This is a genomic window from Acinetobacter guillouiae CIP 63.46, assembly GCF_000368145.1.
GTDB lineage: Bacteria > Pseudomonadota > Gammaproteobacteria > Pseudomonadales > Moraxellaceae > Acinetobacter > Acinetobacter guillouiae.
On the sequence record NZ_KB849283.1, the window covers coordinates 1,380,511 to 1,495,853 of the forward strand.

At 38.0% G+C, this 115,343-nt stretch carries 94 protein-coding genes and 2 pseudogenes (2 of these 96 only partly in view); 35 read left to right on the plus strand and 61 right to left on the minus strand.

The window, feature by feature from the left end:
• Nucleotides 1-304: the 5' end (the start) of an RluA family pseudouridine synthase gene (locus tag F981_RS11560; RefSeq protein WP_004721716.1), read on the minus strand. The gene continues 341 nt to the left of window position 1, outside the view; 304 of the gene's 645 nt are visible here — the first part of the coding sequence; its start codon is at nt 302-304; the stop codon falls past the left edge of the window.
• A gap of 307 nt (nt 305-611) precedes the next feature.
• On the opposite strand from F981_RS11560, the gene F981_RS11565 reads away from it, so the two are divergent.
• Both F981_RS11565 and F981_RS11570 read left to right on the plus strand, forming a co-directional pair.
• Nucleotides 612-1,313 (plus strand): YidX family protein, encoded by a 702-nt coding sequence (locus tag F981_RS11565; protein WP_004721717.1) that lies wholly within the window; start codon nt 612-614, stop codon nt 1,311-1,313.
• A gap of 72 nt (nt 1,314-1,385) precedes the next feature.
• The gene (locus F981_RS11570; protein WP_004721719.1) at nt 1,386-2,384 is read left to right on the plus strand and encodes a hypothetical protein; all 999 of its coding nucleotides are present in this window, start codon (nt 1,386-1,388) and stop codon (nt 2,382-2,384) included.
• Nucleotides 2,385-3,016: 632 nt separating this feature from the next.
• On the opposite strand, the gene F981_RS11575 is transcribed toward F981_RS11570, so the two are convergent.
• Nucleotides 3,017-3,598 carry a TetR/AcrR family transcriptional regulator gene (locus F981_RS11575; protein WP_004721722.1) on the minus strand — a complete coding sequence of 194 codons (582 nt, stop codon included), beginning with the start codon at nt 3,596-3,598 and terminating at the stop codon, nt 3,017-3,019.
• Nucleotides 3,599-3,859: 261 nt separating this feature from the next.
• On the opposite strand from F981_RS11575, the gene F981_RS11580 reads away from it, so the two are divergent.
• Nucleotides 3,860-4,708: a hypothetical protein gene (locus F981_RS11580; protein ID WP_004721724.1), complete on the plus strand. Its 849-nt coding sequence runs from the start codon at nt 3,860-3,862 to the stop codon at nt 4,706-4,708.
• Between the two features lie 72 nt (nt 4,709-4,780).
• Here the strand turns inward: F981_RS11580 and F981_RS11585 are convergent, their stop codons facing one another.
• Complete coding sequence (locus F981_RS11585) at nt 4,781-5,416, minus strand: cation efflux transmembrane domain-containing protein (protein ID WP_004721726.1); 636 nt, start codon at nt 5,414-5,416, stop codon at nt 4,781-4,783.
• A gap of 168 nt (nt 5,417-5,584) precedes the next feature.
• Here F981_RS11585 and F981_RS11590 point away from each other — a divergent pair, with 168 nt between their 5' ends.
• The gene (locus F981_RS11590) at nt 5,585-5,989 is read left to right on the plus strand and encodes a Cd(II)/Pb(II)-responsive transcriptional regulator (protein WP_004721728.1); all 405 of its coding nucleotides are present in this window, start codon (nt 5,585-5,587) and stop codon (nt 5,987-5,989) included.
• A 28-nt stretch (nt 5,990-6,017) separates the two neighbouring features.
• Here the strand turns inward: F981_RS11590 and arsB are convergent, their stop codons facing one another.
• Nucleotides 6,018-7,094: an ACR3 family arsenite efflux transporter gene (gene arsB / locus F981_RS11595; protein WP_004721729.1), complete on the minus strand. Its 1,077-nt coding sequence runs from the start codon at nt 7,092-7,094 to the stop codon at nt 6,018-6,020.
• A gap of 6 nt (nt 7,095-7,100) precedes the next feature.
• The gene (locus F981_RS11600; protein ID WP_004721732.1) at nt 7,101-7,424 is read right to left on the minus strand and encodes an ArsR/SmtB family transcription factor; all 324 of its coding nucleotides are present in this window, start codon (nt 7,422-7,424) and stop codon (nt 7,101-7,103) included.
• A 98-nt stretch (nt 7,425-7,522) separates the two neighbouring features.
• On the opposite strand from F981_RS11600, the gene arsC reads away from it, so the two are divergent.
• From arsC to F981_RS11615, 3 genes are all read left to right on the plus strand, one after another.
• Entirely contained in the window at nt 7,523-7,951 is a 429-nt protein-coding gene (gene arsC / locus F981_RS11605) for an arsenate reductase (glutaredoxin) (RefSeq protein ID WP_004721734.1), read from the plus strand.
• 165 nt (nt 7,952-8,116) lie between these two features.
• Complete coding sequence (gene trhP / locus F981_RS11610; RefSeq protein ID WP_035371560.1) at nt 8,117-9,517, plus strand: prephenate-dependent tRNA uridine(34) hydroxylase TrhP; 1,401 nt, start codon at nt 8,117-8,119, stop codon at nt 9,515-9,517.
• Between the two features lie 9 nt (nt 9,518-9,526).
• The gene (locus tag F981_RS11615; protein ID WP_004721738.1) at nt 9,527-9,778 is read left to right on the plus strand and encodes a YfhL family 4Fe-4S dicluster ferredoxin; all 252 of its coding nucleotides are present in this window, start codon (nt 9,527-9,529) and stop codon (nt 9,776-9,778) included.
• A 272-nt stretch (nt 9,779-10,050) separates the two neighbouring features.
• Here F981_RS11615 and F981_RS11620 read toward each other — a convergent pair whose 3' ends face one another.
• Complete coding sequence (locus F981_RS11620; RefSeq protein ID WP_004721740.1) at nt 10,051-10,908, minus strand: LysR substrate-binding domain-containing protein; 858 nt, start codon at nt 10,906-10,908, stop codon at nt 10,051-10,053.
• Nucleotides 10,909-11,061: 153 nt separating this feature from the next.
• Between F981_RS11620 and F981_RS11625 the strand changes: the two genes are divergently transcribed.
• Nucleotides 11,062-11,718, plus strand: a complete 657-nt coding sequence (locus F981_RS11625) for an FMN-dependent NADH-azoreductase (protein WP_004721743.1) — start codon at nt 11,062-11,064, stop codon at nt 11,716-11,718.
• Between the two features lie 177 nt (nt 11,719-11,895).
• On the opposite strand, the gene ahpF is transcribed toward F981_RS11625, so the two are convergent.
• A complete protein-coding gene (gene ahpF / locus F981_RS11630) occupies nt 11,896-13,461 on the minus strand; it encodes an alkyl hydroperoxide reductase subunit F (RefSeq protein ID WP_004721745.1) in 1,566 nt (521 codons plus the stop codon).
• 408 nt (nt 13,462-13,869) lie between these two features.
• Between ahpF and F981_RS11635 the strand changes: the two genes are divergently transcribed.
• The gene (locus tag F981_RS11635; RefSeq protein ID WP_004721747.1) at nt 13,870-14,490 is read left to right on the plus strand and encodes a DsbA family oxidoreductase; all 621 of its coding nucleotides are present in this window, start codon (nt 13,870-13,872) and stop codon (nt 14,488-14,490) included.
• A gap of 103 nt (nt 14,491-14,593) precedes the next feature.
• On the opposite strand, the gene F981_RS11640 is transcribed toward F981_RS11635, so the two are convergent.
• The 7 genes from F981_RS11640 to cxpE all read right to left on the minus strand — a co-directional run bounded on the left by F981_RS11640 (nt 14,594) and on the right by cxpE (nt 24,066).
• Nucleotides 14,594-15,511, minus strand: coding sequence for a hypothetical protein (locus tag F981_RS11640; protein ID WP_016539043.1), 918 nt, complete (start codon nt 15,509-15,511; stop codon nt 14,594-14,596).
• Between the two features lie 45 nt (nt 15,512-15,556).
• Entirely contained in the window at nt 15,557-16,681 is a 1,125-nt protein-coding gene (locus F981_RS11645; protein WP_004721751.1) for a toxic anion resistance protein, read from the minus strand.
• Between the two features lie 9 nt (nt 16,682-16,690).
• Entirely contained in the window at nt 16,691-17,473 is a 783-nt protein-coding gene (locus F981_RS11650) for a hypothetical protein (protein ID WP_004721753.1), read from the minus strand.
• A 208-nt stretch (nt 17,474-17,681) separates the two neighbouring features.
• Nucleotides 17,682-20,147 (minus strand): CSLREA domain-containing protein, encoded by a 2,466-nt coding sequence (locus tag F981_RS11655; protein ID WP_004721755.1) that lies wholly within the window; start codon nt 20,145-20,147, stop codon nt 17,682-17,684.
• A 10-nt stretch (nt 20,148-20,157) separates the two neighbouring features.
• The gene (rbtA, locus tag F981_RS11660; RefSeq protein ID WP_004721757.1) at nt 20,158-21,969 is read right to left on the minus strand and encodes a rhombotarget A; all 1,812 of its coding nucleotides are present in this window, start codon (nt 21,967-21,969) and stop codon (nt 20,158-20,160) included.
• 171 nt (nt 21,970-22,140) lie between these two features.
• Entirely contained in the window at nt 22,141-22,848 is a 708-nt protein-coding gene (hda, locus tag F981_RS11665; protein WP_004721759.1) for a DnaA regulatory inactivator Hda, read from the minus strand.
• A gap of 15 nt (nt 22,849-22,863) precedes the next feature.
• Nucleotides 22,864-24,066 (minus strand): chloramphenicol efflux transporter CxpE, encoded by a 1,203-nt coding sequence (gene cxpE, locus F981_RS11670; RefSeq protein ID WP_004721760.1) that lies wholly within the window; start codon nt 24,064-24,066, stop codon nt 22,864-22,866.
• A gap of 135 nt (nt 24,067-24,201) precedes the next feature.
• On the opposite strand from cxpE, the gene purM reads away from it, so the two are divergent.
• Both purM and purN read left to right on the plus strand, forming a co-directional pair.
• A complete protein-coding gene (purM, locus tag F981_RS11675) occupies nt 24,202-25,272 on the plus strand; it encodes a phosphoribosylformylglycinamidine cyclo-ligase (RefSeq protein WP_004721761.1) in 1,071 nt (356 codons plus the stop codon).
• A 9-nt stretch (nt 25,273-25,281) separates the two neighbouring features.
• The gene (gene purN, locus F981_RS11680) at nt 25,282-25,914 is read left to right on the plus strand and encodes a phosphoribosylglycinamide formyltransferase (RefSeq protein WP_004721762.1); all 633 of its coding nucleotides are present in this window, start codon (nt 25,282-25,284) and stop codon (nt 25,912-25,914) included.
• Between the two features lie 252 nt (nt 25,915-26,166).
• Here the strand turns inward: purN and F981_RS11685 are convergent, their stop codons facing one another.
• A complete protein-coding gene (locus F981_RS11685) occupies nt 26,167-26,979 on the minus strand; it encodes an alpha/beta fold hydrolase (protein ID WP_016539044.1) in 813 nt (270 codons plus the stop codon).
• 325 nt (nt 26,980-27,304) lie between these two features.
• Complete coding sequence (sppA, locus tag F981_RS11690; RefSeq protein ID WP_004721766.1) at nt 27,305-28,336, minus strand: signal peptide peptidase SppA; 1,032 nt, start codon at nt 28,334-28,336, stop codon at nt 27,305-27,307.
• 137 nt (nt 28,337-28,473) lie between these two features.
• Here sppA and F981_RS11695 point away from each other — a divergent pair, with 137 nt between their 5' ends.
• Nucleotides 28,474-29,430 carry a lysophospholipid acyltransferase family protein gene (locus F981_RS11695; RefSeq protein ID WP_004721768.1) on the plus strand — a complete coding sequence of 319 codons (957 nt, stop codon included), beginning with the start codon at nt 28,474-28,476 and terminating at the stop codon, nt 29,428-29,430.
• Here F981_RS11695 and F981_RS11700 read toward each other — a convergent pair.
• From F981_RS11700 to F981_RS11710, 3 genes are all read right to left on the minus strand, one after another.
• The gene (locus tag F981_RS11700; protein WP_004721771.1) at nt 29,389-31,863 is read right to left on the minus strand and encodes a DNA internalization-related competence protein ComEC/Rec2; all 2,475 of its coding nucleotides are present in this window, start codon (nt 31,861-31,863) and stop codon (nt 29,389-29,391) included. The two genes, F981_RS11695 and F981_RS11700, sit on opposite strands and share 42 nt — an antisense overlap.
• Before the next feature lie 115 nt (nt 31,864-31,978).
• Nucleotides 31,979-32,677 (minus strand): lipoprotein-releasing ABC transporter ATP-binding protein LolD, encoded by a 699-nt coding sequence (gene lolD / locus F981_RS11705; protein WP_004721773.1) that lies wholly within the window; start codon nt 32,675-32,677, stop codon nt 31,979-31,981.
• Nucleotides 32,670-33,905: a lipoprotein-releasing ABC transporter permease subunit gene (locus F981_RS11710; protein WP_004721775.1), complete on the minus strand. Its 1,236-nt coding sequence runs from the start codon at nt 33,903-33,905 to the stop codon at nt 32,670-32,672. Before F981_RS11710 ends, lolD begins: the two co-directional genes overlap by 8 nt.
• 23 nt (nt 33,906-33,928) lie before the next feature.
• Between F981_RS11710 and F981_RS11715 the strand changes: the two genes are divergently transcribed.
• A complete protein-coding gene (locus F981_RS11715; protein WP_004721776.1) occupies nt 33,929-34,504 on the plus strand; it encodes a PilZ domain-containing protein in 576 nt (191 codons plus the stop codon).
• A 10-nt stretch (nt 34,505-34,514) separates the two neighbouring features.
• Nucleotides 34,515-35,138 carry a LysE family translocator gene (locus tag F981_RS11720; RefSeq protein WP_004721778.1) on the plus strand — a complete coding sequence of 208 codons (624 nt, stop codon included), beginning with the start codon at nt 34,515-34,517 and terminating at the stop codon, nt 35,136-35,138.
• A gap of 186 nt (nt 35,139-35,324) precedes the next feature.
• On the opposite strand, the gene F981_RS11725 is transcribed toward F981_RS11720, so the two are convergent.
• Nucleotides 35,325-36,161 (minus strand): SDR family oxidoreductase, encoded by an 837-nt coding sequence (locus F981_RS11725; protein ID WP_004721779.1) that lies wholly within the window; start codon nt 36,159-36,161, stop codon nt 35,325-35,327.
• 88 nt (nt 36,162-36,249) lie between these two features.
• Entirely contained in the window at nt 36,250-37,770 is a 1,521-nt protein-coding gene (locus F981_RS11730) for a flavin-containing monooxygenase (RefSeq protein ID WP_004721782.1), read from the minus strand.
• A 110-nt stretch (nt 37,771-37,880) separates the two neighbouring features.
• On the opposite strand from F981_RS11730, the gene F981_RS11735 reads away from it, so the two are divergent.
• On the plus strand, nt 37,881-38,516 hold the full coding sequence (locus F981_RS11735) for a TetR/AcrR family transcriptional regulator (protein ID WP_004721784.1): 636 nt from the start codon (nt 37,881-37,883) through the stop codon (nt 38,514-38,516).
• A gap of 391 nt (nt 38,517-38,907) precedes the next feature.
• Here the strand turns inward: F981_RS11735 and F981_RS11740 are convergent, their stop codons facing one another.
• From F981_RS11740 to F981_RS11830, 19 genes are all read right to left on the minus strand, one after another.
• Nucleotides 38,908-40,485: a sensor domain-containing diguanylate cyclase gene (locus F981_RS11740; protein ID WP_004721786.1), complete on the minus strand. Its 1,578-nt coding sequence runs from the start codon at nt 40,483-40,485 to the stop codon at nt 38,908-38,910.
• Between the two features lie 651 nt (nt 40,486-41,136).
• Nucleotides 41,137-41,661 (minus strand): hypothetical protein, encoded by a 525-nt coding sequence (locus tag F981_RS11745; RefSeq protein WP_004721788.1) that lies wholly within the window; start codon nt 41,659-41,661, stop codon nt 41,137-41,139.
• Nucleotides 41,662-41,764: 103 nt separating this feature from the next.
• Nucleotides 41,765-42,223 (minus strand): lysozyme inhibitor LprI family protein, encoded by a 459-nt coding sequence (locus tag F981_RS11750; RefSeq protein ID WP_004721790.1) that lies wholly within the window; start codon nt 42,221-42,223, stop codon nt 41,765-41,767.
• A 950-nt stretch (nt 42,224-43,173) separates the two neighbouring features.
• Entirely contained in the window at nt 43,174-44,445 is a 1,272-nt protein-coding gene (locus tag F981_RS11755; RefSeq protein ID WP_004721791.1) for a Glu/Leu/Phe/Val family dehydrogenase, read from the minus strand.
• A 36-nt stretch (nt 44,446-44,481) separates the two neighbouring features.
• On the minus strand, nt 44,482-45,402 hold the full coding sequence (gene hutG / locus F981_RS11760) for a formimidoylglutamase (protein WP_004721794.1): 921 nt from the start codon (nt 45,400-45,402) through the stop codon (nt 44,482-44,484).
• Nucleotides 45,403-45,430: 28 nt separating this feature from the next.
• Nucleotides 45,431-46,642 (minus strand): imidazolonepropionase, encoded by a 1,212-nt coding sequence (gene hutI, locus F981_RS11765; RefSeq protein WP_004721795.1) that lies wholly within the window; start codon nt 46,640-46,642, stop codon nt 45,431-45,433.
• Between the two features lie 52 nt (nt 46,643-46,694).
• Complete coding sequence (locus F981_RS11770; protein WP_004721798.1) at nt 46,695-48,107, minus strand: amino acid permease; 1,413 nt, start codon at nt 48,105-48,107, stop codon at nt 46,695-46,697.
• A gap of 64 nt (nt 48,108-48,171) precedes the next feature.
• Nucleotides 48,172-49,710 (minus strand): histidine ammonia-lyase, encoded by a 1,539-nt coding sequence (gene hutH, locus F981_RS11775; RefSeq protein ID WP_004721800.1) that lies wholly within the window; start codon nt 49,708-49,710, stop codon nt 48,172-48,174.
• An 82-nt stretch (nt 49,711-49,792) separates the two neighbouring features.
• The gene (hutU, locus tag F981_RS11780) at nt 49,793-51,469 is read right to left on the minus strand and encodes a urocanate hydratase (protein ID WP_004721803.1); all 1,677 of its coding nucleotides are present in this window, start codon (nt 51,467-51,469) and stop codon (nt 49,793-49,795) included.
• Nucleotides 51,470-51,706: 237 nt separating this feature from the next.
• Entirely contained in the window at nt 51,707-52,288 is a 582-nt protein-coding gene (locus tag F981_RS11785; RefSeq protein ID WP_004721804.1) for a HutD/Ves family protein, read from the minus strand.
• Nucleotides 52,285-53,037 carry a histidine utilization repressor gene (gene hutC / locus F981_RS11790; RefSeq protein ID WP_004721807.1) on the minus strand — a complete coding sequence of 251 codons (753 nt, stop codon included), beginning with the start codon at nt 53,035-53,037 and terminating at the stop codon, nt 52,285-52,287. Before hutC ends, F981_RS11785 begins: the two co-directional genes overlap by 4 nt.
• A gap of 488 nt (nt 53,038-53,525) precedes the next feature.
• Nucleotides 53,526-55,211: a ShlB/FhaC/HecB family hemolysin secretion/activation protein gene (locus F981_RS11795; RefSeq protein ID WP_004721809.1), complete on the minus strand. Its 1,686-nt coding sequence runs from the start codon at nt 55,209-55,211 to the stop codon at nt 53,526-53,528.
• 3 nt (nt 55,212-55,214) lie between these two features.
• On the minus strand, nt 55,215-64,238 hold the full coding sequence (locus F981_RS11800) for an MBG domain-containing protein (protein WP_004721811.1): 9,024 nt from the start codon (nt 64,236-64,238) through the stop codon (nt 55,215-55,217).
• 250 nt (nt 64,239-64,488) lie between these two features.
• Nucleotides 64,489-66,909, minus strand: coding sequence for an Ig-like repeat protein Blp2 (blp2, locus tag F981_RS11805; RefSeq protein WP_004721812.1), 2,421 nt, complete (start codon nt 66,907-66,909; stop codon nt 64,489-64,491).
• 200 nt (nt 66,910-67,109) lie between these two features.
• Nucleotides 67,110-67,508 (minus strand): GFA family protein, encoded by a 399-nt coding sequence (locus tag F981_RS11810; protein WP_004721814.1) that lies wholly within the window; start codon nt 67,506-67,508, stop codon nt 67,110-67,112.
• 59 nt (nt 67,509-67,567) lie between these two features.
• Nucleotides 67,568-68,092 (minus strand): hypothetical protein, encoded by a 525-nt coding sequence (locus F981_RS11815; RefSeq protein WP_004721815.1) that lies wholly within the window; start codon nt 68,090-68,092, stop codon nt 67,568-67,570.
• Nucleotides 68,093-68,135: 43 nt separating this feature from the next.
• On the minus strand, nt 68,136-68,918 hold the full coding sequence (locus tag F981_RS11820; RefSeq protein ID WP_004721818.1) for a lysophospholipid acyltransferase family protein: 783 nt from the start codon (nt 68,916-68,918) through the stop codon (nt 68,136-68,138).
• Between the two features lie 190 nt (nt 68,919-69,108).
• Nucleotides 69,109-70,224, minus strand: a complete 1,116-nt coding sequence (locus tag F981_RS11825) for a beta-ketoacyl-ACP synthase III (protein WP_004721819.1) — start codon at nt 70,222-70,224, stop codon at nt 69,109-69,111.
• Between the two features lie 47 nt (nt 70,225-70,271).
• Nucleotides 70,272-74,252, minus strand: a complete 3,981-nt coding sequence (locus F981_RS11830) for a DUF3418 domain-containing protein (protein WP_004721822.1) — start codon at nt 74,250-74,252, stop codon at nt 70,272-70,274.
• A 620-nt stretch (nt 74,253-74,872) separates the two neighbouring features.
• Here F981_RS11830 and ahpC point away from each other — a divergent pair.
• A complete protein-coding gene (ahpC, locus tag F981_RS11835) occupies nt 74,873-75,436 on the plus strand; it encodes an alkyl hydroperoxide reductase subunit C (protein ID WP_004721823.1) in 564 nt (187 codons plus the stop codon).
• 411 nt (nt 75,437-75,847) lie between these two features.
• Here the strand turns inward: ahpC and F981_RS11840 are convergent, their stop codons facing one another.
• Together F981_RS11840 and F981_RS11845 are read right to left on the minus strand one after the other, a co-directional pair.
• A complete protein-coding gene (locus F981_RS11840; protein WP_004721826.1) occupies nt 75,848-76,204 on the minus strand; it encodes a VOC family protein in 357 nt (118 codons plus the stop codon).
• A 100-nt stretch (nt 76,205-76,304) separates the two neighbouring features.
• On the minus strand, nt 76,305-76,808 hold the full coding sequence (locus tag F981_RS11845) for an endonuclease V (RefSeq protein ID WP_004721827.1): 504 nt from the start codon (nt 76,806-76,808) through the stop codon (nt 76,305-76,307).
• A 229-nt stretch (nt 76,809-77,037) separates the two neighbouring features.
• Between F981_RS11845 and F981_RS23320 the strand changes: the two genes are divergently transcribed.
• Entirely contained in the window at nt 77,038-77,244 is a 207-nt protein-coding gene (locus F981_RS23320) for a KTSC domain-containing protein (protein WP_004721830.1), read from the plus strand.
• A 63-nt stretch (nt 77,245-77,307) separates the two neighbouring features.
• On the opposite strand, the gene F981_RS11850 is transcribed toward F981_RS23320, so the two are convergent.
• The 4 genes from F981_RS11850 to F981_RS11865 form a co-directional block, all read right to left on the minus strand.
• Nucleotides 77,308-77,901, minus strand: coding sequence for an O-methyltransferase (locus tag F981_RS11850; protein WP_004721832.1), 594 nt, complete (start codon nt 77,899-77,901; stop codon nt 77,308-77,310).
• Nucleotides 77,902-78,042: 141 nt separating this feature from the next.
• Nucleotides 78,043-78,258, minus strand: coding sequence for a DUF1653 domain-containing protein (locus F981_RS11855; RefSeq protein ID WP_004721833.1), 216 nt, complete (start codon nt 78,256-78,258; stop codon nt 78,043-78,045).
• Between the two features lie 98 nt (nt 78,259-78,356).
• Entirely contained in the window at nt 78,357-78,713 is a 357-nt protein-coding gene (locus F981_RS11860; RefSeq protein ID WP_004721834.1) for a hypothetical protein, read from the minus strand.
• A gap of 365 nt (nt 78,714-79,078) precedes the next feature.
• Nucleotides 79,079-79,489 (minus strand): roadblock/LC7 domain-containing protein, encoded by a 411-nt coding sequence (locus F981_RS11865; RefSeq protein WP_004721835.1) that lies wholly within the window; start codon nt 79,487-79,489, stop codon nt 79,079-79,081.
• A 550-nt stretch (nt 79,490-80,039) separates the two neighbouring features.
• On the opposite strand from F981_RS11865, the gene F981_RS11870 reads away from it, so the two are divergent.
• From F981_RS11870 to F981_RS11880, 3 genes are all read left to right on the plus strand, one after another.
• Nucleotides 80,040-80,384 carry a hypothetical protein gene (locus F981_RS11870; RefSeq protein WP_004721836.1) on the plus strand — a complete coding sequence of 115 codons (345 nt, stop codon included), beginning with the start codon at nt 80,040-80,042 and terminating at the stop codon, nt 80,382-80,384.
• A 100-nt stretch (nt 80,385-80,484) separates the two neighbouring features.
• On the plus strand, nt 80,485-81,186 hold the full coding sequence (locus tag F981_RS11875; protein WP_004721837.1) for a VIT1/CCC1 transporter family protein: 702 nt from the start codon (nt 80,485-80,487) through the stop codon (nt 81,184-81,186).
• Nucleotides 81,187-81,316: 130 nt separating this feature from the next.
• Nucleotides 81,317-82,360 carry an NAD(P)H-dependent flavin oxidoreductase gene (locus F981_RS11880; protein WP_004721838.1) on the plus strand — a complete coding sequence of 348 codons (1,044 nt, stop codon included), beginning with the start codon at nt 81,317-81,319 and terminating at the stop codon, nt 82,358-82,360.
• Between the two features lie 55 nt (nt 82,361-82,415).
• On the opposite strand, the gene F981_RS11885 is transcribed toward F981_RS11880, so the two are convergent.
• Nucleotides 82,416-82,922: a DinB family protein gene (locus tag F981_RS11885; protein ID WP_004721842.1), complete on the minus strand. Its 507-nt coding sequence runs from the start codon at nt 82,920-82,922 to the stop codon at nt 82,416-82,418.
• A 206-nt stretch (nt 82,923-83,128) separates the two neighbouring features.
• Between F981_RS11885 and F981_RS11890 the strand changes: the two genes are divergently transcribed.
• Entirely contained in the window at nt 83,129-83,722 is a 594-nt protein-coding gene (locus tag F981_RS11890) for a DUF4291 domain-containing protein (protein ID WP_004721844.1), read from the plus strand.
• 43 nt (nt 83,723-83,765) lie between these two features.
• On the opposite strand, the gene dusB is transcribed toward F981_RS11890, so the two are convergent.
• Nucleotides 83,766-84,782, minus strand: a complete 1,017-nt coding sequence (gene dusB, locus F981_RS11895; RefSeq protein ID WP_035371595.1) for a tRNA dihydrouridine synthase DusB — start codon at nt 84,780-84,782, stop codon at nt 83,766-83,768.
• Between the two features lie 130 nt (nt 84,783-84,912).
• Between dusB and F981_RS24425 the strand changes: the two are divergent.
• Together F981_RS24425 and F981_RS11905 are read left to right on the plus strand one after the other, a co-directional pair.
• A pseudogene (locus F981_RS24425) lies at nt 84,913-85,385 on the plus strand (tyrosine-type recombinase/integrase); the annotation flags it as partial.
• A 681-nt stretch (nt 85,386-86,066) separates the two neighbouring features.
• Complete coding sequence (locus F981_RS11905; RefSeq protein ID WP_004721850.1) at nt 86,067-89,972, plus strand: RHS repeat-associated core domain-containing protein; 3,906 nt, start codon at nt 86,067-86,069, stop codon at nt 89,970-89,972.
• Nucleotides 89,973-90,485: 513 nt separating this feature from the next.
• Here F981_RS11905 and F981_RS24430 read toward each other — a convergent pair.
• Nucleotides 90,486-90,551 (minus strand): annotated as a pseudogene (locus F981_RS24430) (hypothetical protein); the annotation flags it as partial.
• 83 nt (nt 90,552-90,634) lie between these two features.
• On the opposite strand from F981_RS24430, the gene F981_RS11915 reads away from it, so the two are divergent.
• The 4 genes from F981_RS11915 (at nt 90,635) to F981_RS11930 (ending at nt 94,490) form a co-directional block, all read left to right on the plus strand.
• Nucleotides 90,635-91,843: a DUF1615 domain-containing protein gene (locus tag F981_RS11915; RefSeq protein ID WP_004721853.1), complete on the plus strand. Its 1,209-nt coding sequence runs from the start codon at nt 90,635-90,637 to the stop codon at nt 91,841-91,843.
• Nucleotides 91,810-92,457: an HAD-IB family hydrolase gene (locus F981_RS11920; RefSeq protein ID WP_004721855.1), complete on the plus strand. Its 648-nt coding sequence runs from the start codon at nt 91,810-91,812 to the stop codon at nt 92,455-92,457. Before F981_RS11915 ends, F981_RS11920 begins: the two co-directional genes overlap by 34 nt.
• A gap of 303 nt (nt 92,458-92,760) precedes the next feature.
• Nucleotides 92,761-93,882, plus strand: coding sequence for a carboxypeptidase-like regulatory domain-containing protein (locus F981_RS11925; RefSeq protein ID WP_004721856.1), 1,122 nt, complete (start codon nt 92,761-92,763; stop codon nt 93,880-93,882).
• On the plus strand, nt 93,879-94,490 hold the full coding sequence (locus F981_RS11930) for a hypothetical protein (RefSeq protein WP_004721858.1): 612 nt from the start codon (nt 93,879-93,881) through the stop codon (nt 94,488-94,490). Before F981_RS11925 ends, F981_RS11930 begins: the two co-directional genes overlap by 4 nt.
• Before the next feature lie 241 nt (nt 94,491-94,731).
• Here F981_RS11930 and proB read toward each other — a convergent pair whose 3' ends face one another.
• A complete protein-coding gene (proB, locus tag F981_RS11935) occupies nt 94,732-95,865 on the minus strand; it encodes a glutamate 5-kinase (RefSeq protein WP_004721861.1) in 1,134 nt (377 codons plus the stop codon).
• A gap of 61 nt (nt 95,866-95,926) precedes the next feature.
• Complete coding sequence (gene cgtA, locus F981_RS11940) at nt 95,927-97,150, minus strand: Obg family GTPase CgtA (protein WP_004721862.1); 1,224 nt, start codon at nt 97,148-97,150, stop codon at nt 95,927-95,929.
• Between the two features lie 301 nt (nt 97,151-97,451).
• On the opposite strand from cgtA, the gene prfH reads away from it, so the two are divergent.
• Together prfH and F981_RS11950 are read left to right on the plus strand one after the other, a co-directional pair.
• Nucleotides 97,452-98,042 (plus strand): peptide chain release factor H, encoded by a 591-nt coding sequence (gene prfH, locus F981_RS11945; protein WP_004721865.1) that lies wholly within the window; start codon nt 97,452-97,454, stop codon nt 98,040-98,042.
• Nucleotides 98,043-98,065: 23 nt separating this feature from the next.
• On the plus strand, nt 98,066-99,136 hold the full coding sequence (locus F981_RS11950) for a hypothetical protein (protein WP_004721868.1): 1,071 nt from the start codon (nt 98,066-98,068) through the stop codon (nt 99,134-99,136).
• A 54-nt stretch (nt 99,137-99,190) separates the two neighbouring features.
• On the opposite strand, the gene F981_RS11955 is transcribed toward F981_RS11950, so the two are convergent.
• On the minus strand, nt 99,191-100,552 hold the full coding sequence (locus F981_RS11955; RefSeq protein WP_004721869.1) for a dicarboxylate/amino acid:cation symporter: 1,362 nt from the start codon (nt 100,550-100,552) through the stop codon (nt 99,191-99,193).
• Nucleotides 100,553-100,971: 419 nt separating this feature from the next.
• Here F981_RS11955 and F981_RS11960 point away from each other — a divergent pair, with 419 nt between their 5' ends.
• Nucleotides 100,972-101,967, plus strand: coding sequence for a glycosyl transferase family protein (locus tag F981_RS11960; protein ID WP_004721871.1), 996 nt, complete (start codon nt 100,972-100,974; stop codon nt 101,965-101,967).
• 27 nt (nt 101,968-101,994) lie between these two features.
• On the opposite strand, the gene F981_RS11965 is transcribed toward F981_RS11960, so the two are convergent.
• From F981_RS11965 to F981_RS11975, 3 genes are all read right to left on the minus strand, one after another.
• The gene (locus F981_RS11965; protein ID WP_004721873.1) at nt 101,995-102,459 is read right to left on the minus strand and encodes a hypothetical protein; all 465 of its coding nucleotides are present in this window, start codon (nt 102,457-102,459) and stop codon (nt 101,995-101,997) included.
• Nucleotides 102,460-102,645: 186 nt separating this feature from the next.
• The gene (locus tag F981_RS11970) at nt 102,646-102,912 is read right to left on the minus strand and encodes a YeaC family protein (protein WP_004721875.1); all 267 of its coding nucleotides are present in this window, start codon (nt 102,910-102,912) and stop codon (nt 102,646-102,648) included.
• A 2-nt stretch (nt 102,913-102,914) separates the two neighbouring features.
• Nucleotides 102,915-103,817 carry an NAD(+) kinase gene (locus F981_RS11975; protein WP_004721877.1) on the minus strand — a complete coding sequence of 301 codons (903 nt, stop codon included), beginning with the start codon at nt 103,815-103,817 and terminating at the stop codon, nt 102,915-102,917.
• A gap of 195 nt (nt 103,818-104,012) precedes the next feature.
• On the opposite strand from F981_RS11975, the gene mrcB reads away from it, so the two are divergent.
• A complete protein-coding gene (mrcB, locus tag F981_RS11980) occupies nt 104,013-106,406 on the plus strand; it encodes a penicillin-binding protein 1B (protein WP_035371597.1) in 2,394 nt (797 codons plus the stop codon).
• A gap of 51 nt (nt 106,407-106,457) precedes the next feature.
• Entirely contained in the window at nt 106,458-107,042 is a 585-nt protein-coding gene (locus F981_RS11985) for a tetratricopeptide repeat protein (protein ID WP_004721881.1), read from the plus strand.
• 26 nt (nt 107,043-107,068) lie between these two features.
• Here F981_RS11985 and F981_RS11990 read toward each other — a convergent pair whose 3' ends face one another.
• Complete coding sequence (locus F981_RS11990) at nt 107,069-107,980, minus strand: NUDIX domain-containing protein (protein ID WP_004721883.1); 912 nt, start codon at nt 107,978-107,980, stop codon at nt 107,069-107,071.
• 140 nt (nt 107,981-108,120) lie between these two features.
• On the opposite strand from F981_RS11990, the gene hemP reads away from it, so the two are divergent.
• Nucleotides 108,121-108,291, plus strand: coding sequence for a hemin uptake protein HemP (gene hemP / locus F981_RS11995; protein WP_004721884.1), 171 nt, complete (start codon nt 108,121-108,123; stop codon nt 108,289-108,291).
• 198 nt (nt 108,292-108,489) lie between these two features.
• Here the strand turns inward: hemP and F981_RS12000 are convergent, their stop codons facing one another.
• The 4 genes from F981_RS12000 to F981_RS12015 form a co-directional block, all read right to left on the minus strand.
• Nucleotides 108,490-109,824: a sensor histidine kinase gene (locus F981_RS12000; protein ID WP_004721887.1), complete on the minus strand. Its 1,335-nt coding sequence runs from the start codon at nt 109,822-109,824 to the stop codon at nt 108,490-108,492.
• A gap of 41 nt (nt 109,825-109,865) precedes the next feature.
• Nucleotides 109,866-110,531 (minus strand): response regulator transcription factor, encoded by a 666-nt coding sequence (locus F981_RS12005; RefSeq protein ID WP_004721888.1) that lies wholly within the window; start codon nt 110,529-110,531, stop codon nt 109,866-109,868.
• Nucleotides 110,532-110,693: 162 nt separating this feature from the next.
• Nucleotides 110,694-111,053: a NirD/YgiW/YdeI family stress tolerance protein gene (locus F981_RS12010; protein ID WP_004721890.1), complete on the minus strand. Its 360-nt coding sequence runs from the start codon at nt 111,051-111,053 to the stop codon at nt 110,694-110,696.
• A gap of 101 nt (nt 111,054-111,154) precedes the next feature.
• Nucleotides 111,155-112,912: a type IV pilus assembly ATPase TfpB gene (locus tag F981_RS12015; protein ID WP_004721892.1), complete on the minus strand. Its 1,758-nt coding sequence runs from the start codon at nt 112,910-112,912 to the stop codon at nt 111,155-111,157.
• A gap of 174 nt (nt 112,913-113,086) precedes the next feature.
• On the opposite strand from F981_RS12015, the gene F981_RS12020 reads away from it, so the two are divergent.
• Entirely contained in the window at nt 113,087-114,346 is a 1,260-nt protein-coding gene (locus F981_RS12020; RefSeq protein WP_004721893.1) for an MgtC/SapB family protein, read from the plus strand.
• A 232-nt stretch (nt 114,347-114,578) separates the two neighbouring features.
• Here F981_RS12020 and F981_RS12025 read toward each other — a convergent pair whose 3' ends face one another.
• Nucleotides 114,579-115,211, minus strand: coding sequence for a hypothetical protein (locus tag F981_RS12025; protein WP_004721894.1), 633 nt, complete (start codon nt 115,209-115,211; stop codon nt 114,579-114,581).
• An 88-nt stretch (nt 115,212-115,299) separates the two neighbouring features.
• Between F981_RS12025 and F981_RS12030 the strand changes: the two genes are divergently transcribed.
• Nucleotides 115,300-115,343, plus strand: the beginning of a protein-coding gene (locus F981_RS12030) for a DUF3144 domain-containing protein (protein ID WP_004721895.1). Its footprint extends 328 nt past the window's final position; only the first 44 of its 372 coding nucleotides appear in the window; its start codon is at nt 115,300-115,302; its stop codon lies off the right edge, out of view.

The following is a 115,343-nucleotide window of genomic DNA, read 5'->3' on the forward strand; positions in this document are numbered from 1 at the left end:
TGCCTTCACCATGTAAAGTGCCAGCAACAACAGCTTGATAGGTTTTAGAGGTTTGACGTTCTTGAAACTGTCTAGAAATACTTTTTTGTCCCCATTTACTCAGTCCAAATACCAAAATCCCAGAGGTATCGCGGTCTAAACGATGAATGAGTAAAGTCTTAGGCTCGATTTTTAATAATCTGTTGATAACACAATCTTGTAAATCTGCTGTTTTTCCTGGAACTGTGAGTATACCTGCTGGCTTATGGATCACCATAAAATCATCATCACGATGGATCAGGTGTTCGGTTAGAAAATTACTCAAAGTTCAGTTCCAATGATCACGCAAACAAGCAGGCAATTCTAAGAATCTTGGAATGAAATTACAATCAAAATTATCTGATTTATTCGATTATTCTAAAGAAAGAATAATAAATCGTACAATTGCTTTAAATTCATTGGCAATTTACAAGACAATCAAAAACTTTAGATACATTTTGCCAATCAATTGTGGGGAAAGTGGATTAATTCATTGAAAAAATAAATTATTGTCTATTTTTTGGTAAGTTAAAAACTTAACACCCTATTTTTTTAATGGTATAAACAATACCTTAAGATTAAATGAGCAAAATATGAATAAATTAAATTATAAATCTACATTGTCCATTTGTATTATTTCCGCATTTGCCATGACCGGCTGTGCAACTTCAACCCTTTTAAAGAAAGACAATGGTGTTCGTACCCGTAATGTTCAAACCGTATTGGTCAATGATACGGTTTTAGCATTTGGCAAACCATCACAAGCAATTTCGGCCCTACCTTCTGACAGCATTGTCATTGCAGGGCAAAAAAATAGTTATGTCATCACCAGTGGTGGTGCTCGATTTGTCAAAGTGATCACAGGACTTGATCCAAAATTTATTCAAATTGATAAAGCGCTGACCTTCAATTCAGAAAAAAATGATGGGCATTTTTCAGGAACCCTACCACTCAAATATGTCAAACTTTCTGAAGATGTCACTAAACAAGATCGTGCATTCTTTATTGAAAATGGTGCAGAAGAATGTACCACCTCAAGTGATCAACGTCTAAAAGCGCAACGTTTCTGTTTTAACATTACCTTATCTGGTCTGGTTTACCCTTCTGCTTCTAATATTTCATCACTAAAAGCACTGAGTAAACCCTATCAAGTCAGTATCTATACCACTCAAGAGGTAAAAGATTACTCAAAGGCTGGCAGTAAAACTGCAGATAAACTGGTGTTATTCCCTTTTGCTGTCGCTTTTGATGTAGTGACGTTACCGTTCCAAGCGCTTCATAAGATTTTTGATTGATTGAAAATAATTCAGGATATTGCATACAATATCCTGAATCTTAGCAAATATAAAAATACGATTCTCAATAGCATGATTCCACTTTCTTTTAACTATCTTTGGATTTTCTTTGTCGCTGGCTTTGGGACCATTATTTTTAGTCTATTTGCGATTGGATTAATATTTAGCTCAAAATTCAGAAATACCCTTAGGCATGGCAATATTTTTATTCAGTCTTTATTTGTCTGTAGTGTACTCTGCGTTTTTTTGAGCTTAGCACTTTATTTTCTTGTTCTATATACAAAAAATGAGATTGAAAAAGAGCATCATTCCCTACATAAAACATTAAGTTCGCCTGAGAAAATTTTAGGCATCCAAATGCCGCAAGGGACTGAACTTGAATTATTTGCACCCGATCAATTGACCTCATTGAGACAAGCCAAATTTCCCCAACCCGTATTATTTGGAAAGCTGCAAATTAACAGCATGAAAATTCCTCGTGGTATTGATTTGGAACTTTTTGATGATCGTTCAACCACATTAATGGGTACAGGTAAGGATACGATCGAAGGTTGGAATTGTCAGCTGATGAGCTATATTCAAGTCTATTTAGATGATGCTGGCAACATCATTGGTTTAGAGCACTGTAATCTTGCTCAAGATACGCAGCTAGAAAATATTATACTTGTGGCACAGGCAGATATCGAGCGTTCTAAATATCAAAAATATCCAGACAACTTTGTTTCTACAGATTACTGGCGGATTCACAATCCTCTCACCCAATACAAAGCTGTTTCCCTACAATGGGCAAATGTCTATTTGGATCAAAATAAACAACTCATCGGAATTGAAAATGGCACACTGACAGAAAAATTAACCTTAGGCGATATTCAATATCCAGCAAATACTGAATTCAATTTATTGGTTCATCCTTTAACACAAAATGAAACTTGGTTATTTACCCCGCCCAGTGATCAAAATGCGGTTGCTCGCAATGGCAAAGTCTATACGCATGATCAAACGATTTTTCAGCGCCCTAATGGCAAAATTGAACAAATCCTCAATAGCAATGATCCTAGAATTTTAGCCTGAAGAATGAATCACTAATGCTTAAATATTGATATTCCCAACAGTATAGGCATTTTTCAAGGTCTTTTATTTTTATCTCTAATATTTATTTACAATTATTCATTTCAATTTTCAAATTCTTGACCACATGCTTCGTGTATAACAATTTACTGCCATGTAAAGATAAATAGAATTCTGCTAGCCTAATCAACAAGGTCAAGAACTGGCTTTTAAACTCGATCAGCACTCATAAAATTAAACGCAAAGTACCAAAAATTAGATATTTTTTTTAACTTTTAAGCTGTTTGATAAAAAAACAAACAAATTCACAAAGATTCTGTTGTAAAAAACAACAAAATCTTTACAATCCAACTAAACAGACAAGTCTGTATAATTTGCTGAAAAAAACGAATGACCAGTGCATTCAGAGGGTATAAGAATAAATATAAGAAGATGCTTCAAGCATCTCTTTACCTAACAATTTATTGTTATGACAATAAATTGTTAGGTATATAAAAAACTTATCAGCAAAGCGCGATTCACTTCAAGTGGTCGCGCTTTTTTATTTTCAAGTTTAAGTAGTAAATTAAACAGATCAGCAAGCGCAAATCAATATTACTTATGCTTGCAACCTAGGATTTCAACAAACTTAAAGGTTAAACTGAACTCGGTTGGGCTAAAGCCAATTCCATCTGAATCAGGGTCTCTACCCGTCTCCAATAATCATCCAAACACACTTGCTGAGGATCTATTTGCGCCTGAATCGTCATTCCGTCAAGAAGACTCGACAAGAAAGAAGCAAGTTGAATATCTTGTTTAACACCTAAATGACGCAACGCATTACTCAAATGCCCTTTTAACCACTCTTTATAGTCAGTTGCAGGTTGAAGTGATGACGGATAAACTTTTGAAATTTCTTCTACGGCTTTTTGGAACATACAACCATTAAAATCTTCACTATGAAACCATGCGTTGTACCATGTGAAAATGGCTTTAATATGAGATAAATAATCTTGTGGATCACATTTAGCGATTGCAGCATCTAATGATTCTTGCAAATTGAGATTTCTCGTGACCAAACATTCTTCAATCAATTTGGCTTTAGATGGAAAATATTTATAAAAAGTCATTTTTGCAACGCCAGACTCACTAATAATTCGGTCTATACCGATAGAATTATAACTATATGTATTAAAGAGATTCAACGCTGTATTAATGATGTCCTCTTTTTTTGACATTTGTTTTTACCTGATGTACAAAAATTTAAGATTAAAATTAAAGCATTAGCTTATAAGAACAGCACATAAATACGAATTACTTCAAGTGTATGCTAAGAATTATATCTTAAATTCATATGAATACTGAGTTTTTATAAAAAAACATCAAGACTACAAAGGCAAGTATATGAAATATAAAATATTAAACCTGTATAAATACTAGCAAAACAAATTGTTTTTTACTATTATAAAAACGGCAAAATTAAAATTTTAATGCAGCATATGAGCATATTATCTTTCACGCAATCTGAACATACTCGTTTCGAGTTGCTGCATTTCATTCAAAATTCCTTGCAACCTGAATTATGGCAGCAAAATACTCAAGCTATCGCAAACTTAAAACGGCAAACACACTGTCATATTTTATTTAAGCATCCCATATTAGTCCAGTTGAATCAAAGCCAGCTGACGCTTGAACAGCTTAAATTCATTCATATTAATTATTTTACCGCGATTGTTAAAAATTTTACAGATGCACTTAGCATGGTAATTTATCAAGCCGTTAGCCTCGAAAAAAACCATAATATTCATCCAGAAAATAGGATTGCAGCTAAAATATATGCACGCTACTTACTGTCGCTAAACTTAATTGATGAACTGGGTTTCAATACACACCAACTCGAAAAAAGCGCTGCATCCAAATCACATCTGGTTTATTTTTTAAAATTGATGCAGCAGTTGGAATTAGATCCATTAGATCAGCAACAGACTGAAATAGAAGCTTTCGCATTGGCTCAATTTATTCACCAACATATCAATTCTTATACAGAATTATTGCTCATTTTGGCTTGTACAGAATTGCAAGTCATAAAGTTTAGTGAAGCACTCCGCAACAACATGTCGATTTACAACAGTAAATTTATTGAAGGTTATTATGCTTGTCATGGGCTGGCTGATCAAAATGACGCGACCCTTGCCAATGATGACAACCATCAAGATGACATTTGGACCCTACTGATACAATGCTATGATCAAAACAACCAACAGTATTTGGACCAAGTCCAGTCTGAGTATTTAGAACTCTGGAATAATTTTTGGAGCAAAATGGCAACCCGTATAACTGAAATTTAAACGCTTGCCTCATGATGGTTTTTTGATCCCATTGCTGAGATCAAAAATACCTTATTGTGGTTTAGATGAGCGTCATTGTAGTACTTGTTGAGTCGGCATATTTTGTTTACGTTCTTGTAATGCTTTCTTCATCACCTGATAACCGCCTGTTAAGCCTAAAGTCGCCATAATCACAGCCACAATAATATCTGGCAACATGCTTCCTGTACCAAACACCCCAAGTGCTGCAAAGATTACTGCGACATTTCCAATCGCATCATTACGACTACACAGCCAAACAGACTGCATATTGGAATCCCCATCTCTAAAAGCGTAAAGCACAAGGGCTGAAATCACATTGGCGATTAAAGCCAATACACCAATCGCTCCCATGGTAATCGCTTCTGGAGGGATCCCTTTCGTATAAGCATAAATCGTTTTGCCAATCACGACAAAACCAAAAATTGCCATGATTGCCCCTTTAAATAAGGCAACGGTCGCTCGCCAGTACAGACTTGCGCCTAACACCGCTAAAGAGACGGCATAATTGACCGAGTCACCAAAAAAATCCAGAGAATCCGCCCAAAGTGCAGAAGAATGTGCATACGCCCCACCAATCAATTCAACAAAAAACATGGCAAGGTTAATAAACAGTGCAATCCACAAAGCCGTTCTAAACTTGCTATTCGGTTTCTGTGGTGCAGGTTCATGACTACATGTACACGCCATGACACTTCTCCTTGATTCAATATAAATGGACTTATCTGCTTATTTTCAGTCAAGTTGGGGCTTTAAAGAAAATCAGCACATGCGTCAACAATGATGAAAAAATCAGCTATACTGCTATTTAAAACTATGGAGTTAGTCCAAGGTCAAGTTGATTCAGGAAAATAAGCCATGCAGCAATACTTAATTAGTGACCTCGCAAAAAAAACTCAGCTGTCGACGGATACTGTGCGTTTTTATGAGAAAAAAAATTTAATCAGATCCAGTTACCGTGCAGATAATAATTATAAATATTATGATGATGAAACATTAAAGCGGCTTATTTTTATTAAACGTTGCCGCGCATTAGATATGACCTTACATGAAATTACTCAACTTTTAGAGCATCTACAACATCCTGAACAAGGTTGTAAAATCATTGACCAATTGATTGAAGAACATATTCGACATGTAGAAACTCGAATATATGAATTACAGCATTTTAAATCGCAACTGCATGAATTACGTCAATCCTGCTCATCAAACACCACCATTGATCATTGTCAGATTGTCAAAAAACTTGAAGCTTCGGAATAATTTACATTGTGTTGAATGGGTCTTTCGGCTATTCCCTCTGCTGATTGAGCCCATCTGCCGATTTAAAAACAGTTTTGCGCAGCCATAGCGAAACACTGACCAACGCAATCAATACAGGGACTTCAACCAAAGGACCAATAATCGTGGTAAATGCGACAGGTGAAGCCAATCCAAATGTTGCAATCGCGACAGCAAGTGCCAACTCAAAGTTATTTCCTGCTGCGGTAAAAGAAATCGCCGTAGTTTTAGGATAATCATTGCCCATCCATTTGCTCATAAAAAAGCTCAGGAAAAACATCACCACAAAATACAGGGTTAATGGGATGGCAATTCGCAGTACATCGAATGGTAAGCTAACTACATCCGCCCCTTTTAAACTAAACATCGCCACAATGGTAAATAACAATGCCAATAAACTTAGCGGACTGACTTTAGCGATAAACGTATGTTGATACCAATCTAATCCTTTACGTTTAACTAGAATGATCCGACTTAGAAAGCCCAATAAAAATGGGATACCTAAATAGATTAAAACTGCATGTGTAATCGTCCAGAAGCTAACATCAATAACTTTTCCTGCTACACCAAAATACGGTGGTAGAACTGTTAAAAACAACCAAGCATAAGTACTAAAAAAGACGATTTGGAAAATACTATTAAAAGCAACCAAAGCTGCGACATATTGGTTATCACCACATGCTAAATTATTCCATACCAATACCATCGCAATACAACGTGCTAAACCAATAAGAATTAAACCCGTCATATATTCAGGATAAGCATGTAAAAACACAATCGCTAAGGCAAACATCAGGCACGGCGCGATTAACCAGTTTTGTAGCAAAGACAAAGTCAGCGTTCGTTTATCTTTGAAGACTTCAGCTAAGGTCGCATAATCCACTTTGGCAAGTGGCGGATACATCATCAAAATTAAACCTATCGCAATGGGTATATTGACTGAATCTAGGCTTAAACGATTTAAAGCCACAGTAGCCTGCGGGAAATATACGCTGATGCAGATCCCCAATCCCATCGCAATAAAGATCCATAAAGTTAAATTTCGATCTAAGAAAGAAAGCCGCGAAGTTGGCTGATTTGAGTTCATAACAGCTTACTCACAACAACTGTTGATCTGGATCAAGTCTGAACGACCCACAACTGAATTCGCAGTTTGAGCTGCAATTATGTTTAATACTGCATTGGCCCATTCTGGTAATTCAGGATTTAAACGGTAATACACCCATTGGCCTTTGCGTTGATCAAGTAAAATGGACAAATTTCTCAACAAAGCCAAGTGTCTAGAAATCTTTGGCTGGCTTAAATTTAAGGCTTCAGTGATTTCACAAACACAAACGTTCCCCTGTGCCAACACAATTTTTAAAATATCCAAACGAGTTGGGTCAGATAAGCACTTAAAGAAATCGGGTTGATCCATCGCAATTACTCAATTTTATGGTTTAGCATATTCACTATTGCGAATATACGCATATCCATATATAAATGCAATATTGCTTTTTAACAGAGAGTCGATCGATGTCATCTCAAATTAAGATTTATCATAATCCTGCCTGTGGGACTTCACGCAATACCCTTGCACTCATTCGAAATGCAGGTATCGAACCAGAAGTGATCGAATATTTACAGTATCCGCCAAGCAAAGCACAACTCATCGATTTGATTCAGCAATCTGCTTTGTCGGTACGAGATGCAATACGTAAAAATGTTGATGTTTATAAAACCTTAAAACTAGATCAAACAGAATGGACTGACGATCAGCTGCTTAATTTCATGTTGCAATACCCGATTTTAATCAACCGCCCCTTTGTCGTGACTGAATTGGGTGTTCGTTTATGTCGGCCATCTGAATTGGTTTTAGATCTCTTATCTGCGCCACAACGTGCTGCTTTTAGTAAAGAAGATGGTGAAATTATTATCGATCAGCAATTAAAAAGGCTTAAATAATTTTTTAGGGTTTTTCAAAAAACCCAATTAATTAAACATAAAATATTGAATATTAAGTGTTTTAATGAAAATTCACCCAGTTAATCCTGAGTGTTTTACTAGGTTGAATCTTATTTTCAAACCCTTACAATAAAACCATATTTTTAGTATGCCTTTTAAATTTATATGAGCATCTCACACATTACTGAACTCCTATCACCAGCTGGATCATTGAAGAATATGCGTTATGCATTTGCTTACGGTGCCGATGCGGTATATGCAGGTCAACCTCGCTATAGCTTGCGAGTTCGTAATAATGAGTTTGATCATGATCATTTAAAAATAGGGATTGCTGAAGCGCATGCCTTAGGCAAAAAATTTTATGTGGTGGTGAATATTCAACCACATAATGCTAAATTAAAAAATTTTATTCGTGATCTTGAACCTGTGGTCGCCATGCAACCTGATGCACTGATCATGTCAGATCCTGGCTTGATCATGCTGGTTCGAGAAAATTTCCCACAAATATCCATCCATCTGTCTGTACAGGCAAATGCGGTCAATTGGGCAACCGTAAAATTTTGGAAAAATATGGGACTCACCCGTGTCATTTTGTCACGTGAGTTATCTATCGAGGAAATTGAAGAAATTAAACAGAATGTACCCGATATGGAAATCGAAGTGTTCGTACACGGTGCACTCTGTATGGCTTATTCCGGTCGTTGCTTACTTTCAGGCTATATGAATAAACGTGATGCAAATCAAGGCGCTTGCACCAATGCATGTCGCTGGGAATACAATATTCACGAAGCAACAGAAGATGCATCTGGGGATGTCATTCCAGTCCAACAACTGGAGACAGCATCAGACTGTTGCAACAATAAAGATGCCGACGAGCAACACGCTATACAACAACATCAATTTGGCGAACCGGTTTTATTACAACGTCATAAAGAAGACATGTTTGCTGCTGAAGAAGACCAACATGGCACTTACTTTATGAACTCTAAAGACTTACGTGCAGTTCAACATGTAGATCGTTTAACCAAGATGGGCATTCATTCCTTAAAAATCGAAGGACGCACCAAATCTTACTTTTATTGCGCTAGAACAGCACAAATTTATCGCAAAGCGATTGATGATGCGCTACAAGGAAAACCTTTTGATCGGGCGTTAATGTCACAACTCGAAGGTTTAGCCAATCGAGGTTATACCGAAGGTTTCTTACGCCGCCATGTCCATGCCGAATATCAAAACTATGCAACGGGATCTTCTCAATTTGATCATCAACAATTTGTTGGTGAAGTGCTTGAACGCAACGATGATTACATCAAGATTGAGGTAAAGAATCGTTTTGTTGTGGGTGACTCCATGGAACTCATGACCACATCTGGCAACATCACATTTATTCTTTATGAAATTTTAGATAAAAATAGACAACCGATCATAGATGCAAAAGGCTCAGGATATATTGTAGAAATTCCAATTCCTGCCGATATTGATATGCAATATGCCTTATTAATTAGAAACTTACCAAATTCGACTGCTGATATTTCAGCATCATCATTGGCTTACCAAGCAGTTTAGGATATCGAAATGGCTTTAATGATTACAGACCAGTGCATCAATTGTGATATGTGTGTACCAGAATGCCCCAATCAGGCAATTTTTGAGGGCGAAAAGTTCTATGAAATTGATACACAGCGTTGTACTGAATGTGTCGGATTTTATGAACATCAAACCTGTGTGGATGTCTGTCCGATTGAATGTATTGTTCAAAATCCACAACATATAGAAAGCAAAGCGCAATTATTAAATCGCTTTCATTATCTAAGTTTGTTTGGCTAAGACAAAATGCGACACCAATTCTAATTTTGGAACGTATTTTGCTTAGTTAACGCATAGGTTCAGATAATAATAACAATAAAGAAAATGGAGCTGAGCTGTATGGCAACACAGCTCATAAAAAGGGGAAAACAATAACATTAGGGAAAAGCCAAGGTGTATTTGGGGAACACTTTGGCTTTTTTCTTATTTAAAAAATCACGTTTGATTTAAATTTTAATTTCAAGATAGGTAATTTAAGCAAAAAGCTAAGCGACGAAAAAATTCATAGATCTTTATTCATGGGCAAAATTTTGCGAAAACTTCTCCTTACACCACTGTTTGACTTCATTCACAATAAAATCAGCATCTGGCAAAGTTAAAAAATAGTAATTCCATGCCGTTTCAACACACGGCGATACAATTTTCAGCCGTCCTTGTTGTAAATCATTGGCAATCGAAATGCGGCTTAATAATGCAATCCCCTGCCCAGACAATACAGCCTGAATTGCATGACTTTCTTGCGTATAAAATACCTGCGCTTGCCCTGCTTGAATATGTAAGCCTTGTTTTTCAAACCATTTCTGCCAATTGACTCGATTTGGACAGTATTCATCTCCCCAGGTAAAGTGAATCAATGGTGCAGTCATCCAGTTCATAGTTGCAATATCCAAAGAGGGATGCCCGACAGCTACATATTCATCAACTGCTAATAATTCTGTATCAACATCTTGATAGCCCCCTGAACCATACCGAATCGCTAAATCATAGAGACCGGAAGTCATATTAACGAGGTCATAACTTGCATGTACCCGAAACATAATATTGGGAAAGCGACTTTGTAACTCTGGCAAATAGGGAATAATCCACTCACTTGCAAACGATGGTGTTGTGGTAATGGTCAATAATCTTTGTTTATTTTGCTCTAGTTGAAACAAAGCCGTTTGAATCTGCCCAAAACCTGATTGCACATGCTTAAGTAAATACTCTCCTTCTGGCGTCAGGCTGATCGAGCGTGTACGCCGCTCGAATAATTGAATATTCAATTGCTGTTCCAGCTTCTTGATACGATGGCTTAAGGCGGTAGCTGTTAAAAACAATTGGACTGCTGCTTTTTTAAAGCTGAGTTGTTCAGCAACATACTGAAAGGCCAACAACTGCTCCAAGGAATTATGCAAAACCACCAAAGATCACCGTGTAAAATATAAATGAATTATATTCAGTTATAACATGTATTTTTATCGTTTGTTGTTTTTTTCATATTCTATAAAAATCAATTTGAACAAACAACAAATTGAGTAATGATCATGGCAAATATACTAAAAATAGATACTAGTTTAAGAACAGGTATTTCAGGTACGCACCCACATGGTTCTTTAAGCCGACGCTTAACCGCATTATTTATTGATCAATGGAATGAAATTGATTCATCTGTACAAGTTAAACATCGTGATTTAGGTCAAAACCCACCGCCTTATATTGATGAAGAGTGGATCATTTCTGAATTTGGCTATGCAGAATCTGAAGAAAAGGCGCAACAACGCTTACAACTGAGTAATGAATTTATCGAGGAATTGCACTGGGCAGATATTATTGTGCTTGGTGTGCCAATGTATAACTTTGGCACACCTGCACATTTAAAGGCCTATATTGATCACATCGTGAGAATGAATAAAACCTACACATTTGATCTCAGCAAAGAACAACCTTACTCAGGGCTGTTAGATCATCAAAAAACCATGATTATCCTTTCTGCCCGTGGTGGGCATGACTTTGATGCAGTTGATGCGCCATTTCCCAATCATGCTGAACCCGCAATCAAAACAGCATTCAATTTTATTGGTATCGAAAAATTTCATGAAATTGCAATTGAGTATCAGGAATTTGGTGGCGAGTTGTTAGCACAATCGATCCAAGCAGCAGAACAGAAAACCATTGCACTTGTTCAAGAGCTGCAACATTAACAAAGCTTATTTTCGCAAGCTCTCTTCAATAGTATTCAATCTCCAACACAAAAAAAGGAATTGAGCTGTTAGCAACTCAATTCCTATCAAGGGTAAAACATGAGATAAATGTTAAGACAAGCCAAAGTGCTCATTGCGACACTTTGGCTTGCTTTTCAACGTGCAATCATCGAAAGATTATTGACCTGAACGAATGATGTAATCGAATGCAGATAAAGACGCTTTTGCACCCTCACCAGCTGCAATAATGATTTGTTTATAAGGCACTGTTGTACAGTCACCCGCAGCAAATACACCTTTTACATTGGTTTCATTACGATCATTCACCACAATTTCATTACGGTTTGAAAGTTCTACAGCAGTTGCTTTTAAGAAATCTGTGTTTGGTAATAAACCAATTTGTACAAAGATTCCCGCAAGTTCAATAGTATGCAGTTCGTCTGTTGCACGGTCTTTATACTTCAACCCTGTCACAATCGAACCATCACCAATCACTTCTGTAGAGAGTGCATTCAAAATCACCGTGGTATTTGGCAAACTATTCAATTTATCTTGAAGCACTTGGTCAGCACGAAGTTGAGTATCAAACTCGATCAATGTGACATGTTCAACAATACCTGCAAGATCAATTGCGGCCTCTACACCTGAGTTACCCCCACCAATCACGGCAACCTTTTTGCCTTTAAATAATGGACCATCACAGTGTGGGCAATACGCAACACCACGTGTTTTGTACTCTTTCTCACCAGGTACATTCATCTCTCTCCAACGTGCACCTGTAGATAAGATGACCGTTTTCGATTCAAGTTTTGCACCATTTTCCAGTTCAACTTCAACTAAGCCATTAGTTGTTTGATCAGCACCAACAATGTTTTTCACTTTTTGTAAGTTCATAATGTCCACACCGTACTCACGTACATGCGCTTCCATATCTGAACCAAACTTAGGACCTTGTGTTTTTTGTACTGAGATAAAGTTTTCAATATCCATGGTGTCCATGACCTGACCACCAAAACGCTCAGAAACAATACCTGTGCGAATCCCTTTACGTGCAGCATATACCGCAGATGTTGCACCAGCAGGTCCGCCACCAATCACCAATACGTCAAACGCTTCTTTAGCATTCAGCTTTTCAGCATCTTTAGCCGCAGCACCGCTGTCCAATTTCGCAACGATTTCTTCTAAAGTCATACGACCTTGACCAATATGTTCGCCATTTTGGAAAACCATAGGTACAGCCAAGATTTTGCGTTCTTCAACTTCATCTTGGAAGAATGCACCATCGATCATGGTCGCTGTAGTGCCTGGATTATTAATTGCAATCAAGTTAAGTGCTTGAACAACATCTGGGCAGTTGTGACAGCTTAAAGAAACAAATACATCAAAATTTGCACTCAGGTTTAAACCTTTAACTTGAGCTAAGATTTCATCAGAAACTTTTGGCGCATAACCTGATACTTGTAATAAAGCTAAAATTAACGAGGTAAACTCATGCCCCATCGGTAAACCAGCAAAGAATACACGAGGTTGTTCACCTACTTTTGCAATACCAAAGCTCGGTTTACGATCATTCTGACCATCGAAACGTGCAGTCACTTGATCTGACAGTGCAGCAATTTCAGTCACCAATTCTTTAATTTTGTCTGACTTATCAGAACCATTTAAAGAAGCAACAATTTCAATTGGGCTCTCAAGACGCTCTAACAATGTTTTTAATTGAGCAGAAGTATTTGTATCTAACATGCTAACAATCTCCAAGGGAGTAAATTTCTTTCGTTGAATGTATATTACGTCTATTTAAAAAATAGATAAAACAGTTTGTTTTTATTAAATCAATCGGTTTTTTAGTTTAACAAAAATCAACGACTTTCTCATCAGCATATCCCCCTATTCTCAAATTTAAATTCTTTAATGCTGGTATATATATGGGCATTGACTAGAAAATCAATAGACACCCCCCGACTTCCTCGAAACTTAAAATTAGATTAATTTTCAACAAAAATAATATTTCTTCGACCATCTCTCTACAAAAATTCATGCGCAGCCAAGCCACAAAGTTTTAAGCTAAATTTATGTTGTGGTTTCTCCAATTAAGTACAACAAGGTGTACTTATTCACAATTCCTGAATAAATAAGTGAAGAGGTAAAACAATGAAAATAGAGTTCGTATTCGATATCGTCTATCCAATGAGTTATGTGGCGTTTGAAAAACTCAAACAACATTGGAATCAACCCATGGCGAAAAAAATCGAATTATTACCTGTGCAAGTTTTACCAGAAATTCCAGAACAAGGCTTAGATGTTTATCAATACCTAACTGAAAGATATGGAACCAAAGAAGCCAATCGTAAACTTGATATGGCAAAATTTGCTGCCTATAGTCAAGATTTAACCGTGGATATTGAGCATATGAAGCGTATGCCCAATAGTCGCTTAGCCCATCAGGCGATATTGGCTTTAGATAATATCTTTGACCAATTCGCATTAACGCAGGCTTTATTCCATGCCATATTCGCCCATGGTAAAGACATTGCCAACCCTGAAGTGCTGAAACAAATCATTGAAGGTATGGGCTTGGATGGTACGAAAGTTCTACGTTCTATTCAACATAAGGAAATCGCAGACAAACAAACTGAGATTACTCATTATGTACAAGGTTTCGGTAAACACCCTACCCCCTACTATATTGTGGATGGTGAAATTTGGGATAAAACCTTTGATACCTTAGAACTGAAAGATCTGATTACCAACCGAGCGAAAGATGTCGCTTAGGACAACGAGATTTAATTTTACAGCAATAAAAAAGCACTTTTGTGATTAGCAAAAGTGCTTTTTTATCAAGATTTTTACAAAGTATAAGCTTTGTAGCGTTGCACTAACCGATACGATGACCAATTCGGTGTAAACGTTTGGCAATTCGACTTGCCACCCAATAAATCATCAAGCTAAAAAATAAACTGAGTGCTGAAATTCCCCATAAAACCTTTTCAACAATGTTCGACCAAAAGCTTGCACGACTCACTTGCGCTTCAACACCTTGCGCAATCGGGGAAAGCGCTCGATTAAATACCTGATGTTGAATTGTCCATAATTGCTCAGGTTTAAAGCCATATTCTAAAAAGCGCGAATCGGATTGCTCCGCTTTAATCAATTTTTCTGTGTAAACCGTAGCCACAACCTTATCAACAGGTTTATGCATCAACGCAGTTTGTGCCAATAAATAGCTTTGTACTGTTTCAGGCGCATCCGATCTTTGCAGATATTGATAAATATCGCTTTGCTGAATGTTTTGATCATACTTTATAAATGATTTTAACTCTTTGTCTTCATCATCTTTAAGATCATATTGCACATAAGTCAAACCAGACCATAGCACAATCAAGGATAACAGCCATGCAACAAATTTAAGGATAAAAGATTGAAAGCGCACTTTAAAAAAGCGAATTTTTTTTAATACAGCAACAATAATAAATGCGCCAATAAAAGACACAATTAATTTTAAGATCAACCAGCCAAACCATGACAATGCATTCATCAGGTAGTCTGGTTGATAAATATATTCTCTTAACTGCTGATCTAGAATATATGGCAAGTGTAATTGATGAACCTGTTGAGCTACACCAAACAAGTTAAAAACCAATTCCTGTTGAAAAAAAACAGAAACTAAACTTGCGATACCTACAGAGGATAAAACCACAGCCGAAACCATCAAATTCCGTTTTCGATGCTGAAGTATTTTTAATCCATGTTCGATCTGTTGAATATCTACAGGATATTGAGTTTTTTCAGTCAACCTTTACACCTTTAGATGAGATTGTGCCAAGATTTAAGCTTTGGCTTAGGATTGATGCGTACTGGTATCTAATACCAACTGTTGTAAATTCGATTGAAGCGCTTTAATCCGAGTCGAAGCCTCTTCACGTTTTTGCATGCCCTCTTTCTGAATTTGAATGACATCATTTACAGTTTTAATCAGGGTATTTTGAACATGTTCAAGCGTTTCAATATCAATCACTGAACGTTGATTGGCTTTGGCAGTATCCACAGAATTTTGATGAAGTAAATCTGCATTACGTTTTAATAGCTCATTGGTTGCATCATCAATCGTGTTGGCAAGTTGTACACTATTACGTTGCTCATTTAGAGAAATCGCCAAGCTGATCTGGTTTTTCCATGCGGGTAAAGTAATATTTTTAATCGCATAAAATTTATCGACCAACATCATATTATTGGATTGAATAATACGAATCATCGGTAAGGTTTGCATTGCAGATTGTTGCAAGACTTGTAAATCACTGACCCGCTTTTCTAGATTGTTGGCTAAATGATTAAGGTCATAAACACGCTGATTGGTTTTAGGATCTTGCTCTTGCTGAGATAAAGTCGCAATTTCTTGCTGCACTTCTACTTGCTTGATTCGTCCTGCGGCAATATAAATACCCAGTTGTCGATATTCTTCTTGTACCCCATTAAACATTCGATCTAATGTATCTACTCGCGCCTTTAAACCTGTTTGCGATGTTTCAATTTCTTTGACCAATGAATCTATTTGCTCTTTGGTGGTATTAAAATGTTGATCGAAATTTTGCTTAGCACCTTTAAACTTACTGAGTATGCTTCCAATAAATCCTGAGTTTTTCGATTGATTCAAAATGCTGGATGTATTCAATTGCTGAGCAACTTGCACAACTTCATTTAATTTTTGCCCAGTCACATCTAGGTCTTTATTTTTGACTAAGTTGAGTAATTCATCTGTATATGTGGATGTTTTGGTCGCAATATTTTTACCATATTCAGCAACGGATGCATGATTAATATTGGCCAAGTCTTTATGCGCATTTACAACCTCATTAAAATCCTCAGTATTTAAGCCTATTTCTTTCAAATTCAATTGTTCAAACTTCTGCAATTCCAACGGCGTATTGGATTGTTCAGTTAATGCTTGATGATTCGAATCGCTCATACTTGTATCCTATTTATTTTCTAATGATTTCTTTAATGATTGAATTAATTTATCACGACTTTTATCCAGTTCTTCAGTCCTTGTAAAAGAATTCTGCGCACTACTCTGTTTGACATGATATTGCCATGCAGGAATCAGCACATGCTGAGCTTCATTAAAGCGATCAAGTAAGCTCAATGAAAGTTGTTGTGTTAACTGCATTTGTGCTAACGCAATATCATTACTGGCTTGTAACGTTTGTAGCGTATTGACTTTCTTAGACAACCGCTCTGCAAAGTTATCCAAGGGATGACGATGTTGTACAAAAGCAGGATATTCATGTAAAAATTCCTGCGCTGCACGAATATATTTCGCCATTTGCTCTCTTAAACCATTGGCTTGTTGGAATCTTGCTTCCGACTTTTGAATTTCGATTTGTAATCTTTGACTCAAATGTTTGGCTTCATCAATTAAACTTTCTAAATCATTTAAATATTTGACTTGCCCGACACTAAACTCCAAATCCAAGCCTAACCATTTTTGTATCGCATTGAATTTACGTTGATTTAGCTTTTTCTTGGATGCAGATAATTGCTGAATAATTTGTGCAATAATTTGACTCAGCTTTTGCGTCAAACTTGGATCAATGGCTTTTAACAGTACCGATTGTGCTTGAATCAACTGATCGGCATATAAATTCAGTCGTGTTTGATTGTCGAGTAATGGAACCAAATCATTTCTTTTAATCGAAAGTAATTCATCAGAACTACATGAGATCTGTTCAAGCGGTGTAAGTACAGTAAATTGCTTCATATCAGTTCAAAATGAATAACTTTTCAATGATTTAAGGGAAATCAATCAACAAACCCTTTCTATTTAAAACTTATAATACAAATTAGGAAGAAAGCCCATACAAATAGCAAAAAACATACAGATAGCAAAAAGCCAGTTTTTATAAACTGGCTTTTTGCTATAACACAATGTGTTAAAAACGATCATTTTATCTGTATTGATTTGACTGTTACGGCTTTGGTTGTCTATTCGCTTGATAACGACGATAACCTGTCAGCCCTAATAACCCAAGAAGACTCAACCAACCCAATGAACCACCGCCACTGACCCGTGGGCTTCCTGGCGCAGTACCTGAGTTTTTCAAAGTAACAGTAGCCACTTCAACACTACTATTTTCAGGAGTAGAAATTTTTCCATCCGCATCATACACATAATAGGTAAATTTATAACTAAATGGATCAAGTGTATTTCTAAGTTGGATATGGATTTTGCCACCATAGCAGGTATATTTATTGTCGCTACCAGGACAAGGCCCACTACGATCCGCGGTAATGACCACAGGATCGATATTTGTTCCAATTCGAATTGGTAATTCAACCCCATCTGCATTGACATAAAATTTTGGTTTATTCGGCTTCTCTGTTAACGCAGCAGCATTACCATCACCATCATCATTTGCATATTGCAGTAGATCTACATCAATCGCTTTGGTTGAGCCTTGTTCAATATTAAATGTTGCATCTTTAGTAATAGGTGCAATATTGGTAAAGCTTCCAATGATATAGGCTGAAGAGCTAATGCTTGGATCTGTCTTTAACTCTAGTTTATAGCTACAGAATTCATTGTCACCTGATGGTGTAACATTGTCATCTATACGCCATAACATAATTCTCTTTAAGTCTTTATTCCATACACAATCGAATTTTGGCTCTTTTTTACCTACAAATTGTTTCTTATCATTTAATACTCCGACACCAAGTGGTTCTACAATCACATTATAATTGTCTGCAGTTAAATGTTTTACCACTCGCACATCATTACCAATAGCGTCTTTGGTTATAATTTCTGCAGGTAGATTGGCTGCAAAAGGATCGACAAAGATCGTGCGATATTTCTGGTCTGATTTGGTGTATTTGATTAAATTACTATACAGCTCTGATTGGATTTTATAAAAAGGAACATACTCCTGTTTGGTCGCTGGATCAGCAATCAATTTATTATAATTATCCAATATGTTTTGATAAGAATTAAGTGCCACAACAACCGAAGTATTACTTGCACTCAGATTATTTGCGGTGAGACGTAAAACCTCTGTAGAGCCAATATCACATGAGTTTGCCACGTCATTTGGACCATTGGAGTTCTCCGCAATCACGCGTTTAACACCACGCTGATCAACGCCACTACAACCCATATAACCAATATCGACTAGGTCTTTGTCTGTGCCTAAGTTTATAGGGAAATACATTGGCATAAAGCCTGTAGACTCACTCGGCGGTTCTATCTTATTTAAAATAGTTGTGAATGCAATATTACTCACATCAAATGTATGATCTTTACCCTCTTTAGTCAGCTCTTCTGCAACTTCACACTGATCATTACCTGCAGTCAGCTTTAAGGCGTTATAAGTAAGTACAACACCCGAACCTACAACTTTACTCACATCCCCATTTGCATAGCGACAAGATTTTCCATCATTATTATAAGCCAATATATTATTACTTAATACTTTTATCCCATTGTATCCATACAATAATGTTGCCCAAGCATTATTATTGACAATGGTATTACTGATCAGTGATAAAGAAGAAATATCACTAAAATTAACTTTTCCTTGTGGTGTCAATTGGCTAAATTGAATGATACGACCTTGAGTTGCACTTGCGATATTGTCAGTAATCGTATTTGCAGAAAAGGTCACTGCAGGTTGCCCACAAAAATTAAGCATGCTTAAACTATCTGCAGCACCATTGCCAATAAATGTTACCCCACTCACGGCAATATTACGTTTGGTAAACTCTAAATTATCAGCACAGGTCATTCCAAGTACACTGCCCAGTTCCGCTTTATTGGTCTGGAATACACCATAATTTATGGTCAGAGAACTTGAAACATCATTTAAATAAATTGCCCCACCTGCTTTCGCATTGGAATCCATAATATTTACATTATTTAAGGTGAGTGCACCGCCAGCATAAATTGCTCCACCCACATTATTATTGCTGTCATTTAAACTCGAGCCATTTTTTAAAATTACATCATTCAGCGTTAGACTCGGCTTATTTTCATAAATGGTATTGAAAATACGTGAGTTTCCTTGACCTGAAATTGTGGTTTTTAATGGGGTTGCAGCAGGGAAATTATTGGTTAATACATCTGGGCGACTATAATCACCTGGCTCTTTACCAATAATAGAAACATCTGAGTTGGGTCTTAATTCTTTAGTCAGCTTATATTCACCTGCTTCCAACTGAATTACATTGGGTACTGTTGAATAAACCTGTCCTGCACTACAGCCACCATAAGCTTTATGTGTGGCGGCGGCGTGTAATGCTTCTCTTAATGAACACTTGTCAGGATTTGTCCCATCCTCATCATCAAAGGTGGTTACATAAATCGTTTTATCTTCTGCCGCCATCAAAGACATGGTCGACAATACAACAAGTGTCAGAAATCCTTTTTTATAATTTTTCATGTGCAATCCTTTACTTATACTTGATCCGTCGATAGCCAGCTAAACCAATCAGTCCAATGATTGAAAGAAATCCTAGACTTCCACCAGAGGTCTTTACTTTATAGTTTTTAAAATCATCTGGCTTTCTTTGTACAATTCGTGCAGGAATCGTAATATAAGGATTATCTGATTTATTAAAACTTGTGGTCGATGTCACCACATTAATTTTAAATTCATCTGAACCTTGCCATTGACCGTTCGGTGTATACACAATATCACCTGCCTGATTTATCGTCATGGTGCCTTTAGATGGCGTATTGGTTTGAATAATCTTTAAACAACCTATTTGCCAAGGCTTACCATTATCATCCAATTCTCGATTAAAAATTTGTTTACACTTTTCAGCACTAACAAGTTCACCATCTTGTAATTGATCAGAGATTGAAAATTTAGCTGTTTCACCATATAAAATATCTTGCCCTACGGTCGAAATGTTTCCAAGATCAATCACCAGTTCAATCGCACCACGATCACATAATTCTGAATTGGAATTTCTCTGTTTACTTCGCTGATCAAGAGTCGAACAAGCTGTTATTTTATCTTGAGGTTCTGGACCGTGATTAATAATCACAGAATCTTCAGCCGAGTTATAACTTGGTAAAATTCTTGGTAAAAAATAACCTAAAGCTACACTCGGTGACTCAGCAAATGGGCATAAAATCCCATTAGTACTAAAGTCACATTTTCCTTCTGTGGTACTTCCAGCAATCAGTTGCGCATTACCCAATGCTGTTGCTTTAAAACCATTGCATCCTGAAGAATAGAGGTTATTGCTGATCTGTTCTGCTTCACCACCAGACACAATCGTACAATCTTGTGTACCATTTTTGGCAATAATACTATTTGCGACAAAACCTTTCTTTTGAGGGGCGTCTACAATAAGACCCATATTATTGAGGATCATGGTGATATTGTTGAGCTGCATAGCATCGTAGACTTTAACCACATAGCCTTTATTGTTAAAAATCGTACTATTTTCAATCCCATAGGGCGCAGTAGAGCCAAAGGCTTTTAATGCATCTTCAGAAAATTGATTTTGTGTTTCAAAGTTTGAACTTGTAGCATCAGTAACCTCATTATCTCGAATTAATGATTGTGTGATAACAAATGCAGGTAATTCGGTATAAATTACACCACCTTTTTCTGCTTTATTGCCTTTGATTAAGGTCTTGTTAATCCCAACGATACTTAATGCGGTATTCGCAGCATAAATGCCTGCATTATAGATTGCACCACCTTCTTCAGCATGACCATCTAAAAGCTGGCTATTACTTATCCCCAATGCTTCTTTGTTATAGATCAGACCGCCTTGCTTAGCACATAGCTCTTGACCACAACCTTTTAAGGTAATTTCATCAAATGAAACCTTCAGCATTGCAGGTGGTGTCTCTGCTTTCTCATCTATATCTTTTTCGATCTGAAATAAACGTTCTTTTCCAACCATTTTAATAATGGCATTGTTTTTACCTACAAGCGTTTGTGTATTATTTACGTTACTTTCATAGGTCGAACCAAATGCGACATCCTTTAATATTCGGATTTGCTTATTCAGTGAATACTCTTTATTGCCTTGTAATATAATTTTTGCAGTCACCTCTTTGCCGCCACCACAACCATTATAGCCAGCTTCAGGCATTCCCTGATTGACGTATTCAACTGCTTCTCTTAATGAACACTGATTATCAGCTTTTACAATATCGTCTGTGGTAGTCACAGTAATATTTGCACTAAATGCCTGACCAGTAATACATAATAATCCTAAGCCTATGCCCCGTTTGAGCATTATAGTCTCCTTGATTTCTTTTAATTATTTCTTATTAGCCAGCATTACGCTTTGCTATCAGTCCTTTTTGCGTACTTTGTCACACACAATAAAAATTCTCAAGAATTTTCATCGGCCGATCTATTGACTTCACTTCTTGTGTTACGCGCACTCAACAATAGTAAAAATCAACTATTGTCGATATTCATCAATCAATGCATAGAGCTGTCTTAAAGTTGCATGAGATAATTTCGTCTTCTCACCCTTTAATAACTTTTCTAGCTGTTCAACAGACTGAAGTAGTGTACTCGTTTGATGTGGCCCATGTAATAGCAAATATTCCGTTATTTGTGGGTCAAAATGTACACCCCGACGTTCCAACACAGAATGCAATAAAGCATGTCGATCTGCATAGGACTGTCCACTCGGTACTTTTACACTGACTGCCTGAGTAAGGCGAGATTGTAGGTCTGGTAATTCTAGCTTTAATTCTATCGGCGCAAATCGTGATGAAAACACCAACTGTCCGCCATCTTCGTTATTGTTATTAATCAGATGAAATACCGCTTTTTGCCAATGCGGTACGCCACTAATGGCCTCGATATCATCCAAGGCAACCAAATCATAGCTTTCTAATGAGGTAATTGCCTCTATAGGCGCATCAAGTAATTCTAACAGCGATACTTTAATCGCAGATTTGCCAATTTCTAAATAAGAATCGCAAATCGCCGTGAGTAAATGACTTTTTCCAGTTCCAGCACCACCATAGATGTAGAAACGATTCATCAGCCCTGCATGAAGCTGACGCACAGCATCAATTACAGGTCCCCAACCTGGCCCAGAAAAATCACTAATTCTGGCATCCAGTTGTGGTTCTATATCCAACTGTAATTGACGCATATATTCAAATCATTCCTAAAGTGGATTTTGATCATTTTTAATCGATTGATCAGTATCTTGCGTGTTTTTAACTTCAATATCAAGATCAACTTTGTCGCTTTCGACTGAAATTGTTTCAGTAGTGCCATTATTTTGTATGGTCACTAAAGTATCCTCTGCTTTAAAGAACTGACTTTCTTGATATAAATCTTTGAGATGCTTGAGTAAAACCACGATAACAGCTGCAACTGGCAGTGCGATCAACATCCCGACAAAGCCACCCAACTGAGCCCCCGCAAGTACTGCAAATACCACAGCTACAGGAGATAAACCAATTTTATCACCCAATAAGAACGGTTGAAGAATATATCCTTCGATGAGCTGCCCTACACCAAATACAGCCAGAACCATTAATAAATGTTTTGGATCTAGACCAAACTGGAAAAAACAAGCAATCACTGCCGCAATAATCCCCACACCAAAGCCAAGATATGGAATGATACTGCACAGCCCCGCAATCATACCAATAATTAATCCGACCTCTAAACCCACCAACTGCAAGCCTACGGCATAGACGATTCCCAATAAAATCATCACAAGGAACTGTCCTTTGACAAAAGCCCCCAAAACGCTATGACATTCACCGACAATTTTAAGTACATTGCTTTCATATTGACGGGGAATAAAACTTTTTAAGTGTTCCAACATCCGCTTCCAATCAAGCAAGAAATAGAATGCAATAATTGGAATTAAAACAATTGTTCCGCCGATCGAAATAAAACTCAGTCCAGATTGGGCAATTTTTAAAGCCATCGCTTGAATACTGTCCGCACTATAGTTGGTCTGAACATACTCCATCACCACTTTAGAAATTTGGTCTGTATCCAATTCCATATGTTCAACATTGAAATTGTTGGACAACCACGGTAAGAAAGTTGAATTCACCCAATGGATTCCCGCAGGAATACTGTCACGGGCATAAATTAATTGTTTCCAAACCAAGGGCACAACAAACCATATTGCCCAAGTCAGTAACACGCCTATTCCAATAAAAACCACCGAAATAGAGAGCCACCTTGGTAAAACTTTTGACAGCTTATCCACCACTGGACTAAATAAATAGGCAACCAGAAAAGCCGCAACAAAAGGAATCACTACAGGTTTTAATAAATATAAAATCCATAAAACTAAAGCAATTCCAGCAAGGATAAAAATTCGTTTTAAAGTCCGATCGTGCATCGAATCACGCCTTTTTCAAATTTATTCGTTATGGAGGGGAAAATATTTTCATAAAGATAGCATTTTAGTGCAGAAATAACATAAGAGTTTCGTATATTCGGGTATAATCCCCGCGCGAATGCGGAGACTTCAATTATGAGCAACTCAACTTCTACCCCAAACACTGGTTTAAGCTATAAAGACGCTGGTGTCGATATTGAAGCGGGCGACGCACTTGTCGATCGAATCAAATCTGTCGCTAAACGTACAACACGCCCTGAAGTAATGGGTGGTTTAGGCGGCTTCGGCGCACTTTGCAGAATCCCTAAAGGTTATGAAGAACCTGTTCTTGTATCTGGTACAGATGGTGTCGGTACAAAATTACGTTTAGCATTGAACTTAAATCGTCATGACACCATTGGTCAAGACTTGGTTGCAATGTGTGTAAACGATCTTCTTGTATGTGGTGCTGAACCTCTATTCTTCCTCGATTATTACGCAACTGGACATTTAAATGTTGATGTTGCTGCAAATGTTGTGACGGGTATTGGTAAAGGTTGTGAGCTTGCAGGCTGCGCATTGGTCGGTGGTGAAACTGCTGAAATGCCTGGAATGTATGAAGGTGAAGACTATGACCTCGCAGGCTTCTCTGTGGGTGTAGTTGAAGCAAGCAAAATCATTGATGGTACCAAAGTAAAAGCAGGTGATGTTCTTATCGGCTTAGCCTCTTCTGGTGCACACTCAAACGGTTATTCTTTACTTCGTAAAATCTTAGACGTGAAAAACGTCGATTTAACTCAAATTGTAGATGGTCGTCCGCTTGCAGATGTTGCAATGGAACCAACACGTATTTATGTAAAACCAGTGCTTGAACTGTGCAAACAAGTTGATGTCCATGCAATGGCTCACATCACAGGCGGCGGTTTACCTGGTAATTTACCTCGTGTACTTCCAAATGGCGCTCAAGCGGTGATTAATGAATCGTCTTGGCAATGGCCTGAATTGTTCAAACTTTTACAACGTGAAGGTGCTGTAGAACAATTTGAAATGTACCGCACATTTAACTGTGGTGTGGGTATGGTCATCGCAGTTGATGCTGCTGATGCTGACAAAACTATTGAAGTTTTGACTGCTCAAGGCGAAAAAGCATGGACAATTGGTCATATTCAAGAAAATGCGGCTTCTATTGAAGGCGCAGATGAAAAAATTCGTGTGATTTTTGCATAAGTCTCTCACATGATTAAAATTGCTGTACTTGTCTCAGGCAGTGGAAGTAACCTTCAAGCCTTGATTGATGCCAATCTTTCAGGGCAAATCGTGGGGGTCATTTCCAACAAACCTGAAGCATTTGCCTTAGAGCGCGCTGCAAAAGCAGGCATTGCAACCACGGTGATTGAGCATAAACACTATCCTGATCGGGAAACTTTTGATGCTGTCATGCATCAACAATTACTGGATTGGGATGTTGATTTAGTCATTCTCGCTGGTTTTATGCGTATTCTCAGTGCCAAATTTGTCCAAGCATGGGAAGGGAAAATGGTCAACATCCACCCTTCACTATTGCCCTATTACAAAGGCATGCATACACATCAACGTGTTTTAAATACCGGTGATGTTTTACACGGGTGTACTGTGCATTATGTCACTGCTGAGTTAGATGCTGGACAAGCGTTGACTCAGGGTGTTTTAACAGTCGATTTACATGATAATGTGCAATCCCTTGCAGCACGTGTACATGTACTTGAGCATTTAATTTATCCTCAAGCAGTTGAGTGGATCTGTAATGGCACCATTCAACACTTGGAAAATGGTCAGGTTTTATATAAGGGACAAGCACTTAAACAGCCAATTCAATTTTGCCAGCTTTAAGTATTGCTTGATTTAAAATACTGTCGAAAAAATGCATCCTCGGATGCATTTTTTATGGCTAAACGAAATTTGTCTGTGTAGTAACCTTATATAACAATAGGTTTATAGCAGCACAGTCGCTTGAACTGCTACGTTTGACATAAAAAGATTTGAATCAATTTATGGGAAAAACAGCTGACTTTTTAGCAATAGGCCGTAATAAAAAACCTTTATTTAGCGAGAGGTACAACCTGCCACTCATTCAACGACTGATTAATGGGTATTAGATAAATTTTGTTGAATCAGCTTTTTAATTAATTCAACAGTTTCAACTGGATGTTCCAAAGGAAACATATGTCCTCCAGCCGTCAGGGTAAAAGGAATATTAAATTTCTTTTTGGCTATTTGTGGAAATTTACGTTTTAAAAAAGGACTCTCTGAACCAATCACCAAATTTACAGGAACTTGTGGCTGTGGATGCGGTAACCACCAATAAGAAGGACCTGTTCTAAAAATTGCAACTTCAACATCTTTAGGAATAGTCAAAGTTACGCCTCCACGAACATGGTCTTCTGTTAGCGCATAATCGATATAAGCCTGAAAACAATCTGCATCAAAATGTTGATAAAACCCCTTTGGACGTAACAACTCTGCGGCTTGTTGACGTGATTCCCAATGATCTCGACGGCGTATGCTGAGATGTGCTGGTGTCATTGCATCGATTTTTTGAGGATAAAATTTCTTTGCAAGATTAAAAATAAAGGAGGCGGTCCCCATAATCAAAGGAGGATCCAATAAAATCGCTTGTTCAAATAAATCTGGACGCTTAAATGAGGCTAAAAAAGTTGCCACAGCGCCTAATGAATGACCTAAACCAATTACTTTACGTCCATTAGACTGTTGCACAATACTATCAATCACTTGATCTGCAAAATTCGACCAATTGTTATCAATAGGATAACGTTGATCTGTACCTAACAGAGAAACATAAATCACATCATATTGATCTTTCAGTAAATCAAACAGTTTGGTATAGACTTGAGATGGCACACCATTGGCATGGGCAAAATGAATAACAGGTTTCATGTGAGATAGGCTAACCATGTCTTGCTTTACACTCTAAATATGATGAATTGAAAATACTGTAGCCGATAAATAGGATTCAGTTAAACATTTTAAGTGAACTCCGTGCTCTTATTTTACACTTAGCGATGCCACTCAAATGAATTAAACAGGTTTAAAGCAGTTATAAAGGCTTAAGGTAACAAGAAAATAGAGCTTTAAGATTGTGCTTGGCTTAATTTTTCATTTTTCTTTTTTTTCATACACTTTGTTTTTACTTCATACAGGTTGGATCAGTAAACAGCAATGCTACTGCTCTATTACTGTTTACTGATCCATAAAACCTAGACTATTGCATTTTCACATCTTGGTTCATACCCAGTTTTTGGCTCACAGCTTCACCTAAGCCATTACCCATTTCTGAACCTAAACGGCCTAGAACGGAGTCAAATGGGCTACGCTCAACTGTATAATTGACTGTCTTTTTCACTTTTAATTCGCGTTTCAATGTTTCGATATTTCCTGCTTTATCTGCGATTCCCAATTTAATGGCTTGGTCACCTGTCCAGAATAAGCCAGAGAAGATCGCTGGATCTTTCGATTTCAGCTTTTCACCACGGCCTTTTTTCACAGCATCGATAAAGTGATCATGGACATTGTCCAATAAAGCTTGAATATGCGCACGTTGTTCTGGATTAATCGGCTTGGTCATACTAAGTATGTCTTTATTGCTTCCCGACGTCATGGTACGGTCTTCAACACCTAATTTTTGGGCTAAACCATTTACACCATAGTTCGGCATAATTACACCGATTGACCCCACCAAACTCGAAGGATTCACCCAAATTTCGTCTGCTGCTGATGCAATATAGTAAGCACCTGAAGCGCCCATATCACCAATCACAGCATAGACTTTTTTCTCTGGATTTTGTTTTTTAAGATATTGAATCTCTTGCCAAATATCATCAGACTGAACCGGTGACCCACCTGGTGAATTCACATTCAGTACAACAGCTTTCGCAGATTTTGCTTCAAAGGCTTTCTTTAATGATTTAATTGTATCGGTACTATTTACACCTTGACTACTTGAATCAATCGTACCAACGATATTGACAACCCCTAAATGATTCTCTGAGGTTATTGTTCCATCATCTGCCCCAGATAATGAACAACTCTTACCTAGTGCAACTAAAACAAACAGAATATAAAGAAAAGTGAGTATTTTAAAGAAGATCCCCCAACGACGAGTACGACGTTGCTCTTCAACTGAAGCAAGAACTGCTTTCTCTAAGATCTTCCATTCCTGTCCTGTAGGCTGTTGGCCTGCAGAGGAATTCAAATTTGTATTGTCATTTTGAGGTTTCGGCGGCCAATCTGACATTTATACCATCCAAATTAATTTTTCATGCTTCATTATATACACGGAATCCGTATAATCTATTTAATCATTACGATTTAACTTATAATAATTCGCTAAATCTCACTATTACTTAACCTTTGCTTTAATTTTAGATCCGGATGACTGATAAACATAAGACCACTACTTCGCGACTTCTCAATTTTTTCAGTCGACTGCCGATCCCAATCGCGCGTTTTATTGCGCGCATTTTGGCAGGACTGGTCAATTTATTACATATCACAAAAACATCTGAAACCATTCGTCTAAATATTGAAATTTGCTTTCCAGATCTTGATAAACCTAAACGCGAGAAAATTACAGAACAGGCGATCCGTAACGAACTACAATCCTATATGGAGTTTTTTACGGTTTGGGGCAGTTCCAATCAAAAAAATATCGATCGTATTCATCATATTGAAGGTGAACATTATTTCCATGAGGCCATTGCTGAAAAAAAAGGCCTCGTACTAATCGTGCCTCATTTTGGTACTTGGGAAATTATGAATGCATGGTTTGCCCAATATACCCAAATGACCATTATGTATGAACCGATTAAGGATGAGAGTGCGGATCGTTTTGTACGTGCAGCGCGAAGTCGTGAAAATGCCAGCTTAGTTCCAACAGATGAATCTGGTGTACGACAAATATTTAGGGCGTTAAAACAAGGTGGTACAACTGTGATTTTGCCTGATCATTCACCCCACCAAGGTGGAGAACTGATTGAATATTTCGGGATTCCACTCTCTTCGAGTAATTTAAGTGCCAAACTGATCCAAAAAACCAAATCCAAAGCACTTTTCTTATATGCAATCCGAAATGACAATCAGGGTTTTGATATGGTGGTTCAGCCGATTGATGAAAAGATCTATCAGGTGGATGCCAATCAAGGTACGCATATCATTTACACTGCGCTGGAAAAATTAATTTGCCAATATCCAGAACATTATCACTGGAGTTATAAACGCTTTAAAGCTCATCCAAAACTCAAACAGATTTATAATGTACCCAATAAAGAAGCGATGGAAATGGTCACTTCAGTCCGCAATGATGCGATCACGGAAAGCGAACCACTTTAAAGTTTGGCGATAACCAGTCACATCCATCTGCCCTTGTGGATTTAGCTTAAATTGGATAGAGCCTTGCTCAATCGTGGTTTTGGCTGGAATATTCAACACCTCTAGCCGTCTTAATACAATCGGATGTGGATGACCATAACGGTTGGCATATCCAGCCGATACAATCGCAAGTTTAGGCTGTAACTGCTTTAAAAAGGCATAAGAAGAGCTATTTTTACTGCCATGATGACCCAGTACTAAGACATCTACCTTTAAATCGGGATATTGTCTTAACAGATTAAATTCCGTTTCCCATCCCGCATCCCCCATCAATAAAAAGTTTTGATATGACTTTGATTGAGGGACTTGAATATAGATCACACAAGATAGTTCATTTCGATCATAGGCAGCTTTACTTAGGCTATTTTTATCAGGTGCCAGAACTGAAATTCGAACATCTTCATATTGCCAATATTGCCCTTGATGGCAATAGTCAAAGTCATGCAGGTTAAAACGTGTATCTGTTTCATTTGAATAGACTTTGTTCATTTTGATTACTTTCTCTATTTCTGCAAATGCACCACTATGGTCTTGATCTAAATGCGTCAAAAGCACCTGATCCAATTGGGCAATCCCTTGTCGCATTAGATATGGAATGATGACATTTTTGCCGATACTAAATCTTGCTTCATCAAATGAACCTCCTGTATCAATCAGCATTTTATGTTGGGGTAGGTTTAAAAAAATGGCCTGCCCTTGCCCAACATCTATGATATCCAGTTGAAATATTGCAGAACTCTTATGCGAGATCACTAAGGGGATTAAACAAAGTATTGCCCAAAATTTTGGCAGTACACCTTTGGGCAAAAATAAAATAAAAACAGCCAAAGCGATGCAAACAATTTCTAGCGAATTAAATGCCCACCAATTCAGTTTAAAATTGAGCAGCTGATCTAATCTTTCCAGCAGGTACAGCAATATAGACAATAAAAGATCAGAAATTTTAAAGAGCCATAATCCTAAAGGTTCAAACAGCATACTTATACATGCGGCCAAAACTTCAATGGGAACAATCAGTGCACCGATCATTGGAATTGCAAGCAAATTGCTCAAGGGTGTAATCCACGAAAATTGTTGAAAAATCCACAGCACCACTGGCAGTAATGCAATAAATATTTTCCATTGGGAATCAATCAATACCCGTATAAATAGCTTGGCCTTGGTCTTCCATGTCTCTACAGTTGGGAGAGCATGTTGTTGAACTGTTTGATAGACGCGAATCAAAATAAAACAGGAACCAAAGGACAGCCAAAAAGCAGAAGATAAAATACTAAAAGGATCAAGCAGCAATAAAATACTGGCCGTCAATAATAAATGTTTAAGCGGTTGAATTTTTTGCTTGAATAAAATAATAACGCTTAGAATTGAAACTGTTAGCATGGTTCTTAATGCAGGTATTTCAAAACCAACAAAAGCACTATAAAACACCACACAAGCTAAAAATGGATAAACCAATAAATAAGGTTGTGGAATATTCAAAAAAATCTGTGGATAAACTCTTTTAATGCTTGAGTTAAATAAAAAGCAAAACAATATGGCAAAAATTAATACGTGCGGCCCAGAGATTGCAAGTAAATGAGAAATACCCATGGTTTTGAATAAGTCTTGAGTTTCTTTTGCCAATAAACTTTCATCCCCTGTCAATAATGCTAGGACTAAGCCCTTATTTTTTAAAGAAGAATCAGCAATTAAATCGCGAAACTTTAAACGTAAGTTCTCGATACTAAGTTGAATTCTATATCGCACGCTATTTTGTTGCTCAACAAATGTGCTATAGCCCAATTGCTTCACTTGATTTTCATCGATATGTTCAACCGACTGGGGCTTGAATACAGCCAGAATATTTTCTTGTAAAAACCATTTTTCTTTATCAAAAACTCCAGCTACAGCATAACCATGAATCGGTTTAATTTGCCCTGTAACCCGATAATATTGCCCCAGTTGGATCATTTCAGACTGTGAGTCATCCAGATACATCAATATTTGTCTGACTTTGTTGGGTTCGAGTAGCAATACTTTTTGTTGGATACGCTGTTGAGTATTAGGCAATTGAGTGTTGGAGGATGAGTCTGTTGGCTTAATCGTATTTATGCAAGAAATATAAATAATCTTTTCAATTTGATGATGTGGTGTATCACGTAAACTTAATCTTTTTTCAAGTGCGAAATCTGCATAATAAAAACCAAGGAGACCACTTGATATCCCCACTACACTGAGAGAAACCAACTTAAATACAACAGAATTGATCAAGCTATAGTTTAAGCATCGACATACACATAACACTAGGCTTAATGCTAAGCTGATCCAAATCAAGAGATTAAAGTAAGCGGGTGAATAATATCCCATAAACGAGATACCCAATATCCATCCGATTAAAGCAATGTACATATACATAGTTTTTCTATTTATTGTTTTCAGTGTTTATTTATTGATTAAGCCCAATCAGATTGGGCTTAACTTTAAAAATTATACATCAATTCAGCATGATATCATCAAAATAAATGCTGACTTAACCATCGATCCAGATACCATCTTGCATATGTAGGATTCTATCTGCTGATTTTGCCAGTTGCTCATCATGCGTCACAATCAACATAGCCATATTAAATTCCTCACGTAAATCACGCAGTAATTCAAAAATAGATTTTGCTGTTTTGCGATCCAAGTTTCCTGTCGGTTCATCGGCTAACATTAACTTCGGTTGAGTGACCAAAGCACGTGCTAAAGCCACACGTTGGCGTTCACCGCCTGATAACTCACCAGGTTGATGCGTTAAACGATGTGATAATCCAACCCGTTCAAGTAGATATTCAGCACGTTCTTTAACCTTTTTATACTCTGCATCTTTTCTTAACATCAACGGCATCGCGACATTTTCAAGGGCAGTAAATTCAGGCAGTAAATGATGAAACTGATAAACAAATCCTAGATGTTCATTACGTAAGAAACCACGTTCAGCTTCACCTAAGTTATCAAAACGTTTGCCATTTAAATTGACAAGACCTTGGGTCGGACGATCAAGACCGCCCAAAATATGCAAGAGTGTGCTTTTACCTGAACCACTTGAACCCACGATAGAGACAAACTCACCTTGCGCGACTTGCAAAGATAAACCTGTAATGACGTCTACATGCGACTTGCCATCCGTAAACGATTTATAGATATTTTGCGCCTCTAAAACCACTGGACTTTGTGTAGCACTATTCATAACGAAGCGCCTCCGCAGGTTGAATTTTAGCTGCTCGCAATGCAGGATAAATGGTTGCAATAAAGCTTAGGCCTAAGGACAAGCTCACAATCACCACTACATCTTGCCATCTTAAATAAGAAGGTAAGTAGTTGATAAAATAAGCATCGAATAAATGTAATCCAAATGCAGTATTCAACCAGCCAATAAAGTTACTGATTCCTAATGCAGAGATAATCCCCAAGATTGCACCAGCAACCGTTCCAACCACACCAATCACAGTACCTTGCACCATAAAAATGCGGGTAATTGTTGCTGGTGATGCGCCTAATGTTCTTAGAATCGCGATGTCTGATTTTTTATCCGTCACAACCATGACCAATGAAGACACAATATTAAATGCAGCAACAAGCACGATGAGGAATAACAATAGACTGACCATTGCCTTTTCCATTTGGATTGCGCTGAATAAATTACCATGCGTATAGGTCCAATCTGAGGCATAGAAACCGCTCGGTAACTCACGAACAATTTCATTGGCAACCTGTGGCGCTTGGAAAATATCATCCAATTTCATACGCACACCTTGTGCACCGTCAGGTAGACGTAATAGTGTAGATGCATCATTGAGTGCGATGTAACCTAAACTCGAATCAACTTCTGCACCAATACTAAAAATACCGACGATTTTAAAACGTTTAAAACGTGGTACAACGCCTGCTGGCGAAGGGGTTGCTTCAGGTAAAACCAAGGTAACATTGTCATTGAGACCAAGGCCTAACGCATCAGTCATTTGTTTGCCTAGAACAATGCCATATTCACCTTTTTTTAGTTGATCTATGCTACCTTCCACCATATGATTTTGGATAATTGAAACCTTCTTTTCATATTGAGGTTCAATACCGGTCACCATGATCCCAGCGACTTGTCCTTGTGCGGTAAGCATACCTTGTAGTTGTGTAAATGGAGCAACACCAGTTACATGCTTATGTTGTTCAATTTTCTTTGCAAGCACAGGCCAGTCTGTTAGAATTTGTGTTGAAGAAACAGTGGCTTGAGGTATCATACCTAAAACACGGTTCTTTAACTCTCGGTCAAAACCATTCATAACAGATAAAACTGTAATCAGTACAGCAACCCCTAAGGTTAGACCGATCATGGAAACCAAAGCGATAAAAGAAATAAAGTGATTACTACGCCGTGCGCGAGTGTATCTCAACCCTATATACAGCGAGATTGGTTTAAACATACCATTCTAGTCCGAGGTGTTTTATGGAAGCGTTACAGCATCAAAATGAAGCAAATGAACGTCGTGTCATGTCACGAATCGATGCTGCGTTAAGGATCAACTATCAAATCATTTCTGAAGAAGTTGCGCTGAACGATCCATATGATGCTAATTTTGTATTACCGCGCTATTTTCTACTACTTGCAGAATTAGATCAATTTGATCATGCACTTCACTACGAATTAGAACAATTAAATGAAAAAGATCAACAAATTGCTCGAATCTTATCCTTATTCAACCAAAAGTTAAACCTTATTACTGGTTCTCTTTACGATTCTATTGTACAAACCATGTTACCAACGCCACAAAAAGTCAATTTTTCTGAAAGTGGCTTCAGTTTTACCAGTCAACAATACCTGAAACAAGGTAGCTTTATTCATGTCACCCTGAGTCATCCTGAAAATTTCTTCCATATTGCAGCAACGGCACAAATTGCGTACTCGGAACCTGCTGAAAATGAGCAATATCGTGTAGGTGCTTACTTCATTACCTTACATCCACAAGATAAAGTCAAACTGGCTGAATGTATTCAACAGAACATCACCCTACAGAATAATTGATATTGAACATATGGACTCTACTTTATTCGCTTTTGCCTTGATTGCCTTAGGTATGTCACTCACCCCTGGCCCAAATATGATTTATCTGATCTCAAGGTCCTTATGTCAGGGCAAAACTGCGGGAATGGTTTCATTGGGCGGCACAGCACTCGGTTTTATATTTTATATGTTGTGTGCTGCTTTTGGGATCACCGCTTTATTAATGACGATTCCAGTTGCATACGATGTTTTAAAAATTGCTGGTGCGCTCTACTTGATTTATCTTGGCTGGAAAGCAATTCGCTCTCCTCACTCGCCTTTTGAGATTGCCAGTCAACAGTCTTATTCTAATTCAAAACTATTTTTGATGGGCTTTTTGACCAATCTACTCAATCCTAAAATTGCGATGATGTATTTAGCTTTGTTGCCACAATTTATCAAACCACACCAAGGCGATGTTTTAGTGCAAACGCTGAGTTTAGGTTTTGTGCAAATTGTGATTAGCCTACTCGTCAACATGCTGTTGATTTTTACTGCCAGTTCATTTACCCAATTTTTAAATCGTCACGCACTTTGGTTAAAAGTACAAAAATGGTTTATGGGTACGGTGTTTTTTGGCTTAGCAACACAAATCATGCTGAGCTCCAAAAGATAAAACCAAGCAACCTAATATAAATTTAAAATTTTTCAATAAGATGTAGCCGAACCAGCTATATAGTAATACGCATCAACATATATCCAATGATATCCATCTTAGCCACACCCATAAAAAACGACTCAAAGTGGAGTATTTACTTTGAGTCAAATGCACTAATTTAAAAAGTTTCTTTTTGATAAGCAATTATTCTGCCAACTTATGAATTCGCTTGGCATAACTTGAATGGGCAGAATGATCAAGCTTAGTCAAAATACCATTATCCCCCAAGATACGACGGGCACCTGTTTGCGCCCATTGCGGCAATAAAGCATAAGCACTATGTACTGATTGTAAGTAATCAGGTACCGCAATAAATAACCGTGGCTTAATTAAAGCACTCACAACTGCATCGGCAACCTGTTGTGGTGTCACCGCTGGAATCGTTTTTGCCGCATTTTCAGTTCCAGCGGTGAGCTCTGTCAGCACTTTACTGGGTAAAATTGCCGTGAACTGAATAGCAGAATCACGAAACTCACCTGCAACTGCTTCGGTGAGACCAATCACAGCAAATTTAGTCCCTGAATAAACCGCTGAACCTGGTAAGGCAAAGCGCCCTGCAAGTGATGCGATATTAACAATATGGCCTTGTTTATATTTAAGCAATTCAGGAAGTGCCAACTGCATTCCAATGATGACACCACGAAAGTTAATATCAATCTGTGCATCTGCTAAAGCGGGATCTTCATCCAGAAAAGCCCCCATCGGCATAATCCCAGCATTATTCACTAAAGCATAAAGACTGCCATAATGTTGAATGGTATTTTGAATAAATTGGGCAAATGATTCACGATCACGCACATCCACTTTAAAAGCTTTGGCACCAATACGTTGTGCTTCTTTTTCAGCAAGTGCAAAATCGAGATCACCAATACTGACTTTTGCACCTTGTGCAATTAAAGCTTCCGCGGTAGCTAAACCAATACCACGTGCGGCACCAGTAATCGCAATCACTTTGTCTTTTAATTTTTGTTTTTTAAACATTGCGTTATCCTTTATTTAAAATCTTGGTAAATTTCATATCCATCCTCTTTATTTAGGTTTGAATATGATGAAAGTTAAAATCTCTTTCTCATACAACATCTTCTTGCTTTAAGCTTGTGCTTGGTTCAGGTTGATGATCAATCAGATACTCAGCTAAATTAAAATGTTTCATCTTTTCTCGGAGTTTATAGGTTGACCATGGCCAAACTGTACTGTTACGTCCATTACGATCAATAAAATAGCTTTGACATCCACCCTTATTCCATACTGTGGTTTGCAAAGCTGCTTGGACTTTTTCATTAAAAACTTTGGTGATTTTGGGATTTGGTTCAATGGTCTTGATGCCCAATTGAATTGCCTGTTTCAAAGCATCGATAATGTAATCAAGCTGAGCTTCAATGATAATAAATGCTGAAGAACTCACAGCGACATTGGGACCAAACATCAGAAAGCCGTTTGGACAATTTTCTATCATTGTCCCCATATAGCCCTCAGGACTCCCCTGCCAAACATCTGACATCCGTTGTCCAAAACGGTTATAGACACGATTGGCAATGGGTGGTTCTGCAATTTCAAACCCTGTACCCAGAATAATCACATCCGCTTCACAATGTTCACCATTACTTGCAATTAAGGTATTCCCTTTAATTTCAGATAAACCACTGGCAATCACCTCCACATTGTCTTGTGCTAAAGCGGGATACCAATTGTTGGATTGCAAAATACGTTTACAACCAATAATAAAATTGGGGGTTAATTTTTCTCGTAGGCGCGGATTTTTAATATGGTAAGTTAAATGCCATTTGGCTAATTTTTGGAATTGCCTCATTGCCGCAGGACTTTGAATTCCACCGTTTATCGTTTCAAAAATTCCATAGACTGAGCCTCGCATCAGCTGTTGAGTCAGTGGTAACAGCTTAAACATGGCACGAACAGGTGCAAGTAATGGCATGTCAGACTTTGGCAAAATCCATTGTGCAGTACGTTGAAAAATCGTCAGTTGTTTAACTTGGGGTTGAATCTGCGGAACAAACTGGATGGCCGAAGCACCTGTACCAATCACCGCAATTCGTTGAGCTGTTAAGTCCAAATCATGCCGCCATTGTGAAGAATGGAAAATTTCTCCTTTAAAGCTTTCAATACCTTTAACATCAGGCAATACAGGTTCATGCATAGGGCCACAAGCAAGAATTGCAAATTGAGAGCGCAACTCGCCCTGTTCGGTTTGGATAATCCAGCAATGTTCCACATCGGACCACTGTGCTTGTAAAACTTCACGATTCAAATGCACATGTGGCATGACCTTGTACTTATCGACCACATCAAATAAATATTGTTTAATTTCTTTTTGCTGTGCAAAGACCCGTGACCATGCAGGGTTTTGTTCAAAAGAGTATGAATAGAGCGCCGATGGTACATCACAGGCACAACCTGGATAGGTATTTTCACGCCAGACCCCGCCCATTTCAGCAGCCTTTTCCAGCAATATAAAATCTTCAATCCCTGCTTGTTTTAATTTGATTGCGGCACCAAGACCAGCAAAACCACCACCCACGATAATCACTTTATAAAAGTTTTTATCTTTGGTACTTTTTTTCATTTGTTCCATGTTGAAAATCGCTTAGAATATAAACAATAGGAATACAATGTCAAAAACGGAATGACTTGTCAATTTCCATTGTTTAACAATTTTGAATATTTATTTGGTATTCTTTGCCTATGAATGAACCAACTTTAACTCGTGCAGAACGTCAACGTATCCAATTACAAGCTGATATTTTAGAAGCTGCGTTTTTAGAATTTTCTGAGCGTGGATACCATCAAACAGCGATTTCAGATATAGCCAAACGCTTAGGCATTGGTCATGGTACTTTTTATCGCCATTTTGAAAATAAACGCGATATCTTGCAGCATGTTATTTCTGATACCATGCAAAAAATCATGGCATTGCTTACCGGTGAAAATGCACCTCAAGCAGTGAATAATATTGAAGAGTACCGTGAACAATGTCAGCGAATTTCTGAACGCTTCCGTCTTTTTGCACAAGAGAATCCTCTAACTCTAAAATTATTATTACTTGAAGCAACCTCAATAGATGCTGAAATGACCAGATTTATTCAAAACTTGATGCAAATGGCGGGTATTTTTACTGCCAACTTTTTAAAACATGGGGTAGATTCTGGCTTTTTTCGTGAAAATTTAGATTGTGAAAATACGGGGCATAATATCATTGGGATGATTACCAATGGGGCTTTACGCTTTTTAGCCAATCATGAAGATCTCAAAGGTTTAAAAAACTATGGCGATTCGATTATTGAATTAATCATAGGCGGAGTTGCTAAGCCATCAGCCTGATTTATAGCAATCAACAGAATATAAATTAAACTGTTTTCTTTATCTCATTCAATCCTACGGGTTATGGTTATCTTGTGAAGACATCAATCTCACCCATGGACGGAGATATAGCCTCAATACAGTTTTTTATTTTTTATCCTAAGATTGAAATAATACTTAAATTTACTCAAAAACTGTCCATAACATAGATTATGGGCAGTTTTTAATGAGATAAAATATTAGACTTCTTTCATAAGTCCTTTTTAAAACCATAAATCAATATAAAATCCCCCTCATCCTAGCCTTCTCCCAGAGGGAGAAGGAACTTTCAATACCAATATGATTCACTCCACATGATCATTTTTTGATTTATGAAAGATCTTTATTGAAGATAAGTTTGCATTTTTAAATGCTATTTTTTATAACGAATACAATTACGCCCATCTTTTTTTGCCAGATATAAATATTCATCAGCAGCTTTAAACACCTTATGGATGTCGGTAGAAATTTCAGGCCAATGCGCAATCCCTATTGACACGGTAATCGCAGGTATTTCTCCGATTGGCGTTACTTCTAATGCCTGCCGAATCCGTTCTGCAATATTAATGGTTAAATTTTGGCTATCAATCGGGCTTAGAATCACAAATTCTTCTCCACCAATCCGACAACAAACATCAATATTCCTAACACAATCTTTAATATTTTGTGCAGTCTTGGTCAGGACTAAGTCGCCTTTTTCATGTCCATATTGATCATTAATTTTTTTAAAATAATCGATATCCACAGCAATAATTGCAAATGGTGCGTCATTTTTCATTAAGCGTTCAATATGTAACTCCATCCCTCTGCGGTTATAAAATCCTGTTAACGGGTCTGTATTTACATAATGATTGAGTGTAGAGATTTTTTTCTTAAAATTTGAAGAACTCTGTAACAGTGAGCGTTTAAAATTTCTCACTTCATAATATAAAGCATCTACATCTTTAATTTGAGTTGCAGTCTCTGGGTTATTGAGATGACTCGCCATGGTTGCTAAGCGGTTTAAAGGCGCTGAGATATAATATGATATCTTCCAAATAATCAAAAAGATCAAAATATAAAAACCAAGCATATAAGCAATAATTTTATAAATCAGATATGGAACTTTTTCTAAAAGCTTATGGGTCGGTTGTTGTGAAACGATGATCCAGTTGGTATGACTGACTCTGGCAAAGCCCGCTAAATTATCTACGCCTTTGCTATTGATGAGTCTTATTTTTCCAATCATATGACTGGTCATATAGTTAAGACCGGTATTGTCTGTTGCAAGAGTACCAATTCGACTCGCTTCAGGATGAAAAATAATTTTTCTGTTGCTATCCAATACATACATATAACTGTCTTTATAGTTAAAGCTCAGTGTCAATAACTCGTTAATGATATTTTTTTCTTTTAAATAAATTGCACCACCAATAAAGCCCAGATACTTTTTATCTTTATCAAAAATAGGCTGTGAAATAAAAACAATTAAATTGTTTTTGATTGAATAATATGGGCTTGTGATCACTGTCTTTTGCGTTTCAATGGACTGTTTAAAGCCTAATGTTGTATTCACCACATTTTTATTAATGGCAATTTTTGAAGGTGAGTAATTCAGTACATGCCCGTATTTATCCGAAATAATCACACTGTCAAAGTAATTCGATTGAAATTTTAGTCGATCCACTTCCAACTGTTTAAATTGCTCATCATTAAATGAATCCCCCAGCAAAGTGGCACTATAATTTAACTGCTTTAACACAGTCTGAATTTGAGAATCCGTTTTTTGGGCAATCTTAGTGGCATATTCCATATTTACTGAAAGAGAAGTATCTAGTAGTTCTTTTTTTTGAATAGAATAATTCACGAAAAGTGAAGCAATAAATAGAATAGCGATGCTGAATATTGCTAAAAAAAGAATAAGTTTTCTCAGATTTAACTTTAAACAAAATATGAGTTTTTTCAGTTTCATGAGGTCATTTGCAAAACAGCATTTGATTGAATTTTATTCTTTTTTACTTAGTATTACTACAATATTTTTACCATTGTTTAATTTATTTTCATGATTTTTAAATGGTTTCCATTAACATAATTTTTAAGAAAATTTGTTGAAGATAATCATCAGGCTTTGCTCAATGAATTTTTAGCGACTTTAACTCAGTATATAAACCATGCGAAAGTATACAAATGACGAATATATTGCCCCATAAAAATAAACTGAATAAGGTGTAAATTAAACCAAAAAAATACCTGTATTATTTTATTTCCCCATGGCTATATGCCTTTACTATAGGCACTACAGATATCATGAGGCTAACTAAGAATTGCTTGAAGTTGCATATCATTTTAGCGTATTTCGGAAGTCATATGTTCTATTAAGTGAAATGCTTAAAATGATTTAAATCACACCATTATCTTTTTTATTTTAACGTTTCTATCCTAGAAAAATAAATAGAAAATGCACATGAATAAGAATTATTTTACTCAATGGATCTATGAACCTTTGAACAGAATATTTTGATCATCGTAGTCTTCTAAAAATGATACTCTCGTCAACCTTATCTGACAGTTATCGATTTTATCGTATATCTGTCAGATTAAAGCTATATTTGGCTTTTAAGGATCACAAACCATCTTTACTCTGTTTACATCCAATCACCATAATACTCGTAATAATATCACCTGGACCCGTCAGTGCTGTGATATTACAAAGGTATTGAGCATGCTCTTGTACAGCGTTTTGATAGTATCCTGTTGGACGATATTGATTTTCATAAATAGCGCCAACAACGCCTTGCCCGCCGGTTTGACCAACGACACGCTGACCCGCATATTCAGTTCCCGTTTGCACAAATTGCTGTACAACACGTTGTGAAACAATCGAATTTTCCCACATTGCAGAGCCACCTAATTTACTCGCTGGGACGCGATAAGTTGGTGAGCCAAAGATTCCGATCGCTTTATTTACATGTTGTCCGACCAATTTATCAGCAGCCTGTTGCACAGGATTAGGTGTTGAAACACAACCAGTGAGTAACAAGCCTAATGTGAATACAGCCAAAATACCTGCGACTCTATGTTTATCTCCCTTACTCTGGCGTTGTCGGTTATTGCTTGTACTGATTGTCAATTGTTGTTTACTGATCATAAGAAAGTTTCCTTTTGCTTACGCTGATGATTTATCTACACTAAAACCAATAAAATTTTTTATAAAACACTTCGATGCTTTAGACATCATGAGCAATCATAAATTATGGATCAAGATAATATTCAGCCCGCACATTGCCTTGTTCCAATTCATAAGCGCGTTCAGCCACACGTTCAAGCGACTGTCGGTCACAATCCAATGCGGTCAAGTTTTTACCCGAAGGTTTAACTGCATTTTCATCATCAAATACAGCTTGATCACATTGATCATCTTTAAAATTTTGCAAAGATTGCCACTCTACTTGAGCATCAGCTAATCTGCTTTGTTGATATGCTGAGAGCTTGGGTGTTAGTTTTTTTACGGCCTGATTTAATCTTTCATTCTGACCTAAATGCTCTGCACTAATACACAGTTGCTTGTTCCCTGTGGTTTTTGCTGTATTTATACAGCTTTGGTAGGTTTTTGAGTATTGCAATGTCGGTGCAGCTGATAACAAAGTCGCAAAGCTACATAAGCTACCAATGCTCAAAATATAGAAGTATTTTGAGTATATTTTATTCATATTCTTAACTACTTTCTAAAAAGGTTTATTGCAGAAGTGTCTATAATTTATTCACATACTAGATATAATTTATAGTTTAATTCATGTGAAATTAAAACCATAAAAAGGCAAATACTTTACAAAATTTAAGACATTTTATTCAGACTATATTTAGTCTTATCCATACAATTCGGCCTTGCTAAAATTAAGCCTATAAATTTTTATTACATTGCATGCTGAACGAGAACAAAATTTTTCTTTGCTTAAAGCACAAGCAGTAGCGTAAGGTTAGAATGTGTTTCTATAGTCAACCTGTTAGAAAAACTCAGACGCATAAATATAATTTCTACTAATTAATTATTTTCAATTAAATCAATTGCATGGAAAATAAATTATTTGATTGTAAGAAGGCTTACAATGCCACACCTTACTTTCAAAGTTTAAATACCCTTGCGTAGGCGATGCCTCACTTTTCTTAGGAATGCCAAACCTTGCGCTGCAAACAAAGCAGTGCTTTGTTTTTGCTCATGTTTGGCGAGGGGTACGTCCTGTACCCCCGCCCAACGGCGACATCCCTGTCGCCCCACGGTAGAATAACCATCTAGGATTCAAAATTACAAAAAAATGAATTGATAACCAACAGTTTCTAAAAGTTCACACAAAAACATAATCCTCTTTTATCAACAAAGGTTTTATAGAAATAATTTGTATGAACAATCAGGTGGTTTGACTACTCTATCTAATTAACAGCAAAAATCTATATACAAAATAAGGCAGTACAAAGTTGATGCTAAGATGAACTCAGATTGTTGAGATGTTATTACTGTGCAATACAAGACGCTAAATAAGATAATTATTATTCAATAGATTCTGTAAAGTTCGCTGTTTAAATAGACCGTTAAAATGCGTTTTAAACAGATAAAAAATGACCTTAGCGAAGATACGCTAAGGTCACGTTTACAACAAATAAATTAGCCCGGGAAAATACCGCGTTCCATACGTGCTTTTAAGATACGCTCACAACCTAAAATAAAGGCAGCCGTTCTTAAACTACATACTTTATCATTTGAGGTCTGCCATACGTCATTAATCGCTTGAACCATTAATTTATCGAGTCTTTGGTTGATTTCTTCTTCCGACCAGAAGTAGCTTGACATATCTTGAACCCATTCAAAATAACTGACCGTTACACCACCCGCATTACAAATCACATCAGGTACAACCGTAATACCACGTTGGATTAAGATATCATCTGCTTCTGGATAAGTTGGACCGTTTGCACCTTCGAGTACCAATTTCGCTGTTAATTTCTGTGCGCGTTCAACCGTGATTTGACCTTCCAATGCGGCAGGAATCAAAATATCCATTTCAACATCCCAGAAATCTTCATCGCTAATCGCTTGAGCACCAGCAAAGCCACCCACACCTTGATTACTTTCTAGATAAGTTTTTAAAGCAGCTAAATCAATACCTTGAGGATTATAAATCGTCCCTGTATGGTCTTGAATCGTTACAATAATAGATTTCGAATCGGCAAATAGATATGCAGCTTCACTACCAACGTTACCAAAACCTTGGACAGCAACTCGTGCACCCTCTAAAGGAAGTTTAATTTTTGCGGCAACTTGTTGACCGGTAATAAATACACCACGACCCGTTGCTTTAATACGTCCTAAAGAACCACCTAAATGAATTGGCTTACCTGTAACAACGCCTGTTACGGTATGGCCTTGACCCGAAGAATATGTATCCATAATCCAGCCCATAACGTTAGGATTGGTGCCAACATCCGGCGCTGGAATATCTTTTTGTGGGCCAATGATATGGCTAATTTCACTGGTATAACGACGTGTTAAGCGCTCTAACTCACGTGGAGAAAGCTGGCGAGGATCAACACGAACACCACCTTTTGCACCGCCAAAAGGTAGATTTAAAACCGCAGTTTTAATGGTCATCCATGCAGAAAGTGCCATCACTTCATTGAGATCTACATCTGGATGGTAACGAATACCGCCCTTACCTGGACCACGCGATAAGTTATGTTGAACGCGATAGCCTTCGAAATGACGGATTGTGCCATCATCCATTACAATGGGTACATCGACAATCAAAGCACGCTTTGGTCGCTTTAAAGTGTCGACATAATCTTTCAGATGTTCTAAATACGGTGTAACTCGCTCGATTTGTTCGAGGTAGGTAGACCATGGACCGTTATTTTGAGAGATATAAGATAAATTAGACATACTTTGCTTATCCTTTTGATGAAGTCACTTGAATCATCAATCAAATATGTAGTTAAAAATAATATAAGCGGCTAATTTGGCAGTTCTGTTGTCCAAATCAAACCGCGGATTACATTCAGCCACATCAAAAACTTTGATCTTGCCAGTTTTTTTTATGGCTTCTAATAATGGGTCAAAAATAGATAAATCGATTCCTTTCACCGCAGGTGCGCTGACACCCGGCGCAATGCTAGCGTTAAATACATCAAGGTCAACCGTAATATACAAATAGTCTACTTTTTTAATAAAATTATTTATTCTTAAGATTAAATTTTCAACATTTTGCAGTTTTAATTCATAATCGTAAATATAATTACAGTTTAAACGCTCTGCTGTGTCAAACAAAATTTTAGTATTTGAATGCTTGGCAACACCGATACACATGTAGTTAAATTCTTGATGAAACTGTTCTGATAGTTTAGCTGCATTTAAAAAAGGTGTGCCTGAAGTGACCTGTTCAGCTTCACGCAAATCAAAGTGTGCATCGAAGTTAATAATGCCAATTTTCTTATTCAGATGATTATTTTGAATGTATTGAAATAAACCAGAAAAACTGCCAAAGGCAACTTCATGCCCACCGCCTAACACAATCGGCTTCATATCGGAATTTAAACTACGTTCGACTTGATGCGCCAATTCCGCCTGTGCTATTTCAAGTTCAGCATGATCACAAAGCACGGTGCCTAAATCGATAATGGTCACAGGTTGATGCACAGGTAAATTTGCCAATTGAGCACGAATCATATCTGGTGCATCCGCTGCACCTAAGCGTCCATGGTTGCGTTTAACACCTTCATCTGAACTAAAACCAATAAAAGCAAAAGATGCTTGAGGACTGGTATTGATCACTTGATGGAGACGTAGATGTGCATCACCTTCCCCATCTTGTCGTCCTTGCCACTTAAATGAATGATTCATTATTAATATCACTTTATAAAAATTAATCTCAAGCTGAGATCAAGATTTCATTTCCATGTTGGATGATTCGTTTTGCTAAATCACCGCCAAGCCAATACACAATCTCAGAAGGATGCTCAATATCCCAAGCAATAAAATCCGCCACTTTACCCTGTTCTAATGTGCCATGCGTATCTTGTAAGCCGAGTGCATAAGCAGCATGCGTTGTGACACCTGCGAGTGCTTGTTCTGGTGTTAAACGGAATAATGTACTACCCATATTCAGCATTAAACGTAATGACAAGGCTGGCGATGTTCCTGGATTTAAATCACTGGATAATGCGATACGTACACCATGTTGCTGCAAACTATCTAAAGGTGGATACTTGGTTTCTCTCAGAAAATAGAATGCTCCCGGCAATAACACAGCAACTGTGCCTGAAGCAGCCATGGCTTTGGCATCAGCTTCAGTCATGTATTCCAAATGATCTGCGGATAAAGCATGGTAACGTGCAGCAAGCGTTGAACCACCGAGGGACGAAAGTTGTTCTGCATGTAATTTAACAGGTAGGTTTAATGCCTGAGCTGCTTTAAAAACACGTTCAACTTGTGCAGGTGAAAATGCCAAATGCTCACAGAAAGCATCGACTGCATCGACTAAACCTTCTTGATGCAGTTTGGGTAACATCTCCGTACAGATATGCTCAATATAAGCATCACTTTGATCTTGATACTCAGGTGGCAAAGCATGCGCTGCCAAACACGTACTTTTTACAGTCATCGGTAAAGTTTGAGCGACTTGACGAATCACACGGAGCATTTTACGTTCATTGCTATAGTCCAGACCATATCCCGACTTAATTTCAATGGTGGTTACACCATCTTTAAGCATACAACGAATACGTTTGAGTGCCGAAGCAAGGAGCTGCTCTTCGCTTGCTTCTCGTGTTGCTCTTACAGTGCTTGCAATACCACCGCCACTCGCTGCGATTTCCGCATAACTGACACCTTGCAAACGTTTTTCAAACTCAACACTGCGATTTCCGCCAAATACACTATGCGTATGACAATCAATTAAACCGGGAGTCACCCATGCGCCATTGAGGTCAATAATCTCAGCATAGTCATCTACAGGAACATCTTTTTCTGCGCCAATCCAGTGAATATGTTGTGCTAAAGTGACGATTGCAGCAGATTCAATACTGGAATATTGCCCATCTTGCATGGTTGCAACATGACAGTTTGTCCAAAGTTTTTTCATTGACATTTCCTCTTGCTGCTCATGCTTTAATCACGCTTGAGCAGCTTCAGTATCAGCTTTCCATTTCGATGTTTTGTTGGAGATCTGGTTTTTCTTTTACTGAATTTTGCTTGGGCTTCACCCATATCGTGTAAGCAATCCAGAGTAAAACTAACCATGTTATACCGACATAAAGTGCAGGTCTTGAGTCTGGGAAATATCCCATCATGGCTAAAATAAACAGCATAAATACAATGGCAAATGCAGGTGCATAAGGCCAGCCAATCACAGGAAAATCTAATGCTTTAATTTCTGATTTAGACAGTTTACGGCGCATACCCACTTGAGAAAGTAAAATCATTAACCATACCCAAACCGTTGCAAATGTTGCAATTGAAGCGATGATAATAAATACATTTTCGGGGATCAGATAATTAAGCACGACGCCGACAAGTAACACACCAGCCATCACTACAACAGTCATCCAAGGAACACCATTACGTGAGAGTTTCTGGAACACTTGAGGTGCTTGTTTATGCTTAGACATACCATACAGCATACGTCCTGCACCAAATACATCACTATTGATCGCGGAAATTGCAGCTGTAATCACCACAATATTTAAAACAGTTGCTGCAGATTTGATGCCTAAATTTTCAAAAATTTGTACAAATGGACTGCCTTGGCTACCAATTTGATTCCATGGGAAAATCGACATCAATACAAAAATTGTCAGAATATAAAAAAGTAAGATACGTACAGGAACCGCATTAATCGCACGAGGAATCGACGTTTTCGGATCTTGTGATTCACCCGCTGTAATCCCAATGATTTCGATGCCACCGAATGCAAATACCACAACTGATAAGCAGGCAACTAAACCCATAATCCCATTGGGCATAAAACCTTCATGTATCCATAGGTTTTGGATACCTGGTACAAAGCCTGTGTGATCTGCATTAAAGCCGTAGAACATCAGACCAAAACCACCCAAAATCATGGCAACAATAGCGCTGACCTTGACGATGGATAGCCAGAACTCGACTTCACCAAAGACTTTAACGTGAATCAGGTTAATTGCCCCTAAGAACATAATCAGCGATAAAATCCAAATCCATCGTGGCACATCGGGGTACCAAAACCCCATATAGATACCGAAAGCAGTCACGTCAGCCAAGGCGACAATGATCATTTCAAAGACGTAGGTCCAACCTGTGGTAAAACCAGCTAAAGGACCAATATAATTTGAGGCATATTCACTAAAAGAACCTGATACGGGGTTATGAACAGCCATTTCCCCTAATGCTCGCATCACGATATAAATTGCAATCCCTGCAACCATATAAGCAATTAAAACAGACGGACCTGCCATTTTAATTGCCGTTGCTGATCCATAGAAAAGCCCCGTGCCAATCGCTGAACCCAATGCCAAAAAGCGGATATGACGGGTGTTTAACCCCCGCTGTAATGTGGAGTGTTGTGACATTATAATCTCCAATCCTTGAGGAAATTTAGTTAGATTCGGTCACTCCATGTGACCGTTTTATTGATCACACTTCAGACAAGCTCGGTAATAGCTTCGCAATGAGCAATTCGTTCAGGCAACCACTTGCGAGCAATTCACTTGCTTGTTCGATATCTGGCGCGAAGAAACGATCTTCACTGTAATACGCCACTTGATCACGCAGAATTTTGCGGGCACGTTCAAGTTTAGGAGAGCTTTTCAATCCTTCACGGAAATCAAGTCCTTGACATGCACCTAACCACTCAACTGCAAGAATGCCGCGAACGTTATCAGCCATATACCACAAGCGTTTTCCTGCATTAGGCGCCATGGAAACATGGTCTTCCTGATTTGCAGAGGTCGGTAAACTATCAACACTGGCAGGATGTGCAAGTGCTTTATTGTCACTGGCCAACGCAGCGGCTGTTACTTGAGCAATCATAAAGCCCGAATTCACCCCACCATTGGCAACCAAAAATGGAGGAAGCTGTGACATATGGCGATCCATCATCATGGAAACACGACGTTCAGACAGTGAGCCAATCTCAGCAATCGCTAAGGCCAAATTATCAGCAGCCATTGCAACGGGTTCAGCATGGAAGTTACCTGCTGAGATTACGTCACCTTCTGCCGCAAACACCAATGGGTTATCTGAAACTGCATTCGACTCAATCGCTAATACTTCTGCTGCTTGACGAATTTGCGTTAAACAAGCCCCCATCACTTGAGGTTGGCAACGCAGTGAATACGGGTCTTGAACCTTGCTACAATCTTCATGTGAATGAGCGATTTCACTTGATTCAGTCAATAAGTCACGATATGCAGCGGCAACATCAATTTGACCACGCTGACCACGAACTTCATGGACACGTGCATCAAATGGTGCACGTGAACCGAGCATAGCCTCAACGCTTAATCCACCACAAACGGTCGCAGCAGCAAATAAATCTTCTGCTTCAAATAGACCACGTAATGCGTATGCTGTTGAAACCTGAGTACCATTTAAAAGTGCCAAACCTTCTTTAGCCGCTAAAGTAATAGGTTCTAAACCTGCAATTTTAAGTGCATCCACTGCTGGTAACCATTCCCCTTTATAGCGTGCTTTACTTTCACCGAGTAAAACCAGAGACATATGTGCAAGGGGTGCCAAGTCACCAGAAGCGCCGACTGAACCTTTTAATGGAATATGCGGATAGACTTCTGCATTGATCAAGGCAAGGATTGCATCAATCACTTTAGGACGGATACCAGAAAACCCACGTGCCAAACTATTGGCCTTTAACAACATAATTAAGCGAACCATCGCATCATCTAAAGGTACGCCCACACCAGCGGCATGAGAAAGTACCAATGAGCGTTGTAATTGTTCTAAGTCTTCAGGGGCAATTTTACTTGAAGCGAGTAAGCCAAAACCAGTATTGATTCCGTAAGCTGTGCGTCCTTCATTCACAATTTTTTCGACACACGCAACACTTGCATTGATGCCAGCATAAGCACTGTCATCCAGTTTAACTTTAATTGGATTTAAATACGCTTGGCGAAGATCTGCGAGTGTGAGCTTGCCTGGTTGAATTAAGAGTTCCATTTTGACGTCCTGTTTTGCGCTATATTGTTCTCTTACGATGCCGTTTACACAATTGCAAAAAGCATCGTAATGTCCATGTCTTTTATTTGGTGATCATCGGCAAGTTCAAACCTTGCGCTTTGGCACATTCAACGGCGATATCATAACCAGCATCTGCATGACGCATTACGCCTGTTGCTGGGTCATTGGTCAACACACGAGCAATACGTGCTGCTGCTTCATCCGTACCATCACAAACAATCACGACACCTGAGTGTTGAGAGAAGCCCATTCCTACACCACCACCGTGATGTAATGAAACCCAAGTCGCACCACCTGCTGTATTAAGTAAAGCATTCAGCAATGGCCAATCAGATACAGCATCAGAACCATCTTGCATTGCTTCAGTTTCACGGTTTGGACTGGAAACTGAGCCTGAGTCTAAATGATCGCGACCTATGACGATTGGTGCTGAAAGCTCACCACTACGTACCATTTCGTTAAATGCCAGACCTAATTTTGCACGCAAGCCTAAACCAACCCAGCAAATACGTGCTGGTAAGCCTTGGAAGCTAATCCGTTCTCTTGCCATGTCTAACCAACGATGTAAATGTTCATCGTCTGGAATCAATTCTTTAACTTTTGCATCTGTTTTATAGATATCTTCAGGGTCACCTGAAAGTGCAACCCAACGGAATGGTCCAATACCACGACAGAATAATGGGCGGATATAGGCAGGTACAAAACCTGGGAAATCAAATGCGTTTTCTACGCCTTCTTCCTGCGCCATTTGACGAATATTATTGCCATAGTCAAAGGTTGGAACACCCATTTTTTGGAAATCCAACATCGCTTGTACATGCTTTGCCATAGATTGTTTTGCAGCTTTTACCACTGCTTCTGGCTCAGTTTTGGCACGTTGACGATATTCTTCCCATGTCCAACCAATTGGTAAATAGCCATTGAGAGGATCATGTGCACTGGTTTGATCCGTCACCATGTCCGGATGAACACCACGGCGAATCAATTCAGGTAAAATCTCAGCTGCATTGCCATGTAGCGCAATCGAAATCACTTTGCCTTCTTTGGTATAACGATCAATTCGCGCTAAAGCATCATCTAAATCTGTGGCTTGCTCATCGACATAACGTGTACGTAAACGGAAATCAATACTGGCTTGCTGGCATTCGATATTGAGCGAGCATGCACCTGCCAATGTCGCAGCTAAAGGCTGAGCCCCTCCCATTCCACCTAAACCAGCAGTCAACACCCAACGACCTGTTAAGTCACCGTTGTAGTGCTGGCGACCAGCTTCAACAAAAGTTTCATAGGTGCCTTGTACAATGCCTTGGCTGCCGATATAGATCCAAGAACCTGCGGTCATTTGGCCATACATTGCCAAGCCTTTAGCATCTAGCTCGTTGAAATGTTGCCAATTTGCCCAATGTGGAACTAAGTTTGAATTGGCAATAAGAACACGTGGTGCATCTTTATGTGTTTTGAACACACCAACTGGTTTACCTGATTGAACCAATAAAGTTTCGTCATTTTCTAAAGTTTTAAGTGTTTCAACAATCTTGTCATAACATTCCCAATTACGTGCAGCACGACCAATACCACCGTAAACAACAAGCTCTTTTGGATTCTCTGCGACATCAGGATCAAGATTATTCATCAACATACGCAGTGGAGCTTCAGTCAACCAACTTTTTGCATTGAGCTTAGTACCACGAGGTGCGCGAATTTCTACATCACGAAATTTTGTTGTCGTTGTTGTCACAATAGGACTCCTTCCTTTGAGTTTAAACCAGCAAATTAAACTGCATTCACTGTATAGCAATGTACTAACTTATATATACATCTATATACTACACAAATCTTTAATATTGAAAAGATGCTTTTTAAATTATTTTTAAAAAAATTTATAAACATATAAAATAAATAGATTTATTTTTCATAAAAACAAAAAAACGCAGACAACTTAAGGTTGTATGCGTTTAAGTAAAATCAATAAAATTTAGATTTTTGTGAGTTGTATTAGACAAGTTTGCTTTAAAAATTGCTGATTTAATGTGATAGCTTGCAATGATTTTTCATCTTCGAGTTTAAGACTGTCCTGATGTTCCAAATGAAAAATCTGTTGACCAATTTCGATAACTAACACCTCAACACTCTGATTAAAAATAAACATCACGTCAGATAATATGGGTATTTCTAAGGCTTCTGGAGAGAAAATCCACTGATACTGTGCATCAAACTTTTTTGGATTATAAATCAAATTAAAATCGCGAATGTGCCCTGCCAGCAATTCACAACTGACCACGCTGTCTCCACGAAACTCGACGGACTGCAATGTTTTTAAATGCTTAAAATCATCATCTATACGCAGTGAAAGACCTTGACCTTCCAATACCGTCAAAAAGCGATTCATCCCATTAAACTTGGAAAAATCACCTGATGTTTTCACATCGGCCATCGAAATCCGCCAATCAAACTCAGCTAAGCTTTCACCGACACTACGGGCGATTTCAAGCGTATAGCCTTCGCCATTTTTCCATCGCATTTTTTTGTAATGGCTGGCTTTTAAAAGCTCAATCATTGGGTAAATTTACCTTCCAAATAATAGCGACTGCCAGGATAAATCAGTCTTGCACTAGAAATCAGTTGTTTATTGGACCATGTCCTACGACGGATCAATAAACAAGGCTCTGTTTTATTGATTTTTAACCATTTACATTCTTGTGCTGAAGCAAGAATCGCCGTAACCACATGCTCACCTTCAGTAACAGGTGCTTTTGACATTAAATAGGCATTAGGCGTGATAGTTTTAAAATCTTGTGCCAAATAATCTGGAATCAGTACGGGATCAACTAAACGATCTTCGATCTGCACAGGCACATCATTTTCATAATGCACAATGATCGAGTGAAATAAGCGTTGTCCTTCTCGAATTTGCATTAACCGACTTTGTTCTTCATTGGCTTGAATTTGTTCAAGTACCAATACTTCAGCATGATGTTTATGATTTCTCGCAATAATTTCTTCTGCAATATTGTTCACATGAAATAATGCTGTACGACCTTGTCCTTCAGCGACAAAAGACCCTACACCTTGTATACGGACTAATAAGCCTTCACTGGTCAGTTCGCGCAATGCCCGATTGACTGTCATACGACTACAGCCTAGTAAATTCACCAACTCACTTTCTGAAGGAATTTTTTTATTTACAGTCCAGGTTCCTTCATAAATTTTTTGTGAAATCATTTGCTTCACGCGCAAATACAAAGGAACAGGACTATCTTCTTCTAGAGATAAGTCTAGATCATTGTGCTTTGACGCTCTTGACATTGGCTAAAACTCATACAAAATATTCAAATCATTGTAGCTTGAGTCGATGTTATTTGTATATACAAGCCTATACAAATAATCATGATAAAAATATCCATTACTCATCAATGGCATTCCAACTTATATCAATTTACTCATTTTGCTTTTGCATCATTTAATCATAGATGGTGTAGCGGTCACCCAACGAATATTAATCGGCTTTGTTTGCAGCGCAAGGTTTGACTTCGTCTACGCAAAAGAATTTAAACTTTAAATGTAAAGTGTGGCTGTGTAAGTTTTATTCTCATCAGCTAGGTTTTTAAATCCCTTTTGCTAAGTTTTTACTCAGATTGTTTGAATCCTCCCCCATGCAAAGTTAATACTTCTCACCTTTTTTAAAGGAGGGAGTTTTTCGTTACTCAAATAAATTGAGTTTAACCATACAGCGTTTTGCTATCGCGTGGCGACATAAATAAGGAGGCAAAAGCCTCCTTATTTATTCAATCAAATTAGAAAGTCTTTCTTAAACTCAACCAGTACTGGTGATTATCGCGGTCTTGCAACTGCTCTGGCGTATTTCCAATTGGAAAGGCAACTTCTGCATTGGCTTGAATATTCCACGCACTCGTCCAGTTCAAACCTAAACCTGCACTACTGATTTGAACTTGATTATCGCCTGTCACACCTGCCCAACGCTTAGCATTTAACGTGACTTCTGCTGTATCGATAAATACTTTCGCTGTTAGCTGATGCTTTGCATCGGCAAATAAACTTTGTCTCAGTTCTGCCGTGGCCAAATAACCTGTAGAGCCTGCAAATTGACTCGATTCATAACCACGCACATTAAATGGACCACCACCTAGATATTGCTCTGCACTGTCTAGATTATAAGGACTGTATTGTCCATAAATTCCCAAATATCCTTGCGTGCCCTTATTGCTCAGATTTTGTAAGCGTGACAGATTCAATGTAGCACTATAGTAGTCTCCAGCTGTCTTCGCTGTTTGCGCATCTAAAGCAGCGGCATCATCATTTTTAAATTTCACACGACCATAACTAGTTGAAGCACCATATTGGGTTAAACCTCCACCCAAGAATTGATCAAACTGCGAGCCATCCAGTCGGGCAGTCACCACATCAATATTTCGATGTTTGTAATATTGATTGAGCTGAATATCATCTTTCAGTTGTTTATGATCGTATTGTAAGCTGAGAAGGACTTCTGCATTGTTGGTCAGTAAGGCAGGTTGGCTAATGAATACACTACTTTGTGCAGCACTCCCTTCTGCGCCAATGTTTTTTAGCTCTTTTCCAAGTTCATAATCTAGATAAGAATAACTTGCGCCTGCCCGAGTACCCATTCCTGTAAAGGTAAAGGCATAACCCACGCGCCCGTAGTTCATGCGTTTGCCTGCAGTCATCACATCTAAGCTTAGTTCATCACCTAAGCCGGCAAGGTTGTTGGCAGAAATTCCAGCGGTTCCACGCACTTGACTGGTATAACGATTACCAAAGTTATCTGCGCCAATATAACCATTCAACATGGCTGCATTTTGTACTTCAACATTGAGTTGGCTACTTCCGACTGTTGCACCAGGGGTCAAAACATTTCGGGTATTGACTCCATTTAAACGATTGAGCAGTTTGAGTTGTTGTTGCATCTGGTCACTGTTGATGCGCTCACCTTGTTTAAGTGGCGCAACGGTTTGTTCAATCAGCCAGTTTTGCGTTCGACTTTGATTATCAATCTGAGTTTGATCATAATACGCTTCGAGTACATTGATACGTACTACGCCCTGACTTAGATTCTGCTGAGGCAGATAAGCTCGGCTATATGCATAGCCCTGTTGTTGGTAGTAAGTGGTAATCTTTTGCGCAACTTGCCAGAGTTGCTGAAGACTCAGTTGTTTACCTTCGGCATCCGCCACTAAGTGATGCAATTGCGCTGTACTAAAACGACTATTTCCAGTGATTTCAATTTTGCGTACAGGAATTTGTATATCAGGTGAATTAGGTACGTTATTACTTGCTGAACTTTCTACCTGAACAGCAGCCTGTGGTTCAAGACTTTGTCCTTGTTGCTGTTGTTGTAACAGTTGACCCGCATTAGGTGCTGGCGCTGCATAGTTACTGCTGGTCAAAAGCATCAGACAAGCAGCTACAGATATTGCCAATATATTATGTTGTTGTTTCATCAATTAGTGCTCCCCTGCCAAAATTTGAATACCTGTAGTGTTAACTCCACCTTGGCGTACATCTAAATCAACTGTATTTAAGACGTTATTGGTTTCAGGCAAATAACGAGGTTGTTTGAATTGTATGGCTTGTAAATACGCTGCAGGGGTTAACAGATAAATATCAGCTGTGGTCACAGCGGTGGTATCCACAAGTTTGTAGTTTTGAGCATCTAAGCCACCTAGACTTAAACCTGTAATCGATACATTTTTTGCTTGCCCTGTGGTCGCACTGTCAAATTGTCCTGTTGCTGTTGCAACGTTTAAATTGTCCCCAGCGTAGATACCGTTGAATTGTGCGTTGCTGAGATTAAGCTCAGCGGCAGTTAACCCATTATAAGTACGATTGTTGGCCGTAATTCCAGCGATGTTTTGAATATTGGCTTGGCGAATATCTGCCGTAGTTTGTGCAGTGTTATTCACCAACTCGTAGTTATGTGCATCTGCACCACTTAAACTGACACCCTGAATCGAGACTTGTTTTGCTATACCCACATTTTTATCACTGAATTGTCCTGTTGCTGAAGCAACTTTCAATTCATCGCCTGCAACCATACCAGTGAATTGTACTGATCCAGTATTTAATGTTGCGTTGGTGGTTGCATCATAAATACGATTATTGGCGGTAATGCCTGTCACTTGGTTAATTTTAGCTTTGGCGATATCTAATGAACCATCCACAAAGCTTAGCTCGTAGTTCTTGTCTAGACCCGTTGCGCTATTGGTGTATTTGCCAGCATCTTTGCCGGTAACCGTTGCACTGACACCTGAGAGTACTGATTCAGTTTCACCATTGACTAAACCAGAAGCGCTAAAACCAGAAGCAGTTTGATCTTTACCGTTATAGGTGGTTGATACACTATTGGCTGTTACGGAGGCTTTGGCTTTAGCAATATCCAATGAGCCATCAACAAAACTTAACTCGTAGTTTTTGTCTAGACCCGTTGCAGTATTGGTGTATTTGCCAGCATCTTTAGCAGTCACCGTTGCAGTTACACCTGACAATACCGATTCGGTTTCACCATTGACCAAACCTGTCGCACTAAAGCCAGCAGCAGTTTGATTTTTACCATTATAGGTGGTTGATACGCTATTGGCGGTTACGGTGGCTTTGGCTTTAGCAATATCCAATGCACCATCAACAAAAGTTAGCTCATAGTTTTTGTCTAGACCCATTACTGTATTGGTGTATTTGCCAGCATCTTTAGCAGTAACTGTTGCAGTTACGCCTGATAGTACTGATTCAGTTTCACCATTAACCAAGCCTGTTGCAGTAAAACCAGCAGCAGTTTGATCCTTACCGTTATAGGTGGTTGATACGCTATTGGCAGTTACAGTAGCTTTAGCTTTGGCGATATCTAATGAACCATCCACAAAGCTTAGCTCGTAGTTCTTGTCTAGACCCGTTGCGGTATTGGTGTATTGACCAGCATCTTTAGCGGCAACTGTTGCTGAAACGCCAGATAGTACAGATTCAGTTTCACCATTGACCAAACCTGTTGCAGTAAAGCCAGCAGCCGTTTGATCTTTACCATTATAAGTAGTTGATATGCTTTTGGCGGTTACAGTAGCTTTAGCCTTAGCAATATCCAACGATCCATCAACAAAAGTTAGCTCATAATTTTTGTCTACACCCGTTGCGCTATTGGTGTATTTGCCAGCATCTTTAGCAGTCACCGTTGCGCTTACACCAGATAATACAGATTCGGTTTCACCATTGACTAAACCAGAAGCACTAAAACCAGCAGCAGTTTGATCTTTACCGTTATAGACTGTATTTAAACTATTGGCGGTCACAGTAGCTTTGGCTTTAGCGATATCTAAAGAGCCATCAACAAAACTTAGCTCGTAGTTCTTGTCTAGACCCGTTGCACTATTGGTATATTGACCTGCATCTTTAGCGGTCACCGTTGCACTGACACCTGAGAGTACGGATTCAGTTTCACCATTGACTAAACCTGTTGCACTAAAACCAGCAGCTGTTTGGTCTTTACCGCTATAAGTAGTTGATACACTATTGGCAGTTACTGTCGCTTTAGCCTTAGCAATATCCAATGAGCCATCAACAAAGCTTAACTCATAGTTTTTATCTAGACCTGTTGCGGTATTGGTGTATTGGCCTGCATCTTTGCCTGTAACAGTTGCCGAAACACCTGACAATACACTTGTAGTTTCACCATTGACCAAACCTGTTGCAGTAAAACCAGCAGCTGTTTGATCTTTACCGTTATAGACTGTATTTAAACTATTGGCGGTGACAGTGGCTTTAGCTTTCGCAATATCCAAAGAACCATCAATAAAACTAAGCTCATAGTTCTTGTCGATACCTGTTGCACTATTGGTATATTTGCCAGCATCTTTAGCAGTCACCGTTGCAGTTACACCTGACAATACGGATTCGGTTTCACCATTGACCAAACCTGTTGCAGTAAAGCCCGCAGCTGTTTGATCTTTACCGTTATAGGTGGTTGATACGCTATTGGCGGTGACGGTGGCTTTGGCCTTAGCAATATCCAAAGAGCCATCAATAAGCGTCAGATCATAGTTCTTGTCTACACCTGTTACTGTGTTGTTGTATTTGCCTGCATCTTTAGCAGTCACCGTTGCACTTACACCTGAGAGTACTGATTCAGTTTCACCATTGACTAAGCCTGTCGCAGTAAAACCAGCAGCCGTTTGATCTTTACCGTTATAAGTAGTTGATACACTATTGGCGGTCACAATTGCTTTGGCTTTGGCGATATCTAATGAACCATCAATAAAACTTAAATCATAATTCTTGTCTATACCTGTTGCGCTATTGGTGTATTTGCCTGCATCTTTAGCAGTCACCGTTGCATTTACACCTGAGAGTACAGATTCAGTTTCACCATTGACCAAACCTGTCGCAGTAAAGCCAGCAGCCGTTTGATCTTTACCGTTATAGGTGGTTGATACGCTATTGGCGGTCACAGTGGCTTTGGCTTTAGCGATATCTAAGGAACCATCAACAAAGCTTAGCTCATAGTTTTTATCTATACCTGTTGCGGTATTGGTGTACTTGCCAGCATCTTTAGCGGTAACCGTTGCACTGACACCTAAGAGTACTGATTCAGTTTCACCATTGACCAAACCTGTTGCACTAAAACCAGCAGCCGTTTGGTTTTTACCGTTATATGTAGTTGATACACTATTGGCAGTTACGGTGGCTTTGGCTTTGGCGATATCTAATGAACCATCAACAAAGCTTAAATCATAATTCTTGTCTATACCTGTTGCGGTATTGGTGTACTTGCCAGCATCTTTAGCAGTAACCGTTGCAGTTACACCTGATAGTACCGATTCTGTTTCGCCATTGGCCAAACCTGTCGCACTAAAACCAGCAGCTGTTTGATCTTTACCGTTATAGGTGGTTGATACACTATTGGCTGTTACAGTGGCTTTAGCTTTCGCAATATCCAAAGAGCCATCAATAAGCGTCAGATCATAGTTCTTGTCTAGACCCGTTGCGGTATTGGTATATTGACCTGCATCTTTAGCAGTTACCGTTGCGCTTACGCCGGATAATACTGATTCTGTTTCACCATTGACCAAACCAATCGCAGTAAAGCCAGCAGTTGTTTGATCTTTACCGTTATAGGTAGTTGATACACTATTGGCGGTTACGGTGGCTTTGGCTTTGGCAATATCTAAGGAACCATCAACAAAGCTTAAATCATAATTCTTGTCTAGACCCGTTGCGGTATTGGTATATTGACCTGCATCTTTGCCTGTTACGGTTGCTGAAACGCCTGTGAGTACCGATGTATCTTCACCATTGACCAAACCTGTCGCACTAAAACCAACAGCTGTTTGATCTTTACCGTTATAAACCGTATTTAAACTATTGGCAGTGACAGTGGCTTTAGCTTTGGTGATATCTAAGGAACCATCAACAAAGCTTAGCTCGTAGTTTTTATCTAGCCCTGTTGCCGTGTTGGTGTATTGGCCTGCATCTTTAGCAGTCACTGTTGCTGAAACACCTGACAATACCGATTCTGATTCACCATTGACCAAACCTGTCGCACTAAAACCAGCAACTGTCTGATCTTTACCGTTATAGGTGGTTGATACACTATTGGCGGTGACGGTGGCTTTAGCTTTCGCGATATCTAAGGAACCATCAACAAAACTTAGCTCATAGTTTTTATCTATACCTGTTGCGGTATTGGTATATTGACCTGCATCTTTAGCAGTCACTGTTGCAGTTACGCCTGACAATACCGATTCAGTTTCACCATTGACTAAGCCTGTTGCACTAAAGCCAGCAGCTGTTTGATCTTTACCGTTATAGACGGAATTTAAACTATTGGCGGTGACGGTGGCTTTAGCTTTCGCAATATCTAATGAGCCATCGATAAGCGTCAGATCATAGTTCTTGTCTACACCTGTTACTGTGTTGTTGTATTTGCCTGCATTTTTAGCAGTCACCGTTGCGCTTACGCCTGAGAGTACTGATTCTGTTTCGCCATTGACCAAACCTGTCGCACTAAAACCAGTAGCTGTTTGATCTTTACCGTTATAGGTGGTTGATACGCTATTGGCAGTTACTGTCGCTTTAGCTTTAGCAATATCTAATGAGCCATCAATAAGCGTCAGATCATAGTTCTTGTCTACACCTATTACTGTGTTGTTGTATTTGCCTGCATCTTTAGCAGTCACCGTTGCGCTTACGCCTGAGAGTACTGATTCTGTTTCGCCATTGACTAAGCCTTTCGCACTAAAGCCAGTAGCCGTTTGGTCTTTACCGTTATAAATGGTTGATACGCTATTGGCTGTTACTGTCGCTTTAGCTTTGGCGATATCCAAAGAGCCATTAACAAAACTGAGCTCATAGTTCTTGTCTATACCTGTGGCGGTATTGGTGTACTGACCTGCATCTTTACCTGTGACAGTTGCAGAAACACCTGACAATACAGTTGTAGTTTCGCCATTGACCAAGCCTATTGCACTAAAGCCAGCAGCTGTTTGATCTTTACCGTTATAGGTGGTTGATACACTATTGGCTGTTACTGTCGCTTTAGCTTTGGCGATATCCAAAGAGCCATTAACAAAACTGAGCTCATAGTTCTTGTCTATACCTGTGGCGGTATTGGTGTACTGACCTGCATCTTTACCTGTGACAGTTGCAGAAACACCTGACAATACAGTTGTAGTTTCGCCATTGACCAAGCCTATTGCACTAAAGCCAGCAGCTGTTTGATCTTTACCGTTATAGGTGGTTGATACACTATTGGCTGTTACTGTCGCTTTAGCTTTGGCGATATCCAAAGAGCCATTAACAAAACTGAGCTCATAGTTCTTATCTGTACCTGTGGCTGTATTGGCATAACTACCAGCATCTTTACCTGTGACAGTTGCCGAAACACCTGACAATACAGTTGTAGTTTCGCCATTGACCAAACCTGTTGCACTAAAGCCAACAGCCGTTTGATCTTTACCGTTATAAGTGGTTGATACGCTATTGGCTGTTACTGTCGCTTTAGCTTTGGCGATATCTAATGAGCCATCAATAAGTGTCAGATCATAGTTCTTGTCTACACCTGTTACTGTGTTGGTGTATTTGCCTGCATCTTTGCCTGTGACAGTTGCAGAAACACCTGACAATACAGATTCAGTTTCACCATTGACTAAACCTATAGCACTAAAGCCAGCAGCCGTTTGATCTTTACCGTTATAGACGGTATTTAAACTATTGGCCTTTACAATGGCTTGCGCTTTGTGAATTGTGGCACTTAAACCTATAGGCTGACTAAAAATATAATTTCCAGCATCCGCACCTGTTAAGTTATAGCCTGTTACGATCACAGACCGGATTCCTGCATTCTTATCTGTAAATGTTCCTATACCACTACCAGTCAATCCAACAAAGTCTCCAGCAAACGGATTGATTGAAGCAGTGCCATTTAAGGTCGCAATAGCCAAACCATCATACGTTTTATCTGCAACACTTATTCCATTAATGGTTAAAACTGCAGGCGTTATACTGGCTTTAAGATTTGTCGGCTGTAGCAAGGTGTAATTTAAAGCATCTGTTCCAGTCAGCGTATAACCCGACACAATCACATTTTTATTATTGCCCACATTTTTATCAGTAAATGATCCAAATCCAATACCCGAAAGTGTCACTGAATCACCTGACAGCACTGTCACTCCAGCAGTACCCGATAAGGTTGCTACTTTTGATGTATCATAGACCTTGTCAGCAGCGCTCAAGCCATTAATATTTAAATCTCTTTTCGCGATTGTTAATGAACCTGAACCACCATTTTCTTTATAAATTACATCATCGCCAAACTGTGTTGTATTTGCCGCGATTGGAACACCACTAATCAGAATTGAGCCATCATTTAAACTATAAATCCCTGCATTTTTACTGGTTGTTTTATAATTCAGTCCTGAAGCCAGCGTTCCAGAAGCTATCGATCCATCATAAATTTTGTCAGAAAAATTAGCGACAATTTCTGTGACCAAGGGTTTTAGGAAATGACGTAGTAAGGGCGCAGATCGTCCTTCATAAATACGCCAAACTTTTCCTGTACCACCTGCATCATCAATATCCCAACCTGCAAAAGTAGAAATTTGCTGAAGTTCTGTTGTGGTTTTTCCTACACCACCCGCACTGCTTGTTCTTCCAGAAGTACTGGTGTTCCAGAAACTATTTGTGGTTGTACCATTACCACCACCAACAAGACCACCAACATACTGCCCCCCAGTTACACTTCCAGAAGAATAATTTTTGTCAACACTGCCACCATTGAAACCCACCAATCCTCCAACATACTGACTTCCAATAACAGTACCTGTTGCATAAGAATTGTTAATTTGTCCTGATATAGCACCAATTAAACCGCCAACATAATTATTTCCTGTCACCGCGCCTGTTGCAAAAGAAGAACTTACAACACCATCACTATAACCAACCAGACCGCCAATATAATTATTATTCGAATATTTTCCTTTTACAGTCACATTGGCATAAGAATTTAAAATATTTCCTGAATTATAGTTCCAACCCACCAATCCGCCATACTGCTCGGTATTACCTGTGACTAAGCCTGCATTGACATAAACATTATTAATCGTGCCTAGATTAATCCCCACGATCCCGCCTGTTTTTCCATAACCCGAATAACTTATACTATTCAGTCCAACATTTTGTATAAGTGCACCCTGATGCGTAATCGCAAACAGTCCAATGCCCTGATACATAGAGTCAATACTTAATCCACTAATCGCATGACCTAATCCATCAAACCGTCCACGAAAAGCCTGCTGTGAGAGATCCGTTGGACTCAAATTTGCATTATAAAAGCCAATTGGGTCGAATCCGGTATAACCATTCCACAGCGCCGTACTGCTGGCATCTATGTCTGCACCCAACACATAATTACCACTCAGGTTCCCGTTGATCCCTTGTAAATCTTGACTTGTTGTCGAACCCTGTGCACCCAAAGCCGTAATGACTTGATAGTTAATAGTAGCAGCCGTGCCTTTTTGGGTACTAAAATTCTGCCCAGCCTTTAAGTTTATTTTTGCGCCATTGTTAATATAATAATTTGCGCTGGTATTGCCCGTGTTTTGTCCATATATCAAATTAAGTTTGCCACTATTATTGGTCGCTGTGATATTGGCATTAATGTTGATGTCATTTTGTGCATTTAAAGTCAGACTGGTCGCACTCCCCCAAGTTACATCAGCATTAACATTGATATCACCCTTTTGGTTACCCGTAGAGCTAGTTAGCAATATGACATTACTGGTTGCAAGACTGCTTGCTAAAGTGGTTGCGCCTATGCCGCTACTGCTTGCTGATGCATTACCCGAATTAATACTGAAATCGGTAGGGTCGATCAACCACTTTCCGATTTTCCCGCCCTCAGAATGAGAGGATACCACCGTACTATTCTCAATCTTTACTTGAGCTGCGGAGGTTTCAATAAACCCACCATCTTGACCATTTTTCCCTTCAGCTTTAAGCAGGCCACTGACATTTGTTTCACCATTTTGCATATCACCTAACAGAATGATTTCACCTTTGGCATTTTGGCTTAAGCGATTGGCTTCAATAATCCCACTATGATTGACCACGGCTTTACTTAAACTGTCTTTGGCTTTTGCAGTTAAATATACAGCCCCATTATCGGCAAGAATTGCACCACCATTGTCTACTAAACCTTTGAATACCCCTTGATCAACTTGGTACTGGGTGAGTGAACCATCCTGTAAAGCAAGAGTGACTTGACTGGCAGCAGTGAGATGAGTAACGCCATTCGGTGTCACAATAGAGCCGGTATTTTTAACATTGGGCGCAATCAGCGCAACAGTTCCACCTGATAAAGTTTGAATAGTACCGTTATTTTCTATCGTTGCTGTGCTATTGGCATTGGCTTTTAAAGTATATTTTCCATTTTGAATATCCGCATCGTTCAAACTTAAAGTTGAAGCAACCAAACTGCCAACATTCACTTGAGCCGTCTTAGAAAAAACCACACCATTTGGATTGAGTAAAAACACCTGCCCATTGGCATTTAAACGCCCCATAATCTGCGATGCATTGCTATCCAAAACCCGATTAATGGCTATAGATGACTGGTTTTGCTGATTAAAATTAACCGTCGCATCTTTACCAATATTAAAAGTATTCCAGTTGGTCGAAAGGTTTTGACTATTTTGATGAATATTTAAAACGTTGCCATTTTGGGAAATGTTGGCTGAACCTTGAGTGATATTGGCGCCTGTAGGCAGTTCCGTATTAGAAATTGCGGCATAAATCGATAATGGCAATAAAGCTAGCCCCCAAAAAGCCAATCGGATTAAATTTATCCCAGATACTTTTTGAACAGTGCCCGTCAGCGCGTTTTTATGATCCAAAGTACTTTGTGAAGTGCTATGATTTTTTGCCAATTCTGAAACGGCTTGCCAACACCTAAGTTGTGAATTCCAAATAACTTTATAAATTTTATTCATGATAATCCCCAAATCTACTTTTTGATCAAATATCAATCATTAGATCAAATGGGGGAATAGAGAGATATACCTGAAATTGGGTATTTTGCACGTATTAATTCACGTTATAGACAACACAATAAACACTGAATGAAATTATTCAGCGTTTATTGGAAAGAAAGCCCTATGCATCAGTTTTAAGCTAAACAAGCACTATAAAACCATGTTTCAATAAAAAAGCACCCGTAGGTGCTTATCTGCTTATTTTCAATCAAAAGGTTAGTAATTGTGGATCAAACAAATCTTTGATCAGATCAGATTGCAATACATGTATATCTTGCGCTGATAGATTTTCGGCTTTATTGAAAGCGACCAATTCAGTATTTTTAGCATCATCGACAACGGTTGTAGCACTTTGATCAATTGTTCGAGCAAGCACATCATCAATCTGATTTGTAGTTAAATCATTAACTGAAGTCTTTGCCAACAATTCATCGACTGAAATAGCCGTGCTGTCATAAGAATTGGTATTGGCTACCTTGATATCGTCAACTTTGGTATTCTCAAGCGCATCTTGCAGTACAGTGGCTATGCTTGTACTGAGAATAGCTGAACTGCCAGCTATAGCGGTATGATCTAAATCTGAAACATTTGAATGGAGCTGCGAGAATTGATTTTCTATTGGTGTCGATTGATCGAATACTTGAGCGCTACTTTCTGGCTCAGAATGTAAAACACCTGATCCAATCGCATCAGCACTTTTAGCTGAGTCAATATTTGAATCAGCTAAATCAGCATGAAAAGCCAAGGCTTCATCAAAAACTGCCATTTTTGCGGCGATTTCGACTACAGTAAATGTTCGCGCATCACTCACTAAACTGGTATTCCCTGCTTTATCCGTTTGTACAGTGGTAATACTGTGACTCCCCAGAGTTAAATCATAAGCAAAACTATATGACCATTTACTATCTGCACCGACTGTGACCGTTCCAATCGCCTGATTATTGTCATAAATAATCAAAGTTGCCCCAGCTTCTCCGGTTCCTGAAATCACAGGACGCTTGTCATCTGTGGTCCCATTTGCAGCAACAGAACCTACAGTTGCCCCCACATCATCAACCACATCTGTGATTTTCGGACTAGCAGGCGCGGTTACATCTTTGGTACCTGTTACAGAGCTAAGCGCTGACTGATTTCCAGCTGCATCTGTTGCATATACACTGCCGACTTTTGCTTCAGTCAATGCTGTTGAAAGCGTGACAGAATAATTTCCGTTTGCATCCGTTGTTGCTGTGCCTAATAATTTATTTGCACTGTCATAGACTGAAATTTTAGAGTTTGCTTCAGCGGTACCCGTGATCACAGTGCCTTCAGCATTTAAATTGGCCACGGGTTTATCTGGTGCTAAAACATCTTGTCCTGCTTTAATTTCTACAGCACTCGACTTATTTCCTGCAGCATCTTCAATAATAATTTTGCCAGTCTTGCTTGCATCTAAAGCAGGAGAAATAGTGATATTGAATTTACCATTGGCGTCTACAGTACCCGTTGCAATCACCGCACCTGTTGAGTCTTGAATAATCACTTTAGCATTTGCTTCTGCTGTTCCGTGTATTGAGGTCCCCTCTTTAGACACCTCAAACTTGGGTTGATCAGGTGCAATGGTATCTTTACCGACTTCAATATTATGTTTTTCTGATTTATTTCCAGACGCATCAATCGCTTCGACTGTACCGATTTGGCCTGTAGTTAAAGCAGGAGAAATGGCAACAGAAAATTGTCCCTGCGCATTGGCTTTTGCAGTACCAATCAGTTGACCTGCTGGGTCATATACATTAATTGTGGCATTCGCTTCTGCTTTACCAGTAACAATATTTCCTTGCTCATTTAACTGCCCTTGAGGCTCATTGGGTGCAATGGTATCTTTCGTGCCAACAACCGAGGTATAGGTTGAGGCATTTCCAGCTTTGTCTTTTGCATTGATATAATAAGTATTGTTGTTTAGCAAAGCCTCTGGCAATGTCAAAGAATAATTTCCATCTTTATCGACCACGGCTGTAGCAATCACTTTCTGATTTTTATCAATCACATAAATAGTCGCACCCGCTTCAGCGGTACCTTTAATTTCAGTCCCCTCTGCATTCAAAGTTGCCGTCGGCGTTTTCGGTGCAATAATGTCGGTAATACCCTTTGATTGATTACTGCCCCCATCATCAATCAATGCCAAACCTAAACCAATTGCAGAAACAAGACCAACGCCTGCTTTCACTGCACTTGAAGAAAATAGATTTGAAAATGAAAACTCAGGGGTTGAATCTTCGTAGGCAGAGACTTGTTGAACAGCCGCAGTATTGGCGCCTTCATAGAGTAAAGTGTCGAGTTTTTGCAAACCGCTATAGTCTGTAAATTTTCCATTGGCATCAAAGTGAGCAAGTGAGAAACTTCCATCTGCTTTGGGGAATGTTAAAGAATGCGTTGTGGTTGAATTGGCTTGAAAAAAACCCTCTAAAACAATTTGCTCACCATTGTTTAAACTAATAATCAGCTTATCGCCTAATCGCTCTAGTGTTTTCACATCTTGTTGTGTGACACCAATTTGAATAATAGCGGGCTGATCTAAACTGACCGTTTTTGCTTGAGAATCCTGTAGTAATATTTTGTCTTGTTTTGCAGCGACGACTATTCTTGTCATTTATACCTTCTATTGATTTAAAGTGTATTTTTTGAAAATTATACAGAAGGTATTTATATATACAAACGACTTAAAGTGATTTCTGAATTATTTATAAAAATATAAAATTCAGATACTTAAAAATAAGTAAGATAGCGCACAAAATCTTATTTAAACAATAAATATCCAGCATTCTTGTTGTTCACATATAACTTCACTCTTTAACAAAGCGCTTGAGCAAATTGTGGGGCATCATCCAAAATTTCAAACCAAGCAGCTTTGTTATTAGTAAACGCATGTGAAACAATCTTGCCTTGAACAGGCTCATTTACAATGCCTACACGTAATCTCACGACATCAGGTAGGTCTAAACGCGCACTAAATAATGGGGATGCACATCTTTTACAGAATGTTCGCTTTTTATTTTCAGTGGCATAATATTCTTGAAACAAAGCCTGTCCTTGAACAATCTCTAAATCTTTAGTCTGGATAGGAGCAATCGCCACAAATGCTGAACCTTGGGCTTTTTGACATTGCTGACAATGACAGACAAATATTTGAGGAATTTCACTATGAATTCTCAGTTGAATAGCACCACAAAGGCATGAAGCTGTATACATTTTTATTCCTCTATATTGTGAGTAAACTCATTTTATCGATCAATTGTAACGCTTATAACTTATAAATAATCAAATGGATAACGTGAAAAAAGTTCAGGATGGATACGATTCACGGTATCTTGAAATTGCTCCAACTCCACCTTAGATAATGGATTTTTATCCAAGTGTTGTTCCAGCGCTTGCAGAAGTAAAGCAAATTGTAAAAATTGAAAAAAGTTGATTTGCATCGACTGAAACTGATCGCGTTTTAAATTCTCATCTAAGTCCATACCTAAATCATGATCATAGAATAAAATATCAAAACTATTCCGATCTAAAAACCATTCATCACCTTGACCTGTACGACCAATTTTCCATAGTTGTTGGGATAAATTTTCCACATGCTCTGCGAAATACTGGTTTTCCTTTATCGTAGTTTCATAGCCAAATAAATCAATATCAGGGGTAATTTCAGTATCGCTACACTGTCCTAAAAATTCGAGATAATAAGGATCTTGAAGAAAAGTCACAGTACTTTGAATGGGTTGAGTTCGCGGATTAAAGAGCTTAAGTATCTGTTTAAAATTGGTTTGCAGTTCAAACATTATACGATCTCAAAGGTTGTTTTTTTGTTCTAAGGTTTTTGTTCTAGGTTTTTTGTTCCAAGTCATGTGTTCGATAGGACTTTAACGCCTCAATTTCAGTATAAATGCTCGCTTGTAATTGATCACGAAATACAATCATATCGTCCATGTTTTCTATCTGGTCAATAGATAACCGTGGCATAAATTTAAAATAAAAAGGGATTCGCTTTGGAATAATATGCTTCGGAATCGAAGGAATAACTTCACCTTGTCTAAGCAATGAACCTATTTTGGGATTTGATAATATTTTATTAAACCACTTTTGTTTAAGCAGCACGTTTACATCAAAAGCTAAATCAAAAACTTCATCACCACCTAAAGCCACAAAAGGAGCAATTTCATAACCAAATTCCTGAGCCAACTTTAAGAAACCAAAGCGTTGCTTCCAGATCAGTTGATAGGCTTCACCTTTACGTTTAATGACTTCTCGACCGCCGCCTGGAAAAACCAGAATCGAATAACCTTGTCGCATCGCTTCTTTGGCATATTCTTGTACACCATCAACCCCACCGACACGTTTAACCACTTCTTTCCAAATCGGAATATGAAAATGCATATGATCAGCTAAACTGACCACTGCGATTTTATGTTCTGTAAATAAATAATCAATCAGAATCGGAGAATCTAAAACACCATAGATGGTGTGATTACCGACATACATGGCTGGTTTATTCGGCACTAAATTTTCAGTACCTAAAAATGTTGGACGAAAGTAAAAGCGCTGTAAGCTGCTTATTAATCGAATCAATTTAGCGTTGTGTCGTATTTTCAAGGTTTTTTCAGTCATGCTGTATCTCTACAAATACTTTTCAACATTATTTGATCTTGGCCTTAAGCGTATGACTCCTCTTTTTTCAGGGAAGAGCTTTACACAAATAAAATAACTTAAATCCTCGACAATCCCCCCCCCCTTTTTTTCAACGTAGCTGAACTGCGCTTTTCGCGGCACAAGGAGGGAGATTTTATAAAATTATGATTTAAGCAACATGCTTTTGCACAAGGATTGAACCCACAGAATAACCTGCACCAAATGAACACAGCACACCATATTCGCCATCATTCACCTGATCCGCACTACGATGTAATGCAATGATCACACCTGCTGAAGACGTATTGGCAAACTCATCTAAAATGATTGGTACCAAATCAGGATCCGCTTCTGCAACTTCTTTGCCGACAATGAGTTTTAAAATTAATTCATTCATATTGGCATTGGCTTGATGCAACCAAAAACGTTTTACGTTTTCAGGTTGAATACTGTTCTTTTCCAATTGCGTAGAAATAATTTTCGCAACCAATGGACACACTTCTTTAAATACTTTGCGGCCATCTTGACGGAATTGCTTATCATCACGAGAAGTTAATTCTGAACCATTTAAGAAACCAAAATTATTTCGGATGTTATTGGAGAATTGGGTAAACAAATGGGTATCTACGATTTCAAACCCTGTTTTGCTGTCCGTTTCTTCAATAATTGAAGCTGTTGCAACATCACCAAAAATAAAGTGACAGTCACGTGAACGATAGTCAGTATGACCCGAGGTAATTTCTACATTAACCAATAGCACACGACGTGCACCCGTTTTTACAGCATCGTAGGCTTGTTTTAAACCAAATGTAGCAGCTGAACACGCCACATTCATGTCATAGGCATAGCCCTGAATACCCAATGCCGTTTGAATTTCAATTGCAACAGCAGGATAAGCACGTTGTAAGTTTGAACAAGCCAAAATCACCACATCAATGTCTTCTGCAGTTACGCCTGCATTTTCCATCGCTTGTTTTGCTGCAATTACGCCCCACTCTGCTTGGATTGAAAGCTCTTCATCTGAACGTTCTTCTAAACGGGGACGTAAGCGATTAATGTCTAGGACACCTGATTTTTCAATGACATAACGACGCTTTACGCCTGATGCTTTTTCAATAAATTCTGCGCTTGAACCACGACGGGCAACAACTTCACCCGCTTCAATTTTTTCAGCATTTTCACTGTTAAATTGTTCCACATAAGCATTTAAACAATCCACCAATTCTTCATTGGTAATCACTTCTTCAGGATGGTACAAACCTGTACCTGTAATACGGATGCCCATGTAAAACTCCTTTTTTAAATTCACAAATATTTCAAATTATTTCTATTCTAACCGATTCCAAGCTTTTCCCATACTTTTTGTATTCTGGTTGACGAAATCGGCATCTTGGTTTTCATTGGTTGAGAAAATAATGAAATACGTAGTTCCTCAACCATGAAGTAGACTTCTTTAACACGAACATCCGACTTAAACTTAAACAGTTTATCCATCCAAGGATCTACTTCTTTAATTGCAGCATCATCACGATTTAGATTATTCGGCAATCGATCTAAACGCAATAACAATGCTTTTAAATAACGTGGATATTCCTGCCAAATATCGGAAGATTTTGAATAAACAAAATTGGATAAGTTCATTAAATCCAGTTGATCTTCAATATCATTCATATTTTTAGCAAATACATCTTGATCCAACATCAGCAATTGCTGACGTATTTCCTGCCATTGAATATAAATTTCACTGATCAGCTTTAATGCTTCCTGACCATGACTTAAAAATGACTTTTTCACATCAGCCATGACTATCGCAAATTCTTCAGCATTAATGGGTAAATCTTGAATTGCCATTTGTAATGTTGCGTACACCAACATTTGCTCAAGTTGTGCTTTATCACCCAAAGGTGAATATGCCAATGCCAGTGGCTTGGAAATTTGCTTTTTCAATTGACGGATCAAATCCCCCAATTGCATATGAATCAAACGAATTACGCCTTCACGATGCTGCTTAATCGCTTCACTTTGATCATTAAAAGTCTGAATCACAATACCAGAGTCATCTTTCAACTCTAACTTAGCAAAGTCTTTGCTTGGGACCAGTGCCTGATATTGTTTAACCACAACCCCGGTTACTTTCTGAGAGGCCTCAAATACAAAGCTTTCAGGGAAAGTAGTAAACTCACCTTTTAACTGTTTGACCGGACTGTGTGTTTCAGTACGACAACGTGCTTTAAGTTCGGCAAGATCACGACCTTTTTCAATCACGCGGCCTTTTTCATCAATTACTTTGATAAATGGAATTAAGTACTGATCAATACGTTCAAAAGAAAAATCTTTACTGGTAATTTGTTCACCACGTAATTGAAATGCCAAAAACTCAAAAATATGCTGATGCAAATGTTGCGCATCGACTGCTTTGATCAATTTATTGGCTGTATCTGGGATCGGCACCAAATTACGACGTTTATCTTTTGGTAAGGCTTTTAATAACGCTTCGATTAAATCCAAACGCCAGCCCGGAATCCCCCAAGACCAAATATTTTCATCAACTTGCGCTAAGGCTTGTACCGGAATTTTTACTGTTGCGCCATCTTCATCATGACTTGGATCAAAACGATAGCTGGCAGCTAAACGTAATTGTCCATTATGTAAATAATCTGGAAATTGTTGCGTGGTCGGACGGTCATTCATCCATAAATCATCATCATCAACAAACAGATAACGAGGATTCTGCGGTTCTACTGTTGCTCGCCAATCTTCAAAACTACGACGACTGGCAATTTCAGTAGGCACTTTTGCGGCATAAAACTGATAAATGGTTTCTTCATCGACAACCAAATCACGACGACGCAGTTTGTCTTCCACACGCTCGACTTCTTCAAGCTTTAATAGGTTGTGTTTTAAGAATGGTGGCGTTGTTCCCAAGTTTCCTGTGGTTAGTGCATCTCTTAAGAAAATTTCATGCGCAGCCAACTGATCCACTTTTTCATAATTGGTGGCGCGTTTCGGTTCAATGATCAGCCCAAATAATGAAATCTGATCATAAGCATTGACCACACCCGGTTTTTTCGCCCAATGTGGCTCAAAATAATGATGTTTTAATAAGTTAGGCGCAGCTAAAAGAATCCACTCAGGCTCAATTTTTGCCAGTGTACGTAAATACACCTGTGAGGTTTCGACCATTTCAAATGCCATTACCCATGGGGTATTGGTTTTATGTAAGGTCGATGCAGGAAAAATTCGGGCTTTTTGCTGACGAACTGCCATGAAAATATTACGTTCGTCAGTTTTATTGGCAATAAAGGACAATAATCCTGTCAATAAAGCACGATGTAAATTTTCATAACTGGCTGTCTTTTCATTGAATGAAAGTTTTAAGCCCTGTGCTAAATCCAGTAATTGTTCATGAGTTTTCTTCCACTCACGTAAACGTAACCAGCTAAGAAAATGCTGTTTAGCAAAATTACGTCTTTTGCTTTCACTCAAAGTTTCACGATTTTCAGTCAGTGTATTCCACAGTTTAATATAAAATAGAAAATCTGAATCCGCTTCTTTAAATAATGCATGTTTTTGATCCGCCTGCATTTGCTTATCAGCAGGACGCTCGCGTGGATCTTGTACTGCAAGCGCCGCAACAATAATCAAAACTTCATTCAGCACCCCAAAATGAGCACCACCGAGAATCATCCGTGCAAGGCGTGGGTCTATTGGCATTTTTGCCATTTGTAGACCGATTTTGGTTAAACTGTTGTTTTGAAGTTCGGCTTTTTTAGTAGCAGTTTGAGCAAGTTTTTTTGCTTTAGCACCATCTACTACTCCCTGTTGGGAAACCTCACTTTCACTTTGTGCAACCGCTTGAGGAAGATTATTTGAATTTTGCACTTCATGGATAGCACCTAATTCAATCAGCAACTTACGCCCATCATTGACCAAACGATGGTCTGGCGGCTCAATAAAATCAAAATCTTCTACAGCACCTAAACCCAGACTTTGCATCTGTAAAATAACTGATGCTAAATTGGTCCGTTTAATTTCGGGTTCAGTAAAATCTGGACGACTTTGAAAATCATCTTCACTGTATAAGCGAATGCAAACACCTGGTGCAATACGACCACATCGTCCTTTACGCTGGTTTGCAGCAGCTTGAGAAATCGCTTCAATTGGTAAACGCTGTACCCGTGAACGATAGTTATAGCGAGAAATACGCGCAAAGCCACTGTCGATCACATAACGAATATTCGGTACAGTCAATGCTGTTTCAGCAACGTTGGTCGCGATGATAATACGTCGCCCACCACCAGAAGGATTAAAGATTTTCTGCTGCTCTGCCAAAGCTAAACGTGCATATAAAGGTAAAATTTGCGTATGTTTAGGACCAAATTTTTGTAAGGTCTCTTGTAGTTCTCGAATTTCTTGTTCAGTGCTTGAAAAAATAAGAATATCCGCATGTTCAGGATGCCCCTTAGATTCAGCATCCTTAAAACATTCTTCTACAGCTTGTACCACCGCACGTGGTAAATTTTCTTCAAAATCATCAAAGTCATCATCATCACTGCCGCCGATCGTCATCTCAGAAATCGGACGATAACGCAGTTCTACTGGAAAGCTACGTCCTTCCACTTCAAAAATCGGTGCGCCATTAAAATATTCGCTAAAGCGATTCACATCTAATGTCGCTGAAGTAATAATGATTTTTAAATCAGGGCGCTTTTTTACCAGTTGCTTCAGGTAGCCCATGATGAAATCAATGTTTAATGAACGCTCATGCGCTTCATCAATAATAATCGTGTCATATTTATTTAAATAACGATCATTAGAAAGTTCAGCAAGAAGGATACCGTCCGTCATTAACCGAACGATTGAATCATTTGATCCTTGTTCATTAAAACGCACTTTAAAACTGATGCTTTCACCCAGCTTTTCACCAACTTCTTCAGCAATACGTTGCGATACACTTCGTGCTGCCAGACGTCGAGGCTGAGTATGACCAATCATCCCAGTTAAGCCACGACCTGCAAGCATTGCGATCTGTGGCAATTGTGTGGTTTTACCAGAACCCGTTTCCCCTGCAACAATAATAATCTGATGCTTTTGAATCGCTTCAATCAGTTTATCTGCATACTGGGTAACCGGTAGATCCTGATTGAGTTTGATTGTCGGTAGACTGGCTAATCTTTTTTTGACTTGATGGTTTGATTTCTCAAACAGTTCTTGGAATTTTTCAGGATGAGCATCTTTTCCTTTTTTCAGTCGATTTAAACGATGGCGATCTCGTACCATAACCCATTGATCGACATTTAACTGATTTGGCACAGATGCATTATCCTAATACTTAAAATTGAACGGAATATTTTACGCTGTAAAGCACAGGAGAGATAGTCCAATCAAAGTGAATTCATGTTTACGTTATATATGTATTATAAAAATAATATTTTAAAGCTGCTAAAGCTCACTCAACTAAGCAACTGTCTGTGGCTGCAAATATTCATATAGACCTAAATCTATTGCTGTATGATCTACATCAACCAGGTAGTTTGAAGTGATGCTTAAGTACAAAACAGCAGCCACCCATATCATTTCCACGCTATACAACATTGAAATGTGATGTAGTTAAAATTCAATTTATCTTATATGAACAAATTCTATACATTGAAATAAATTTTATATCTTTTTTAGAAATCGCCCTTGAAATATAGCCCCAGAAGCATCATGTTTGTAACAGATTAAAAAAGGATGCTTTGTCATTCAAACATCATCTTTATTTGCTTTAGTTGATGAAATACTGACAAAACAACGGTTTTTGGTGAAATGTATCTGGAGCACGCTAATTTGATTTTCCGATCTTAGCGATAAAAAAATACTATTTCCCCAATAATCTAAAATTCATTATTCTAGTTAAATATTAGATAAACACCTCAATCATGGAGATAATGATGAGCTTAATTAATACTGAAGTTAAACCTTTTAAAGCACAAGCTTTCCAAAACGGCCAATTCATCGAAGTTACAGAAGCCGATCTTAAAGGTAAATGGTCTGTAGTTTTCTTCTATCCAGCTGACTTCACTTTTGTTTGCCCAACAGAACTTGGTGACCTTGCTGACAACTATGCTGAATTCAAAAAATTAGGCGTTGAAATCTACTCGGTTTCTACAGATACACACTTCACGCACAAAGCTTGGCACGATTCTTCTGAAGAAATCAAAAAAATTGAATATGTAATGGTTGGCGACCCAACTTGGGTTCTTGCTAAAAACTTCGAAGTTTTAATTGAATCTGCTGGTCTTGCTGATCGTGGTACTTTCGTTATCGATCCTGAAGGTAAAATCCAAATCATCGAAATCAATGCTGGTGGTATTGGTCGTGATGCTTCTGAACTTCTTCGTAAAGTTAAAGCAGCTCAATATGTTCACGGTCATCCTGGCGAAGTTTGCCCAGCTAAATGGAAAGAAGGCGATGCAACTCTTGCTCCTTCAATCGACTTAGTTGGTAAAATCTAATTCTTGAATTAGAATAGGGTCTGTTGACAATTCGTCTACGTTTGCGACTACGTGTGTTTTTTAGGCGATACTAGGCTCGAAATACGAAATTTAGTCATTCTAAATGAGTAGTTCGTAACGACGTAGCGGCAAAAAACACGCTAGTCCCCCGCTGCGCCTTGCGCTGTAAACAAAGCAGTGCTTTGTTCTTGCTCAGGGTTGTGGCTAAAATTATCTCAGCCTTCGTTATGAAACTCGAAAATAGTCTCGCTATTCTCTTCGTTTCATGCCTTGCCTGCTCAATTTTAACCTACAACGCAAGCCATTTATGAAATATCAACAGACCCTCTACACATAAAAAACCACGCTTTTTAGCGTGGTTTTTTTGCATTAGATTTTATGTATAGGTTTTTTGTGTTTGTAGATTTTTATTTAATGCGACCAAATTGCAATTTCATATCCATCTAAATCTTTAAAATGAAAACGACGTCCACCTGGAAAACTAAAAATCTCTTGTACGATGGTTGCACCCGCCTCTTTCACACACGTTAAGCTTTGTTCTAATTGGGCACTATACAAAACAATTAATGCACCACCAGAACTTTGCACATCATCAGACTGAGCAAAGCCCCCTTTTATCTCCCCAGAATCAAACTCACAATATTCAGGACCAAAGTCGGTAAAAGTCCAGCCTAAGTTTTGATAAAACCTTTTGCTTTGTACGACGTCTTTCACCTTAAATTCAATATAGTTAATGGAAATTTTTTGACGAGCCGCTGACTGATCCATCGATGTTTCTCCTTAAATTTATAAAATATTGTTCTATAGAAAATAAAATATGAGTCAATTGATAATACATTTAAACCACTAAATATAGGATAACAAAAAATTATTTTTGCGTTGTTCTGCTTAAATGATCAACTTGCTTGAGTAGCTCAGGAATACGGTATTTCCCGTACATGGACTGTACATTATGTTTCGCTTGCACTAATTCTATTCCGATGGCAGAGACGTATAATGGCTTAACACTTTGTCCACGTAAAATTTCAAATTCCTTTGGTGTTCCTCTAAATTCATTTTTAGCCACCCCAATCACAGGGGTTTTATCAGCTAAGGCAGCATATAAGTGCTGTCCTAAACCTGCTGTTTGTTCAGTGCCTAAATAGACATAGCCATCAATCACAATCATATCGATGGGTTCTTTCACCAAATCCAATAACGTTAAAATACACGGTAATTCACGTTTATAAAATTGACCTGATTCATAGTCAGCAATTGGTTTGATGGTGATAAGGTAATGATTCAATACAACTGAACTGCCCCAAGACTCAAATACTACACCAGCAACTTGTGCAGAGTTATCTGTATAAGCAACGTCTATTGCAAGAATCATGATCTACCTCTTAATCACTAAAATAAAATACCAATTTTCTCATTTACTGATGATTTTTTAAGTGTTTATCTTGCCCAGAATCTGTAATGTCAAAATATGAATATCTTTAGCAAAATATAAACAGCTTTATTTACAAAACCACTATACATTTCTTCAAGTGAATAGACTAATTTCAAAAGATACAGAATATATTTTTCTGTAAAACAATCAAAAGTTTAAGGGGTTGCTTATGGGATCAATGATTACCGTGACTTCTTGGAAGTACAATGCTTCTTCACGGTATTTAAAAATTTTTTATAACAATGGTTCTGGTGAACTTTACCATCCTGTCCCAGAATTTATATACAATAATTTACTACGATGTAGTGATAAAACAGCATTCGTGCATAAATATCTAGAATACGATTTACATTTTAAGCGACTTTCAATTTTATAGTTTTTTAGAACTGTGCTTTTAGAGCAAAGTCAGGGAGATTTCTCCCTGATATAAAAAACGGTGTTAGTTTTTAAAAGTCACCACAAACAGACCAGACCCAATCGACAAGGTTGTGGTCATAAACCTTTCATCTCGTTTAACTTCTGTAATAAAGCTCTTTACTTCAGCAGCATGTGATATCACATTATCAACAATCAGTACCCCACCATGTTCTACAAGCATCTTCTGTAGATATACCCAGTAATTTAAATAAGCATTACGTTCAGCATCAAGTAGAATAAAGTCATATTGCTCCTGACACTGTTCTAAGTATTTTTGCGCATCCCCTACCCAAAAATCAATCACGTCATCAACTTTTAACTCTTGAGCATGCAGCTGCGCTTGCTGAGTTCTTTTTTCATCGATCTCTAGCGTTGTCACCTTGGCACCTGTCACTTTGGCTGCATCCGCAAGCCACAATGTAGAATAACCCGTTGATGTCCCAATCTCTAAAATTTTCTTAGACTGCTGAATTCGCACTTGCATGGCTAAAAATAATGCTGATTCAGGTTCGATATTTCGATAACGTTTAATACGATCACACTGTGTAGCATCAAACTTAATAAAGGATTGATATAGTTCATTCAATCGTTGCAAAAATGGTTTACTTAAACTCATGTTTAGATCTTCCTTTTCACTATCATTGTTATTATTTCAATCATTTACGTCATTGCTATGACAATACATAGCTTTTGACAAGTTACATCGTTACGGTTTATTACGTGACTTTATCAGCTGGTAAAATCTATCAAGTAAAACTCAAACCTCATGTAAAAATTCAAATCTCGCTTGGACTTGACCATCTTCTAATGTGACTTGCTCACAAAACATTTCATAAGGTCGAACCCAGATTGAATAATCATCATATAAACATTGGTAAACCACAACTTTTTCACGGGTTTCACTATGCGTTGCGACATGAAAGACTTGGTATAAATTACCTTTATAATGTTTATAAATTCCAGCTTTTAACATCTACACTCAACACTCTAAATACGATATCTATGTTATACAGGATAGCCAAAGAAAAAACTCGTCCGTAGACGAGTTTTTTATGCTTTTCAATTTTTAAATTAAGAAAAGTCTAAGCCTTTTTCAAATGCTTTTAACTCGTGGCGAGCCATTGCTAAGTTTGATTTAGAACGATCTAAAACAAGATAAAGGAATAAGTTTTCATTTGAATCAAGTGGACGAATCAAATGATACTGTTTACCTAATGTAATTAAAATATCTTCAATTACATCATCTAATTTCAGTGCTTTTGCTACTTTACGCTTAGCACGAACAACTTCAGTATTACCTGCTGCTGCTAATTCTAAGTCTAAACCTGCACCTGCAGTCGCTAAAGATAAACCACTTTCGCTATCTACTAATGCAGCACAAACGAAACCATCGATATCAGTTAATTGATCTAGTGTAATACGAGCCATGAGCATCCCCGTTTCTTTCAACATTGTTGTTCGCTTTAGTAATTCAATTTTTATTTTGCTTTACTAAAACACTTTACTATTTAGCTAAAAATATTCATTCCTAACTAACATGGATAAATTAGTATTCTTTTTTTGAATACCCATTTAATTTTATTTGATAATCAATTTTAATTAATTATTTCCCACACTCATTTTAATAGCATAAAAAATATTAACTATTCAATAGAAATTTAAAAAATAAATGACTAATTTGACTATTTAAAACTTTCAAAAAAATCCAACAAATACCAGAGAGAAAAAATCCAGTACAGATCTCTTTTTTCAAAAAAAATGCAACTTATGTTACATTTTCTACAATGGCTTATCTATATATTTCTCATAAGTAATTCTGAAGTAGATTTGAGCTCATAGAGCATCTGTCCCAATAAAATATCTTTGTTGGTCATCGCCACTAAAACCAGTGGATGCTTTGGATGAGGAATGGCTGTCAAAAGTGCTTTTCCGTTCTCAGCATCAAGGGTAATTGTTTGACATCCAACGAGATTGATTTCTGAAACAAATGCAGTCACTAGGGCCAAAATCGAACTACTCACTGCGGCAATCTTTCCAGAATTGCTAATATTTTTCTTGTTGACTAAAGCAATTTCAAACCCATCAGAAGTACACAACATGATGAACTCGACACCACTGACAGAGTTCAAAAGCTGCCTGATTTGTTTTTCAGCATATGCTACAAAATCATCAGGTACTTTTCGAGATGTGTTTAGGTCAAGCATATTCAAGAAAGCCCCATAAATTAATTTGTAAATTCAGCATTTTCAAAAGCCGAAAACACAGGTTTTTCAGACTTTCTCCAGTAACAGAATTATTTGATATACTTCACATTTTACATTCAATTCTATCTGTTTTTATTGGCTTGTAAACATGTTTTTTCACTTTTAATTTAATTTTTTGAGCACTAATATTGTGCCACAAAGCTTCAAATTGTCAGATTTTTTTCAACAAGGTCACTTTCAAATAACTAATATCATAAATTGAGTGGATCTTAAACCTTATCTTGATTTAATTTTAACAATACAGTATTAAAAAACTTACTTTTTATCATTGGTTATTTTATTGATACTGGAAGTTCAAATATAAAGTGAGTCTATTGATATTATATGAAGCTTTTATTAAAACCAGATTTGTGCACTATTATTTGATATAAGATAAATTGATCTTATAAAAACTTTACATTTTATTTTTTGATTTGGTTATTTTTTGTGTTTATATTTATTTCATCCAACTGCTGGATGCCAAAAATTAATTCAAAAAAGGTACAAGACAATGAATAAACTTCTACTCTCTCTTGGTCTGATTGCAACGATTGCACTTGTTGGTTGTAATAAAGATAAAGCTCCAGAAACAGGGGCGACCGCAGGTGAACATGCTGCAAATGCGGTAGAACAAGCAAAACATGATGCAGAACATGCAGCTCAAAATGCAGCTGATGCAACTGCTAAAGCTGCGGATAATGCAGCAAATGCAACTGCGACTGCTGTAGATCATGCCGCTGATGCAACAGCACATGCTGCCGATGCAACAGTTGATGCTGCTAAAGATGCCACTGCAACTGCAGCTGGTGCTGTTGAAAAAGGTGCTGCGGACGTTAAAGAAAAAGCGAGCCAATAGTTTTAATCTGAAAAAAGCTCCTAAATATAGGAGCTTTTTTATATTTGTCATATATTTAGATTATCAATGAATCAGCTTTCAGTTACTTGGAGTTTTGTTTATGCCACATTCTCATCACCTAGAACAGCATTTTATACAACGTACAGGCTGGTTAAGGGCAGCAGTCTTAGGTGCAAATGATGGCATTATTTCTGTGACTAGTTTAGTGATGGGAATGGCAGCAAGTGGTGCGTCTAGTCACACGCTATTGATTACCTGTATTGCGGGATTGATTTCAGGTGCAACCTCAATGGCCGCTGGTGAATATATCTCCGTTAAATCCCAATCAGATATCGAAGCAGCGGATTTAAAAGTCGAAGCTCGTGAATTAGAAAAAAACCCACACTTAGAGCTTAAAGAACTGACTCACATTTATATTCAACGCGGTTTAGATCCCGAATTGGCGCATCAAGTAGCTGTTCAACTCACAGAAAAAGATGCCTTAGAAGCGCATGCACGTGATGAAATTGGGATCAATGAAGCAACTGCAGCAAGACCATTACAGGCTGCTGGTTCTTCAGCGTTATCGTTTTCAATAGGTGCCTTATTTCCAACATTGTCGATTCTGTTTAGCCCTGAAGCATATTTAGAAAAAATTGTTTTAGTCGTTGGTATCTTATCGCTGGTCATACTCGGTGCTTTATCCAGCTATTTTGCGGGTACATCAATACTCAAGGGTAGTTTCCGTGTGGCGGTATGGGGAATTATCGCAATGGCGTTCTCAAGCTGGATTGGTTCTCTGTTTCAAGTCACTCCGATGTGATCTAAGCCTCTATAAAATAAGCTACACTCTAAAGGTGTATTTGAATTATATTTTTATAATAAATACCGAACATAATTTGCTTATTCCAATTGGCTTGGGCAAAGTAACTTAAAACTCAAGGAGCTTAAGTATGTCTTTATCAGAACAATTAGGGATAAAACATCCCATCTTACTTGCACCAATGGCAGGCGTTTCTACCCCACTATTGGCAGCAGAAGTATCAAATCAAGGGGCTTTAGGCGCTTTAGGGCTCGGTGCAAATACCCTAGATTCTGCACTTCAACAAATTCAAGAAACCCAAGCGTTAACACCACATCCTTTTCAATTAAATTTTTTCTGTCATGAATCAACAGCATTAAACACTGAATCTAATACGCTGTGGAGTCAACATTTAACAGCTGAATTTAAAAAATTTGGCGCAAATCCACCCACACAATTAAAATGCATTTACCCAAGCTTTAAAGATAATGATGATTTTTTAAACCTCTGTTTAGACACTCAACCCAAAGCGGTAAGTTTTCATTTTGGTATCCCGCATCAATATCAAATTCAAAAATTAAAACAGGCCGGTATCATCACTCTGGTTTCTGCAACCAATCTAACTGAAGCGCTGGCTATTGAAGAAGCTGGGATTGATATTATTGTAGCTCAAGGTATCGAAGCAGGTGGGCATCGCGGTATTTTTAACGCTCAAATTGATGGTGCAATTAAAACCTCAGATCTAGTCACGCTTATCAAAAAACATAGCTCACTGCCTGTCGTTGCAGCAGGCGGTATTATGAATGGGCAACAAGCCAAAGCCATGTTAAATCTTGGTGCTGATGCCGTACAATTGGGAACGGCTTTTGTGCAATGTAAAACATCAAACGCCAATACAGCATATCGCAAGGCCTTATTTGATCATCCACTCACTCAAATTACCTCAAGCATTTCAGGTCGCCCAGCACGCGGCATCATCAATCATTGGCAAGCGAGGATTGATCAGCCCGACCGCCCGCATGTAGCCGCCTACCCTTATGCCTATGATTTGGCAAAACAGCTAAATGCTTTCGCGGTGCAACATGGTGATACTGGCTTTGGTGCATTCTGGGCTGGAAGTAATGTTGGACAGATTCGTGAATTAGAGGCTCAGGATCTGGTTAATCAATTGGTTGTGGAAATGAACCATTCTTAATGCTCAACTCAGCTGTCAATAGAATCTGAACTGCAGCAGCTTCTATTTATACTTATTATGCTTGGCTTTGTTCAACTAACATATACACTAAATCTAATTCAGGGCATGCATAACCCAATCCTGTCATTGCAGCGGTAATTTGCCCACGATGATGAGTGCCATGGTTAAAAACATGCATAAGTGTGGCAGCATAAGGCAAAGTCAGTTCTTGTCCAGAAACGCGTTTATAGGTTAAATCTGCATTTAAGGTTTTTTCATCTAACTGCTCTAGAAACTCAATCCAATTCTTAGACTTCTCTTGTAATTCATCTAGTAATAGTGTTTTTCCGGTTTGGATCATTGTATTTAATGCAATTGCAGGTGATACCCCCTGCTTAAAGCGTGAATACCAGAGATAATGCTCACCCAACAATAGATGATTCAAGGTGCCAACAATGCTTTTAAAGTAAAGACCAACATCCTTGTTAAAATCATCATCGGATACAACTTTTAAACTTTCACAAAGACGCTGGGTTGCCCAGATATTGTATTGTGCCAGTATTCTGAAAGAATCTTTATTCATGACTTAAATAAACCATCATTGTGGGTATATAGAATATAATCAGCTTGATAAAAATGCCGTTTTGACTAGAATAGCGACAAAATCAATAAAGCTAGCTTGATGCTCATGTTAAATCAAATTTTTTGCCAATCGGTGAATCATTTTCCACTTATTTGATTAAGTTTTAAATTTTTAACAACTTATTCAAAATACAAGTGAGATTTATCATGTCTGCATATCATCAAATACGTGCGCTATATGACCGCGACACGATTACAGTTTATCAAGCCTATAACCAACAAATTGCACAATTGGCGGTACAACAACAAAAGTTTGTTTCGCCCTTTTCCTTTCACAGAATGACATGGATAAAACCTTCATTTTTATGGCTAATGGAAAGAAGTCATTGGGCAACAAAATCCAACCAAAATCATATTTTGGCAATCCGTGTCAAACGTGATTTTTGGGAATATTTACTCCAGCAAAGTATCCATACCGACCCAATACTCTCTGCGCATAAAAATGGCGAACACTGGTTTGAGTCTTTTGAAAATGCCAAGGTCCATATTCAATGGGATCCTGAACGGAATTTAAAGGGAACTAAGCTTGAACAGCGTAGTATTCAAATTGGGATTAGTCGCTTTTTAATTCAAGCGTTTAACAACACTGCGATTCACTCAATCCAAGATATTACCCCTCTTGTAACTAAGATGGCGCAATTTCGACGTTTAGGAAAGTATAAACACGCTGAAAAACTCTTGCCTAAACAACGTATTTATCCTTTGAACGACGCATTAAAAAAACATTTGGTGATTGGTTGATTCAGTATGGGAGTTCGCTTCCATACTAATTACACCTTATTGATTACACATCCAATAAATTTAGCGATTCAACCTGTACATCACTCATCGTATTGCCTTGTTCTAGCAAGTGATTAAAGTAATCCTCAACGACTTTTGCTTGTGCTACAGTGCTTTCCACTTTGTACATATTTTGACGGAATTCATTACTTGAGTGCAAACCTTTGGTGTACCAAGCAATATGTTTACGTGCAATTCGACAACCGGAGTATTCACCATAGAACTGATAAAGTTCAGACAAATGTCCCAATAATACGTGTTTTACTTCTTGAATATCTGGCGCCGCTAAGTATTCACCTGTTTTTAGATAATGAGCAATTTCACGAAAAATCCACGGACGCCCTTGGGCTGCACGTCCAATCATGACGGCATCAGCACCAGTATAGTCCAATACATATTTGGCTTTCTCTGGACTGTCGATATCACCATTGGCAATTACAGGAATAGTGAGCATCTGTTTGACTTCTTTAATCAAACTATAACGTGCTGTATTTAAATACATATCCTCACGAGTCCGACCATGTAAAGCTAAGGCTGCAATTCCTGCTTCTTCTGCTCGTTTCGCCACACGGATAATATTCTCATGACCATTTAAAAAACCTAACCGCGTTTTTAACGTCACAGGCACATCAACTGCTTTTACCACTGCATCTAAAATTCGGGCAACCAAATCTTCATCTTTCAGCAATGCCGAACCTGCCAATTTATTACAGACTTTTTTTGCTGGGCATCCCATATTGATATCAACAATTTGCGCACCATTTGCAACTTGATAACGTGCTGCTTCAGCCAACTGATCTGGTTCAGAGCCTGCAATTTGTGCTGAAATCGGCGCTAATTCACCATCAAAATTTGCCCGATATAGACTCTTTTTGGTCATACGTAAGGTCTGATCAGAGGTCATCATTTCACTTACCGCATGCCCAGCACCAAAGTATTTGCACAGTGTCCTAAACGGACGGTCTGTGACTCCGGCCATAGGTGCGACCCAAAGTTTCTTATCTATTGATTTATCAAACAATTCTGTAATAACGTTGTTTTGACTCAATTTCTGTGACCTCTTTAAACTTCTTTGAATCGCCTGTTATTGACTTCTAATGCTCATTTGTTGCACTTTATTTGCACCGCAAAATATTTATGATGCAATTTGCATGGGTACAGCGACTAGATAGTCAATAAAGATGGTACTTTGTGTTATGGTACCTAAATATGCTTACAACGTGAAAACTATCCACCTATGCAGTTTTAAAAAACTTTCAGCAAAAAATCATTAGCTGATGAGTGGATTAAAAGAACTGAAGCTGAAATCGAATTAAACCCAGAAATGATGCTCAATCCAAAAGAAGAACTAAAGCATCGTACTTTGGTCGAGTTTATTCATAAGTATTTAGAAGAAGCGGATAGTTTTGCACGGACTAAGACTGGTGCACTTACTACTCACATTGCTAGTTTAGAGATTTCTGAGAAAAATATCTATTCCTTAACTCGTCAAGATTTTTCAGAAAATGTTATTTCACTTCGTAAGGGCGAACCATTGAAAGGTGTAGATGGTGTTGCTTCAACTACTACTTTAAAAGATATGAGTTATATTAAAGTGGTAGTTGTTTATGCTGAGTATGTTTGGCTGGTTAAACCTTTCACCATGCAAAATCATACACATACATAATAATTAAAAATTTATAAAGGACATATCACATTCACTCATCGGAACAATCCTATGTTTTTTCGACCAAATTCCTTCAGTGGTAAGCTGCCCATTTTTACCAAACTGCCCCCTAATCACATTATCATTTTTAGTAATTCATAAAATTTTATTGAACTTTTTAAAATTTGCTTCTAATCGCCATAGAGCTAGATGATCCCCCAATAAAAATATTTCCGAGAATGATAGGAATTCGATTATAGGAAGACCATTTTTTGAATGATAAATTTTAGATACAAACTTAATTATTCTAAATTGAATTTATAAACAATAATTTAATATGAATTTACACATAAATTCTTATAAAAACTAGACTACATAAAAGCAAATGATTATCATTACCATCAAGGTGTTTCAACATTACAACTTACTCAATTATTAAATATAAGGTAATAAAACTTGAACTTTTCAAAACATGTAAAATTTATATCTACATTACTGGTAGGTAATCTCATAGTTTCAAATATTTATGCGAATTACACAATGCCCCCACTAGTATTTTATGGCAATACATCAAGCCCCCCAACTTTAGATATTTCTCAAATAAATAATATGTCTCAACTATTACAACAAAATAGTTACAGGGATTATGGATTTGCAAATATGTCCAATATTTCCCCATCTATCGTTTCTTCTGCAACTAATTGCACTACACCCAATCCAATTGAGATAGCAAATGGAGAAAAATTGCATGAAGAACCAATATTCACTACTGGTTGGGAAATGCCACTGTCATATTCCAGTTTTTATCATTCTAAAGATAAAGACATTAAATTCAATATTCTACAATCAAATATTTCGTACACATTAAAGTCAGGCTGGCAAAATAATTTCGGAACTATGATGTATCCAACTGGCCTTAGCTCGAATAATAGAAAGGTAAGACTGGCACGTGCACTTCCGAATGGGCAGATGTCTTTTGCTGAATATAGAGATCCGGGTAAATTATCACAACCGTTCACCAATCTGGATGGAAGTGTTGAGACATATGAGGTTTACAGTGGTGGATTATCTGCGTTAGATATCGGAATATTAAGAAGCCGGAAAAATATGCATGGTATTGGTTGGGAAGAATTTAAAAATAATGGAACAGAAATAATTCACACAAATGGAAAAAAAATTAAAATTAAAAATATTGACTCATTTACAACTCAAGTTATTGATCCCGCGAACAATATATATACTTATATATATAATGACAAAAAGGATTTAGTTAAAATTATTTATCCAGATAACTTAGGAAGTAAGTCCTTTCATTATGGTGAAAATGGCGCAGGTGAGAAAAAGTTAACTGGTATTTCAATTAATGATAAAAGGTACACTACCTACCTTTATACAGGTGATAAAGCTACACAAAGTGGACGTAGCAATGGAACTCAAACTTACAGTTTAAATTATGGTAATAATTACACTATAGTAACTAATCCTTTGGGAGCAATATCTAAATATATTTATACGGATAACACAAAAAGCAAATTATCAAGAATTGAAAGAAGTGGGGTAAATAATTGTCCTGATAGCAGTTCCACTGTCACTTATGATAATAATGGTTATATTAAATCAAAAGTTGACTGGAATAATATAGAAACTTTCTATACTCATGATTCGGATGGTAGGTTATTGGAAGAAAAAAATATTGATAAGACTATAAAATATTACTGGTTAAATTCACCTAGCTTACTTAGTAAAATTGAAATTCTAGAAAACAATAATGCAATTCAAGAAATTAATTATAATTATTATTCACAGAATGAACCTGCAAAAAATAGAATTAAAAGCATAACATCATGTAGTAAATTGGGGACTTCAAATTGTAGTGTTACTGGTTACGGCTATACTTTACATAATAATGGCATGCTCAAAAATATTTCCATTGTTAAAAACTCAAAATCAATATCATATACTTATGATGACATAGGAAATCTGATAGAACAGGTAAATTCCGCAGGACATACCATAAAGTATAGTGACTATGATGACTTAGGTAATGTAGGAAAAATTATTGATCCAAATGGGATGATAATAGAATTCGTTTACGATGCTAGATCTCGTATTATAAGTAAAAGAAATACAATATCTGAAAATAATACTAGAATTGAAAATTATAAATATGGTCCTTTTGGAATAACCCAAATTGAAAAAGATGGCATGAGAGAAACCATAAATTATGACGATTTTGGAAATATATCAAATATTACACATGGCGTAGGAGATCAAGTAATTAGTGGGCAATTTTATACATATTCTAATTTAGGTAAATTACTGACCGTTGAGTATAGAGAAGGTAATAACATTCGCTTTAGTCAAAGCGTTTCTCATAATCAATTAGGATGGACAACAGCTAGTAAAGGAAATAACAACCAAAATGTTCGTTACGAATATGATGCAAATGGTAATATAATAAAAAAAACTGATTCTTCAAAAAAAGTTACAAGATACATTTATGATAAATATAATAATATGAGTGAAGAACATCGCCCAGATGGCTCAACGATTGGTTCTATCTATGACCAATCAGGGAATGTAGCATTTGTTCGGGATGGAAATGGAAACATAACTAGATATAGTTATGATGGGTTTGGTAACCTATTAAGTATTAGTAGCCCTGATACTGGTAACAGTTTTTACGAGTATGACTTAAATGGAAATATTTTAAAATTAACTAGATCAAATGGGGTTACAACAACATACTCATACGATTCGTTGAATCGACGAACAAAAGCAATTACTGGTACATCAGTTCAGACATGGATTTATGATCAATGTACTAATGGAATAGGACGACTTTGTGGTACATCCGATGGGGTGACAGCAAAAGGTTATGAATATACTAAAGATGGAAAAATAAGTGTACAAGCAACTTCGATTAATGGTGTGAGTTATCCAATATATTGGACATATGATAGTTACGGACGCTTAGAAAGTGAAAGTCGTCAGAACGAATCTTATAAAGTTACCTATAGTTATGATGCTTTGAGTCGCGTAAATAGTGTCAAAATCAAAATTGATGGTGTAGAACATACAGTAGTTAGTGGTATTGAATATGAACCATATGGTGGAATTAAAAATTGGACTTATGGAAACGGTCTAACAAGAGTAGCAAACTACGATACAAATTATCGTTTAACTAGTTTAAATAATTTATCATACTCATATGATGTGAATAATTTGATTAGAGAAATTGACGATAGAACCAAACCTCAAGATCTAACTATATATGAGCATGATGATATTGGACAATTGGTCTTATCTAGCACTTTTTCTGAAAATTTCATGTTGAGTGAAGTCTGGCATTTCGACAAAAATAGTAATCGAACTAAAAGCTCAAGTAATAATCAGTATACTTTTTATCAAATTAATTCGGGGAATAAATTATCAAATACCACCAATATTGAACCAAAATCCTTTATTTATGATGATTTAGGAAATATTACTCAAAAAACAGGTCATGGGGGAAATTTGAATTTCACTTATGACGGTTTTAATCGTCTAAACACTGTAAATGATAACTCAACAATAACTACATACGATTATGATGCATTTAATCTTCGTAGTCGTAAAAGTAGTAATGCAGGTAGTGTGAATTATGTTCATTCTCCTGATGGTCGTTTATTAGCTGAAACAGACCTAGCTATAACTCAAAATGGTTCCTTAAACACAGTATATATATGGCTAGGTGGACAAGTTATAGGTATGGTTCGCGGTAATCAGCTTAACTATGTTCATAATGATCACTTAGGCAGACCTCATAAACTTACTAATTCCAACAAAGATATAGTATGGGAATCACGCCATACTAGTTACGACACTTATGTTATTCAAAGCAATATTGGGCAGTTTAATATTGGATTCCCAGGTCAATATTATGATGCGGAAAGTAACCTATGGTACAACTGGAATCGCTATTACGATGCAACGACTGGTCGTTATACACAAAGTGATCCTGTAGGGCTTGCAGGCGGTACAAATACCTATGCATATGTCGGTAACAATCCTATTAGCTTTGTAGATTATCAGGGTCAATGGGGAATTCCTGGCGCTATATATGGTGCAATTGCAGGTGGAATTGGTGGAGGAATCACTGGCGGATGGCAAGGAGTATTAGTTGGTGCTGCTACAGGTGCTGCAGTAGGTGCTTTAATGCCAACCTCATCTCATGCTGTAGGAGCAGCAGCAGGAGCAGCAATTGGTTCAGGAGTAGCAAGCTTGGCTGGTCAAGCTACTGGTAATATTGTACAAAATCGAGATGTTATGGCCATGGAAAATTATAATTTCTATGCTGCAGGTGGCGCTATGGTAGGTGGTGCAGCTGGTGGCCCAGTAAATCATGTATTAAGTAGATTTGGTACTAGAGTAAATATGATAGGTAAACCATTAGGTACTCGTGGATACAACCGCACCCCTGGTATGTTTGCAGGTGCTGTATTCGAAGGTACAGTTGTTGGCTCATCTGAATTCATTGGTGGTGGTTTGAAACCAAACGATATACAAGTAGGATGTGCTCCATGATATGGTTTAACGCATTTTTGTTCTTTTTAATTTTTTGTTTATATTTTATGTTTATAGTATATGTATATTCAAAAATTCTTGTGGATATAAGCCACAAAAAAGGCTTAATAAAAGATTTAATGGGAATAATTGTTTATCTACTCATGATTCCTTTCTTTGGAGCTCCACTGATTATTGGATCAGAAATTAATGGCTATAGGGAATTGATATCTAAAAATAATTATTATTTCTTTTTTAATCTAATCTGTTTTGCTCTTTCACTATTGCCTGGGATTCTTGTTTTTAACAAGTACTATTTAAAGAAAGCTAAAAGAAGAAATTTTAGGTATTAAATAATAGTGAATTTTGATTAAATTAGAGAGTGAATTTATAATTAATTTCACTCTCTATTTTTTTGCTCTTAGATACTATTTTTTAAGATCTATCGAAAAATCTTGTATTTACTGCACCATATTTGCGCCTTACACCAAAAAATCAATCCAACCACTTAATATTTAATAAAATCACCAAAACATCTATTACACCAGCCATAGGCGCAACGATTAAATTATTTGACAGTTGATAAGGACCAATATACATATATATTCATACATTTTTAGACCTTCATAGTATACTGCATCTGCCATAGTGGCTCATCATTTTCTGAGTATGTTTTCTTCGACATGAAAAAATTAGTTCGACATCACGCATTTCTTAAATCTTTCAGCGTGTTAGCTCTTTCTTTAAGCCTAGTTGCTTGTGGTAAAGGTTCATGGTTTGCCAATGAAGATGATGAACAATTAAAACAAGAGCAAATCAGAAAACTGATTCCAAATCGTGTCAGTCAACGTGACTCGTGGGCAAAAGACATCTACGATATTTCCAATGAATTAAAAATCCCAACCAACAAAGAAAATATCTGCACCATCATTGCGGTAGTTGATCAGGAATCTAATTTTGTTGCCAATCCTGTCGTGCCAGGTTTGGGGGATAAAGCGGTAAAAGAAGTCACCACACGTTTAAATGAAAAATTTGAAGATAAACTTGGAACCACAATTGGTGGCACGGTTGCTTCATATTTTGAGAATGTTTTAAAAAATCAGCCCTCGCCTGATGATAACTATTTAAAACAAATGAGTCGTGTCCGCACTGAAAAAGATTTAGACGTACTTTATCGTGAAATCTTTGATTATATGGCAAAGCATTATCATGTGAGTGCGCTGACGGGTGCGGCAAAATTTGTTGGTCAAGATATTGCTGAAAAAATGAACCCAATCACCACATTAGGCTCCATGCAGGTTCATATCAATTATGCCAAAGAGCATAAACGCACCAGTATGAACATCAATGAATTACGTGATGATCTATATACTGAATTTGGTGGTTTATACTATGGAATCCATCGTTTAATGATGTATCCAGCAGATTATGATAAACCGATTTATCGTTTTGCTGACTATAACTCTGGGATGTATTCGAGCAGAAATGCCGCTTTTCAAAAAATGATTGATAAGCTCACTGAAGCTGATCTGGCACTCGATGGTGATTTACTCTCGTATGACAAAAATGGCGACCCACGTCCAGCGATAACTGATACAGAAAAAGCTCTCACTGCTTTATTTTCAAAAAATAATATTTTAGTTACGCCTAGACAGTTACGTAGTGATTTAAAAGACGAGAAACAGCAAGATTTTGAAAAAACTCAAACTTATATCGCTGTATCTAAACTTTATAAGAATAAAACAGGTAAAGATCCAATGTATGCCATAATGCCAGAAGTTGTCATTTCTGGGCCTAAATTGAGTCGTGATTATAATACTAACTGGTACGCAAGCCGCGTAAACGGACGATATGAAACATGTATGCACCGAGCAAAACGTTTAAAAATTTAGCATTATTTGATTTTGACGGAACTTTGTGTAAAAAAGACAGTTTCACAGGGTTTATTTTCTATGCTTTATCAAAAAGACACATCGTAAAGCAAGGCATCAAAATTTTACCGTGGATTCAGGCCTATTATTTAAACATCTACCCTGCCAACTCCATGCGTATCAAATTATTTAATGCAATGTTTAAACAAGCCGATGCCAATGAAATTCAAGATATTGCAAACGAATATGCTCAACGTTTAGTCCGACAACTGGATCAAAATCTTTATCAGCAGTTATTAAAACATCAAACAAATGGCGATGATGTTGTTTTGGTTTCAGCATCTGTAGATATTTACTTAAAAATCATTTGCCAAATCTTAGATATCGACTTGATCTGTACCGTTACTGAAGTCATAGATGGCAAATTTACTGGTAACTATTCCACGCCAGATTGTAGTTGTGAACAAAAACGACTACGCATCTTAGAAAAATATGATTTAGACCAATATGACAAAATATTCGCCTATGGGAACAGTGAAGAAGATTTAGATATGCTTCATTTGGCTGACTATCAATATATGGTCGGTAAGGATCAGGTTTTACCCTATTTAGAAGATGAAAAAAAATTTGCTTAAAAGATTTAATCACTTACTTGTACAATACATATGATCTAAATAAATCAAGTAAAACTCTTTCATAATTCTTTTTTAATCAAAGCATTAATACATTATTTAAAATAAACTTAAACTTGATTTTCCGTCCTTTTACCATTGTGAAATTTTTATTTCAAACTAAATTTTAGAATCAAAGTTAAAAAAATTATTACTTCATTATTATATTGTGATATAAAACTCACTTTAGACAAATAAAGATAAAACAATCAAACTACATACATTGAATTAAAACTTAAAGAACAAACAACGAAAAGGAATTTTACTTTGAAAATTAATAGACTCAATATAATTTTGACCACCCTCTCTATTTTAGCGACATCACAAGCGATGGCTCTGCAAGCTAAGTGTGAAGATAATTTTGTAGTCAATCGCCAAAATGGTATTGTCGATTATCAAGCAAGTGTTTTGCTCACTTCGGCAAACGAGCATGATATTTCACAGCAGATCAAACAAGCGATTGAACAGTCAGGTTTCCGTATCGATAGTGAAGAAACAGCTGGTTCAGGTACTGAGATCACCTTCTTACCAAATAAACAGGCCCGCGAATCTTGGTTTGCAATGACAGCTGTTGTGTCAAAGACCGGGAATCAACACATGGTTGGATTACGCAGTTTAGGAGATAGCACCTTAAAACAACAAAGCACACCACAGATGCGTACAGTGATGTGTGGATTTCTCGCAAGTTTACCCAGTGTTAAATCTTCAAATATCGTTGCAACACAAACAACATCTGGACGTGGTGAACCTCCTGTCACAAAAAAAATTGGTCGAGAAATACGCCCTAAATCAGAGTTGGATGTACGTGTGGCTCAGCTGGCTCTTGAACCAGGGACAGCAACAATTATGGGTAAAGCATGCACTACAAATAGTTCACATGGGCAAACTTTCCGTGATTATTTACGTAACGAAGCAGTGTTTTTGTATCCAGTGACACCTTATCTTGAGGAAGTTCTCAGTCTGTACGAAAAATCTCGTCCAGAGGATACAGTGATTATTTCTCCATTCATTACTCAGATGCGTATTGAAGGGCGAACCAATAGCGATGGTGAGTTTCGTTTTTCGCAACTCAAACCAGGCAAGTATCTAATCGTTGCTGAACATGCTTCTGCTGGTGCAGGCAGTTATATGAATTATGATGGTGCCAATACTTCACAGAATGGTAATACCATTACCACGACTCATTTCTATTCAGAACGTGAATTTTTTCGGAACTGGAACGATATCCTTAAAGATCGTGTCACAATTTCAAAACCAGATCAGATTGTCAAAATCAGTTTAACCCCACCCTTTCGTGCTCAGGGGCTAATTGGTGGTTTAATTAATCGTGGAAAGCAAAAAGGCACTGGCGTTATGGGCTTGTCTTGTTCGGAGTGGCAATTTAAATGAAGATGCATATCCCAATATTGCTGTTACTGAGTTGTATGATAGCAACACCTTCCCTCTATGCTTCTGATCTCGCACCAATGCTCGGAAGTTGGCAATGCAGTGCTCAGGCTGAGATTACATTACCTATAAAAGGAGGTAATAAGCCTCTTAAAATGGTTGAGACCTATACCGTGATTACGACTGCTGATGGAATCGGTGAAGGAGATGATTCAACGATTTATTACCTCCCTACAGGAGAAAAATTGATGCCCATCGAAGTGATTAGCCATTCTAAAGCACAATATCGTTTACAAGGTGATACCTTAAAACTTCTAGTTTTAAATTGGGAATTACGTGAAGGACGTATTGCCCCTAAAGAACGAGCAGATTTTATTACCAGTATGCTAGGCAAAAATGCACCTGCAGCTACACGCTCACAACTAGGAGCAAAAATAGATCGCATGGCTGAAGATTTTGCTGAAATGATTGCTAAGAATTTTCAAGCAAGAATTGGTAAAGAAAGTTCCATACCATTTCGGATGACTGCCACGGGTGCTGGAAAAATAGAAAGAACCTTCGGTTCAGGTGCAAATGCAGTCACACATCAATGTGTTCGGCTATCCAATTGATCATTCACTACTGATTTGAGGAAAATTTAAATGTGCTTGCTCAACATACCTTTATATAGGTATTGCTATTCCAATGCTACAAGCGCAAACAATGCCTATTCAATAGTTAGTGTTCAGTTAGAGTATGGGGCGGTCATAAAGTTTTTAAATCCGATTTATACAACGAAAAATCACCATTAATCACACCCAAATAAAAACCCCGCCAAAGCGGGGTTATATTTATTAGAAATATTAAAACTAATCAATAAATCGACATATGGTTGCGATGAATCATTTCTAAAGAACGTGCTTCACCTAGCACCTGATACACCTTATCTGAAGCCAAACCTTTGACAGTTTCAGCAGAACGCGAACTAAAGTTCACTCGTCCAACCGCGACTCGATGACCATACTGATCAACACATTCCACAACATCACCACGATCAAAATGCCCTTCAACTGCTTTTACCCCTACAGGCAATAAACTACGATGATTTTCCTTAATGGCTTTGACAGCACCATCATCTAAAACCAAACGCCCTGCAGTTTGAAGGTGTGCAGCCAACCACTGTTGATGTGCTGTAACACGATCATCATCAGTAATAAATAAAGTACCCAATAATTCACCCGCCATTAAACGGGCCAATACATTGTCACTTTCACCACTGGCAATCAACGTTGGACAACCTGACTTGGCAGCCAGACGAGCAGCACGAACTTTGGTCAACATACCACCACGACCAAACTTACCACCACCGCCTGCCATATCAAATAAGGTTTCATCCATTGCACGAACAGTATGGAACAATTTTGCATTTGGATTAGAACGCGGGTCTGAATCAAACATCCCTTGCTGATCAGTCAAAATGATCAGTAAGTCTGCATGAACTTGCCCTGCAACCATTGCTGCAAGCGTATCATTATCACCAAAGCGGATTTCATCAGTAGACACTGTGTCATTTTCATTGATTACTGGAATCACTTTCCAATCAATTAAATTCTGCAATGCATCACATGAGTTAAGGTAACGACGGCGATCCGCAAGATCATCATGAGTTAACAAGACTTGTGCCGTTTGGATAGAATGCTTTTCCAACACGCTTGACCACGTATGAATTAGCCCCATCTGACCAATGGCAGCACAAGCTTGTAGACTGGGTAAATCGGTGGGTCGATTCTCTAGCTTCATACGAACCATCCCTTCAGCCACAGCACCTGAAGACACAAGAATAATCTCGTGTCCTGCATTGTGTAGATCTGCAATTTGTTTCGCCCAATGCGAAATTGCATCCAAATCTAAACCTTGCCCATTTGCTGTGAGTAAAGATGATCCGATTTTAACAACGATACGTTTTAAAGCCTTGAGCTGACGTTGCCCATCTACCACTTCTATCATCTTGTCCTCGGTCTTTCTTTTCTAAATGGGTATCTTTAGAAATGATAGATACCCTTAGAAATTAGCGTACGTAGTACACTTCCATTTCGCCATCATCCTCGCCATCGTCATCCTCATCATCTTCTTCCTCTGCCAAAATACCAGCAAGACGTTGTTGACGACGCATTTCACGATAAGCTTCTTTTGCAGCAATCGTTTGCTCACGTGTTTCAGCCTCAAGCTGATCACGGAATGCTTTCATTTTTGCTGCATACTCTGGATCTTCGTCCTCCAACTCACGTTGTTGCTCGATTTGATCCATGAGGTAATACACAACAGGTTTAGTACCTTCTTCAAGCAAACCTGAAGTTTTAAATACAGGACCATCCCATTGTAATTCTTCAAGAATATGATTACACCATTCTTCTTGAGTATCATCACTTAATTGATCAAGTTTGTTTAAAACAAGAACAATCGGTAATTGAGCCAAGGTTGGTGAGAATTTTTTCAATTCTTCCACAATCGCTTTGGCATTGTAGGCAGGATCTGAACCATCAATCGGTTGTACATCGACAATATGTAAAAGAATACGTGTACGTGCCAAATGCTTAAGGAAGCGAATCCCTAAACCAGCACCTTCCGCCGCACCTTCGATCAGTCCAGGAATGTCCGCCATAACGAATGAGCGATGACGATCCGCATCGACCACACCTAAGTTCGGTACCATTGTTGTAAATGGATAATCTGCAACTTTTGGTTTAGCTGCTGATACTGCGCGGATAAAGGTAGATTTACCTGCATTCGGCATTCCCAATAAACCTACATCCGCTAGAACTTTTAACTCTAAACGAATTTCACGGTATTCACCTTTGATACCGTGTGTACATTTACGCGGAGAACGGTTGGTAGATGATTTAAAATGAGTATTACCCAAACCACCATCGCCACCATGTGCAACTAAAACCTTTTGGCCACTTTCAACTAAATCGCCAATAATATCGCCAGACTCTGTATCTACAATGGTTGTTCCTACTGGAACTTTCAGGATAACTGATTCACCACCACGACCAGCACAGTTTGCGCCAGCACCGTTTTTACCACGTTCAGCGCGAAATTTACGGGTATAACGATAATCTACTAAGGTACTGGTATCGTTGTCAGCTTGAATATATACGCTGCCACCACGACCACCATCACCACCATCTGGGCCACCAAATGGTACAAATTTTTCACGGCGAAAACTGGCTACGCCATTGCCACCGTCGCCAGCCTCTACGGTAATGACTGCTTCATCAACAAAGCGCATGTTGCCAATCCTCTAAAATCTTTAAAACCCCATATTCTGCCATATTTTCAAAAATTTCTCGAATAGTATTATTCAGCTAAGCATGAATTTTCTTAAACTTTTTTGATCAGAGGCTTGATAATGCATATTTTTATTCGATTTCGATTGTTTTTTATTCATATATTTTTCTATAATCAGTTACATGAAAATCAATAATTCAAAATTAAATCACGCTTATTTTAATGAATCTCACAATTTCTGTTTATTCGCATTCGATTTTTTGATTTTCGATCTTATACATTAATTTTAAGGAACAATAATATTGTCTATCGTCCAACTTAGTGCTGCGCTTGGACCCGCAGAATGTGAACTCGCTGTAAAATATACGCTTGAAGAAATACACAAAGAAGCCAAAACAAAAAAGATCCATCTCCAAACAATTGAAAGCAATGCGACTCAACATGGTTATTCCTCGGTACTTCTAAGTGTCGATGAGGATGCTCGAGCATGGCTCCATACTTGGCTCGGTACAATTCAATGGACTTTCCAAAGTCCAATTCGCCCACAACATAAACGTAAAAACTGGTTTGTGGGTATTACGCTTTTTGATACACCGTTGCAATTACCCGCAGATGACACAATCACTTTTCAGGCCTGTCGTGCTTCAGGTGCTGGAGGGCAGCATGTCAATACGACAGACTCTGCTGTTCATGCAACTCATATTGCATCTGGAATAAGTGTAAAGGTCATGTCTGAACGTAGCCAACATGCCAATAAGCGTGTGGCAAAAGAGTTGATTGCACTCAAATTACAACAACAGATGGAGAGCCAGCAAGCCCATCAGAAACACGCTCAACATTTACAACACGCGTTGATAGAGCGAGGCAATGCTGTGCGGAGTTTTAAGAAGTAAAAATACTTTAAAAAGAGAATTACATGAAACAAAAACAATATAATTTAAAAAGTTTGGATAGCGAAATTTTAGATATTACAGCTATTGATTCTGATACATGCAAAATTTATATCGTCACCCAAAAAGGCTATTTATATTGCTACAATTTAGCTCAACAGCAATTACAACAGTTATCCATAACACCCCTACCACTTCCAGCTCTAAATAATCGAGAACTGCGCCATTACGGTACGCCTAAATACCAAATTAAATGTAGTGCCAATGGAAAATTTATCTCAGTTTATGTCGATCATGGGCAATTTGGAGTTGTAATAAACACCCAAACACTGGAGACAGTTCTACACATTGACAGTCAAAATTATTATGAAGATACCGTGTCTTTCTCATTGGCTTTTACACAGTTCGATTCACAAGATATTTGTATTTATAGAAGTGACTGGAATCGACTTGAAGCATTTAATTTAACCACAAATCAGCTTTTGACTGAGCGCTATATTGCAGCTTATGAAACTGAAAGTCCGAAACACTATTTAGATTACTTTCATGGAGCGTTATATGTTAGTCCTAGCAATGATTATATTTTAGATGATGGTTGGATATGGCACCCTGTAGCTTCTCCCAAAGTTTGGTCACTCAGTCAATGGTTTACACACAACCCTTTTGAAAGTGAAGATGGCTCAAGTGTCCAAGCATTATGTTATCGGGAAAACTGGAACGCTGTAATGTGCTGGCTTGATGATCAACATATTGTCATTTGGAATATTGAACTGTGGGATCAAGAAGAATTTGACCTTAAATCTGAACCCAAAAATCGATCAGGAATACATCTTCTTTCACTCGCTGAAACAATGTGGGACGATGATTATTCAGCAAACTATTGGGAAATGCCCGAACAAACTCAACAAGTTTTTAATTTATATGCTGACCAAAATTTATTAATAATTGTAGGCGATGAGAATATTACGACTTATGCCATTACTGATCGAATTTTGTTAAATCAAATCGACAATTCACGTCCACAAAAGCAGCATAAAAGTAGACACAGCTTACTGTCTTTTGCAAATAAAACCGTTTATGAAACAAGCTATATCTAAATATTGGCAATAAAAAAGGAAGCCTGAGCTTCCTTGATTCACAACACAACAAAATTAAGACTTTTGCAAATCCAATTGAGGTTGATTTGATTCTTCAAGCATTTTACGATCCACTTCAGCCGGATTATTTAAAGCGTCATTTAGCTTCTCAACATCTAGCTTACCAACCCACTTCGCAACCACAATCGTTGCCAAAGAGTTACCCACCAAGTTAGTCAATGCACGTGCTTCAGACATGAAACGGTCAATACCTAAAATCAAAGCCAAACCAGCGACTGGGATATTGCCTACAGCAGCCAAAGTTGCTGCCATTACAATAAAGCCTGAACCAGTTACACCTGCTGCACCTTTTGATGAAATCAACAAGACTGCAAGTAAAGTAATTTCATGCCAAATATCCAGTTGAGTATTGGTTGCTTGTGCAATAAAGATCGCCGCCATAGTCAAATAAATAGAGGTACCATCAAGGTTAAATGAATAACCTGTTGGAATCACCAAACCAACCACAGACTTTTCACAGCCAGCAATTTCAAGCTTTTTCAGCATACGCGGTAATACAGATTCTGAAGATGATGTACCCAACACAATCAACAACTCTTCACGGATCATACGAATCATTTTTAAAATGCTAAATCCGCAGAAACGACTGATCGAACCTAAAATAATAAAGATAAACAACAAACATGTGATATAGAAACAAAGAATTAACTGTGCAAGTTGCGCTAAGCTACCAATCCCATACTTACCAATGGTAAATGCCATCGCACCAAAGGCACCGATTGGCGCAAGTTTCATAATCATATTCACAATGTTAAAGAACACATGCGAAATTTGATCAATTAATCTTAATACTGGTTTTCCAGCATCGCCCAGTTTATGTAATGCAAAACCAAACAATAAGGCAAATAAAAGAACTTGTAGAATTTCACCTTCTGCAAATGCACCCACAACGGTATTTGGAATGATATGCAAAAAGAAATCAACAGTAGACTGTGATGCACCTGATTCCACATACTTACTGATACCTGTGGTATCTAAAGTCGCAGGATCAACATTCATACCAACGCCCGGTTTGGCGATATTGATAACAACCAAACCAATAATCAGGGCAATGGTAGACACGACTTCAAAGTATAAAAGTGCAATACCACCAGTCTTACCTACTGATTTCATGCTTTCCATGCCCGCAATCCCACTGACCACGGTACAGAAAATCACAGGGGCAATAATCATTTTAATGAGCTTAATAAAAGCATCACCTAAAGGTTTGAGTTGTTCGCCTAAACCTGGAACACTTTTCTCTACACCATTGATCAATTGAGTACCACTTGGAAAGTAGTGCCCTACAATCACACCCAAAATAATGGCAACAATCACTTGAAAATAGAGTGACTTATACAGCGGTTTCTTAGCCATGATAATTACTTCTTTCTATATTTCTGTTTGAAGAAATATCCAATGTTAATGCTACCATTTGCTGACACAGTCCAAAATCTCGATAAAAATTTCTGAGAAGTTGGTTTTTAGCAAATAAAAATCCCTTCAGAAAACGAAAGTTTTCCAAAACAATGACAACGAATGACGATGTTTAAGATTTATTCTCTCTAGCACCTTGGCCAAAAGAATAAATACAGAACAGGAGATAAAAAATAAAACGCTCTTCAAGTCTATTTTAATTAATTTTTGATGATCAATCTCTATGCAAATGTTAATTTCGCCTAACATCTGTGCAATTTATGCTTAGACCTTAGTCTAATATCATCTATATCTATACGATTCAGATCCATTTATGGCATAGTGTATTCCACTGTCTCCTCTCCCTTGATCCATTTGACATGAATACAAAACGCAATCTTTATAAAGACTTTGAACATCCTTTTGCGCAGTTTGTGCGAATTGTCGGTAAAGGGAAAAATGGTGCACGATCATTAACTTATGATGAAGCTTACCAAGCTTTTTCAATGATTTTGAAAAATGAAGTCTTAGACGTACAACTTGGCGCATTTTTAATGTTGCTTCGGGTCAAAGAAGAGTCTGTAGATGAACTGACAGGTTTTGTCCAAGCGACCAAAGACCAATTGAATTTTCAGCCACTTGCTGTGGATTTAGATTGGTCATCTTATGCAGGTAAACGCAAACATTACCCGTGGTTTTTATTGGCAGCATTAACACTTTCAAAGCATGGCTATAAGATCGTGATGCATGGTGCATCAGGTCATACCATGAACCGTGTGTATACTGAACAAGTCTTAGAATACTTGGGCTTTCCAATTTGCCAAAATGAAGCACAAGTCAAACAGCAACTAGACATCCAAAATTTTGCTTATTTGCCTTTAAATGTGATCTCTCCGATCTTGGCAGATTTGATCAATCTTAGGAATGTGATGGGTTTACGCTCCCCGATTCACACACTGGCTCGTTTGATTAATCCATTCAATGCCAAAGCAACCTTACAGGCAATTTTCCACCCTGCTTATCGTAGTTCGCACCAACAAGCTGCCTTTCAATTAGGTTATAAAAATAGTGCTGTGATTAAAGGTGAAGGTGGCGAGTTTGAGCGTAATCCTGATGCCAAAACCCTCATCTGTGGCATTCAAGATGGTGAACTTTATGAACATGAATTGCCTAAATTAACCGATAACCGCAGCCCAACAGAAGAACAGCTTGATCTCGCTGTTTTTAAAGCGGTTTGGGAAGGCCAACAAGCACATGAATATGGAGAAATTGCCATCACTGAAACAATGGGCATTGCTTTATATACCATGGGTATTGTAAATAACTATCCAGAAGCCATGAGTAAAGCAAAGCATCTTTGGAACACGCGTTTCTAATTTCATCTTTAAACACAAGCGTGAACGTTATTGATCACGCTTTTGGATAAAATAAAAATCAGCCCAATAAGGATAACTTTTCCCTGAAGAATGAATATTGATGAGTTGCAACTGATCACCCATTTTGACGTCGATATTATTGGGTTGATAAGGACCAGATAAATAAGCATCTTTTTGCTTTCCAATCAGACTGGAGCAATACAGATGATGGGTTTTTATCTTTTTTGATGCATCGGCTGTATAAGCATTACGGATCTTGATACCAATTAACAGCATGGGATAACCATCATTTTTAATTGATGTATATTGTGTGACTGGCGTTTGGAAATTTTGACTTGCGGTTACAGTAACATCTAATAAACATTGAATACTTCTTGCACCACTTGTTCGCTCAGCGAATGCACTGGTCGAAATTGCAGTGATACAGAATAAACTGAGTCGAGCAAGCTTTATTGTTTTTAGTCGCTTTATTGTTTTGAGCAGCTTGAGCATTTTAACCTCTTTATCGTTTTTATTATGCTGAATATCTTTATCACCTTATTACGCACTTCTCGTTTTAACATAGTTATCGTTTTAATATCATCATGATTGAAACAGTTTAAATTTTATTGTTTTTTAAATTGAGTGTTTGAATCACAAAGTGAAACTACTCTGTGATTCAAGGGATCTTTTGCTCAGTTAGATAAAACGAATCGGTTTAAATTCTGGCTCAGGCACATGCGAATCACATTCCTCACCTTCTTCTTTATGCCCTTTATCGATATAACCCGTACGCTCTTTTTCAGGTATATTCTGATGTTCCCAAGCAATCACTGCTTGCATACAGGTTTGACGTTGCTCAGCAGTCAACGCCACACCATTTGGCCATTTACCAATTTCTACCGCAGTTTTTAAACGCTCAACAATGTCAGCATCTAAAATAGAAAGCATCTGTTCAATATTCATGGTCAATCCCGCTGAAAAGAATCAAAATCTTGATTCCAGCCAAGTTTAGTACGACAAGCCATATAGAAGTCATAACCTGGTGGATGTAAAAGTATTAGTTTGAAGGGATGTTTACGAATATGCAAACTATCACCGACATTTAATGAAACGCTATGCTGTCCATCGGCACTGACCATCGGCAACACACGGTTTTCACGGATCAATATCTTAATTTCGCTTTGCCCACCCACCACAATCGGTCTTGATGACAACGTATGTGGGTGCATTGGAACCAAAGCAATTGCATCCATACTTGGATGTAAAATCGGTCCACCACCAGATAAGGCATATGCCGTTGAACCTGTTGGAGTCGATACAATTAAACCATCGCTGTGTTGGCGATAAACATATTGCCCATCAATGTTCAGCTCAAAATCAATCATATGTACAGATTTACCAGAATGAAGTACCACATCATTCAAAGCAATTGCATCATAAATTATTTCATTTTTACTGCGAATTTCAATTTCCAATAAAAAGCGACGATCAAGCTGGAACTCACCTTTTAAAACTTGATCTAACTTAAACAGCACTTCAGTGGGTTTAATATCTGTTAAAAACCCTAAACGACCGCGGTTTACCCCAAGTACAGGAATATTGTATTTTACCAATGCACGTGCAGCATGTAATAAAGAACCATCACCACCCACGACAATAACCAAATCAACCACTTCACCGAGCAGATTCTTACTGACAGTTTGTGTATTGGTATAAGGTACAAGTTGTGCTGTAGCTGTATCAAAAACTGGATGTAGACCCAAACTTAATAAATGATCGTGTATAAGACAAAGCGTATCAACCACAGATGATTTATCTGGTCTTCCAATTAAACCGATATTACGAAAGGTCTTTGGTGAAATTTGCACAGATGCGGTAGCTCCACTGAAATTCTGAGATATAATAACACTCTCAGTATATGTTTATAAAATCATTCATATACGAAAAATAACGAGAATGTTTAAAAAGCCTTTAAATTTGTGTATTTCACAGATTTATTATTGCAAAATTAAGAAAAGCTTCGCATGATTAGCGAAAATAAATTTGGGTATTATTATCTGTATATGAAGACCGAACGTGGTATAGGCTTAATTGCACTGATTTTTTGTGTATTAATTATTGCAGTATTTCTCGCATTTAGCGTCTACTTAATTCGCCTCGACAATGTTATTCGAGATAAGTTTGAAGGCAATCGCTGGGATATCCCTGCGAAAGTATTCGCTCGCCCGTTAGAAATCTATGCAACTGCGCCAATTGCTCAAATAGAGTTTGAACAAGAACTCAAATTACTCGGTTATAAAAACAGTGATAGCTATACCAAATCGGGAACCTATATTACCCAACCGAATACAATTTACGTACATACACGTGGCTTTGACTTTGGTGACAGTGTAGATCCAGAACAAGTCCTACAAGTGACCTTTGCTGGTGATACAGTTACAGATGTAAAAGCCACCAAACCAACCAATACTGGAATCGCACGTCTAGAGCCAATGTTAATTGGTGGTATCTACCCGCAACACAATGAAGACCGTGTCCTCATCAAATTAAATAAAGTTCCTAAACCTTTGATTGAAGCATTAATCGCCACAGAGGATAGAAACTTTTATCGTCATCATGGTATTTCATTCCGTGGTACAGCGCGTGCTTTACTTAGTAATGTGACTGGTGGTAAACGTCAAGGTGGTTCAACACTGACGCAACAGTTGGTTAAGAACTTTTTCTTAACCCCTGAAAAGACCTTAAAACGTAAAGTAAATGAAGCCCTGATGTCGCTGTTATTAGAGCTTCATTACAGCAAAGACGAAATTTTAGAAGCCTATTTGAATGAAGTGAATTTAGGTCAAAGTGGTAACTATTCTGTCAATGGTTATGGCTTGGCTTCACAATTCTATTTTGGTTTACCACTCAGTGAATTAAATATTTCACAACAAGCATTTTTGGTTGGTTTAGTTCAAGGGCCTACCCTATTTAACCCTTGGAAAAATCCTGAAGGCGCAAAAAAACGTCGAGATATTGTGCTGAACAATATGTTGGTGATGGGATACTTAGACCAAGCGCAATATGAAAAAGAAATTGCACGTCCGCTCAATGTGGTTCGTAAACCAACATTAGGTACAGCAAGCTTCCCAGACTTCTTAGATATTGTACGTCGTCAACTTAAAACCGAATACCAAGAATCAGATTTAACCAATCAAGGCTTAAGAATTTTTACGACACTTGATCCAATTGCACAAACTAGAGTGCAAAAGAGCTTTAGAGAAACGGTGAGCCGTTTAGCCAATGCGAACCCAGCAAGACTAAAAGACCTACAAGGCGCTGTTTTAGTTACCCGTCCTGAAAATGGCGAATTGATTGCCGCTGTTGGTTCAACCCAAGACTTTACTGGCTTTAATCGTACTGTAGATGCTAAACGTCAAGTGGGTTCTTTGCTTAAACCTGTGATTTATTTAAGCGCGTTGGAATCAGGTCGTTATAACTGGGCATCACCAATTGAAGATGCGCCAATTAGTTTACCTTTCAGTGGTAATCAAACCTGGACACCAAAGAACTATAGTGGAACAGGTCATGGCTATGTTCCGATGTCTCAAGCCTTAGCAAACTCATATAACTTGTCTGCTGTACGTTTAGGGAACGAATTCGGGATCTCTACATTTAGCAATAACTTGTCTAAATTTGGCGTGACCTCAAAGATTCCAAACTACCCGTCTATTTTCCTTGGTGCGGTTGATATGTCGCCAATGGAAGTGATGAGTATTTATGGTAACTTTGCAACAGGTGGATTTAAATATCCAACCAAAGCGATTCGTACTGTTGTAGATTCTAATGGTCGTTTATTGGAGCGTTTTGGTTTAAATGTACAACAGACCATAGACCCTTCTGCTGCCTTCTTATTGAACTTTGGCTTACAACAAGTCATGTCTGCAGGTACAGGTAAAGCGGCTTACAACACATTACCAGCTGATCTCAAACTTGCGGGCAAATCTGGTACAACCAACGATACCCGTGATTCTTGGTTTGCTGGATATTCAGGCAATAATTTAGCAGTGGTGTGGTTAGGCTTAGACAACAATAAAATCACTGGACTTACAGGTTCATCTGGTGCATTACCTGTTTGGATCAATGTCATGAAGCAATTACGCCAAAAACCAGTGAATTTACGTCAAACAGATGATATTTCATGGCAATGGATTGACTCTCGAACTGGGGAGCTTTCAGCACAAGGCTGTGAAGGCGCACTATATATTCCATTATTACGTCACACAGTTCCTAATCGTGCGACAGAGTGCGGCATGCCATATTATCAAGTTGATCCTCAATCCACACCTGATACGCAACAAAACACTTCACAGCCGCATTCAAGTGATAGTATAGAAAACTATATTCGCGAAAGTGAAGACAGTTTAGATCAGGACTCAAGAGGTCATGTGATCTCAAGTGGTAGTTATAACAACTAATCTAAACATGTTGGATATACGGGTAAATTGGCTTTTAAATAGGAATTTGTGATGAAACGAAATGTAAGCACAATCGCTTATATTCTAAGTTTAAGCGGAATATTAACTTTGGCTGGGTGTCAAACAACACCCCAACAAAATTCTAAACCGAGCAAATCTGTTGAAAAGCCAAAATCTGAACAGCCAGACCATCGGGTTGCTACACCAGATGGAGTAAAAATTACCCCTTATGAACGCCCTGAAATTAAACGTGAAAAAGTTCCTGTCGTGATTGCACCGCAATCCAAACCTCAAACGCAAAAATTTGAGGATGGGGAAAATATTCCAGCCTTTAAACAGCTCATCCAACAAACTCAAACGGCATATCAAAAAGGCCAGTGGGATGAAGCTGAACGTTATGCAATCCATGCACAACGTATAGCACCACAATCAGCACAAGTGTTCTCGTATTTGGCTCAAATTGCCAATCAGAAGAAACAATATGCAAATGCTGAATCTCTAGCGCGACGTGGTTTAAGTTATGCGCAAAGTCCATCCCAGAAGAAAACCTTTTGGAATGTTATTTTGCAGGCTGCTCAGCAATTAAAAAATCAACAGAGCATCGCAGAAGCGCAAAAACAGTTACAACGCTTATAACTGTTTAAGCCAATACCTCTGCTCGATTAAAAATTTCGAATCCCAGCAATCCCGTATGCATAATGCTGTTGTGCAATCACTAAATCAGCTTGGCTTAATCCCCCCAATGCAAAGACCGGTAAATCACAGGTCTTGGCATATTCAGCAAATTTTTCCCATCCAAGTGCATTGGCTTCAGGATGGGTCTGGGTTGCAAATACTGGACTTAAAATCACAGCATCAAAACCCAATGTCTGTGCTCGCTGTAAAGATACCAGATCATGACATGCTGCTATACAGCGTAGACCGATTGGTAACTGCTCGATGTGTAAATCCATCAATTGATGCTGTTTATAATGTACAGCAGCTATACTTTTTTGAAGATGTTCAGGCAACTGTTGCCATAGCTCTATATTGATGATCAAGCGAGATAAGGCATTTGCAGCTAACTGCGAAATTTGTGTTACAGCAATCTGATCTGCAGTCGTTCTAAAATAAAAAAATTGAGGGTTGTCAGCTCGTTTTTTTTCTATATTCAACGCTGAAAGATTGTCGGAGATTTTAATTTGATGCGCCCAGTACAAGCGTTGAATAATCGCTTGATTGGCTTTGGGGAAATTCAGCGCGAATAGTTGATCACGCCCATACCATGTCCAAGGTTTCTGAATATCATGCAAATATTGTTCAGGAACAGTGGCATGAAAAAGATGGAGAAACACTTCAACGTCATCATAAACGTGATGAATCACGTCAAAAGCATGCCATTGCTGGATGCCAATTCCCACTTCCTCAAAGATCTCTCGACGACATGCTTCAACAGGCGTTTCCCCTGCTTCAATTTTGCCGCCAGGAAATTCATATTTATTGCCCTGATGCTGATCCGCATTGCGCCAACCGACCAACACTTTCCCACGATAAAGTAATAAAGCGATAGCCACATGAATACTGGGTTTAGACACAAAAATCGACACCTGAATTTTTAATGAATTGTAAGCAATTATAGAAATTTTATAAATGATAAAAATTATCGTTGACAGACCTATTCGATAATGATTATCATTTAAATCACTTAGACAGCACCCCACACGGAGTAACAATAATGAACGCACCTTTTAGCCTATTCACACGTAACACTGAAGCTCACCAATCTCTTCCGATGTTACATTCAAATAACTTATTTGCATTAGGGCGCGAAATTCGCATCATGCATGCTGGAGAAGAATATCGCTTACGTTTAACACGTAACAATCGTCTAATTTTGACCAAATAACTATAAAAACATTAAGTTAAAACAAAAAACGTGGGAACAAGCAGTATGAATCAGCGCATACTGCTTTTTTAATTTTGTCAGCTGATTTTTAATGCTTATCTATAGATTTTTATACAACAACCTATCTCTGTAACTCTGTAAAACGATCTAATGAAATGCTAAACACGCAATAAAAATAACCGATTCAATCGTACAGCTTTAACGTAAAAAAACACAAACGCTCAAACCGCCATATTCGGAAGCAGCAAACTGAATCTGTCCATGATGCAGATCGATCACCTTTTTACAAATTGATAAACCTAAGCCTGAACCTTGTGTTTTGGTCCCCAACGCTCGGTAAAAACGTTCACCTAAACGATCTAAGATGTCTTGAGGAATACCCTCACCATCATTTTGAATTTCAAAGCTATTGCTATTGTTTAAAGGTCCAATCTGAATATAAATATTGCCCTGTACTGGCGTATAACGAATCGCATTATCTACAAGATTGCGAATACAAATAAAAAGTAATTCTTCATTTACATAGACCTGAACATCTTCGCTTTGAATACGAATCTGAACCTGCTTTTCGTCTATAAAAGGATCTAAACTATTTAGCACATGCTGAGTCATTTGCTCTAGACTTATCCAAGTCTTCGGTAATTCACTGGCATCCGCTGGATCTAATCGTGCTAAAAGCAAAAGATTTTTAAGAACCAGCGTTCCTCGATTCACATCATTTTGAATACTATTGAGTTGCTGATAAATCTCAGGGACCTCGGCATATTTGCGTTGTAATAACTGCAAACGCATCTGTATCGCAGAAAGTGGCGAACGTAATTCATGTGATGCATCTGCGGTAAAGCGTTGTTCAGCAATTAAAGCTTGATCCAGTCGCGCAAGCATTTGATTGAGCTGATTGACCATCGGCTCAAGTTCTTTAAATGCAGGCTGTTGCTGAATTAAGCTGAGATCATTGGCATTTTTCTCTGCAATTTCTGTTGAAAGCAGTTGAATAGATTTAAATTGTTTTTTAACTGAGAAATGTAAAATCAGCCATTGCACCAACCATAAGCTCAATAAAACCAATAAATAGCTGATAAAACTTTGCAATAAGTCTTTAAAACGGACACTTAAGGGCTGTACAACATAGACGCTTAACTGAGAATCCTGATCAATCGCTCGGTAGCTACGTAACAACTTATTTTCTGCCCAAATAAATGCATATCCATTGTCTTCGTGTTTAGACAGGATATTGGCTTGACCTTGTTGCAAATCAAATTCAGGTGATTGGGTCAGCATCACCTGACCATTCATCAATCGATATTGAATATCAAATTCATCACTTAACTCATCCAATTGAAAACCAGACGTCGCACTTAAATCTGAGATCAGAAGCATATCTGCAACTTCATCCATGATTTCATCTTGTACGTTCATGTTGTGATAAATCGAAAGACTGACCAGAAGTATAAGCGCAAAAATACCTGCCACAATTGAACTGAGCATTGAAGTCTTAATCAGCTTGGTTTGTAGTGATACTGCTTGGGTCATATTCATCCTATTGAAATTATTAAAAGTACTCGGTGAAATACTCAATCTTGCTCTTTATTCATACGATAGCCCAAGCCACGAATTGTTTTGATCAAATGTCCACCGATCTTCTTACGCAATTGATAGATATAAACTTCAATCGCATTACTTTCAATTTCATCTCCCCAAGCATAAAGTGATTCTTCCAATTGCTCACGTGTCACAATATGTTCAGGCTTTTGCATCAATTTATATAAAATTTGAAATTCTTTTGCGGTGAGATGAACAACTTGCTGATCCTGAAATACCGTTTTCGCTTGAGTATCTAATACTAAATTTTCATATTTTATTTCATGTAAATTTGTGACTTGGGTTTGTCTGAGTTGTGCCCGTACTCGAGCAGATAATTCTTCTAAACTAAAAGGCTTTACCAAATAATCATTTGCGCCGAGATCCAAACCTTGCACACGATCTTGAATACTATCTCTTGCGGTAAGAAAAATCACTGGAATTTCTGGAAATTGACGTTTTAACAGTTTAAGAATTTCATCGCCAGTGGCTTTGGGCAAACCACGATCTAATAAGATACAGTCATATTGATGCTGTTCAATGGCTAAAATTGCATGATCACCACGTTCGACCCAATCTATATTGTAGCCATCCATTTCCAACCAAGATTTAATACTTTCAGCTTGTGAACTATCATCTTCAGCGAGCAAAATTCGCATAGACCATCTCTCTTTTAGGCAGATAAAGCCTTGATCAAAATAAAATCTGCAGTTTGTTGCTGTTTATACTTGTTGAACATAGGTAAAGACCACATGCATACACATGTAGTCTTAGAGAATATAACGAGAATCTGCTGTGATTTGTTTTAATGGATAAAATAATTAAAAATTCACGGCATCCACATCAATTTCTACACGTTTTGTCGGTTTATAGTCGATATCGACCTCACCAAACAATGTCACTGTAGCATTTGCTGCGATCGGTTTACCTTGCCATAACTCATCATCAATATCGACAGTAATGCTACCTGTGCTATCACGGAATTGATATTTTTCATCACCGATTGCTTTAACCACGTTGCCACGAAGCTGCACTTTGGTATCATCTTTCAATGTTAACGCTTGTTTTACTGTGGTTAAACTTGGTGTAAGCGCTGATTGATTTACCGCTGTGTTTGCAGTAGCAAAACTTGTTAAACCAATCAAGCTTGTGGTTAAAATTGTTTTCGCAATGACGTTCATTGTTGTGTCCTCATATCGGTTCATCGTTTCGATAGAAGCATTAAAACAAACCAATATGAGGTGAATCTTAGGATTTCTTCATTTGCTCTTTTAAGTCAAAATTAATTTAAAGGCACAACTCTGAGGACTTCTTCCAACGTTGTTACGCCTTCCAATACTTTACGCGCACCAGCAATTCTTAATGGTTCAATACCCTCTTTTTTTGCCTGCATTTTTAAATCATCTAAAGTCACGCCCGCACTAATTCGCTGCTTTGCTTCAAGGCTAATCGGCATAAACTCGTAAATCCCGACACGACCTTTATAACCTGTTTGACGGCATTCCTCACATCCAACTGCTTTATATACAAAACTAGGCATTTTGGTCTGATAGCCAAATGTCAAATGCTTCCACTCTTGTTCATTGATAAAGGTTTCTTGCTTACAATGTGGACAAAGCTTACGCACTAAACGCTGAGCCAATACTCCCAAAATCGTTGCAGCGGTTAAAAAAGGCTGCACGCCTAAATCATGCAAACGTGTCAGACTTGATGGTGCATCATTGGTATGCAGAGTTGAAAGTACTAAATGACCTGTTAATGCTGCCTGAATCGCCATGTTAGCAGTATCTTGGTCACGAATTTCCCCAACCATAATAATATCTGGATCTTGACGCATCAAAGCACGGATACCATCGGCAAAACCGAGCTCAATCCCTTGATTGACCTGCATCTGGTTAAAGCTTGGTTCCAACATCTCAATCGGATCTTCAATGGTACAGACGTTCACTTGTTCGGTTGCCAATTGTTTTAACGAAGAATAAAGCGTGGTGGTTTTACCTGAACCTGTGGGGCCAGTCACCAAAATAATGCCATGACTATGTTGAGTTAAAGCATGCCACTGTGCCAATAAATGTTCATCAAAACCCAATTGTTGAAAACTTCGTACCAAAACTTCTGGGTCGAAAATACGCATCACTAACTTTTCACCAAAAGCAGTTGGCAATGTTGAAAGACGTAGCTCGGTTTCTTGCCCTTTCGGTGTCCGTGTTTTTAAACGCCCATCCTGCGGTTTACGTTTTTCTGCAACATTCATACGACCTAAAATTTTAATCCGTGAAATAACTGCGGTTAAGGTATTGGCTGGCATATTATAAATCGTATGCAGTACCCCATCGATACGAAAACGAATTTTGCCTTTTTCCTTACGCGGTTCTAAGTGAATATCACTCGCGCCTTGCTCAAAAGCAAACTGTAAAACCCAATCGACCAGTTTCACAATATGCTGATCATTCGCATCAGGATTCTGGGTATCACCCAATTGTAAAAGTGCTTCTACACCTTTATTTTCTTTATCATAGGCACTGGATTTTTGCGAATTGCTGACCGCTTTACTGACTTGATAATACTCAGTTAAATAGCGTTGTAATAACTCAGGATTTAATACTACTTTTTCAATTTTTTTTGGGCTTAAACTACGTTCTAAATTATGTACCCAATCCGTCATAAAAGGCTGTGCTGTACCAATCAGAATTTTATCGGCACTGACCTCAACTGCTAAAATTTTATTTCTTATTGCAAACTCTTGCGACATGACATTGGTTAGTGAAGTCACATCGGCCTTTAACGGATCAATCGTAAATGAATTGAGTTCGGCTTTTTCAGCTAACCATTCTGTCAGCGTGGTCAATGTTAGTCTTTTTATTGGGTTTTTAGCATCGACGAGCTTAAAGCTGGCAATCCATTGCAGAGGATGCCACTTCAACTGATCGCGTTGTCGATGCGTGGTTTGTACCAATAGTTTTTCACGTTCTGTAATACGACCATCTTTTAATAATTGTTCTAAACACCAAGCTGTATCGATTTCAAAATTAAATTGCATTGTTATATCCCCGAAACTCAATCTACTATAACAAAATTAATTGTTGTATTTCTTGGATTTTCTAAATTCAACAATGTATTTAACGCATGGCTAAAAAATAAACTTTTGTTTTTCTAAAACTTTGCGATACATTGAAATCATTCTATTAATTCATGGTCCTATTTGGAGAGCACTATGAATTTTATATCGCTATATCCATTTTCATTTGGCTCTTATACCGATTTCCTCACCATCATTGCGGCTGCATTGGGTTGTGGTCTACTTATCGGCCTTGAACGTGAACGAAGTCAGCAACGTGAAAATCAAAATAGTTTTGCCGGTTTAAGGTCATTTGCCATTTGCGCTTTACTTGGCGCTATTTGCTTTTTGTTTGGTCCCTATTTTGGCATTGCGGGTGCATTCATTACAGGTGGTATCGTCATTTATTCTTTAAAGAATCAAACTGATGATCCTGGTGTAACCACTGAAATTGCATTTATCCTCACTTATTTTATCGGTGGAATGTGCGTTTGGAATATTTCTTTTGCTGCAGGTTTATCGGTCATCCTCACCGCCTTGTTGATGACTAAACATTCTATGCATGGCATTGCTGGAAAATGGATTACAGAATCTGAATTTAAAGATGGAATTTTCTTACTGGCATTGTTATTAATTGCATTGCCACTGACACCAAACAAAGCTTTGTGGGGTGCTGTGCTTAACCCCTATGTTATTTTAAAATTACTCACCTTAATTTTGGCGGTGCAAGCACTTGCACATATTGCCAAACGATTATTGTCATCAAAAAATGCCATGCTGTTGTCTTCGCTTGCTTCTGGTTTTGTTTCCAGTACCGCAACCATTGCCAGCTTAGGATTAGAAGTCCGAAATGGACGTGCAGATGCCAAAGCCAATGCAGGGGCAGCATTAATGTCTTGCGTCGCGACCCTACTACAACTCATGATTATTGTGATTGGTGTCAGTATTACATGGTTCAAGCTCATTGTACTGCCCAGTCTAATCGCTATTTCGATCCTGACCATTTTTGCCTTATGGTTTATGCGTCATACACAACCGATTGAAAATAATCAGCTTACAGATAGCCGTATGTTTAGTCTAAAAGAAGCAGCCATTATTGCAGTGTCTTTGACCTTGATTCAGGCGGGTGTATATGGGTTAAATCTTTTATTGGGCGATGCGGGTTTAATTGCAGGTACGCTTTTGGCCTCATTATTTGAAATTCATGGTGCTTTGGCCACGATTGTCATTCAGGGAGAACCGAGTAATCACATCTTATCTCTCGCCTTTGTTTTAGGTTTAGCAGCACATGCCATTGCGAAATCGATAAATGCATTTTTAAGTGGTGGCAGCCGCTATGCCTTGATCTTTGCTCCAATTCAAATTTTGCATATGACAATGTTTATCATCGTTTTTGTTTGGGTTCTTCAATATTAAATGCACTTTTTTGCAAGGATGAAAAAGTCAATCATTCCCTTCTGAATCAACGTATTTAAGATCAATTTCTCATCAACAAATACAAACTTCGCTGATCTTTATTTAGACCAGCGTCTGAATCATTCCAATCCATCAAAATATTTTACTCATCTTATTTTGTAGATAGAAAAACAACAAAGTTAAAAATCACAGCCTATTTAACAAAATCTACAACCGTCTATTTCACAACAGCCTAACGATATTTACCAAATACTTTCCAGAGATTGTTATCCGCTAAAGGATCAGCATAGCTATCATTACGTGGCTTGCGCGGCTTATCTCGGGCATCCACCAATTCAAAATCTTTTTCAGTGCTCAGCACTAAACCATTCACATAAAATCGTGTTCTCGTATATTCACTTTGTCCAAATTGAAAAATATAGGTTCTTAAATCAATGAATTCACGATGCGCAACCAAGGCTGCGGTATCATCACTGTTTAACCACTGCGACATATTTTTAATTTGGCTGGGTTCAAATTGCCCACATTTTTCAACCAGTGAAGCAATCCCACGAAAAGTTTTTGATTCTTTGGCACGGGTTTTATTAATTCGAATCCGATCTACATGAAAAAAGAACAAAGGTAAATTTAAATGGCTGGGTAATTGAGCCACATCTAAAGCCTCATCCTGCATAAAAGGTTGATACAAGGTTTGTGCCCTTTCAAGCAACCCAAGCCACTGTTTATAGTAAGCCTCTACTGCGGATTGGGTTCCATAATAAATTGGCAAACCTTCAACATTGCTCAAGTCTACAGGCGGCCAAATATTTTGGCGTAATAATGCAATATCACTTTTCAAGCTTTGTATGGCAATCGCATCTTGCATTATCTACTCCTTGAGTATTTATTAAGCTTAGGCTATTTGAGTATGCTATAGTTATATCAATGAAACAAGTCTATGAAAAGGAATGATAATGTCCGAAAATAATGATTTTTTTGAAGAAACTGAAGAAGTTGA

Excerpts from the sequence above, each read along its gene's own strand:
- F981_RS12010 (WP_004721890.1), bottom strand. The coding sequence starts at position 111,053 with ATGAACGTCATTGCGAAAACAATTTTAACCACAAGCTTGATTGGTTTA.
- proB (WP_004721861.1), bottom strand. The coding sequence starts at position 95,865 with ATGATAGAAGTGGTAGATGGGCAACGTCAGCTCAAGGCTTTAAAACGT.
- F981_RS11965 (WP_004721873.1), bottom strand. The coding sequence starts at position 102,459 with ATGCTCAAGCTGCTCAAAACAATAAAGCGACTAAAAACAATAAAGCTT.
- purN (WP_004721762.1), top strand. The coding sequence starts at position 25,282 with ATGATTAAAATTGCTGTACTTGTCTCAGGCAGTGGAAGTAACCTTCAA.
- F981_RS11840 (WP_004721826.1), bottom strand. The coding sequence starts at position 76,204 with ATGGATCAGTCAGCGGCTCGTCAAAAAATTTCCATTAACTATATTGAA.
- F981_RS23320 (WP_004721830.1), top strand. The coding sequence starts at position 77,038 with ATGGGATCAATGATTACCGTGACTTCTTGGAAGTACAATGCTTCTTCA.
- arsC (WP_004721734.1), top strand. The coding sequence starts at position 7,523 with ATGTCATCTCAAATTAAGATTTATCATAATCCTGCCTGTGGGACTTCA.
- rbtA (WP_004721757.1), bottom strand. The coding sequence starts at position 21,969 with ATGCTCAAACGGGGCATAGGCTTAGGATTATTATGTATTACTGGTCAG.
- F981_RS11905 (WP_004721850.1), top strand. The coding sequence starts at position 86,067 with ATGTCCAATATTTCCCCATCTATCGTTTCTTCTGCAACTAATTGCACT.
- F981_RS11740 (WP_004721786.1), bottom strand. The coding sequence starts at position 40,485 with ATGAAACTGAAAAAACTCATATTTTGTTTAAAGTTAAATCTGAGAAAA.
- F981_RS12000 (WP_004721887.1), bottom strand. The coding sequence starts at position 109,824 with ATGACCCAAGCAGTATCACTACAAACCAAGCTGATTAAGACTTCAATG.
- F981_RS11785 (WP_004721804.1), bottom strand. The coding sequence starts at position 52,288 with ATGATTGAGCTTTTAAAAGCCAGCCATTACAAAAAAATGCGATGGAAA.
- F981_RS11735 (WP_004721784.1), top strand. The coding sequence starts at position 37,881 with ATGAATGAACCAACTTTAACTCGTGCAGAACGTCAACGTATCCAATTA.
- F981_RS11795 (WP_004721809.1), bottom strand. The coding sequence starts at position 55,211 with ATGAAACAACAACATAATATATTGGCAATATCTGTAGCTGCTTGTCTG.
- F981_RS11955 (WP_004721869.1), bottom strand. The coding sequence starts at position 100,552 with ATGGCTAAGAAACCGCTGTATAAGTCACTCTATTTTCAAGTGATTGTT.
- cxpE (WP_004721760.1), bottom strand. The coding sequence starts at position 24,066 with ATGCACGATCGGACTTTAAAACGAATTTTTATCCTTGCTGGAATTGCT.
- ahpF (WP_004721745.1), bottom strand. The coding sequence starts at position 13,461 with ATGTTAGATACAAATACTTCTGCTCAATTAAAAACATTGTTAGAGCGT.
- F981_RS11710 (WP_004721775.1), bottom strand. The coding sequence starts at position 33,905 with ATGTTTAAACCAATCTCGCTGTATATAGGGTTGAGATACACTCGCGCA.
- cgtA (WP_004721862.1), bottom strand. The coding sequence starts at position 97,150 with ATGCGCTTTGTTGATGAAGCAGTCATTACCGTAGAGGCTGGCGACGGT.
- F981_RS11565 (WP_004721717.1), top strand. The coding sequence starts at position 612 with ATGAATAAATTAAATTATAAATCTACATTGTCCATTTGTATTATTTCC.
- F981_RS11755 (WP_004721791.1), bottom strand. The coding sequence starts at position 44,445 with ATGTCTAATTTATCTTATATCTCTCAAAATAACGGTCCATGGTCTACC.
- F981_RS11580 (WP_004721724.1), top strand. The coding sequence starts at position 3,860 with ATGAGCATATTATCTTTCACGCAATCTGAACATACTCGTTTCGAGTTG.
- F981_RS11625 (WP_004721743.1), top strand. The coding sequence starts at position 11,062 with ATGGCAAATATACTAAAAATAGATACTAGTTTAAGAACAGGTATTTCA.
- F981_RS11570 (WP_004721719.1), top strand. The coding sequence starts at position 1,386 with ATGATTCCACTTTCTTTTAACTATCTTTGGATTTTCTTTGTCGCTGGC.
- hutG (WP_004721794.1), bottom strand. The coding sequence starts at position 45,402 with ATGAATCATTCATTTAAGTGGCAAGGACGACAAGATGGGGAAGGTGAT.
- hda (WP_004721759.1), bottom strand. The coding sequence starts at position 22,848 with ATGCGTCAATTACAGTTGGATATAGAACCACAACTGGATGCCAGAATT.
- F981_RS11960 (WP_004721871.1), top strand. The coding sequence starts at position 100,972 with ATGAATACAAAACGCAATCTTTATAAAGACTTTGAACATCCTTTTGCG.
- F981_RS11715 (WP_004721776.1), top strand. The coding sequence starts at position 33,929 with ATGGAAGCGTTACAGCATCAAAATGAAGCAAATGAACGTCGTGTCATG.
- lolD (WP_004721773.1), bottom strand. The coding sequence starts at position 32,677 with ATGAATAGTGCTACACAAAGTCCAGTGGTTTTAGAGGCGCAAAATATC.
- blp2 (WP_004721812.1), bottom strand. The coding sequence starts at position 66,909 with ATGACAAGAATAGTCGTCGCTGCAAAACAAGACAAAATATTACTACAG.
- F981_RS11870 (WP_004721836.1), top strand. The coding sequence starts at position 80,040 with ATGAATAAACTTCTACTCTCTCTTGGTCTGATTGCAACGATTGCACTT.
- F981_RS11590 (WP_004721728.1), top strand. The coding sequence starts at position 5,585 with ATGCAGCAATACTTAATTAGTGACCTCGCAAAAAAAACTCAGCTGTCG.
- F981_RS11985 (WP_004721881.1), top strand. The coding sequence starts at position 106,458 with ATGAAACGAAATGTAAGCACAATCGCTTATATTCTAAGTTTAAGCGGA.
- F981_RS11885 (WP_004721842.1), bottom strand. The coding sequence starts at position 82,922 with ATGAATAAAGATTCTTTCAGAATACTGGCACAATACAATATCTGGGCA.
- F981_RS11855 (WP_004721833.1), bottom strand. The coding sequence starts at position 78,258 with ATGTTAAAAGCTGGAATTTATAAACATTATAAAGGTAATTTATACCAA.
- F981_RS11930 (WP_004721858.1), top strand. The coding sequence starts at position 93,879 with ATGAAGATGCATATCCCAATATTGCTGTTACTGAGTTGTATGATAGCA.
- F981_RS11750 (WP_004721790.1), bottom strand. The coding sequence starts at position 42,223 with ATGAATAAAATATACTCAAAATACTTCTATATTTTGAGCATTGGTAGC.
- F981_RS11655 (WP_004721755.1), bottom strand. The coding sequence starts at position 20,147 with ATGAAAAATTATAAAAAAGGATTTCTGACACTTGTTGTATTGTCGACC.
- hutC (WP_004721807.1), bottom strand. The coding sequence starts at position 53,037 with ATGTCAAGAGCGTCAAAGCACAATGATCTAGACTTATCTCTAGAAGAA.
- F981_RS11730 (WP_004721782.1), bottom strand. The coding sequence starts at position 37,770 with ATGGAACAAATGAAAAAAAGTACCAAAGATAAAAACTTTTATAAAGTG.
- F981_RS11915 (WP_004721853.1), top strand. The coding sequence starts at position 90,635 with ATGAAAAAATTAGTTCGACATCACGCATTTCTTAAATCTTTCAGCGTG.
- F981_RS11880 (WP_004721838.1), top strand. The coding sequence starts at position 81,317 with ATGTCTTTATCAGAACAATTAGGGATAAAACATCCCATCTTACTTGCA.
- F981_RS11700 (WP_004721771.1), bottom strand. The coding sequence starts at position 31,863 with ATGTATATGTACATTGCTTTAATCGGATGGATATTGGGTATCTCGTTT.
- F981_RS12025 (WP_004721894.1), bottom strand. The coding sequence starts at position 115,211 with ATGCAAGATGCGATTGCCATACAAAGCTTGAAAAGTGATATTGCATTA.
- F981_RS11720 (WP_004721778.1), top strand. The coding sequence starts at position 34,515 with ATGGACTCTACTTTATTCGCTTTTGCCTTGATTGCCTTAGGTATGTCA.
- F981_RS11800 (WP_004721811.1), bottom strand. The coding sequence starts at position 64,238 with ATGAATAAAATTTATAAAGTTATTTGGAATTCACAACTTAGGTGTTGG.
- hutH (WP_004721800.1), bottom strand. The coding sequence starts at position 49,710 with ATGGAACTCTTAATTCAACCAGGCAAGCTCACACTCGCAGATCTTCGC.
- F981_RS11635 (WP_004721747.1), top strand. The coding sequence starts at position 13,870 with ATGAAAATAGAGTTCGTATTCGATATCGTCTATCCAATGAGTTATGTG.
- F981_RS11600 (WP_004721732.1), bottom strand. The coding sequence starts at position 7,424 with ATGGATCAACCCGATTTCTTTAAGTGCTTATCTGACCCAACTCGTTTG.
- F981_RS11650 (WP_004721753.1), bottom strand. The coding sequence starts at position 17,473 with ATGAAGCAATTTACTGTACTTACACCGCTTGAACAGATCTCATGTAGT.
- arsB (WP_004721729.1), bottom strand. The coding sequence starts at position 7,094 with ATGAACTCAAATCAGCCAACTTCGCGGCTTTCTTTCTTAGATCGAAAT.
- ahpC (WP_004721823.1), top strand. The coding sequence starts at position 74,873 with ATGAGCTTAATTAATACTGAAGTTAAACCTTTTAAAGCACAAGCTTTC.
- F981_RS11585 (WP_004721726.1), bottom strand. The coding sequence starts at position 5,416 with ATGGCGTGTACATGTAGTCATGAACCTGCACCACAGAAACCGAATAGC.
- sppA (WP_004721766.1), bottom strand. The coding sequence starts at position 28,336 with ATGTCAGATTGGCCGCCGAAACCTCAAAATGACAATACAAATTTGAAT.
- hutI (WP_004721795.1), bottom strand. The coding sequence starts at position 46,642 with ATGAAAAAACTTTGGACAAACTGTCATGTTGCAACCATGCAAGATGGG.
- F981_RS11575 (WP_004721722.1), bottom strand. The coding sequence starts at position 3,598 with ATGTCAAAAAAAGAGGACATCATTAATACAGCGTTGAATCTCTTTAAT.
- F981_RS11850 (WP_004721832.1), bottom strand. The coding sequence starts at position 77,901 with ATGAGTTTAAGTAAACCATTTTTGCAACGATTGAATGAACTATATCAA.
- F981_RS11615 (WP_004721738.1), top strand. The coding sequence starts at position 9,527 with ATGGCTTTAATGATTACAGACCAGTGCATCAATTGTGATATGTGTGTA.
- purM (WP_004721761.1), top strand. The coding sequence starts at position 24,202 with ATGAGCAACTCAACTTCTACCCCAAACACTGGTTTAAGCTATAAAGAC.
- F981_RS12015 (WP_004721892.1), bottom strand. The coding sequence starts at position 112,912 with ATGCAATTTAATTTTGAAATCGATACAGCTTGGTGTTTAGAACAATTA.
- F981_RS11745 (WP_004721788.1), bottom strand. The coding sequence starts at position 41,661 with ATGATCAGTAAACAACAATTGACAATCAGTACAAGCAATAACCGACAA.
- F981_RS12005 (WP_004721888.1), bottom strand. The coding sequence starts at position 110,531 with ATGCGAATTTTGCTCGCTGAAGATGATAGTTCACAAGCTGAAAGTATT.
- F981_RS11920 (WP_004721855.1), top strand. The coding sequence starts at position 91,810 with ATGTATGCACCGAGCAAAACGTTTAAAAATTTAGCATTATTTGATTTT.
- F981_RS11645 (WP_004721751.1), bottom strand. The coding sequence starts at position 16,681 with ATGAGCGATTCGAATCATCAAGCATTAACTGAACAATCCAATACGCCG.
- F981_RS11695 (WP_004721768.1), top strand. The coding sequence starts at position 28,474 with ATGACTGATAAACATAAGACCACTACTTCGCGACTTCTCAATTTTTTC.
- F981_RS11685 (WP_016539044.1), bottom strand. The coding sequence starts at position 26,979 with ATGAAACCTGTTATTCATTTTGCCCATGCCAATGGTGTGCCATCTCAA.
- F981_RS11725 (WP_004721779.1), bottom strand. The coding sequence starts at position 36,161 with ATGTTTAAAAAACAAAAATTAAAAGACAAAGTGATTGCGATTACTGGT.
- F981_RS11810 (WP_004721814.1), bottom strand. The coding sequence starts at position 67,508 with ATGTATACAGCTTCATGCCTTTGTGGTGCTATTCAACTGAGAATTCAT.
- F981_RS11875 (WP_004721837.1), top strand. The coding sequence starts at position 80,485 with ATGCCACATTCTCATCACCTAGAACAGCATTTTATACAACGTACAGGC.
- F981_RS11820 (WP_004721818.1), bottom strand. The coding sequence starts at position 68,918 with ATGACTGAAAAAACCTTGAAAATACGACACAACGCTAAATTGATTCGA.
- F981_RS12020 (WP_004721893.1), top strand. The coding sequence starts at position 113,087 with ATGAATTTTATATCGCTATATCCATTTTCATTTGGCTCTTATACCGAT.
- F981_RS11825 (WP_004721819.1), bottom strand. The coding sequence starts at position 70,224 with ATGGGCATCCGTATTACAGGTACAGGTTTGTACCATCCTGAAGAAGTG.
- F981_RS11815 (WP_004721815.1), bottom strand. The coding sequence starts at position 68,092 with ATGTTTGAACTGCAAACCAATTTTAAACAGATACTTAAGCTCTTTAAT.
- F981_RS11950 (WP_004721868.1), top strand. The coding sequence starts at position 98,066 with ATGAAACAAAAACAATATAATTTAAAAAGTTTGGATAGCGAAATTTTA.
- trhP (WP_035371560.1), top strand. The coding sequence starts at position 8,117 with ATGAGCATCTCACACATTACTGAACTCCTATCACCAGCTGGATCATTG.
- F981_RS11970 (WP_004721875.1), bottom strand. The coding sequence starts at position 102,912 with ATGAATATTGAACAGATGCTTTCTATTTTAGATGCTGACATTGTTGAG.
- hemP (WP_004721884.1), top strand. The coding sequence starts at position 108,121 with ATGAACGCACCTTTTAGCCTATTCACACGTAACACTGAAGCTCACCAA.
- F981_RS11860 (WP_004721834.1), bottom strand. The coding sequence starts at position 78,713 with ATGGCTCGTATTACACTAGATCAATTAACTGATATCGATGGTTTCGTT.
- F981_RS11865 (WP_004721835.1), bottom strand. The coding sequence starts at position 79,489 with ATGCTTGACCTAAACACATCTCGAAAAGTACCTGATGATTTTGTAGCA.
- F981_RS11770 (WP_004721798.1), bottom strand. The coding sequence starts at position 48,107 with ATGTCACAACACTCCACATTACAGCGGGGGTTAAACACCCGTCATATC.
- F981_RS11845 (WP_004721827.1), bottom strand. The coding sequence starts at position 76,808 with ATGATTCTTGCAATAGACGTTGCTTATACAGATAACTCTGCACAAGTT.
- F981_RS11890 (WP_004721844.1), top strand. The coding sequence starts at position 83,129 with ATGTCTGCATATCATCAAATACGTGCGCTATATGACCGCGACACGATT.
- mrcB (WP_035371597.1), top strand. The coding sequence starts at position 104,013 with ATGAAGACCGAACGTGGTATAGGCTTAATTGCACTGATTTTTTGTGTA.